The organism is Streptomyces sp. NBC_01717, assembly GCF_036248255.1.
Lineage (GTDB): Bacteria > Actinomycetota > Actinomycetes > Streptomycetales > Streptomycetaceae > Streptomyces.
In genome coordinates, this window is the sequence record NZ_CP109178.1 from 5,840,271 (window position 1) to 5,953,161 (window position 112,891).

Below are 112,891 nucleotides of genomic sequence, written 5' to 3' on the forward strand. Positions count from 1 at the left end.
TACAGCACCGGGGCGATGAACATGAACGCGAACTCGATCGGCTCGGTGATGCCGGTCACGAACGAGGTCAGCGCGAGCGACATCATCATGCCGAGAACGGCCTTGCGGCGCTCCGGGCGGGCGGCGTGCGCAATGGCGAGCGCGGCGGCCGGGAGGGCGAACATCATGATCGGGAAGAAGCCCGACATGAACTGACCGGCGGTCGGGTCACCGTGGAAGAACCGGTTCAGGTCGCCGTGCCACAGTGCACCGGACGGGTCCTTGTAGCTGCCGATCTCCTGCCAGGCGACCGTGTTCACGAACTGGTGCATGCCCACGGGCAGCAGGGCGCGGTTGACCAGGCCGAAGATTCCGGCGCCGAAGGCGCCCAGGCCGGTCATCCATTCGCCGAAGTTGGTGATGACGTTGCCGATCGGCTCCCAGACCAGACCGAACACGACGCCCATCGCGGTGCCGATGAAGGCCATGAGGATCGGCACGAGGCGGCGGCCGTTGAAGAACCCGAGCCAGTCCACCAGCTTGGTGCGGTGATACCGCTGCCAGACCACGGCGGATATCAGGCCCATGATGATGCCGCCGAAGACCTTCGGGTCGTTGTACGTCGCGGCGATGTCCTTGCCGGCCTGGATCTTCTCCTCGGACACCGGGAACGCCTTCAGGACGTTCTGGTAGACCAGGAAGCCGACCAGGGCGGCGAGAGCCGTGGAGCCGTCGGACTTCTTCGCGAAGCCGATGGCGACGCCGATGCAGAAGAGCAGCGGCAGGTTGGCGAAGACAGCGTCACCCGCGGTCGCGAAGACTGTGGCGACCTTGCCCCAGCCGAGACCGTCCTTGCCGAATACGTCGTTCTGGCCGAGACGGAGCAGAATGCCCGCGGCCGGCAGCACGGCGATCGGCAGCTGGAGGCTGCGTCCCACCTTCTGCAGGCCCTGGAACAGGCCGGAGCCCCGCTTCTTTGCGGGGGCCGCCGAGGCGGTGGCCGTACTCATCAACTTCCTCCAGTAGGCAAGGCGCCGCCAGGTACCAGGGATTTGTTTTTGGGGGGCGACGACTCCAGGAACGTGACGGGCGTCACGTGGTCTAAACCACTCAGTGGTGTAGACCAGTTTTAGCACGGTGTGGGTTGTATAAGGAACCTGCAAATGTCGACTACTTCGCAGTAGCTCATCGATACGTTCAGTGACATGACGAAGGCCCCCGGACCGTGAGGTCCGAGGGCCTTTGCCGACCGGGGGCGGAGCCCGGGCGGTGACCTACTTGACGAGGTCTTTCTCGATCTCTGTCTCCAGTTCGTCGGGCTCCCGCCCAGGGGTCTGGAGGTTGAACCTGGTGATCGCGAACCGGAACAGCACGTAATACACCACTGCGAAGCAGAGACCGATCGGAATGATCAGCCACGGTTTCGTCGCCAGACTCCAGTTGATGACGTAGTCGATCAGGCCCGCCGAGAAGCTGAAGCCGTCCTTCACGCCCAGCCCCCAGCTCACCGCCATCGACACACCGGTGAGCACCGCGTGGATCGCATACAGAAGCGGGGCGACGAAGAGGAACGAGTACTCGATCGGCTCGGTGATACCCGTCACGAAAGACGTCAGGGCGACCGAGAGCATCATGCCGCCGACCGCCTTCCGGCGATGCGGCTTGGCGCAGTGGTAGATCGCCAGGGCCGCCGCCGGAAGCGCGAACATCATGATCGGGAAGAACCCCGTGGTGAACTGCCCGGCCGTCGGGTCGCCCTGCAGGAACCGGTTGATGTCACCGTGCACCACCGTCCCGTCCGGCTTGGTGAAGTCGCCGAACTGGAACCAGACGAAGGTGTTCAGGAACTGGTGCAGGCCGATGACCAGCAGCGCGCGGTTGGCCACGCCGAAGATCCCGGAGCCCAGCCAGTTCAGATCGGTCAGCCACTTGGAGAAGCTGATCAGACCGTCACCGATCGGCTCCCACAGCCAGGCGCACAGAGCCGCGAAGAGCAGCCCGACGAACGCCATGATGATCGGCACGAGCCGGCGGCCGTTGAAGAAGCCCAGCCAGTCGACCAGCTTTACGCGGTGGTACCGCTGCCAGAACCACGCGGACAGCAGGCCCATCACGATGCCCCCGAACACTCCGGGATTCTGGTACTCGGCGGCCGTCACCGTGGCATCGCCGGTGACACAGGTGCCGAACCACGTGCCGCCGGCGGTGAACGTGGAGCCCGGGGCGCAGTCCACCGGGAAGGCGTGCAGCACCGCGTAATAGACGAGGAAGCCGGTCACCGCGGCGAGCGCCGTCGAGCCGTCCGACTTCTTCGCCATCCCGATGGCGACACCGACGCAGAACAGCAGCGGCAGACCCAGCCCGGAGTCGAGCAGCGCACCACCGGCCGCGGCGAAGACCTTGGCGATGTTGTTCCAGCCGAGCCCCTTGTTCCCGAACACGTCCTCCTGGCCGAGCCGGTTGAGGATACCCGCGGCCGGGAGCACCGCGATCGGGAGCTGGAGGCTGCGTCCCATCTTCTGGAGACCTTGGAACAGACCGTTCCACCACTGTTTCCGTGGCACGGCGGCGCTGTCTGAGCTCATCGTCGTCCTCCCGGAACAGGCCACGTTTGGCGGTCGACGCAAACTGGTGTAGACCAGTTGCGTCACGGTGCGGAGCCCGCCCGGAAGGCAGGGCGCCGGTGATCGTCATCTTTGGTGATGGTTCGACAGCTCGCTCGCGAAGTTGGGCCAACCGTGCGTTACCGTGACGAAACGGACCCATGGTGGGCCGGCATGCGGACGCGAACAATCAGGGAGAACGACATGGCCAGCAAGGCTGAGAAGATCGTCGCCGGGCTCGGCGGTATCGACAACATCGAAGAGGTCGAAGGCTGCATCACCCGCCTCCGCACCGAAGTCATCGACCCGAGCAAGGTAGACGAAGCCGCGCTCAAGGCCGCCGGCGCCCACGGCGTCGTCAAGATGGGCACCGCGATCCAGGTCGTCATCGGCACCGACGCCGACCCCATCGCCGCCGACATCGAAGACATGATGTGACCACCCGCTGAGCCCGCCCGGCTCCACACCCCACAGGCCCCGCTCCCGCCCGGACCGGGGCCTGCGGCGCAGCCGATAGGCTCGACGCCATGTCTCGTATCGACGGCCGCACCTCCGAACAGCTCCGCCCCGTCACCATCGAACGCGGATGGAGCAAGCACGCCGAAGGCTCAGTCCTCATCTCCTTCGGCGACACCAAGGTCTTCTGCACCGCCTCCGTCACCGAAGGCGTACCGCGCTGGCGCAAGGGCAGCGGCGAAGGCTGGGTCACCGCCGAATACTCCATGCTGCCCCGCTCCACCAACACCCGCGGTGACCGCGAATCCGTACGCGGCAAGATCGGCGGCCGCACCCACGAGATCAGCCGCCTCATCGGCCGCTCCCTGCGCGCCGTGATCGACTACAAGGCCCTCGGCGAGAACACCATCGTCCTCGACTGCGACGTCCTCCAGGCAGACGGCGGCACCCGCACCGCCGCCATCACCGGCGCATACGTCGCCCTCGCCGACGCCATCACCTGGGCCCAGGGCAAGAAACTCATCAGGCACGGCCGCAAGCCGCTCACCGGCACCGTCTCCGCCGTCAGCGTCGGCATCGTCGACGGCACCCCGCTCCTCGACCTCTGCTACGAGGAGGACGTCCGCGCCGAGACCGACATGAACGTCGTCTGCACCGGCGACGGCCGCTTCGTCGAAGTCCAGGGCACCGCCGAGGCCGAGCCGTTCGACCGGAAGGAACTGAACGCGCTCCTCGACCTCGCCACCGCGGGCTGCGTCGACCTGACCGCCTACCAGCACGTGGCACTCGCCCGCACCCTCGGCGAGTAAAGAAGCAACCAAATACGCACCACAGAGCGTCGTGACGAGTACGGGCGCACGGGTCGAACCGTGCGCCCTTCCGCGTATCCACATCCGGGGAGGAACCCGCACCATGGCCAAGGCCACCCGCCACCGCCGCACCACCGTCGCGCTGACCCTGACCGCCCTCACCATCGCTCTCACCGCAACAACCGGCTGCGGCGCCGTCGACAAGGCGCTCGACTGCGTCCGCACCGCCGACGCCATCGCCACCAGCGTCAACAACCTCCAACAGGCCGTCTCCAACGCCTCGAACGACCCCACCCAGGCGGCCGAAGCACTCGACGAGATCGACAAGGAACTCGGCAACCTCGGCGACACGACCGACAACGCCGACCTCTCCAAGGCCGTCGACGACCTCCAGACCGGCGTCAAGAACGTCCGCACCTCCATAGACAACGGCGACGCCACCCCCGACATCACCCCGGTCACCGACGCCGCCAAGGAGATAGGCAACGTCTGCACCTCGTAGCACCGGGCCCGGCCCGCCCCGCGATAATCGGCACATGACCCGCCTGATCCTCGCCACCCGCAACGCCGGGAAAGTCAACGAACTCCACGCGATCCTCGCCGACGCCGGCCTCACCTACGAACTCGTCGGCGCGGACGCGTACCCCGACATTCCCGACGTCAAGGAAACCGGCGTCACCTTCGCCGAGAACGCCCTCCTCAAGGCCCACGCCCTCGCACAGGCCACCGGCCACCCCGCGATCGCCGACGACTCCGGCCTCTGCGTCGACGTACTCGGCGGCGCCCCCGGCATTTTCTCGGCCCGCTGGTCCGGCACCCACGGCAACGACCGCGCCAACCTGGACCTGCTCCTGGCCCAGCTCTCCGACATCGACGACACCCACCGCGCCGCCCACTTCGCCTGCGCGGCAGCCCTCGCCCTGCCGGACGGCACGGAACACGTGGTCGAAGGCCACCTCCTCGGCACCCTGCGCCACACCCCGTCCGGCACGAACGGCTTCGGCTACGACCCGATCCTCCAGCCGGAGGGCATGACCGTGACCTGCGCGGAGCTGACCCCGGCGGAGAAGAACGCGATCAGCCACCGGGGGAAGGCGTTCCGGGCGCTGGTGCCGGTGGTGCGGGAGCTGGTGGGGTGACGGTGGCAGTACGTTGAAGGCCCGGCACGCAATTCCTGCGAGCCGGGCCTTCGATTCCATCGTCAGTGCGGCCGGTGGGATTCGAACCCACACAGGATTTCTCCCAGATGCCCCTAAAACACCCGCCGATACCAGTTTGGCTACGGCCGCGTATCCGGATCCATCCTAGCGGGCCGGTGCCTCTCGTGGCACAGCGAGGCCGCTACGTGGAGATGTGCGGTTTGCTCTTCCGGTTGCGGCACCATGTGTCGGTGAGGGCATGGCAGTTAGGGCACAGGTAGCGGAGATTTCCGGCCCGGTTGTCGAGCCAGTCGCCGCTGATATGGTCGATCTGAAGCGTGATCGGCTGACCCTGCCATTCGCCCGGATTGCCGCAGGCAGCGCATCGGTACGGGATACCGACCTCTTGCAGCGCGCGGTGCAGCCTTGTTCGGTTTGCACGCGATGACCCCTGCGGCATGACCACAAGTGTTGTCGATGCGATGGACTTCGACTCACCCGCCCGGGTCGAGCCCGAGGCCCAGGGCCGACGCCTGAAGTGGCAGGTGTCCAGCTCGAGTTGGGTCACCTTGCGTCTTATGCGCCGATGGTTCGTATCGTTCACCTCAAGGCCGAGTGCGCGCATGACATCTGCGTAGCTGGCGGCCTTCGGGATAGCGGCACGCAAGGCGTCCTCCGGGATGGCCAGGCGAGCGTTGCGGAAGTGCGAAGTGTCAATTCCGTTCCTGCGGAGCATCCCTGCAACGGCAGCGCGCGATTGGCTGTCGTCGCGCACTCCGAGCTCTCGTGCCACTCCGCGAATGCTCTCGGCCGAGGCGGCAGCCGCCCGTAGCTCCTCCAGGGTGTACAAGTGGCCCAGCTGGGGGCGGCCCATGCCGGGGAAGTGACTGACGTCGATCCCCGCGGCAGCGATGCGACGGCTTATGTGGGACAACGTTCCGGATGCCGGCGTCGCCCCCAGTTTGTTGACGACCTCGCGCAGCGACGATGAGGTTGCGGCAGCGGCTGCTATGGCCTCGTCGGTGTACTTACGCCAGGGACTGCGCTTCTTGAAGTGGCTGGTGTCGAGACCGAACCCGACAACCTTCTTCTGGAGGGCGCGTCGCCGGCCGCCACTCGGCTTGAGGTCGAGGCGACGCATCAGATCCGTCCAGTTGGTTGAGGCGGCCACGGCTTCAGCAAGTACTTCCCGACCCCCCGTTTCGAGCAGCTCACGGGTGTATCGAACCGCCATCGATCCCCTCCGTCCCCGACCGCACGTTCGCGGTCTCGTACAGAGCAACGAACCGTTTATCGGATGGTCACGTCCGAAATGCGGTGAGATGTGGAACGGCCCGCCCCGCTTCAGTCGATGCAGAAGCGATGCGGGCCGATCCCCGGGGGACGGGGTCAGGGGTTCAGAACTTGGGCTCAGGAGTCTGGGCCGCGCACAGCTGCGCCGCCTCCTCCTCCGTCTCCACCGACGGGGGCGAGCCGTCCAGCGGCCGCTGGGCGGTCTCCTTCATGCAGGCCACCGCGATCACGCCGACCAGGGCCGCCGCCATCGCGTAGTACGCCGGCATCAGGTTCGTACCGCTCCAGCTGATCAGTGCGGTGATCACCAGCGGGGTCGTACCACCGAAGAGCGAGGCCGAGAGGTTGTAGCCGACCGACAGGGAGCCGTAGCGGACCTGGGTGGGGAAGAGGGCCGGGAGTGCGGCGGACATCGTGCCGAGCATGCAGACCAGGGAGAGGCCCAGCATCAGCATGCCGATCGTGATGGCCGGGACGCCGTCCTGGCGGATCAGCAGGAAGGAGGGGAGCGAGAGGCAGAGGAAACCCAGCATTCCCGCCATCAGCAGCGGCTTGCGGCCGAAGCGGTCGGAGAGCTTGCCGACCTGGCTGATGATCAGCATCAGGAAGACCATGACGGCGAGCAGGATGAGCAGGCCGTGGGTCTCGCTGTAGCCGAGTTCGTCGGAGAGGTACGTCGGCATGTATGACAGCAGCATGTAGTCGGTGATGTTGTACGCGCCGACGAGGCAGATGCAGAGGATCAGCGTCGGCCAGTACTGCCGGAAGATCTTCGCGAGGTCACCCTTGGCGGTGGTCTCGACGCTGTCGGCGGCCTCGGTGGCCTGAGCGTTGCCGCCTTCCAGTTTCTGGAAGGCCGGGGTCTCGTCGAGGCGCAGTCGGAGGTAGAGGCCGACCAGGCCGAGGGGGCCCGCGACGAGGAACGGGATGCGCCAGCCCCAGGACTCCATGGCGGGGGTGTCGAGGACGGCGGTGAGTGCGGTGACGAGACCGGCCGCGCCGACGTATCCGGCCAGGGTGCCGAATTCGAGGAAGCTGCCGAAGTAGCCGCGGCGCTTGTCGGGGGCGTACTCGGCGATGAAGGTGGATGCGCCGCCGTACTCTCCGCCGGTGGAGAAGCCCTGGACCAGCCGGAAGAAGATCAGCAGGGCGGGTGCCCAGAGGCCGATCGAGGCGTGGGACGGGATGACGCCGATGGCGAAGGTGCCGACCGCCATCATGATCATGGTGAGGGCGAGGACCTTCTTGCGGCCGATCCGGTCGCCCATGGGGCCGAAGAACATTCCGCCGAGCGGGCGTACCAGGAAGGCGACCGCGAAGGTGGCGAACGAGGAGAGCAGCTGGGTGGTGTTGTTCCCGGACGGGAAGAAGACGTGCCCGAGGGTGACGGCCAGGTAGGAGTAGATGCCGAAGTCGAACCACTCCATGGCGTTGCCGAGGGAGGCCGCCTTCACCGCCCGCTTGACTGCCTGGTCGTCGGTGACGGTGATGTCGGACCGGCGCAGCCTGGGGTTCTTCCGCTTCCGGATGGCGCGGAAGAGGGTGGGGTGGCGTTTGACCGCTTCGGGGTCGGCCACCTGCTGAAGGTCGGAGGCCGCCATGGCCGGGTCCTTTCCTCGGTGGATGTTCCAGGAAAGGCTTCTGCGCGGTCATGGCGGTCGCAAACCGATGGCGGGTGAAAGTGCGACGCCCGTCACACGGGCGTGGCGGCGGTCAGATGCCGAGGTCCTTGATGATCTTGGCTACGTGGCCGGTTGCCTTGACGTTGTAGAGGGCGCGTTCGACCTTGCCCTCCTCGTCGACGATGATCGTGGAGCGGATGACGCCTGTCACCGTTTTGCCGTAGAGCTTCTTCTCGCCGAATGCGCCGTAGGCCTGGAGGGTCTCCTTGGACGGGTCGCCGACCAGCGTGACCTTGAGGTTTTCCTTCTCGCGGAACTTGGCGAGCTTCTCCGGCTTGTCGGGGGAGACGCCGATGACGTCGTATCCGGCGCCGGTCAGGAGCTCCAGGTTGTCCGTGAAGTCGCATGCCTGCTTGGTGCAGCCGGGGGTGAGGGCGGCCGGGTAGAAGTAGACGATGACTTTGCGGCCCTTGTGGTCGGCGAGCGAGATGTCGTTGCCGTCGGCGTCGGGGAGGGTGAAGGCCGGGGCGGTGTCGCCGGGCTGGAGTCGCTCGCTCATGGTTCTCCTCAAGGGCGTGTGGGGTGTACGGGACCGAGCGTAATAGGGGTGCCGCCGGGTGTGCGGGCGGCCGAGCTGACAGACTGTCGATGAAGGTTTACCGGACGACGACCACGGAGGCGGCGCAGTGTCGGATGCCAGGACCCCTGCGCAGATCGAGGCGGACATCATCAGCAGGCGTGAGCAGCTTGCGGTGGTGCTCGATGAGATCGGGGTGCGGGTGCACCCGAAGACGATCATGGGCGATGCGAAGGCCAAGGCTGTCGAGGCCGCGGACCGGACGGCCGGGCGGGCGTTTGTCGCGGTGAATCGGACGGTGTCCGATGTGAAGGCGCAGTTTGTGTCGGAGGATGGCGCGCCGCGTCTGGAGCGGGTGATTCCGGTGGCGTTGCTGGCAGCGGGTGTGCTTGGACTGGTCGTGGTGTCGGCGCGGCGGAAGAAGCGCTGAGAAGGCTGACCCCCGGGGGCGTGTGGCGCGGCTGCGGACAGGTAGGTTTCGGGTCGTGAGCGAGAACACCGACGACAAGCTGCCCATTCGCATGCTGCATGACCGCGTGCTGGTCCGGTCCGATACGCCCGAGGGTGAGCGGCGTTCGGGCGGCGGCATCCTGATTCCGGCGACGGCTGCGGTCGGTCGTCGACTGGCCTGGGCTGTGGTGGTCGCGGTCGGCCAGAACGTGCGGACGGTGGAGCCGGGCGACCGGGTGCTGTACGACCCCGAGGACCGTGCGGAGGTCGAGGTGCGCGGTGTGGCGTATGTGCTGATGCGGGAGCGGGATCTGCACGCGGTGGCCGCGGACCGGTTCGAGGGTTCGGTGGATTCGACCGGGTTGTATCTGTAGCTCTCCCGATGTGCCTGACGTAAGGCCTGGTGACAGCCGTCACCAGGCCTTTTGCGTGTTTTTTGCTATGTTGGTGGGACCCCGACGAGACGCGCCGTACCGGGCTTTTGCAAAGACGACGCACCCGTGATGTCCGTGTGTCTGTGTGTCGGAGGTGCCGTCGTGGCGTGGGTTCTGCTTGCTGTGGCCGGTCTGCTGGAAGTGGGCTGGTCGATCGGGATGAAGTACACCGACGGGTTCACCCGGCTGTGGCCGAGTGTGTTCACCGGATTCGGGATCGTGGCCAGCATGGTGCTGTTGTCGCAGGCGGCGAAGTCGCTGCCGATCGGTACGGCGTACGGCGTGTGGGTCGGTATCGGTGCGGCGGGGGCGGCGGTGCTGGGCATGGTGGTGCTGCACGAGCCGGTGACCGCGGCCCGGGTCTTCTTCGTGTGTCTGTTGCTGGTGGCCGTGGTGGGGTTGAAGGCGACCTCGGGGCACTGAGTCGTCGGCCGGCCGGATTCACTGGCGGCTCGGGGCCGGGAGCGGGGCGGGGACCGGGGTCGAGGCCGGGTCCGGGCGGGTGCCGCCCATGCCGCGCGGGAAGAAGTCGTCGAAGTCGCCGTTGTCCCCTCCGTCGGTGAATCCGCCGTCCGGCGGGCCGGTGGGTGGGCCCGGCGGGGTCGCGGGTTCGCTGTCGGTGGGGAAGTCGGGCGGGAAGGGCGGGCTGCTCGGCGGCGTGGCCGTCGACGGAGCGGACGGGGTGCCGGTGTCGGTCGGGCCGGTGGCTTCGTCGGTCGGCAGGTACGGTTCCTCGGCGCCGCTTTCGAGGGTGAGGTCGAAGTCCTGGACGTTGGTGCCCTGCAGCGCGGCACCGGTGTACTGGGCCCAGGTCTGGGCGGGCGCGCCGCCGCCGTTGACCCGGGACAGGCCGAGCGCTCCGTACAGCGGTTTCTGCACCCCTGTGTCGGGGTCCTGGCCCATGACGGCGATGACGGTCGCGAGGTCGGGGGTGTAGCCGGCGAACCAGGCCGCTTTGTCCTCCTCGGCCGTGCCGGTCTTGCCGGCGGCGGGGCGGCCGGCGCCCTGGGCTGCGGTTCCTGAGCCGTTTTCGACGACGCTCTGCAGGATCGAGGTGGTGGTGTCGGCGGCTTCGCGGCTGACGGCCTGCTCGGTGCTCCGGTCGGGGAGGCTGAGCTCCTCGCCGTCCTTGCTGACCTTGTCGACGAGGGTGTACGCGGTGTGCCTGCCGTGGTTGGCGAGGGTCGCGTACGCCCCTGTCATGTCGAGGACGCTGGCCGTGGCGGTTCCGAGCGCGATGGACGGCGATGCGGTGAGGTCGGGGGTGTCCTTGGGGATGCCGAGGTCGATGGCGGTCTGTTCGACGATGTCGGGGCCGACGTCCTCGGCCATCTGCGCGTAGACGGCGTTGACGGACTTGTCGGTGGCCATACGGACGGGGATGGGCCCGTAGCTGACGTCGTCCTCGTTGGCGGGGGCGTAGCCGGTGGGTCCGTTCGGCCCCTGGACCATGCGCCTGTTGGTGCCGTCGTAGACGGTGTTGGGGGTGATGCGCCGGCCGTCCTGGGTCCGGGAGCTGTTGGCGACCGCGGAGGTGAAGACGAACGGTTTGAAGGTGGAGCCGACCTGGTAGTCGCGGCGGGTCGCGTTGTTGACGTACTGCTTGGTGTAGTCGATGCCGCCGTACATGGCGACGACCCGGCCGTTGGTGGGGTCGATGGAGGCGCCGCCGACGCGGACGTTGCGGTCGGCCGTGCGCTCGTCGCTCGTCTGGGACATGACGTTGTCGTCGACGGCTTCGACGAGGGCGTTCTGTTTCTTCTTCTCCAGCGTGGTGGTGATCCGGTAGCCGCCGGTGGCCAGTGTCTTCTCGTCGATGATCTGGTGGGTGGTGAGGTAGTCCTTGACGGCCTGGACGATGTAGCCGCGCTGTCCGGAGAGGCCGGTCGATCTCTTCACCTTGTCGGGCACGGGGAATTGCATGGTGGCGCGGTCGGCTGCGCTGAGCCAGTTCTCCTTGACCATGCCGTCGAGTACGTAGTGCCAGCGGGCGACGGCCGCGGCTTTGTTCTCGGGGTGGACGACGACGTCGTACGCGCTGGGGGCGTTGAGCAGGGAGGCGAGGTACGCGCCTTCGGCGGTGGTGATGTCGCCGATGTCCTTGCCGTAGTACGCCTGGGCGGCGGCCTGGATGCCGTAGGCGTTGCGGCCGAAGTAGCTGGTGTTGAGGTAGCCCTCGAAGATGTGGTCCTTGCTCACTTCGCGGTTGAGCTTGATCGCGATGAAGAACTCTTTGATCTTGCGGATGACGGTCTGTTCCTGGCCGAGGTAGTAGTTCTTCACGAACTGCTGGGTGATGGTCGAACCGCCTTGTCTGCCCTTGCCGGTGAGGGTGTTCCAGCCGGCCCGGAACATGGCTTTGATGTCGACGGCGCGCTCGGAGTAGAAGTTGCGGTCCTCGGCGGCGAGGACGGCGTGCTGGACGGGGAGGGGGACCTGGGCGAGCTGGACGTTCTGCCGGTTGACGTCGCCGTCGCGGGCGATGACGGTGCCGTCCTTGTAGAGGTAGACGTTGGACTGCGCGGTGGCGGTGGGGTTGGCGGGCGGGATGCCGACGAGCTGGTATCCGGCGATGAAGCCGCCGATGAGGATCAGCGCGATCACCAGGAGCGTGGCGAGTGCGGCCCGCCAGGTGGGGACGGCCCGGCGCCAGCCGGTGCGCCTGGGCCGGACGGCGTTCCCCTTCTTCCCTCCGGGCGCGGCCGCCTGGCCCGCGGGTGCGCCGGTGCCGGCAGAGAGGTCCCTCGGGGTCCAGTTCCCGTCGCCGGGATCCCCGCTCTGCTGCTGTGGCTCGTCGCTCATGTCGGTGAAGACTCCTCGGCCGCGGTCAGTTCCCCCATACTGCACTTTTCTGTGCAATAAGCACCGGATCGACCTCCGGAGGGGGGCCGAAAAGCGGTCGCGGCGGCTGCTGCCGCTGGACTAGGGTCGTGCGCTTTGGTGCCCGGCGCCGTTGGGCGTCCGAGTGCGAACGAGTGCGGGGGCGATTGAGGTGCGGCTGTACGCGGTGGTCGCTGCGGGCGGGTTCCGGCGCTATGCCACCTACCGGATCGCGACGGCGGCGGGGGTGTTCACCAACACCGTCTTCGGTTTCATCCTGGCGTACACCTATATGGCCCTGTGGGACGAGCGGCCGCAGCTCGGCGGTTACGACATGTCCCAGGCGCTCACCTACGTGTGGCTGGGCCAGGCGCTGCTGGCGACGTGCGCCATGATGGGCGGCGGTTTCGAGGACGAGCTGATGGAGCGGATCCGTACCGGCGATGTGGCGATCGATCTCTACCGGCCGATCGATCTTCAAATGTGGTGGCTGGCCGGGGACTTGGGGCGCGCGGCGTATCAGCTGATGGCGCGCGGCATCGTACCGATGGTGCTGGGCGCGCTCGCCTTCCCGCTGGCGCTGCCCAGGTCGCCGGGGATCTGGCTGGCGTTTCTGGTCTCGGTCACGCTCGGTGTGGTGGTCGGTTTCGCGGTGCGCTACCTGGTGGCGCTCTCCGCGTTCTGGCTGATGGACGGGGCGGGCGCGTCGCAGATCGCGTTTCTGGCGGGGTTGTTCTTCTCCGGGATGCTGCTTCCGCTGACGCTGTTCCCGGGGTTGCTGGGCGAGGTGGCGCGGGCACTGCCGTGGTCGGCACTGCTGCAGGTGCCGGCCGATGTGTTCCTCGGCAAGCACACGGGGTGGGGGCTGGTGGAGGCGTTCGCGTTCCAGGGCGGCTGGGCGCTGGCGCTGCTGCTGGCGGGGCGGCTGGTGCAGTCGGTGGCGACGCGGAGGGTGGTGGTCCAGGGTGGCTGAGGTTGCACAGACGGCACAGGCGGCGGAGGCCGGCGGGGGCGTCGAGGCGCCCGAGGTGGTGTTCGCCGAACGGTCGAGGCTGGTCGAGGGGGTCCGTGCGTACGGGCTGATCGCCTCGATGTGGCTGCGCTCGACGATGGCGTACCGGGCCTCGTTCGTCATGACGACGCTCGGGAACTTCGCGGCGACCGGCTTCGACTTCGTCGCGATCATGCTGATGTTCGCGCACGTCGACGAATTGGGCGGCTACACGCTGCCGGAGATCGCCCTGCTGTACGGGGCTTCGGGCACCGCGTTCGGCCTGGCCGATCTGGTGCTGGGGTCGATGGATCGGCTGGGCCGCCGGGTCCGGGACGGCACGCTGGACACGCTGCTGGTGCGCCCGGTGCCGGTGCTCGCCCAGGTGGCGGCGGACCGGTTCGCGCTGCGCAGGCTGGGGCGGATCACGCAGGGGCTGCTGGTGCTCGGGTACGCCCTGGTGACGCTGGACATCGACTGGACACCGCTGCGGGTGGCGATGGTGCCGCTGATGCTGCTGACCGGGGCAGCGATCTTCGGGGCCGTGTTCGTGTGCGGGGCGGCGTTCCAGTTCTTCGCGCAGGACGCCGCCGAGGTGCAGAGTTCCTTCACGTACGGCGGGAACACGCTGCTCCAGTACCCGCCGACGATCTTCGCGAAGGACCTGGTGCGCGGGGTGACGTTCGTCGTGCCGCTGGCCTTCGTGAACTGGCTGCCCGCGCTGTATGTGCTGGGCCGGGACTACCCGCTGGGGCTGCCGGAGTGGGTGTCGTTTCTGCCTCCGGTGGTGGCGGGGGTGTGCTGGGTGCTTGCGGGGACGGCATGGCGGGCGGGCCTGCGCTCGTACCGGAGCACGGGAAGTTGACCGGCGGGAGAACGAGGGCATCGGACATGGGCATGGACACGGATACCGACTTCATCGAGCTCGACGACGTCGAGAAGGTCTTCGACGTGCGCCGCAGGACGGGCTTCCTGCGCAGTGAGCGCCGCGAGGTCCGCGCGGTCGACGGGATCAGCTTCCGCGTGCCGCGCGGCGAGATGGTCGGCTACATCGGCCCGAACGGCGCGGGCAAGTCGACCACCATCAAGATGCTGACCGGCATCCTCACCCCGAGCGGCGGCCGGCTGCGGGTCGCGGGCATCGATCCGTCCAGGGAGCGTACGAGGCTGGCGCACCGGATCGGTGTGGTCTTCGGTCAGCGCACCACGCTCTGGTGGGACCTGCCGCTGCGGGACTCGTACCGGCTGGTGCACCGGATGTACCGGATTCCGGACGCCCGCTACCGGGAGAACCTGGACCGCTGCGTCGAACTCCTGGATCTGGGTGAGCTGTTGGACGTACCGGTGCGGCAGCTGTCGCTCGGGCAGCGGATGCGCGGCGATATCGCGGCGGCGCTGCTGCACGACCCGGAGGTGCTGTACCTGGACGAGCCGACGATCGGCCTCGATGTGGTCTCCAAGGCGAAGGTCCGAGGCTTCCTTCGCGACCTGAACGCCGAGCGGGGTACGACGGTGCTGCTCACCACCCATGACCTGACGGACATCGAGCAGCTCTGCCGACGGGTGATGGTGATCGACCACGGTCGTCTGATGTACGACGGGGCGCTCGCCGGACTGCACGAGATCGGCGCGAGCGAACGCACCCTGGTCGTCGACCTGGAGCGCGAACTCCCGGCGATCCGGCTGGAGTCGGAGCCCTCGGTGCGTACGGTGAAGGTGGAGGGGCCGCGGCAGTGGCTGGCGTTCCCCGCGTCCGGATCGGCGGCCCCGTTGGTGGCGCGGATCGCCGCGGAGTATCCGCTGGTGGACCTGTCGGTTCGGGAGCCGGACATCGAGGCCGTGATCGCGAGGATGTACGCGTCGGCCCCGGCGGCGCGTAGAGAGATGTGAAAGAGCGTCAATTGCCGCTGACGGCAGTCGGATCGATGATGTGGGCGGATGTGTTCAATAGGCTGCGCGGTATGACGAGCGAACATCCGGACATGCGTGCTTCCGATGCCGAACGTGAGCGTGTCGCCGAGGTCCTGCGCGAGGCGGTGGCCGAGGGCCGGCTGCAGATGGAGGAGTTCGAGCAGCGGCTCGACGCGACGTACAAGGCCCGTACGCATGGCGAGCTGGAGCCACTGGTCCGTGACCTTCCGGCGCCGGGCGGGGTGGTGGCACCGGTGGGTCCGGGAAGCTCGCCCGCGCGGACGGGTTCGACGGGGGTCGACTGGGCGGCACGTGTCGGCGGCCCCGCCACCTCGACGGGGGCGTTCGCTTTCTGGGGTGGCTTCAGGCGCAAGGGCACGTGGACGGTTGGCCGGAAGTTCACCGCGTTCGCGATGTGGGGCGGCGGCGAGATCGATCTGCGCGAGGCCCGTTTCGAGGACCGTGAGGTCGTGGTCCGCTGCTTCGCGATCATGGGCGGGATGCAGGTGACGGTCCCGCCGGAGCTGGACGTCGAGGTCGGGGGCATCGGCATCATGGGCGGCTTCGGCGACCGGGCGTCGGGCGAGGGCATCCCCTCGCCGGGCTCGCCGCGGGTGCGGATCACCGGTTTCGCGCTGATGGGCGGGGTCGATGTGGAGCGCAAGCGGACGAAGGCGGAGAAGGAACGGGAGCGTGCCCGGCAGTTGAAGAAGGGCTCGGGGGAGGAGTAGGGGCCGTACGGCGACGGGGGACACGGCGGTGCCCCTGCAGGGCTCACCGGACCCCATCGCTCCGGTCAGCCGGTCAGCCGGTCAGAGCTGGTCGGACGTCGGCCTGCTCTGGTGCAGGGTCCGCAGATCCACCTGCTGTCCCAGCCGCAGATATCCGTTGTCGTTGAGATGCAGATGGTCGCCGCAGTCGAACTCCGGGAGGAGCCTGCTCGGCCGGTACGGGTCGCGTACCACCCGGTCGAAGTCGACGACCTCGTCGAAGATGCCGCCCGCCCGGATCAGCGCGTTGACCTGCATCCGTACGGCGTCCTCGGCAGGCGTCCAGGCGAGGGAACCCTCGAACGGCATCAGCGTGGCCCCGACGACGTGCAGCCCGCGGGCGTGGGCACGCTCCGTCATGGCCCTGAGCGCGTCCGCGATCCGCTGCGGGTCCCGCTCCTTCGGGAACTGCTGCACGTCGTTGATGCCGAGCGCGATGATGACGGTCTTCACATCGGCGACGCCCAGCACATCCCGGTCGAAGCGGGCGATCGCGCGCTGCCCGTACATCTGCCCGTAGCCCTGCCCGTCGCGCAGGATGCGGTTGCCGGCGATGCCCTGGTTGACCACCGCGTACCGGCCGCGAAGCCGGTCGGAGAGGACGTCTGGCCAGCGGCTGTTCGCGTCGAGGGTCGAGCCGGTGCCCGCGGTCAGCGAGTCACCGATGGCGACGATCGCCCCGGCGGCAACCTTGTTGCGGACGTCCACGGCGCTGAGGTAGCGCCACAGGTTGCTGCGCCACGTGCCGTGCTTGTCCGCCACGTACGAGGTCTGGTGGCTGTTCGGGTGGATGGTGACGGGGCCGTCGGCGGTGGGCGTGCGCAGGGTGACGACGAGATCGGCGTCGGGGGCGACGGGGACGACCACCGGGTCGCTGACGATCTGTCCGCCTGCCGGGATCGTGACGGACGGATTGCCGCGGAAGGAGACGGGCCGGGTGTTCACCGTGGCCTGATCGACGAGCAGCGGGTGCGTGCCGAAGAGGTTGGAGAGGGTGATGCGGGCCGCATCGCCGCCGATGCTGGTGTGCACGACGTTACGGATGGTGCGCTGCGTCAGGTCGTCATCGGCGTACGTGTCCGCTACACCGGCCGTCGGGGCCCCGGCCCAGGTGCCGATCCAGACACCGGTGGAGTGGGCCGGCGCGGCAGGCGTACGGGCCACCGACTCCGTGCCGACCTGCTTCGCTCCGCCGCCGGAGAACAGCAGGGATCCGGCGAGCGCCACGATCGCGGCGAGCGCGGCGGTGCCCACCACAAGGGCTGTGAGCAGGGCGGGTCCGTGGCGCCTGGGCATGGGCGGAATGTCTCCTCGTGGTGGTGCGGGCTGATCTCATGATGAAGCAGGGCGCGGGGGAACTCGACATGCGGCCCGGGAGTAGGTCAGGTAGGGACAATGCGTACGGGGCACCGGGGGCGATGCGTACGTGTACGCGGACGGGTGGAGCGGATGGAACGGATCGAGCGGACCGAGTCGGGCGAGCCGGGTGGGGGACCTGCCGAGTCCGCACGGGCACCGGGTGGTGCGGACGGGAGCTCCGGCACGGCAGCCTCCGCTCCCGTGCGCCACGCTCCCCTCGCCTCCTTCGCGTACACGGCCGCCGACGAGGAGAAGCGGCGTGGCGTACGCCGTATGAAGACCACGGCCACCGGCCTCCTTCTGCTTGTCGCGCTCGTGTACGTCCTCGCCACCTGGGCGAAGAACGCGGGTGTGGGCGGCTGGCCGGGCTTCGTTGCCGCGGCCGCCGAGGCGGGAATGGTGGGTGCGCTGGCCGACTGGTTCGCCGTCACGGCGCTGTTCAAACGTCCGCTCGGCCTTCCGATCCCGCACACCGCCATCATCCCTACCAAGAAGGACCAGCTCGGGGCCTCATTGGGTTCCTTCGTCGGGGAGAATTTTCTCTCGGGCGATGTCGTGCGCGGCCGGATACACGCTCTCGGCATCGGCGGTCGGCTCGGCGCCTGGCTGGCGGAGCCGGACCACGCCGACCGAGTGACCGCCGAGCTGGCGACCGCACTGCGCGGTGCGCTGACCGTCCTGCGCGACTCGGACGTGCAGGCCGTGGTCGGTGAGGCGATCACCCGGCGGGCAAACGCGGTGGAGGTCGGACCCGGTCTCGGCAAGATGCTGGAGACGATCGTCGCGGACGGCGGCCACCGCAGGGTCGTGGACCTGCTCTGCGTACGCGCGCACGACTGGCTGGTTCTGCACGGCGACTCGGTGATGGACGCGGTGCAGGGCGGGGCACCGGGCTGGACGCCACGGTTCGTCGACAAGCGGGTGGGGGAGCGGGTCTACAAGGAGCTGCTGCGCTTCGTGACCGAGATGCGGGACATGCCGGAGCATCCGGCGCGCTACGCGATCGACACGTTCCTGACGGACTTCGCGTCCGACCTCCAGACCGACTCGGACACCCGGGCGCGGGTCGAGCGGCTGAAGTCGGAGATCCTGGGGCGCCGCGAGGTCCAGGACGTCATCGCGTCGGCCTGGTCGTCCGTCCGGACGATGATCATGACGGCTGCCGAGGACGAGCAGAGCGAGCTGCGGCTGCGGGCGCGCGCCTCGCTGATGTCGCTGGGGGCGCGGCTGGCGACGGACGGCCGGCTCCAGGCGAAGCTGGAGGGCTGGCTGGAGGACGCGGCGGTGTATGTCGTCACGACGTACCGCACGGAGATCACGTCGCTGATCAGTGACACGGTCGCGAGCTGGGACGCGGACCAGACGTCGAAGAAGATCGAGGCGCACATCGGCCGTGACCTGCAGTTCATCCGAATCAACGGCACGGTGGTGGGTGCGCTGGCGGGACTGCTGATCTATACGGTGTCGCGAGCGTTCGGCGCCTGACGGCGCCCCTTGTGAGAGTTCCGGGTGCGTACCCGGCCTGTCGTACGGGTACGCACCCGGCTTACGCGGGGGAGTGCTCTTGAATACGCGCCGGGGCGCTCTCGCGTTCAGTGTTCCGCGGGCCTCGCGGGAAAAATTCTCAGGCGGCGCGGCGGGTGACCGCCCATGACGCGGCGGCGACCGTGCCCGCCACGGTGAAGACGGCGGGCCAGGCGCCGAGCTTCTTGGCCAGCGGGTGCGATCCGGCGAACGCGGCGACGTACGCCGTGGTCAGAGCGGTGGCCGCGCGGGGTCCGGCCTGCCGGTTCCACTCGTACGCGGCGACGGATCCCGCGGCTGCGAGCGCGACTCCGCCCAGCGGCCGCTTCTTGGTCCAACGCGCGATCGCGTACCCGCCGACCAGTCCGCCCGCCGCCACCGCCGCTGTCGGAACCTTCGCCATAGCCGCCACCTTCGCCTTCTCGCCGGCCGGTTCTTCTCGCTGTCCGGCTCTTGTCGGCTTCCGAGGCTAACGCGGTGGGCGGACCTCAGGTTGCCTGAGGGGGTGCACATGCGTTTACCTTGAAAGTGAACACATGTGCACCCCCCCCTCAGGCTTCCGCCACCGGCACCACTGCCGAGCACCGTACGGAGAATGCATGTCCGCGGACATATCCGCCCTCGACGGGGCAACCGGGCAGACCCGGACCCCGCACCACCCTCGCTTCGCCGTAGGCGTCCTCGCGTTCTGCGGCGTCGTGGTCGCGGTCATGCAGACGATCGTCGTCCCGCTCCTCCCGCACATCCCGGCCCTCACCGGCGCGACTCCCACCGCCGCGAGCTGGCTGGTCACCGTCACTCTCCTCACCGGCGCCGTCTTCACGCCCGTCCTGGGCCGGGTCGGCGACATGTACGGCAAACGGCGGGTGCTCGTCGCATCGCTCGCGGTCCTCGTGATGGGCTCGGTGCTGTGCGCGGTCAGCTCCCACATCGGCGTACTCATCACCGGCCGCGCCCTCCAGGGCGCCGCGCTCGCCGTCGTACCGCTGGGCATCAGCATCCTGCGCGACGAACTCCCGCCCGAGCGGGTCCTCTCCGCGGTCGCCCTGATGAGTTCGACGCTCGGCATCGGTGCGGCCGTCGGTCTGCCGGTCGCGGCGCTCGTCGTCGAGAACTTCGACTGGCACACCATGTTCTGGGTGTCGGGTGCGATCGGCCTCATCGACATCGTGCTGGTGCTCTGCTGCGTACCGGAGTCGCCGCTGCGCACCCGCGGCCGGTTCGACGCCGTCGGAGCGCTGGGTCTGTCCGCGGCCCTGGTCTGCCTGCTGGTCGCGGTGACACAGGGCGCCGACTGGGGCTGGACGTCGACGCGTACGGTCGGCCTGCTCGTCGCGGCCGTGGTGGTGGCGCTGCTCTGGGGCGCGTACGAGCTCCGCGTGCCGACGCCCATGGTCGACCTGCGGGTATCGGCCCGCCCGGCCGTCCTGCTCACCAACCTCGCAGCCCTGCTGATCGGCTTCGCCTTCTACGCGAACTCGCTGGTCACCGCGCAGATGGTGCAGGAACCGAAGGCGACGGGCTACGGGCTCGGCGCCTCGCTCGTCGTCAGCGGGCTCTGCCTGCTGCCGGGCGGTGTGGCGATGGTGGCGCTGTCGCCGGTGTCGGCGCGGATCTCGGCGACGTACGGGCCGAAGGTCAGCCTGGCGCTGGCGTCGGGGATCATCGCCGTCGGCTACGCGGTGCGCTATTTCACCAGCCACAGCCTGTGGCTGATCATCGCCGGTGCGACGGTCGTCGCCTCGGGCACGGCCATCGCGTACTCGGCGCTGCCCGCCCTGGTGATGCGGGGGGTCCCGGTCAGCGAGACGGGTGCGGCCAACGGTCTCAACACGTTGATGAGGTCGATCGGACAGGCCTTCTGCAGTGCGACGGTGGCGGCGGTCCTCGCCAACATCACGTTCCAGGCGGGCGGCCGGACGGCGCCGACGCTCCACGCGTACCAGGTCGTCTTCGTGATCGCGGCGGGCGCGGCGCTGCTGGCGCTGGCGGTCACGCTGCTCCTGCCCGGCAGCCGTACACCTGGGACAGGTACGGTCGGAGAGGACCGCAAGGACCGCAAAGGCGGTGCGCGGACGATCTTGATCGAGGAGGGTGCATGAGCGGCAGCGAGGCCACCGTTCCGGCTCCTTCACCGTCCCCGCCCCCCGCCGACCAGGGCACGGGCCGGGACGCGATCCTGCGTGCGGCGCGACGGGCGTTCACCCAGCGCCCGTACGCCGAGGTGACCATCCGGGGGATCGCCGCGGACGCCGGAGTCAGCCCCTCCCTGGTCGTCAAGCACTTCGGCCGCAAGGAAGAACTCTTCAACACCGTCGCCGACTTCGGCCCGGCCGCCGAGGAACTCTTCGACGCCCCGCTCGACACGCTGGGCCGCTACATGGTGGTGACTCTCGTACGCCGCCGGCGCGAGCTGAAGACGGACCCGCTCCTGCGCGTGGTGTTCTCCCTGGGCAACCAGGACGAACGCTCCCTGCTGCGCGACCGCTTCCACGAGCAGGTCACCGAGGCGCTGATCGCCCGCCTCCCCGGCCGTGAACGCACCCTGCGCGCCGAGCTGATCGCCGGCCACCTTCTCGGCCTCGGCGCCACATTGAGCCTGCACCGCGAGGGCGCGGGTTCACTGGCCACCCCCGAACACCTCGCCGATCTGTACGCGCCGGCGCTCCAGTCCCTGATCACGGGCTGAGGCCGCCAGGCGCGGAGGGCCGACGGTGACGGTATGGTCTGGGCCAATCGACGAGGGGGGCCTCATGTCTGTCCGTACCACCCGCGCCCGTACCCGCATGCGTGCCGCTGCCGGGCTGACCGTGCTGCTGGGCGCGTGCCTGATGGGCTGCAGCAGCGTAGAGACGTCGGACGGGCCCGGGGGCGACGTCCCGTACGTGGCGCCGTCGGCGAATGCGGCGGCCGCTTCCCGGGCGGCGGAGGCACAAGCAGAAGCGGACGCCCAGGCGTCAGCCGATGCGGAGGACGCCGCCCGGATGTCCTCCGAGAAGCCCGCTACCGCGCCCGCGCAGGTCCGTGACGCGTTCGCCACCCTCCAGGCGACCCTGGACGACACCTGCACCCCGGGCACGGGCGACTGCGCCTACGTCCTGGGCCGGGTCCACGACGAACTGACGGGCCTGGAAGCGTCGATGAAGGCGTATCCGAAGGACCCGGGGCACTTCAAGGAGCCCGTGGCCTGGATGACCACCCTGGACAGGACGCTGAAGGGCGACACCTCCACGGAGAACCTGGAGAAGCACCGCTCCGATCTGTTCGGCACGCGCGACCGCATCAACAAGTGGATGCAGGGCCATCCGGAGGACTATCGCTGACGCAACCGCGTCGTTCAGGAGAGCCAGTCGGTGTAGTGGGTGGGGGCGATACGGGCGTCGCCCTTGGCGGTGAGGACGTCGCCCCGGACGGCGGCGAACATGCCGGCGGTGTCGTCGGTGACGACAGTGCGGCCGTCGGGGCGGGCGTTCAGGGTCATCCGGCCCAGTTCGTCGAGGGGGAAGACGTCGGGCCCGGCGACGTTCAGGATGCCGTTCAGAGGGGTGCCGGCAGCGACTTCGGCGACAGCGTCGGAGACATCCTGGGCGGCGATCGGCTGGATCGGCGTAGGAGGCAGGCGGACGGTGTCGCCATCGGTGGTCATGGCCAGGACCGAATCCATGAACTCCATGAACTGAGTGGCGCGAACGATCGAGTAGGGGATCGACCCGGTCTTGAGGATGTTTTCCTGGAGGACCTTGGCCCGGTAGTAGTCGAGGTCCGGCACCTGTTCGATGCCGACGATCGACAGGATGACGACATGGCCCACCCCGCCCTTCCGGCAGGCGGCCAGGAGGTTGTCCATCGAGGTCTGGAAGAACGCCGGGGAGGCGTCGTCGAAGGTCGGGGAGTTCGTCAGGTTGACGACGACATCGACGCCGGCCACCGCCTCCTCCAGGCCCTGGCCGGTGATGATGTCGACACCGGTGGACAGCGAGTGCGGCACGACCTCGTGTCCCGCCGCCTTCAGCTTCTTCACGACCTGCGACCCGATCCGGCCGGTACCGCCCATCACTGCGAACTTCATGGGTCACCTTTCGTCGCGCACCACCGGGCGGCTCTTGGAAGCCCCGATGGCGCACTGGGGAGGGAAAGGGATCTGACAGCGAATCCGAATACAGGACCGGTGCCCGTCTTCGCTCGATGCTCCGGCGAGGGCCGACGATTTCGTCTTCGCCGTGATTGCGATCGCGCGGTGGGTCATCGAGCCGAATGCCGGTCGGTTCGCCGGCGCCCCGGGAAGCAGCTCGCGGTTCGCGGGCCGGATGACCGTGGTCAGGCGGGCCGCGGGGCCCGCCGGTCCTTACGCTGTGCCAGCTCCTCGTCATCGACCAGGGTAAGCATGGGCTGGCCGGGCGCGCACATCATCGTGACAAGGAAACGGCTCGGGGAGTCCGTCCGGTTGTTTCCGTCCTGATAGTGGATTACGTCTCCGCCCGGCTCCCAAAAGGTTTCCCCGGCTTTGATCACACGCTCCGGCTCACCTTCGAGCTCGAAGAGCATCTCCCCCTCCAGCATGTAGCCGAAGGCCGGCCCCGAATGGCGGTGCGGAGGAGTGCCCGGATCTCCTGGCGGGAATTCGATGAGAACGGTCATCGCCTCGGCCCCTTCCGGGATGTGCGGCGGCTTGGCCGTCTGCAGCACGGTCAGCGCGGTCTTCCACGCTTCGGACCGTGGTTTCCGACCTGTGTTCGCGGGCTCGTTGCTCGACATGGTGAAGCCTCCAGTGCCTGGGCTGCACGGCCCAGTTTCGCACCGGCCCCTACGTGTCGCCTGTCGCCCGACGCAGTGCTCGGGCACCGTCCTGGGCCGCGTGTGACGTCGCTTCGGCGGGGCCGGGGCCTCCACAGGGGCCATGGCATGTCGACCAGGACCATCGCGGTGAAAAGTGGCCCGCCTTGAGCCAGGAGCCTGACACCGTCGAGCATCTTGGCGGGCCGGCCTGCTCGGGCGCGGCCGGGCCGGGTGTGAGCACGCCACGGACCAGGGGCTGCCCTCGGCGCGGGTCGGGACGAGCAGGGCCCGCACCGCGGCAGCTCGATGGCGTGGCACGCGTTCACGCGGAACTCCGTCAGGATCCCCCTGCGTCGCGGATGGCTTTGATCTCCGGGTAGACCGGCTGCCACATGGCGTCCCGCACCAGCTTGCCGAAGCCGTCGTCGACCTCCGTGCGGGCGACGCCGTCGTGGGCCGCGGCGCGGCCGACCGCTCCCGCCACCGCGGCGGAGGTCGCGCGCAGCGCGTCGGGCAGCGGGAGGACGGGCGCGCCCGGCGTACTCCCGTCGACCTGTCCGGCCACCGCGTGGGCGGCGGCGACGAGCATGCCGTCGGTGACACGGGTGGCGCGGGAGAGGATCGCACCCAGGCCCAGCCCGGGAAAGATCAGCGCGTTGTTCGCCTGGCCGATCAGATACGTAACGCCCCGGTACTCGACCGGTTCGAAGGGGCTGCCGGTGGCCACCAGCACCCGCCCGTCGGTCCATTTCAGCAGGTCGGCGGGGGTGGCCTCGGCCAGTGGCGTCGGATTGGACATCGGCAGGATGACCGGCCGCCGGGTGTGGGCGGCCATCTCCCGTACCACCTGCTCGGTGAATGCACCGCCCTGACCGGAGGTGCCGATCAGCACCGTCGGCCGGACCCGACGGACCACCTCGGCGAGGGCGACGCCGCCGTGCTGCGCGTCCCGTTCCCAGCCGGCCACCTCGGCCGCCGGACGGGCGTAGCGGATCTGGGCGTCGCGCAGGCCGTCCTGGTCGTCGGTCAGCAGGCTGTACCGGTCCACGGCCCAGAAGCGGCGGTCGGCTTCCTCCTCCGGCAGCCCGTCGGCCACCAGGGCGTCGCGGAACTGGTCGGCGATGCCCGTGCCGGCGCTTCCGGCGCCGAAGACGACGATGCGGTGGTCGGTCATCGCCATGCCGCTTGCCTTCGTCGCGGACAGCACGGCGGCGAGATTGACGGCGCCGGTGCCCTGGACGTCGTCGTTGAAGGTGAACACCCGGTCGCGGTAGTGGTCCAGGATGCGGCGGGCGTTGGCGGTGCCGAAGTCCTCCCAGTGCAGCAGCGCGTCGGGGAAGAGCCTGTTCGCGGTGGTGACATACGCGTCGATGAAGGCGTCGTACGCCTTCTCGTCCACGCGCGGATGGCGGTTGCCCAGGTAGAGGGGGTCCTCCAGCAGCTGCTGCCGGTTGGTGCCGACGTCCAGCATGACCGCGAGCGTGCGGTTGGGGTCGACCCCGCCGGCCGCGGTGTAGACGGCGAGTTTGCCCTCGGAGATGTCGATGCCGCCGACGCCCCAGTCACCGATGCCCAGGATCGCCTCACCATCGGTCGCCACGATCAGATCGACGTCGCCGGCCCCGAGACCGGAGCCGCGCAGCGCGTCCTCGATCTCCTCGGGGGCGTTCACGGAGAGATAGATTCCGTGCGGGCGGCGGAACTCGTAGCTGTAGCGCTCGATCGCGGTGCCGACGGTCGGGGTGTAGACGATCGGCAGCATCTCGCCGAGGTGGTCGCCGACGAGCCGGTAGAACAGCACCTGGTTGCGGTCGTGCAGACCGGTCAGATAGACGTTCTTGGCGAGGTCGGTGGGCTGCGAACGGTACTGCGCATAGGCGCGCACCGCCTGCTGGTCCTGGGTGAGGGACTGCGACGGCACCAGGCCCACCAGGCCCAGTGTCGCGCGTTCCTCCGGCGTGAAGGCCGTGCCGCGGTTGAGCCGTGGATCGGCGAGTACGGCCCGGCCCGTCGCGGTGGTCTCGAAGCGGTGTTCCCCGGCGATCCACTGGGTGCCCATGAGCGGTCTCCCGTCGTCGGCCCTCGTCGGCGCGGTCGGATTCTGGGGTACGCGGGGATGTGGATGACCTCCTTGATCAGCGGATCCAGAAGGACAGGAGGCAAGTGCGTGTGCGTGGAATGGGTTCCGGCCCGCGCATTGCCATGTTCCATCCGCTCACCCCAACGGCGCCACCGGAGAAAGCCGCATTCCTCCGCCCTGCGGGTTCCCCGGCGGCCCCGTCGCCGTCGGCATCGCCCCCGCTCCGTACACCGCCGTCGGCCTCCGCCGAGGTCAGGTCCTCCGCGAAGGCCTTTGCATCGCCCGCCGCAGGCCCGGATTCCACGCCGCGGGCCCGGACTCGCCGGTGCCGGGTTCTCCTCCGGGGCGACGGCCCACGGCAGACTGCCAGGTGCGGTCATCGTGCTGGTCTTCCTCTTCGAGATGTCGGACGTCTCGAGGAATCAGCCGATGGCCGCCTCACATTCGGGCTCGACACTCGCCACACGGAGCAGGGATGCAACCGCAGCAACACCATCCGACCGGATGCCCGTCCTGTATCCCGCCGGGAATGCATCGCCCCCGTTGAGGATGACCAACGACCAGCGTCGATGGACGCACAACACGCTTCGGTCCAGCCGCAGCTATCTGGCCCGATTCCAATGGCGGAAGCTGTGGCAATTCGGACCGTTCCATTGGAGTGATGTCGCTCCCTGGCGCGCAGTCCGGGTGGCCGTCGGTGTGATGGTGCCGCTCGCGGTCGGATCAGCCTGCGGACGCCTCGACTACGGTGCCTTCGCGGCTCTGGGAGCGCTGCCTGCCGGATTCGCTTCGTTCCAGGGCGTGACCCGGAGCCGGGTGGCGGCCGTGGCAGTGGCCAGCGCAGGCATGGCGGTCTCCACCTTCGTCGGCGCGGTCACGGCGGCGACTGCGCCATGGCTGCTGGTACCGGTCGTTGTCGTCTGGGGTTACGTCGTCGGGCTGGCCGTCTGCCTCGGGCCGAGGCTGAGCGTGGCGGCCCTCCAATGGCCGGTGGGGCTGCTGATCGCGATCGGTATGCCGCTCGGGCCGACGGAAGCTGCACTGCGGGCCGGTCTGGTGCTCGCCGGCGGGCTGTTCCAGGGCCTGCTCGTCGCCGTTTCCTGGGCTTTCCAGCGAGGCGACCCGGAGCGCGCGGCGCTCGCCGAGTCCTACCGGATCCTCGCCGTCTACGCCTCCGGCCCGGCAGCCGGGCACTTCGGGCCGCCGTCGCCGACGGCCTTTCCCTCGGCCGTTGTTCTCACCGACCCCAACCCGCTGCTGCCGATGAACGTGCGACTGCGCTTCCTGGACCTGCTCGAGCAAGCGGAACGCATCCGCGTCTCGCTCGCGGCTCTGGCCGAGCGTGCCGCTGACGACCCTTCGGAGGCCACCCTTCGCCCTGCCGCCGGCGCCGCCCGGGCGCTGGATCTCATCGCCGACACACTGAGTGCCGGACGAGCCGAACGTGCCGGACGGCTGCGCGAGTTGAACGAACTCCTGCCGAGCCTGGCTGTCGCCCCCGGCACCCGCGGGCAGTTGGCGACCGAGGCGCTCTTCGGACAGCTCCGTGCCGTGACCCGGAGCCTGGCCGGCCTTGACGCGGGGCCCGGGCGAACGCCGGTGAACCATACGGCGATCAGCCCTGTGGTTCCGGCCGGCCAGGATGGCATCGGATGGGCATCCCTCACCCTGCGAGCCAATCTCGCCCTGTCCGGGGAGACCGGGCGTCACGCTGTGCGGCTGGCCGTGGTCGCGGGGCTCGCCGAGGTGATGGTCCAGGCCACCGGCCTGTTCGAAGGCCGTTGGGTGGTACTGACGATCTTCCTGGTGCTCAAGCCCGACTACACCTCCACGGTGTACCGCAGCATCCAACGGGCAGTGGGCACGGCCGTCGGAGCCGGTCTCGGTGCGGCAGCGGCGTGGCTTGCCCACCCGAGCTCGGTCGGGCTGATCGTCGCGGCCGGGATCGCTGTCGCGGCCGCCTATGCCCTGTTCGACGTGAACTACGTGATCTACAGCAGCTTCCTCACCGTCTTCATCGTGATCCTCCTCGACATCTTCGGCCTGCCCGCGGACACCACCGCCGTGGCCCGCCTGACCAACACCGCTGTCGGAGCGGTCCTCGCGCTCATCGCCTACTCCGTGTGGCCGACCTGGGAAGGACTCACCGCCCAGGAGAAGTTCGCCCGGATGGTCGAGGTCCACAACACCTACACCACTGCCCTGTTGCGCAGCCTTGCCCATCCCGCGCGGACCGATCCGGCCCGACTGCGCGGCCTTCAAGCCACCGCCCGCCGCGCCCGCACCGACGCCGAGGCGTCCTCGGACCGTCTGGCCGACGAGCCGCCGCACTCGCCGTTGACTCCCGCCGTCGCGCGGACTCTGGTCGCCGTGGTGACCCGGCTGGCCCACACCGAACTGTCGCTGCACGCCCTCGTCCCGCCGCAGGCTACGGCCATCGGCGGGGAAGAAGGCGAGGCCCGGGACGCCGATGCCGATCGGCTCGAAGCCCTGGCCACCGCGTTCGACATCGCGATGATCACTCTGGCCGAGGCGGTCAGGACGTTGCAGCCTCCCGGCCCGATTCCCCCGCTCCGCCAGGTCCAGGGCGCGCTGCGCAACCGGCCGACCGCGCTCGATCCCCGTCTGCTGCAGATCACGGACCACCTGGTCGACACCGCCCACACGCTGGAGGACGTCCTTCGGCGACATCTTGCTCCACCGGTCGCCGGGGCCGACCGACCCGGCACGTGACCCCGCCCCGGTACGAGCGGGATGTGACTCGTACCGGGGCGGGCGATTGGTGACGTAGCGGATCAGGATCGGGGCCGGGGTCAGCTGAAGACGACCGACCGGAGCTTCAACCGTTCGGAGGCGTGACCGCCGATGGGGCGGAGGGTGAAGGAGTCGCCGTCACAGTCGGGGCCGGTGAAGACGGTGGCGGTCGAGACGGTGTAGTTCCAGGGAGAGTCGGCGGGGTTCGACGAGTTGGGGTCGGCCACCTCGGGCAGCGTGACGCACTCCCCGCTCGGCGGGTTGATCAGCTCGGCGATCTGCGGGGTGCCGTCGAGACCGGTGTAGCTGTAGGCGAAGAACCCGACGGTCGCACTGGCCGAGGTCGGCAGAGTCACGACGAGCGCGAGCGCGCCGAGGGCGGCGGCGACGGTGGTACGAAGGCGCATGGAAGGCACTCCCGATGGGGTACGGAGGAATACGTTCCGCTTCAATCTGTCCCGGTGACCTGCGGTTATTGCGGAGCGCGCGCCCCCGTCACCCGGAAGTGAACAGCCGAATCGGTTCTGCCGACGGCCATGTGGGTCACCTCCCGCTTCGTCGCGCTGCCGCACGACAGCCGTACCTATGCCTGACCAGCAGAAACGCGACGACCCTGCTCGGAAGGACAACAGCTCCCAAGGCGCGGGCGTGTTGGTGCCCCGCCGACGAGGAGCCGGCCGGGGCCGGTTTCCCGAGTGTAAAGAGCAGTACACGTCGACCACCGAGGGGGTGGTGGTTGCTCGGTGACCTTGGCGGGGCGGTTGGATAGAGGCCTTCAATCGAGCGATAAGGAGAGGGTCTTGGACGGGCGTCGGTCGGCAAGGTCACGATGCTGGGCATGATCCCCCGTCTTCACGGACGACGAGCCGCCGTGGGCCGGAAGCGGGGATAGTTCCCAGGAGTTCCCGTGCTGATTCCGTGTGCCCCGCAGGTTTGTGCCCCGCCCGGCAGTCCAGAGATCGCTGCGCCTCCTGTCCGCCTGACCCGGACGCACGCTGCGGGGCGGCTGGGCCGCTCTGCGGCCATCGGTCTCCCGTCCGGACACGAATGTCGCATTCATGGCATCTGACGCGCCGGGGATGCCGGAAGTCTTGGATGTCTCAACCCGCCCACGGAAGCGGCCTCCGATTCGCTGGAGGAAACCCGACGAGCCGCAACTGCCCCCGCGCACGGTCGCGTCGGCGGCCATCACCACGTCGGTCGGATTGGCCTTGTTGGTGGCCGTGGGGGCTCTCACGCACCAGATGGTGCTTGTACCGCCGCTCGCGGCCACGATGGCGATCGTCACCGCGACTCCCGCCTCGCCTCTGGCGCAGCCCCGCCATGTCATCGGCGGCCACATGCTGTCCTGCCTTGTCTGCTTCACGGTGCTGGCCCTCGGCTGGCACGGCCCTTGGGCCGCTGTCGTGGCCTGCGGCATCGCCTGCGGACTCGTGCTCGTGCTCAAGGCGGCCCATCCACCAGCCATGGCGACCGCCGTCATGATCATGCTCACCGCCCCGCCTGCTACCCGCTTCGTACCCCTGCTGGCCGCGGGCGCGGTGCTGCTCGTCATGGTGCAGATGGTCTCCGCCCGTCTGCAGCGAGAGGTCTATCCCACCTCCTGGTGGTGAGCTGACGCGGAGTTGCCTGCGGAGCAGATGAGCGAGGCCGTAGGCGCGATCCCGGCTACCCACGACAGCACTGGCCTCTACCTGTTCGGATAACCTCTCCGGAACAGACCAGAGCGACCTGCGAGCAACCAGTGATCCGAGACCTGTACAACGTCCGGTTGCAGTCCGTGGAAGGTGTTTCCACACCGCTGACCGACGACGAGGAGCAGCGCATGCGGGCGATGCTGTTCGGCGAGCTCGGCAACGAAATCGCCGACCGGGGCTGGGTCCGGTTCCCCGCGTACTCGCCGGAGGACCGCCGCCGGCTGATCGACGTAGCGCACCGCCTCAGCTCTCACTGGGGGCAGCAGGTGTTCGTCGAGGCCGAAGACCAGTGCAGGCTGAAGCTCTATCTCGCCGGGTACGGGACGCAGTCGGCGGACCCGACCTTCCGCCGACCGCGTACGAGATCGACAGGGTGGACCGCGTGAGCAGCATCCGTTCAGCCCTGCTGAAGACCGCCTACGGCGAACTCGCGCTCAAGTCCGCGGACATGGTGGACGTGACGCCTGCGAACCACCGGCACAGCTCGATCTGGTTCGCCTGACCCACACCGAGGGCGTGACGTGAAGTCCCGTTCGCATGGTGGGAGATGGCAGTAGTGCGGTACGGTGACGAAATCCTCACGCTCTGTGTGCAAACGCGTACACAGGGCGGCCCCCGGCGGTGCGCCAACACCAACCGAGGGCCTTCATCACCAGTGGAAGTAGCCACCGGAAATGCTGCGTCATGCTATCTCCCCGTCCCGCCGCTTCACGAAGGCATCACACGATGTCGTGCGCCATCCGCGCCTGAGCAGTGACGCGAAAATCCTGCTCCTCTACGTCCAGGGCCTTCCCGAAGACGCTCCGTGCAGGCCCCTGAGCGAACTCGCCCGGAAACTGGGCATCAAGGGCCGCGCGTACCAGAAGGCGAAGGAACAACTCGTCGCGCACGGGTACGTACACGAATGGCGAACCCAGGGCGGTCGAGGCCGCTGGATCACCGAGCAACTGGTCGCGAACACCCCTCTGACGATCGAGCAGGCGGCACACCTGCGAGGGGCCCCGCCCACCACCGCGCCACCGAGTGCGCACATTCCGACGGTCGGCGAACCGGCCGCCCGGACGGTCGGTGGCTATAAAGCCGTAGAAGACCACAGTGACAAGACCACTCCCCACCCACCCTCCGAAGCCGAGCCGGCGACGGACCCGGAGCCCGAACCGACGCCGAGACCGGTCGACTCCCATCAACTGGCCTGCGCGGAACGGGTCCTGCTCTCGTTGCGCCACACCCGTCGCGAACTGCACCTGGGGGCGCGCGAGGCCCGCGCACTGGCCGTGGAGGCGGTCAAGTGGCTGGAGCGCGGCCTGAGCGAATCCGACCTGAGACACGCACTGCTCGCCGAACGCCCGGAAGACGGCGTGCGCTCGGCGTTCGGCTTCCTGCGCTACCGCCTCGTCCAGAAGCTCCCCGCGGCCCCGGCTCCGCCCCCGTTGCCTCAACGCCCGTCGGCCGCTGCCCTGGTCGTCTGCTCATCGCCCGGTGAGGAACACGTTTTCCGTCCCCTGGGAGACGAGACGGAATGCGCGCCGTGCCGACAGGCCACCGCATGCGCGGCCTTCTACGGCGCCCCCGCACCGGAGCCTGATCGCATCCCGTGGCGCGAACGGTTCGCGAACATCAAATTGAGTCAGTCGCGTCCCTGCGGATAGGGCCCGCGACCTGCTGCGTGAGTGCGTCGACGGAAGGGTGGGCCAGTGACGAGGGCCGGACTCCACACCGCCACCAAGAGGGCCTACGTCCGCGGCGGCGTACCCGTCCCCGCGCAGAGCTCAGACGCCGAGCCAGCCCCGCAGTATTGCCTGTGCGCCGGCCTGAAAGCGGGTTTCGGCGTTCAGGGAGTCCAGGAGCTGTGAGATGCGGCGACGGGCTGTGTGGACATGCACGCCCATGCGGCGGGCTATCGCTTCGTCCTTGAGTCCTGAGGCGAGCAGGCCGAGGAGTTCCTTCTGAGTTTCGGGAAGGGAAGCGTCGGCGCCGCCGAGAGGGGTTGCCTGGTCCCAGACCGTCTCGAAGAGAGGGACCAGGGCATTGCGGAGCAAGGCGTCGCCGACGACCAGGGCCGTGGCTGTGGGATCCGTGGTCTCGGTCGGGGGGAGGAGGGTGATGCGGCGGTCGACGATGATGAGTTTGGTCGGGACGCCGGTGGTGACGCGGGCACGGAGGCCGTGGGAGATCAGGGTGTTGAGGGAGCGCATTCTGCCGGGGTAGGAGAGGCCTTCGCGGTCTATCACCGTACGGACCTCTATGCCCCTGTCGAGGAGGGCCTTGATGTCCAGGCCCGGAGAGCGTGAACTGTCCGCGTCCTCCGGGCCTTTGGCGTACGGGGGACGATCGAACACCATCACCTCCTGTTCCGCTGAGGCCAGCAACGACTCGGCTCGTTCGCCCACGGCGCGCGTGCCGGTCACCACTTCTATTCCGCCCTCCGACGCACTGGGGGAACCCTCCATCAGGCGGCCGGCGATCCGGTCCGCCGACATCATCAGGCGTTCCAATTCGGCGGAACGAAGGTGGAGTTCGGCCTGACGGCGGTGGATGAGGGTGCGGATCGCGGCCGCCGGGGCAGCCGGGTGGGGGAGTGCGGAGGCGGCGTCGCCGGGGGTGGTGAAGCCATGGTCCGAGAGCCGGGTCAGAGCGGCGTTCAACCGCTCGCGCGGAATGCCGAGTACACGCGCCAACTCTTCAGGTTTCGCGGCGCGTTGCCTGAGCAGTGCTTCGTAGGTTCTCTCCTCGTCCTCCCCCAGGCCGAGGTCCTGCAGTTCCGCCCCCTGGATCATGACCGAATTCTTTCGTGGTCACTGCACCCACACAAGTGTGCGTGTCCACTTGTCAACACGCGTGACTCATTGATGCGTTCAGGTCACCCAGGGTTGCATGGGCATGCCCAGACAGCCAGCGTGGGAGGGGAACCTTGCGTACATCCAGAACGCGTGCAGGCAGATCGAACGGCATAGGCGGGGTGAGCGGCGTGGCGGCCCTGCTGGGAGCCGCCGCTCTGCTCGTCGGCTTCGTACCCGCGGCTCAGGCGGCAACCCCGCCGGCCGCGACGCCTGCAGAAGTCATCCCGGGGACGGAGACCGCGACCCCGGCACTGGTGGACGGAATCAAGGAACCGGCGGATGCGAAGGTGAGTGCGGCCGCTGCCGCCACCAGGCATCTCGCCGCCAAGAAGAGCCGGTACCGCATCAGTGACCCCAAGGGTGATCTGAAGGCTGTGCAAACCCTCAAGGACGGGCCCGAGGAGACCGTACGGCTCCGACAGACGTACCACGGGCTCGAGGTGCTCGGCGGCCAGTACATCGTGCGGATGAGGAACGAGGGCGGGAAACGGACGGTCACCGGGACCTCCGGGCAGTACTTCACCCAGCTCGGCACCGGCACCACCGCCAAGGTCTCCGACAAGGTCGCCGTACAGCGTGCGGTCGCCGCCGTCGCCCAGCAGCTGAGCGGAGGAAGCGCCAAGCTCACCAAGGAGAGCGTGGCCGCCAAGAACCTCAAGCCGCTCACCGGAACCGCCGGCAAGCTGGTGGTCCTGCCGCAGGGCAAGGGCGTACTGACGCGCCGGGTCACCGTCTCGGGCACGGATCCGGCTACCAGCGATCCGGTGCTGCAGCAGGTCTACATCGACGCGGACGCCGGATTCCCCCTCCTTCAGTACAGCTCGATCAGGACCTTCGGCGCGCCCGGCCAGGGCAGCCGGAGCGGCACGTCCGCAGCGACCGGCGCCACCGCGACGGCCGACGACCCCGCGGCCCCGGGGCGGGAGTTCCCCGGCACCACCGGCACCGGCGTCAAGCTCGACGGGACCACGGTCGACCTGGATCTCTACTACTACGCCTCGCGCGGCCAGTACACGATGAACGACTACGCCCACATGTGGGACACCTCCACCGGCGCGATCAACACCCTCGATGCCCGCGGCCACGACGTCGGCGAAGTGTCCGGAGGCTGGCCCAGCGGAGTCAGGGAGTTCGGCTCCGACACCCAGACGTTCGGGCAGGATGCCACCGAAGCGGGCGCGGTCGACGCGCACTGGGCGGCCGGCAAGGTCTACGACTACTACAAGCAGGTCCACGGCCGCGACAGCCTCGACGGGCGTGGCGGGACGATCAACTCCATGGTCGGTGTCACTTCCGGCGGGCAGCCGTACGTCAACGCCTTCTGGGACGGCTCCAAGATGGTGTACGGAACGGGCGACGCCGAGTACAAGCCGCTCTCCGCCGACCTGGACGTGGTCGGCCACGAGATGACCCACGGCGTCGTCGAGAACACCGCCAATCTGGTGTACGCGGGCCAGTCCGGCGCCATGAACGAGGCGATCGCCGACTACTTCGGCAACGCCATCGACGTCACCGCCTCCGGTACGTCCATGAGCGACCCCGACTCCGGGCTGCTCGGCGAGGACCTCTGCCGCAGCGCGACCCCGCGTGAGTGCGCCTTCCGCGACCTCAACGACGGTGCGACCACCTCCAAGAACTTCCTCGGGGTCACCTACGGCAGCGACAACGGCGGCGTCCACCTCAACTCCACGATCTACTCGGGTGCCCTCTGGGACATCCGCCAGGACCTGGGCGCCGACCTCGCAGACAGGATCGCGTACAAGGCGCTCGCCGAGTACATGACACCGCTGGACGGCTTCACCCAGGGACGTAACGCCACGATCGCGGCGGCCAAGGCACTCGGTGTGACCTCCAAGCAGCTCGCCGTCGTCACACGGTCGTTCAACGCCCACGGCATTGTGTCCGGTTGGGAGAAGGCGCTCGGTGTCGACTCCGACAAGCTCCTGGGCAGGCTCAACACCTACTCCACCGGGACCGGCGCGGGTGGTGGCTGGTGGGCCGCTTCCCGGTCCAACGACGACGGATCGGAACCGTTCTCCGTCTGGGCGGGAAAGACCACCGGCGGCGGGCTGCGGATGATCAGCTCCAACGACGGGAACTACAACGTCTACCCGGCGACCGACGGCAAGACCGTCGTCTGGGCCTCGTTCGGCACATCGAGCATCAGTGTCTACACACGGCCGATCTCGGGCGGGCTCCCGAAGAAGATCTGGTCCTCCTACACCTCGATCAGCGGGCTGAAGATCGACGGCGACATCGTGGTCTTCGAGGAGTCCGACCCCTACGGCCGCCGACATGCCGGTTACGTCAACATCAGGACCGGACGGCAGGCGTACGTCGACGGAGGCTCGTACTCCAAGAGCTCGGCGCTGCCCTCGGTCAAGGGCACGACCGTCGCGTACGGAAAGAGCTGGCCGGACGCGTCCGGCTACCACTTGGGCATCGAGACCCTCGACGTGGCCACGGGCAAGACCACGCTGATGCCGGGTGTCGACCAGGCGCAGGCAATCGGCGGGACCGGCCTCGACGGCACCCATGTCCTGTGGCTGGCGGACGACGACGCCGACGGCACGATGGCGGTCCGCCGGGCCGGCTACGACGGCTCCAAGCCGCTCGACCTGACTCCCGAGTCGGGCGACGGGGCGCTCCACGCCTTCGACCTGACGGTCAGTGACACCTCGGCGACGGTCACCGCCCAGGTACCGGACACGGTCTTGCGCAATGAGTCGCTCGCGAAGCTCTGGCAGGTCCCGACGGACGGCACGGGCCCGGCGGTGCGCGTCTCCTGCAACCGCGGGGAGCAGCTCTACGCGGCGGCCGACGGCGGGCAGCGGGTGGTGTGGATCGACGGGACCACGGGCTACACGGACCTGGTGACGCGGGAGCGTCCGGCGGGCCGTTGTGCGTGAGCAGGTAACGGTCGGTCCGTAGCAGTGGTGGCTCACGGGCATGACGGAGCCCCCGACGCGAGGACGCGTCGGGGGCTCCACCGTGGAAGGCCCAGGTTTCCGGCGCGGCCGACGTCGTCCTGGGGTTGCTCAAGTCGTTCTGGGGTTGCTCAAGAAGAGAACGCTAGGGCGCGTCGAGCGTCAGGCGGATGACGGCCGGCTGCGTCAGCTGCGTCACGCCGTCGTGGCTGCCGACAAGATCAGCTGCCGCGAGGATGGTGTGCGTCCCGGGGATGACGTCTGCCTCCACCATCGTCAGCCATCGACGCTGCAGGGACGGAAGGCTGGTCTCCTGCCAGCCCTCTGTATTCGGCGGTGCGTCGATGCGGAAGTACTTGCCCTCCGCGGTCCGGTACGCCCAGGCGCCTAGCAGCATGCCTCCGGTGCCGTCAGGGACGGCCTGGCCGTAGGACTTGTCCCTGAAGGCGCGCGGCGGCCCGGGCACCGGCTGCCAGCGGGTGCCGCTCCAGTGCAGCAGGATGCGCTCGTCCACTGCCTGGGGCTCCTCGCGGTCCTCATCGCGCCCGTCGACGACCGAGTGCACCCCGAGGGCCCAGGCATCGCTCGCGGATTGCGCGCGGATGCCCCAGAGGATCGACCCGTTGTCCACCACCTTGGCGTCGTACGGGGCCTGGTACCGGCGCAGGCGGGTCAACTGCCAGCCTCTGCCGTCCCAGTGGACCGCCGCGGGCTGCTTGGGGCGGTCGTCGAATGCCTGGTCCCCGGCGACCCACACATCGTCCGCAGCTCGCGCCTCGATGTCGATGCCGCGGGCCGGCAGCGGCACGGTCCGCCACCGGGTGCCGTCCCAGTGCCGAGCGGCGCCCGAGGCGTCGAGGGCCCAGGCATCGTCGGGCGAGACCACATCGAGGTCCACCGGAGGGAAGTCCAGCGGGACCTGGTGCCAGCGGGTGCCGTCCCAGCGCAACGCCGGGCAGCGCTTCCATGGGCCGCTCGGCGCGTCGCCGCTCTTCTGCGGCGGCACACCGCCCCAGGCGTCCGGGTAGAGCCACACGTTGCGTGGACCCGCAGCGGCAAGCCGTAACCACGGCTGTGCCCGCAGCTGGGCGGGGATCTGCACGGCCGACCACCGGCCGTCGAGCAGCCGCAGCAGGCCCGGCTTCCATCTGTCCTTCGCCCCGCGCTCCTCGGTGACCGCCCACGCCTCGGTGGCCGAGACCGCCGCGAGGTCCGCCATGTGCACCTGGCCGGGCGGGCCCACGTAGTCGATGCTCCACGCCCCGGCCCGGGCCGGCGGCGGGGGAACGTCGTCCGACATGCCGATCCTGCAGCCGCCGAGCAGCAGCAACAGGGCCGCCGCCAACAGCCGCACCGGCCCGCCGGATCTCCTCCGCCCCATCCGCCCCTCCCCTCGCAGAGCCCGGGACGCTACAGGCACTCCCTATAGGCGTCGAGTGCCCGCAGAGCATCCGCCTTCCCGCAGCGGGTTCGCCAGGTCGGGATCGCACCCGCACAACGGCCTTTCAGATGCCGGTGTGTGCGCGATGTCTTGACGTGCCCCTGACGGAATGACTTTATGGGAGCGCTCCCATGCTTCTTCTGATGCTCAGTTCTTTTGGCGCTCACCCTCTGGAGTCGCAGTGAGAACAACAAGAAGCACGACACGAAAGAGCCCCGTCACCGCCCTGCTGACCGCACTGGCCACCCTCCTCGGGATCATCGTTCTCGGTGCCGTCGGCCCGGCCACCGCCCACGCCCAGTCGGCCGGCGAACTCGCCACCGGCCTCCACATCAGTGACGGCCGCTTACTCGAAGGCAACGGCAACGACTTCATCATGCGTGGCGTCAACCACGCCCACACTTGGTACCCGGGCGAGACCCAGTCGCTGGCCGACATCAAGGCGTTGGGCGCCAACACCGTCCGCGTCGTCCTCTCCGACGGCCACCGCTGGAGCGAGAACAGCCCCGCGGACGTGGCCGCCGTCGTCGCCCAGTGCAAGGCCAACCGACTCATCTGCGTACTGGAGGTGCACGACACCACCGGCTACGGCGAGGACGCCGCGGCCGGCACGCTCGACCACGCCGCCGACTACTGGATCGGGCTGAAGGACGTACTCGCCGGCGAAGAGAACTATGTGATCATCAACATCGGCAACGAGCCCTGGGGCAACACCAACCCCGAGGGCTGGACCGCGCCCACGATCGCCGCCGTCCAGAAACTGCGGAACGCCGGGTTCGAGCACACGATCATGGTGGATGCGCCCAACTGGGGCCAGGACTGGCAAGGGGTCATGCGCGCCAACGCCCAGTCCGTCTACGACGCCGACCTCACCGGCAACCTGATCTTCTCGATCCACATGTACAGCGTCTACAACACCGCCCAGAAGGTCACCGACTACCTGCATGCCTTCGTCGACGCCGGACTGCCCATCCTCATCGGCGAGTTCGGGGGCCCCGCCGATCAGTACGGCGACCCGGACGAGGACACCATGATGGCCACCGCCGAGCAGCTCCGGCTCGGCTACCTGGCATGGTCCTGGAGCGGCAACACCGACCCGATCCTCGACCTGGCGATCGACTTCGATCCCAGCCGGCTCAGCTCCTGGGGTCAGCGCATCTTCAACGGCGTCAACGGCATCGCCCAGACCTCCCGGGAGGCCACCGTCTACGGAGGCGGCAACCCCGGCGACACCCAGGCCCCGTCCACTGCCGGCACGCCGACCGCCTCCGCCGTGGCCGCCACCTCCGTCACCCTCACCTGGACTGCCGCCACCGACAACGTCGGCGTCACCGGCTACGACATCGTCCGTGTCAGCGGCGGCTCCGAGACCACGGTCGCCGCCTCCACCACCAACACCGCCACCGTGACCGGCCTTACCGCCGACACGACGTACACCTTCGCCGTATACGCCCGCGACGCGGCCGGGAACCGTTCGGCCCGCTCGGCCACGGTGAGCGTGACCACCGACAAGGGCGGCAGCACGCCCGGTGCGGGCTGCTCCGTCGGCTACCGCGTCGTCGGCGAGTGGCCGGACGGCTTCCAGGGCGAGATCACCATCCGCAACACCGGCGCCACCACCATCAACGGCTGGACACTTGCCTTCGCCTTCGCCAACGGCCAGACCGTCACCAACATGTGGGGCGGGTCCCCCACCCAGAACGGTGGCACGGTGAGCGTCGCTCCCGCCTCCTACACCTCCATCATCCCCGCCGCCGGCACGGTCACCGTCGGCTTCACCGCCGCCAAGGGATCCAGCAACGCCGCCCCGACCGCGTTCACCCTGAGCGGCACCAACTGCACCACGGCCTGACCCGGCCGTCCCGCTGACCGGCGGGGGTGCTCGCCCCTGCCGGTCAGTGCGCCGTCCAGGCCGCTCAGCGCAACCAGCATCTGTCCGAAGGAGAGGTGGCGCTCGTCATGCCACGCGAGCTCCTGGTCGCGCAGCGAGGATCACCGCCCTGGACGAGTTCGAGAACCTGTTCAGGACGTTCAGGCACAGGGCATGGCGCGTGGAGACCAGGCGACACTTTGCGAGCGATGAAACCACAGACACGTATTGGCGGTTCACGGAGAACGACAGCGTCCAGCGGACCTTAGGCGACCCGTACGGTGCCACTACTTGCGCAGGGGATGCGGGCGTGGGCCTATTGCGCGCCGAGCTGCTGATGTCGTACGGCGGTGAGGAACCCCGCCCACGATGCGTTGCCGAACGTCAGCATCGGACCGTCAGGGGTCTTCGAGTCGCGGACCGCAGTGGCTTGTGGGAGGTGGGCGGCCTCAACGCACTCAGTCGTGTTCGCTCCGCTGTATGACGACTTGAACCAGCTGAGAGGCCTGGGGGAGTGAGGAACCGAAAGCATTACATCTCCTCGCGAACGCGCTCGATCAAGGCCGACGACGTGGCCATGTCCAACGCTTGTGCACGAAGGTAGTCGAACGCAAGTCTGTATCGGTCGAGTTCCTCGTCCTTCTCCATGAAGAGCGAGCCGACGTGCAGGTCGACGTACACGACGTCCAGACTCGTCTCGGCCCCGCCGAGGATCACGAAACTTCCCAAGGCCGCGCCGTGGGCGCCCTTGGAGAACGGCAGTACCTGCAAGGTGATGTGCTGCGAGTTGTTGGCTTCTAGCAGGTGACCAAGCTGATCGCGCATGCTTCGGGGAGATCCGACCACGCGCCGGATCACCGACTCGTCAAGGATCGCCCACAGGTGGGGTGGCTTGGGCCGGCTCAGGATCTCCTGGCGCTTCATGCGGATATCCACGAGACGCTGGATCTCCTCGGGTGCCAGGCGCATCTCGCTGGCACCTTGAATCGCTGTGCTGTAGTTCCGTGTCTGCAGAAGGCCGGGCACGTAAGTGCAGGAGAAGTGGTCCTCGCGCACGGCTTCGTCCTCAAGCGTCAGCAGGAGATTCATGTCAGGGGGGATGGAGTCGGTGTACGGCCCCCACCAGCCCTGCTGCTTGGCGTCCTTCGCCAGAGCGACCACGGCAGTCCGCTCCGCGTCAGTTGCGTTGTACTGCCGGCAGAGTGCGTCCGCGATAGGCCATTTCACCGGCCCTTCCTGAGTCTCGTAGCGGCTGACAGTGGCCTTTGAAACCCCGACGAGCCGTCCGGCCTCCTCCAGCGTCATGCCCTTTCGTGCACGCAGCTTGCGCATCATCGCGCCGAGCTGTCGGCGTCGTGTTGTGGTCCTGACGGACATGGAGGGGCCTTCCGTTCCGTGCCATGCGGCGCTTGGGCGCCAACAAGGCTATGTCGAAGGTGAGTTGGCAGTGCCCGGATTCACCCGATCGATTCCGGTGAGAAGTTCCATGAAGAGACTTCTTGCTGCCATACTCGCAAACCTGACCACTCAGCGCAGTCGTTTGGATACGGCAGGTGCAGCGCTGGAGTGGCGCCGGAAGGAGAACGCATGTCCGGACACGAAAATGGTTCGCAACAACGCAGCGTGTTGCAGTTCGAGGCTGAGCCCGCAGCGGTTCGAGACCTGCGGAGAGTCGTCAGGAGGCAGCTCGCGGAGTGGCGCCTATCGGCCTTAGCGGATGAAGCCGAGCTCGCAGTGAGTGAGCTGGCAGCCAACGTGATCAAGCACGTGGGAAGAGGTGCCGCTGCCGCTCTCGTGCTAGAGGTGGCGGCCGACCGGCTGCGGATCGAGCTCCACGACAAGAGTCACCGTGTGCCGGTCCTTGGATCGACGGCTTGCGACGACGAGTGTGGCCGGGGTCTGCATCTGCTTGCCGGCTTGGCTGTCGACTGGGGCACGTTGCTGACTGCGACGGGGAAGGCCGTCTGGTGTGAACTCTCAGCTGGCCCGGAACTGCAGTGCCGACGGGCGCAGCGGGCCGAGGCAGCCCTAGCGAACTACCGGCGGGACGTCGGAGCGCCGCCGCTGCTGCAGAGTCGCTCAGCTCAGATCCTTGAGGAATCAGCCACTGACCTCATCGCGGATCTCCTTCACTGGATCACTGCCCGGGGCGGCGACCCGGACGGGTTGCTCGACCGCGCGCAGATGCACTTCGAGGCGGAGGCGGCGTGATGGGCGCACTGCACGAGTCAGTGGTGGGCAGCTGCTCGGTTCCGCCCAGTCTGGCATCTTTCTCGATCTCAGCCCGCAGGGCTGCAGGGGTACGCCATGATGCGCCGCGATGGCCTCGGTGGCACATGCGGTGGCAGTTGGCGCAGAGGAAGGCGAGGTCTTCTAGCTTGGTCTCGCGCGGGCCCGAGAGGTGGAGGGGGAGCACATGGTGCACTTCGATGTAGCCCTCGCCGAGGGTTCCGTATCGCTGGCCGAAGTGGAACGCGCACACGGAGCACTGGAGGGGCTGCCCGAGCCTGCGTGCTTGGGCGATCTTGCGTTTGCGCAGGGCAGGACTCCGTTCACGAAAGGTGGCCCAGCGGGTCAAGAGGCGCCCTTCGTCGGCCGGGACTCCGTCCTGATCCACTTCGTCGGGTTGCTCAGGAATAAGGGCGAGCTCGCCGGATGCGATCCCGTCCTCAATGGCTTGTGCAGCGAGCAGCATCTCTGCCTGGCGTTCCATGAACGCCTTGGCGACGAGTTTGGTCAGTCGGCCACCCCTGGTGGCCGGGCCGACGTAGTCGCGGCGGCTAGTGATCAGGTCCGCGCTCTTTCGGCTGATGCTGGCGGCCGACCTGAATTCGGGCACGTTGCGTGCCACGTCCCCATGGAGGGGCAGAGAGCGGAGAAGCTCGGCAAGATCGCGTGTGGGTTGCTGGTACGCCCTGAGCTGGCCCCAGTCGTTGTTAACGACCCGAGAGCAGATCAGCAGCAACTCGTCCCAGGTCCAGTCAGGGCTGCGCATAGGCAATATCGTATGTGTGTTCGTCATGGTGCGGGCGGTGTCTGGGGCAGACCGACTCGTGCCGCACACTGGAGGGCGGTCGTGATGTCAGTGGGGTCTGTCACCCTCTGTGATGACTGGTGGCAATCGGTGCCAGTCGAGCAAGTCTGGAAGGAGGGTGCATGACCAGCACCAAGAGGGAGTTCACCTCGGTTGAGATTTGTGCCGGGGCGGGTGGGCAGGCGCTAGGCCTGCACAATGCGCTGTTCAAGCACCTGGCGTTGATCGAGATCGACCCTCACGCGGTAGCCACCCTCAGGGAGAACGTGGACGGGAACCCGGAGTGGGATGGATGCCAGGTCAAGCAGGAGGATCTGACCAAGCTGAAGCCCGAGGATCTAAGGCTGGAGCTGGGTCTGGAGCCCGGGGACCTGGATCTGTTGGCCGGCGGAGTTCCTTGCCCCCCGTTCTCCGTTGCCGGGAAGCAGCTGGGGCGGGATGACGAGAGGGACCTGTTTCCGACCATGCTCGACCTCGTCGATGAGCTTGAGCCCAAGGCCGTCATGATCGAGAACGTCCGGGGCCTGCTGGAACCGTTCGAGAAGTTCCAGGGGTACCGGGAGGAGCTTCTGGAGCGTCTTGAGTCCATGGGCTACGAGAAGTGCTACTGGGAGGTCCTGGAAGCCAAGAACTATGGCGTTCCTCAGCTTAGGCCCCGGGCAATTCTGGTGGCGCTGAAGAAGGAGTACCGTCCGTTCTTTGCCGCGAAGGAGCCTAAGAAGCGGCCCCTTCTTACCGTCGGCGAGGCGCTGAAGGACACTATGGCCGAGCGCTTCAACGCGGTCGATGATCCCCGCGCCGACGGCGCGTTCAAGCGTTGGTTGAAGGAGGCGTTGAAGGGTGTGGCCCCCACACTCGTCGGCGGGTCCAAGAAGCACGGCGGTGCTGACCTGGGTCCGACCCGGGCCAAGAAGGCGTGGGCGGCGCTAGGCGTTTGCGGGCTAGGGGTGGCAAATGACCTGCTGGAGATGAAGCGGCAGGAAAGCCAGGAGCGTGATCTCTTTGCTGTAGCGGGACCGAAGCTCACCGTCGAACAGGCAGCGATCATTCAGGGCTTCCCGAAGAGCTGGAAGTTCAAGGGAAAGAAGACAGCCGCGTACCGCCAGGTAGGCAACGCTTTCCCGCCCCCAGTTGCAAAAGCAGTGGGGGAGCAGATCCTCACGGCGCTCAAGGCTGCCAAGGAGGCTGGTGTGGTGGCCCCGGTGCGGCAGCCGCGGATCAAGGTTCGGAAACGGGACAGCGAGATGTTGTTCAAGCTGGCTGATCTCTCATTGGCGGCTGTCACGGAGGCGGCTGACCGTAGCGGCGATCGTGAGGACGCAGTCGTCGGGTGACTCGTGTTCCCAGAACCGGAGAACGGTCCAACCTGCATTACGGAGGCGTTCGTCCGTGTCCTTGTCGCGGGTGACATTGCGCTTCACTTTGTCGGACCAGTAGACGGAATTGGTCTTCGGCGATACGTAATGTTCCGGGCAACCGTGCCAGTAGCAGCCGTCGATGAATACCGCCACCTTCGCCGGACGGAAGACGATGTCTGCCGTCCGGCGAAGCTCTGGCAGAGGCCTGGCCGCTACGCGGTAACGCAGTCCTTGCGCGTGTAGAAGCCTGCGGATCAGGAGCTCTGGTTTGGTGTCCTTGCTCCGGATCGCCTGCATGTTCCGGCGCCGGGCTGCCGATGAGGCCCAGGAGCCTTCCGGGGGTTCCCAGTGACTGCCACTATCCATTCTCGGGAATTCCTGCGTTCTTGAGGAGGCGCTGCTTCTCGTCCGTGGTGAGTGACTTCGACTTCTTGACCTTATTCCTCACAACGGCTGGGATCATGTTGAAATCCAGGTCGAGTGACCTGAGATTGTAGACGCTGATTTCCTTTGTCTCATGCCAGTGAACATCGAAGCCAAGCTCGCGCAGTTCGCGCGCCCTACGCTCGGTATGCACGTTATCGCCGGTCACGATGCGTAGCATGGCAGCTGGTACGGGCCGGGCCAGATTTTCCTGGAGCAGGGAGAAGAGTCGCTCGTGCGTCTTTCCGCTGTACGGAGCCCTAAGGAACCGAAGTGGGATCATGCCTTGATAGCGCGAGTGCATCTCCTGTTGAACCCTCGCGTGCAGCATCTTGAACTCGCGGTTTTCGGTCGGCAAATGCATCAGCATCCGGGCCTGTATCGCACGGGCCGTAATGTCCTTGGCGTACGTATAGGCCTCGAATAGTGTCTGGGGATCCTCGTGGGATGAGATCTCTGAGTTCAGGTTCCTCAGTGCGTGTTCAGCATCCGGCCTGAGCCGCTGCCACTCATCTCCATCAGAAACCTGGCCGGCCATGCAGTGACTCCGATCTGCTACAGGTGCTGCGTCTGTTTGCATTAGTCCCGGTCTGCCACTTCGAAGGCCAACTGCTGGGCAGCGAGCCCCTGCAGGATTTTCCGGTCGCGCCGCGATGAGCAGTTGACGGTCTCTGCGAACCACGGCGCGATCCATGATGAGCTCCGATAAGGCCACTCGCCCAGATGGAGACGGATCCCAGGCACCCAGTCCGGGTCTGGTTTCGCTGGCGAGCGAGTGGCTGGCGTCACAGAAATATCTGGCTCATCGTCGAGCCGCGGACGCCGTTCCAGTTCTGCCGTGACGCCGATCAACCACCAAACGAAGAGCAGACGCGAGGCGCCGTCGCTGATGTTGTCCACAAGGGACTTAGCGAGGCCCGCCGCATCGAACGCTGCGGCAACGAGATCGGGTGGAGGCTGGGTGCGGGTGGCTTCCTGTTCCGTGACTACCGCTTCAGTGGTCACAGCTGCGCGGTCGATCTCTGCGTACGTTGCCTCAGCGATCTCGGCATTAAGGAAGCGGTTCACTCCCCGGTAGAAGTCTCCAGGGGTCTCAATCCGGAGCTCAGCCCCCGTGCGCTGCCGTAGCTCACTTGCGAGGGAGGGCCAAGGACGTGGGACGTTCCGGCCTTCGCATGGTGGTTGATACCAATCTTCCTTCGTGTCGTTGGAGACGAAGAGCAGATGTGTACGTTCTGGAGAGGCTGCCATGTGACCGATGGTTTCCTCCCAGAGAAGGAAGTCACCTGATGCCGCGAGTGACGTTCCCTTGCCTGCATCCTTGAATCCTGGAGGGATCAGGTTAGGGAACCTGTATGACGAAGCATCCTCGACGCGTCTCCGCGTTTCCGCTATGCCGGGTGGGTTTGCAATCCTCTCCCCGAACAGGGCGGCGACTTGCGTAAGTACGGGGTCCCCCTGGCCGTCCGGCGATATCGAGATGTCGTACTCCCTAAGCCCCTCGACCTGCGCTTCAAGCTTTGCGCTCCAGTCTCTCAGCAGCTCTTCGACGGCCGTGTTAGAGATCTCGGCTTCAAGATCGCTGCTGGCCTTGGTGTCCTGTGCGTACTTGATCAGTAGGCTCTGAGTGAACGTGCGAGCGTCCTTGATCGCTGACTTTGCTTCGCGCAGCTTGTTCTGAAGGAATCGCCCGGCATCGTCGAGTGCCTTCTTCCTGCCGGTGATGACGCGGTGCCGATTCTGCACGAACTCCAGCCCGACCTGGTGCGGGAGCCATAGCCGCTGCTGCACGTTCTGGAGGGCCTTGAGTACTTGCTCGCGTGCGGCAGGGGTGTATTCATAAAGACTCAGCAGGACGTTTGTGTCAAGAACGACAAGTCCGTGCGTGAAGAAGTGAGCGCGAGCCGGATCTGTCTCAGACAGGTTGTCGTGAATCCAGTCCCGGTACTGCCTGATCAACGGGTATTCGCCCTCCAGGCTGACCACTGATCACTCCTCGTTCTCGGTGGGGATGCTGCAGGCGATGATCTCGCTCTGAGCATCGGGGCGCTACTGAGCGGTGGGTGCGGCTCACGCGCCCGACTCGGCCCTGCCTTCCTGGGCTTCGGGCAGACACGGTGCCTCATCCGTTGATTCACCAGGCAGAGCTACAACCCAGAGCTCCCCAGCGATTTCTGCCTGAGGTCGATCGCTGTGTTCGGGCCGGGCGCGCACAACCCTGTGGGCGACGAACTCGCCTTCATGCGGTACAGGGCCGCCGAGGGCCCGGGCTACTGCTTGGTGTGACTGGTAGTCGCCCAGGATGATGATTCCCTCTGGGCGAAGCGCAGGGCGTGCGCGGCCCTTGCTCCCCTCGCGTACACGTGCCATGTAGTCAAGCTGCTGAGCGGCAGTGCGCACCACGCCCCGGCCGATCCGCTTGCCGTGGACGGAACGGAACAGCTCGCGTACACGTGCTTGCCCCTTCTTCTTGCCTGGAATCAGGATGCGTGCCCGTGTTGCTGGGTCGAGGTGGAGCAGGACGTTCTCCGGAAGTATCGCGTCCTTCCAAAGCCAGGTGATCTTGTTCCGGTACTCTGCCTTGACGGTGAACTTCATGTCCCGGTTGGTCCCGCCATTGAGCCATTCGCGCTTGATGCGCAGCAGGCCTGCACTCCAGCGGCTCTGATAGTCATCTGCCCAGACAAGCAGGCATAGGTGGCCTTCCGCCTCGGGCGGAATCATCCAGGAACCGTACGTCTGGGAGTACTTGCAGTCGACATCGATGCCCTCTATGCGGTAGTCCATGTCGACTCCGTCGCCGAACTCGAACTCACGCTGCAGGTTGATCTCAACGAGCGTCCCTGCGTGCGTCTTCTCGGTCTTAAACAGGGTCTTCCAGTCGTACCGGCCGGTGGCTTCGCCGTTGAGTAGCTGGTCAATGGTGTCGCGTAGCACACGGGAGAAGCGTGTCCCGTCGGGGTCAAGCTTCATCAGGTGCTGGTGAACCAGCATGAGTTCGGGATCGTCGCAGACACCAGGCGCCGGCCCAGGGAGTTCAAACAGGGTCACTCTGCATTCCTTTGCGAAGCAGGAGCACGTGATGGCAACTGTCCTGACTCCCAACGCCCATGCGGAGTTCCCATCACGGCGAAGTCGCCTCCACGAAAATGTCGTTGGCGTGCCGGGAGTCCTTCGCCTGGAACCGGAGCAGGCGGCGCGTTGAGTCGGTCGCGGATCTCGGAGGGATCAGCGTGAAGGCCATGATGGTCTTCGACGGATCGGCCACACCCTGAGGGGCGGCGACGTGCGTCTCGACGTCGCTTCGGCCTTCCACTACCGGGTACAGCAAGATCACACCGGTAGCTGGGCTGGCGCTAAGTTCGGGAGTGTCAGCGCCGTCGATTATGCGCAGTGCTGCGGTCCGGTGTTCCATGCTCGCGATACGGCCGAACGCCGTCTTTCCGGCCTGTCGGCTACGACGGACGAGCGAGAAGGGGGACGAGCCGAGGATGCTGGCCTCTATCCGGCTGGATCGAGACAGTTGTGGGGCGATGAGCAGCCAGTCGTCTACCTTGGCCAGCTTGCCGTCGAGCTGTGAGAGATAGGTCAGGTGGGGCCGGAAGAGGTCAGGACGTTCCCACTCAAGTCCGCTCAGGACGCTCATCAGGTCGGCATGAGGCACCTGGGCGGTAAGCGCGGAGAAGCTTCGAGCGAGTGAACTCGTGCTGTCCGGCGGGTTGGTGAATGTGACAGGGGCTGCACTGAATGAGTCGAGCAGCGGGCGCCAGCGTTCGGTGTTGCGGCGGATCGCGGGGGCATCCATGGGGTACGAGGCGGGTTCGATTGGCTGTCCCGGTGACCGGATCTCCACCAGCTCCGCGTTGAACATCTTGTTGCGGGCGGACGGCTTGATCCAGGACAGGTGCTGGGAGACCAGCGGCGGGATCTGGGCCGGGGTGACCTGGGGCTTGCCGTCCACCAGGGCGGCGTACCGGGTGAGTTGGGCGCGGAACGTTTCCTCGTCGCGGCAGATGGCTTCGAAGGCTTCGTACAGGTCGACCGTCTTCGACTTGCCCATGGGCTCCTCGCGGCCGATGTAGAGGCGGACCAGGTCGCGGTAGCCGGGGCGGAAGCCGAACCAGCGGCCCATCTGCATCAGGGTGTCGGCCTGCTGGGTCTTGCGGCGGTAGTAGGTCACTGTGAGGCCCTCGACCGTGAAGCCGCGGGAGAGTTTGGTACCGCCGACCAGGATCTTCCATACGTTCGGGGTGCGATCGAAGTCGAGGTCGGGCTGGGCGTAGTCGCGTTCGGTATCGCCGTTGACGACGATCACCGGTGTGCCGCCGGAGTTGATCAGCTGACGGGCTCGGAAGACGTGCGGCTTGAGGTCCTCGTACGAGGTGGGGGTGGGCAGGCCGTCGTCGGCGAAGCGCTGGAAGTCGGAGGCCAGCAGGGCCGAGAGGCGGTCGTGACCCTCCTGGCTGGTGTAGGTCGCCTCGTGCCACAGGGAGCTGATCCGCAAGGCGAGGGACGCGTGTTCGGCCATGCGTACGGACTCGTGGACGAGCATCGTGTGGTGGCGGAACGGGCCGTCGGGGACGCCGTTGGCCGCGCGGTACAGCTTCAGGGCTCCGGTGAGGAGGAAGGCGTCGAGGGCTTCCTGGAGGCGGTCGCCCGTCTCCTCGTAGATGCCGCGGATGTGGGACTCCTCGGCCGCGCCGGTGGCGGAGTCGTCGGTCCGGTCCAGGTCGTGGAAGTCCTGCACGCCCATGTAGCCGGCCGGGCGGGGCAGTGAGATCAAGAAGTCGCGCGGGAAGATGTCCTCGCCGTCGCCCGGGTCGACGAAGACGTTGGCGAAGGGCGTCGCCGTGTAGCCGACGTACTGGGCGCGGGGGAGGAGGCCGAGCAGCTGGGAGATCTGGCTGTTGATGGCCGTACGGGCGACCTTGCCCTCCTCCCACTTCTTCGGGTCCGTGGTGTTGACCGAAGCTTGGTCGGACTCGTCGTCGATGATCAGCGCGGGTATCTCGGAGAGGAGCGGGCCGATCTTCTTCAGGTCCTTGATGAGCTTGGCCAGCACCGACTTGTTCTTCTTCACCACCATCACGCGCGCGGCCGCGCGGTGCAGGTTGTCCGGGGCGTGAAGCGGCTGCGTACGGACCTGCTTGTCGAATTCGAGTGCCCGGATTCCGGTCGCCAGACTCTTGTAGTCGTCGTCCCGGGTAGTGAGGCGTTCGATGTCGAAGGCGCCTCGGGTGGAGGGGCGGCCACCGTGGCTGACGAACTTTGCCGGCCAGTCCTCGTCGTCCTGGTAGTCGATGCCGACCAGGGCGTCCGCGTCCGACGGGTCGGCGCCGCGCAGGATGTTCTCCTGGCCGATCAGTTCCATGTCCAAACGGCGCTGGGTCTGGCCCCGGAGGAGGTTCAGGGTGCCGCCCAACACGATGACCAGGCGGTAGCCGGCGTCGATGGCCTTCGCCGTGACTCCGGTGAAGTTGGCGGTCTTGCCGGACTGGACGTAGCCGACGACCAGGCCGCGAGCGCCGTACGCTTCAGTGCGGGTGGGGTCGGAGAGGCGCTCGACCACCGCGTGACTCGCCTCGTCGAGGCTGGAGACCGCGGCATCCGACCAGCCCTTGCGACGCAGGAGTTGTTCGTAGGAGTTCCAGTAGAAGGAGCGGACGTCCGCGAGGTCGCGTGAGTACCAGGAAGTGAACTCCTTGCTGATGACGGTGGGACCGGGCTCCTTGAAGACGGGGACTGCCTCGTCGAGAGCCTTGCGCAGGTCGGCGCCGAAGCCGAGGCGGGTGTACGTGTCGGCGCGGCGCTCGTCGGTACGCGGCGGGGCGGTGGACCAGTCGGCCTGTTCCGCCAGGTCCCAGCCGGTCAGCGTGCGGTGCCAGAGTGCGGTGAGTTCGTCGCCGGGGCCCGCGGCGATGATGCGGTCCCGGAAGTGACTCAGCTCCGTGTCGGCGGGTTCGTCGGCCTCGGAGAGGACGAAGGCCAGCTTGGTGAAGTGTTTGGGGCCACGTCGCATCGCGGCCAGGACGTCGCCGTGCAGGTTGAGCAAGTGGTCGGTCATGGTGGGACGGCTTCCTCGAGAAGGGAGGTGGGCGGGCGACTCGGTGGTTCAGCGCGCGAGTTCGCAGCGGGCGGCGGTCACCAGGACGCTGTTCCACAGCGCCACGTTGTCGGTGTGGACGGCCCGCACCCGTTCCTTCTGGAAGATCTCGTTGACCATGAGGTAGAGCATGCTCTTCACCACCGGCGCGTCGTTCAGCCCACCGCGGCGACCGACGTTGAAGACCTGCCGGTACTCCTTGTTGAGCTTGACCTCCCGCTCCTCGCGGTCGAGTTCGAAGAACACGTCCGAGGGCAGGCTGTCCCAGCGGAACGTGATCGGGTCCTCGCCCTCCAGCTCCGGAAGTTCGTCACGCAGCTGACGCCTCAGCTTCGGGTCCAGGCCCTTGCCGGCCGGGAGGACGGCCTTGCGCTGCGGCTCGGTGGCGCGCCGGGCCGCCTCCCGGTACGTCGTCTCCGCCTCCTGGAGATAGGCGGCGAACGTCTGGCCCTTGTCGTCCGTGGCCTGTTCGAGGCCGCGGGCGAAGGCGGGGGTGACCGTCACGCCGTCCTTCTTCACCGTGAGGCTGAAGACGTCGTTCGGTTCGGTCGGCAGGTCGACGGCGATGCGGGCCAGCGCGAGGTGTCCCTCGGCGCTGCGGGTGCTGTTCCAGCCGCCTGCCTGGACGAGGCGGTCGTTGCGGTAGATGTAGAAGCCCTGGCGTTCGGCGAGCGGTCCGATGCCACGGAAGCTGACCAGCGGCGACTTCGGCGGCCAGATGTGAGCGGTGAGAGCCACTTCTCCGACACCCTCCACGGGTGCCGCGTACGTACGCGGGTAGCCGGGCCGGCCCGGTATGCGGTAGCCGAACGGGTCGATCGGCTCGACGCCGCGGTGGTCCAGCTCCTCTTTCGTCCGTACGTCCTCGACGACGATGTCGATGTTGAAGTCCTCGCGGGCGAGGAAGCGGTGCAGATACAGACCGAGGTGGGTCTCCAGCTTCTCGATCGCGTCATTGAGGAAGCGGTCGGCCTGCCCCGCCGTCACGGTGTCGAAGGCCCGCACCCGGTCCCAGCGGACGATCGTGCCGTGCCATTCGACGATTCCGTCGTAGCGGTCGACGAGGTCCTGGCAGTAGCGGGGATCGACGACGTCGCACGTGAAGTCGGCCTGAGCGCGCGCCGTCAGCCAGCGGCGGCCGGTGGACGGGCTCTTCTTGGTGCGGCTGATGACGGTCAGCGAATCGGCGTGTGAGAGGGAGGCGGCCTTGAGACCCGCCCCGAAGTGACCGAGCGCGCTTGCCGCGTATCCCTCACGGCCGCCGACCGTCATCGCGGTGTCCAGGGCCTCGTCGTTCATGCCGCACCCGTCGTCGACGACAAGAAGGCCGGCAAGGCGGTCATCGTCCCGGAGGAAGCTGACGACGACGTTACGGGCGCCCGCGTCGATGGAGTTGTCGATGAGGTCGGCGATGGCGGCCTCGAAGCCGTACCCCTGGTGCGTCAGCGATTCGACGTAGCGGGCGGCGGGCGGCAGCCGCTTGCTGCCGGTCGTCGGGATCTCGTACTGCCAGTCGGCAGAAGGCTGATAAGGCGGCATGAAGGCTTCCTCGCGCACACAGAGCTGAGACCTGCGTGGGGGAGGTGCGCCCTGAGATCAGTGGTGGGATGTGATGATATTGCAAAAGTGGGACATCGAGGGAAACTTCATGCAGAAAGAATGCCTCGTTCCGCTTACAAACGTCCAAGAGCCCCGCTGGGGCGGGGCCCTTGAGGTTCTCCGGCTACGGCACAGCAGCAGCGCCCTCCCGGTCAGGTGCTCATGCCACCCCGTGGCAGTCCCGGTAAGCCCGCCCCGATCCGCACCAGCAGGCCGCCGTCCGTGCCGGAGGCCAGGGCACCGCGCGGCCGCGGGCTGCCAGCGTCGTCGCGTACTGGGGGAGGAGGTTCGGGTCGGACGGGGACGCGGCTTCGGAGGCGGCGAAGGCCTCGTACGAGGGGACCGTGCCGGTGACGATGCCCAGGTTCGGGGTGCCCGCGGAGTGGAGGTCGCGGAGGGCGGCTTCCAGGTCGGCGAGGTGTTCGGCGTGGGAGGGGTACTCGGCGCGCAGGGTGGGGTAGCCGGCGAGGAGCTCGCTCAGTTCGGGCTCCGGCCAGTGCAGGACCGCCACCGGGAACGGGCGGGAGAGAGCGGTGCGGTAGGTGCCCAGTTCGGCGCGGAGGCGGGTGATCTCGGCCTGGAGTTCGCCCGGGTCGGACGAGCCGAGTGACCACAGCCGCTTCGGGTCGTGGAGTTCGTCCAGCGGGACCGTGGCGGTGTGGAGCGTGTCGGTCAGGTCGTCCCAGGTGTCGTGGTCGACGCCCATCAGGCGGCGTACCCGGTGGCGGCCGATCAGCAGCGACTGGGTGGCGTAAGGGACTTCCTCGCCCGGGGCCAGGAGCAGGGTCAGCGCGGTCGAGAGGAAGTCGTGGGCCGACTCCAGCTCGTCGTGCGATTCCAGGGTCTCGGCTGCGATCTGCCAGGGGCCGGGTTCGAGGGGCCCCGCCGCGCGGATGCCCTCGATGATGGCGCGGGCCTCGGCCTCGTGGCCGTACTCCCAGAGGTTCGATGCCTTGAGGGCCTTGATCAGGTATGGCTCGGCGGCGTCCACGGCGAGGAGCTCGTCGTAGAGGGGAGTGGCGCGGGTGCGCTCGCCGGCGAGTTCCAGGTGGGCGGCGGCCCGGAGGAGCAGCGGCTCCCGGTCGTCGGGGTACTGCGCCGCCGTGCGCAGCAGGCGCTCGGCTTCGGCAATGTGGTCAGCAGGCGTGTCGGGGCGCATGCATCACACCGTACTGCTGTACGGCTGCTGCACGGAGGGTTGTTCCGACCCTGGAGAGTTACGGTGCCTGCCCTTATCGTGCGGGCCGTGAGGCAGCGGATACCGGTCATGGTGCAGCGGAACCCGCGTGGGCGGCGCCTCGCCGCGCGCGGGCTGTGGTCGGGTGCCGAGGTGGTCGTGACCCTCGGTGTGGTGCTGCTGCTTCTCGTCGTCCATCAGCTGTGGTGGACCAATAGGCAGGCCAGGGCCGATGCCCGGCACAAGGTGCAGTCCCTGGAGCGGGAGTGGGGGCGGCCGGGGAGCGAGGATGCCGGTGTTCCGTCCGCCCCGCCCGGCGAAGGGGCGGATACGGACACGGATGCGGTGGGGGAGGGCGGGGGCGCGCCGGCGGGTGGCGCGCGTGCGGCAGCGGCTGCCGCGCCCCGCTGGGATCAGGCCTACGCCGTCATCCGCATCCCGCGCCTCGGGCTCACCGCCCCCGTCGCCCAGGGCATCAGCAAGAGCGGCGTCCTCGACAAGGGGTATGTCGGGCACTACCCGCGCACCGCGCAGCCCGGTGGCGCCGGGAACTTCGCGCTCGCCGGGCACCGCAATACGCACGGTGAGCCGTTCCGCTACATCAATCGGCTGCGGCGCGGCGACCGGATCACTGTCGAGACCCGGGAGCGCGTGTACACATACGTCGTCGACAAGACGCTGGCGCAGACCGCCGCCCGGGACAGCGGGGTCATCGCCGCCGTGCCGCGGAGCAATCTGAAGCCTGCTTTCGGGTACAGCGAGCCCGGTTCGTACGTGACGCTGACCACGTGCACGCCTGAATTCACCTCCCGTTACCGCCTTGTCGTGTGGGGGAAGCTGGCGGGTGTGCAGGAGCGGTAGCGGCGGTCACTAAGCTTTTCCGACGTGCTCAGACGACGTCCGCAGTTGTTGTGGTTGCTGGTTCCCTACGTGCTGTACCTGGGGGCGCTGCCGTTCGTGAACCGGGTCCGCCCCGTCGTGCTCGGACTGCCGTTCCTCTTCGTGTGGCTGCTCGGGGCGACCCTGCTGACACCCGTGGCGGTCTGGCTGACCCGACGGGGGGACCGCCGGTGAACGCCGCAGTCGCAACCTCCGTCTTCGGGGCCTTCATGGTGGCCACCGTCGCTCTCGGGCTCCTCGCCGTGCGAGGCCGCGGGAACAGGGGCCGTGACGGGCTTGCCGAGTGGTCCGTCGGCGGACGCAGCCTCGGAACCGTCTTCATCTGGGTGCTGATGGCCGGTGAGGGCTACACCAGCTTCAGCTATCTCGGCGCCGCGGGATGGGGCTACAACTACGGGGCCCCCGTGCTTTATGTGGTGGCGTACATGTCCTGCGGCTACGCCGTCGGGTATGTCGTCGGGCCGATGCTCTGGGCGTACGCGCGCCGGCACGGGCTCGTCGGGATCACCGACATGGTCGCGCACCGCTTCGGACGGCCCTGGCTCGGCGCCCTCGTCGCCGTCCTCGCGACCGTCTTCCTGCTGCCGTACATCCAGCTGCAGATCACCGGCATGGGTGTCGTCGTCTCCACCATCTCGTACGGTGCCATCAGCCTGAACTGGGCGTACTTCATAGCCTTCGCCGTCACCACGGGTTTCGTCGTGGTCAGCGGACTGCGCGGCAGCGCCTGGGTGTCCGTGCTCAAGGACGTGCTGGTGATCGGCACTCTCGGGTTCCTCGCCTGCTACGTCCCCATGCACTACTTCGACGGGTACGGGCCTTTCCTGGACCGGCTCGTCACCGAGAAGAGCGAGTGGCTGACCTTCCCCGGGCACGGCGACAGCGGGCTCGGGCAGGCGTGGTTCATCACCACCTCGTTCCTCAACTCCCTCACCGTGGTGATCTTCCCGACCACCGTCGCCGGCTACCTCGGCGCGAAGAACGCCGACGTCCTGCGCCGCAACGCGATGTGGCTGCCCGCCTACAACGTGCTGCTGTTCGTCCCGATGCTGCTCGGCATGGCCGCCCTCTTCGTCGTGCCGGGGCTCGTCGGCGCCGAGTCCAACCTCGCGCTCTTCAAGCTCGTCGTGGACTCGCTGCCCGCCTGGGCCGTCGGCGTCATCGGGGTGGCGGCCGCGCTGTCGTCGATCGTGCCCATGGCCGTCTTCATGCTCGTCATCGGCACCATGTGGGGGCGCAGTGTGCTCTCGCTCGTACCGCGCTGGCAGCAGCGGCAGAAGGGCGCCGCGCAGACCGTGGTCGTGGTGGCGGGTGTCATCGCGCTCGTGCTGACGTACACCGCGCCGAACACGCTGGTGCGGCTCTCCCTCATCTCGTACGAGGGGATGGCGCAACTGCTCCCCATGGTGCTGCTGGGACTGATGTGGCGGCGGCTGACGCTGCTCGGTGCGATGGCCGGGCTGGTCGTGGGCGTGGGCGTGGTCTGCGGGTTCGTGTTCACCGAGAACGATCCGGTGTGGGGCGTGAACGCGGGCATCGTCGCCCTCGGCGCCAACCTCGCCGTCGCGCTCGCGGTGACCTACGCGGGCCCGCGCGAGCACGACGACCGGCCGGACGGCGACGTGCTCGCGCGGGACGAGCCGGGGGAGAGGCAGGAGACCGTGGAGAGCCGGGAGCCGGAGCTCTCGGGGGTGGGCGTCAGCGAGGCGAGCGACGCTCCCGCAGGAGCATGACGCCCACCGTCGCCACCAGAGCCATCGCGACCGAGAGCAGCACCGCCCCGTCCGCACCCGAGCCCGACGTCGCGACCGCGATCGTCAGCGCGACCCCCGCCGACGAGCCGAGGTAGCGGGCGGTGTTGTTCGCCCCGGAACCCATCGCCGCCCGCTCCGCGGGCACCGACTCCACCGCGACACGCGGCAGCGCGGCGTTGAGCAGGCCGCTGCCGATGCCGGAGACGACGAGCGCCACGGTGAGCCGCAGCCACACCGACGGGCCCGCCGTTCCTGTGTCCAGGGTGCCCAGCAGCGCCAGCACCGCCACGGCGTGCAGGGCGAAGCCCGCGGCCAGCTGATGGCGCGCCGAGACCCTGCCTGTCAGCCGCCGTGCCTGCAGCGCCACCACGAACGACGTACCGGACCAGAGCAGGAACAGCCACGCCGTGCCCATCGCCGACAGGCCGAGTCCCCCCTGCAGCAGTGTCGGCAGATAGCTGAACAGGCCGATCACGGCGAGACCGGTGAACAGACCGCCCGCCAGTGACGTCAGGAACGGGCGGCTGCGCAGCAGCGTCAGATCGATCAGCGGCGCCGCGGCCCGGCGCTCCACCACCACGAACACGGCGGTCAGCGCGAGCGCGGCAAGCAGCAGCAGGCCGACACTCGCGCGCAGCCAGCCCTCCCGGCCCAGCGTGAGCGCCGTCAGCAGCGCGGTCATCGCCAGGCCGAGCGCCGCTGTGCCCGCGAAATCGGGGCGGCCGCCGCGCGGCGAGCGGGACTCGGAGAGCGTGCGGAACGCGAAGCCGGCCGTGACGAGTGCGGCGACACCCAGTGCGGCGTACGTCAGCCGCCAGTCGACCGTGCCGAGCGAGCCGGCGAGCAGGGGGCCGAGCGCGATCCCGCCACTCACGAACGCGCCCCAGATCCCGGTCGCCCTGATCCTGGCCGTCCCCATGGGGAACGCGCCGACGAGCAGGCCCAGGCTGGTCGCGAGGATCGCCGCGGTGGCCGCACCCTGGGCCACGCGGGCCAGCGTGAAGGCGAGCGTGCTGGTCGCGAAGGCGCCGGCGGCGGTGGTGACGCCGAGGCCCAGGGTGCCGATGAGGAACAGCCTGCGCCGGCCGTAGTCGTCGGCGAGGCTGCCCACGACCAGGAGGAAGGCTGCCAGTCCGAGCGGGGTGCCGTTGATCAGCCAGGCCTGGCCGGAGGCGGGGGTGGCGAGCGCAGCGGAGATGTCGGGGACGGTCGTCAATGGCGACGTGTAGTTCATCAGCGCCACGGTGGTGGCCAGAGCGGTGACGGCGAGGGTGGCGGTGGGGCGGGGAGAGGAGGTGGAGAGGGCGGCGGTCGGGCGGGTCGCGGCGGGTCTCGGGGGGTGCGGTGGGGTGTGTGCGAGCTGCTGAGTGAGGGGACGTGTGGGCTGCGCCATGGCTTCGCTCCGGGGCTCGGGTCGTTCGTTCCGGGTCGGCTCTCGGCCGTTGTTGGTTCGGTGAATGAACTTAGGCTTACAGGTCGACGCTAACACGGGTCGGTTCATTCATCGAACCTTGTGGGAGTAAAGTGGTGCGCATGGCTCTCGGCAAGGACTACGCGACACAGCAGTGCTCGATCGCCCGCGCGCTCGAAGTGATCGGCGAGCGCTGGACCCTCCTGGTGGTGCGCGACGCGTTCTACGGCGTCCGCCGCTACAGCGACTTCCTCGTCCACCTCGGCATCCCGCGCGCCGTCCTCGCCGCCCGGCTGCAGTCCCTCATCGAGGCCGGAGTGCTGGAGAAGCGCCGCTACCAGCAGTCGCCGCCGCGCGACGAATACCTCCTCACCGACAGCGGCAAGGCCCTCTGGCCGGTCCTTCGCACCCTCGGTGTGTGGGGGAGCGAGCACATTTCCGGTACGCGTCCGATGCGGCACTTCGTCCATGCCGCCTGCGGTACGGAGCTGGGGCCGTGGGGCAACTGCCCGGCCTGTGCCCAGGTCGTATCGCTGGAAGATGTCGAGATGAGGCCGGGCGACGGACTCGACCCGAACCGCGATCCGGTCAGCCGCGCCCTGTTCGCGCCGCGCCGGCTGCTTCAGCCCCTGGAGGCCGACCCCGTCTGACGCCGGACACCTGCCACGGCGCCATCGTGTATAACGGCTGGAGGGCCGAATGGACGAGCCCGGCGGGCCGAGCAGGAGAGGGATCGATGAGCGGCAGCATCAGCAACCGTCTGCGCGCCGGTGTCGCCCGCCTGCCCCGACCCGTCGGAATCCTGCTCTTCCTCCTCACCGAGGTCCTCCTCGCCGAGGGCGGCAGCCTGTCCGCCGCGGTCGCGCTCGCCGCCACCGCCGCCGCCGGTTCTGCGCTCGTCGCCTGCTCGGTGATCAGCGCCCGCTGCGCCGCCCCGGTGCCCCGCACCCGGGTCCGTACCGCCATGCGCGACCGCGAGAAACGCACCGCGTTCCTGCCGCAGCGCGACCCCGACGCCAAGGGGCGTCGGCGGCCCCGAGCCCCCGGTCATGCCCTCCTGACGGCCGCGTAGGGACTTCGCCCACCTTCTTGCCTGTGTACGTACGCATACGCGTACCCGGGCGCACCCCCACGCGGGTCGTCATGCCGAGCCAGATCTTCTCTCCCCCGGCACGACGAGACCCCCGGAGGGCTCACCCATGTCCGTCTTCATGTCCGCTTTCGCCGGCCTGGTCGGCTCCTTCGCCGACCTCCTCCAGCCGCTCTTCCAGGGCGCCGCGACCGCCGCCGCGATCGTCCTCTTCACAGCGCTGGTGCGGCTCGCCGTGCACCCCCTGTCGCGGGCCGCGGCGCGCGGGCAGAAGGCCCGGACCAAACTCCAACCGCAGATCGCCGAATTGCGCAAGAAGCACGGCAAGAACCCCGAGCGCATGCAGAAGGCGCTCATGGAACTGCACAAGGAGGAGAAGGTCTCGCCGCTGTCCGGCTGCCTGCCCAGCCTCCTCCAGATGCCCGCCTTCTTCCTGCTCTACCACCTCTTCTCCAGCCAGAAGATCGGCGGCGACCCCAACGCGCTGCTCGGCCACGAGCTCTTCGGCGCCCCGCTCGGCGAGCGCTGGCACGACGCGCTCGCACACGGCGGGCTGCTCGGCGCGCAGAGCGTCGTCTATCTCGGCCTCTTCGCGATCGTCGCCACCGTCGCCACGTTCAACTACCGGCGTACGAAGCGTCAGCTCGCCGCAGCCCCGGCCACTCCCGCCACCGGGCCCGACGGGCAGCCGATGCCGGGCATGGGCGCGATGACGAAGCTGATGCCGCTGATGTCCTTCTTCACGCTCGTCTCGGTCGCGTACGTGCCGCTCGCCGCCGCGCTCTACATCGTCACCAGCACCACCTGGACCGCGGTCGAGCGGACCGTCCTCTACCGCGACATGCCGGCCGCGGGCGCCGCCATGGCCACCGCGGCGTAAGGATCGTGGCCAGTGCGGCGCAGTTGCCACAGCGAGTGCGCCGGTCCAGTGTGTGAACAGGGTCTTGCGGAGTGATCCGATGTCTTGGAGGATCGGCCAAGCCTGCGATGGCCGCCACCCATCCGACGGGCCCGATCTCGACCAAGGGGAGACAGACCGTGAAGCTGCTTCGCGTGGGTACGGCAGGTGCGGAACGACCGGCTCTGCTGGACCAGGACGGGACGCTGCGTGACCTGTCCGGAGTCGTCACCGACATCGACAGCGAACTGCTCGCCGACGAGTCCGCGCTGGCCCGCGTAAGGGCTGCCGCGGCCACGCCCGGCGAGCTGCCTGTACTCGACGCCGACGGGCTCCGGGTCGGGCCGCCGCTCGCCCGGATCGGCAAGATCGTGTGCATCGGGCTGAACTACCACGACCACGCCACCGAGACCGGTGCGGCGATCCCGACCGAGCCGATCCTGTTCTTCAAGGCGCCGGACACCGTCGTCGGACCCGAGGACACCGTGCTGGTGCCGCGCGGCAGCCGCAAGACCGACTGGGAGGTCGAGCTCGCCGTCGTCATCGGCCGCACCGCCCGGTACCTGGACTCCGCCGAGGAGGCCCTCGGGCATGTCGCCGGTTACGCGGTCGCGCACGACGTCTCCGAGCGCGAGTTCCAGATCGAGCGGGGCGGCACCTGGGACAAGGGAAAGAACTGCGAGACGTTCAACCCGCTGGGGCCGTGGCTGGTCACGGCGGACGAGGTGCCCGACCCGCAGGCGCTCGCGCTGAAGCTGTGGGTCAACGGCGAGCTGAAGCAGGACGGCACGACCGCCGACCAGATCTTCCCGGTGGGCGAGGTCGTCCGCTACCTCAGCCAGTTCATGACGCTGTACCCGGGCGATGTCATCAACACCGGTACGCCGGCCGGGGTGGCCATGGGGCAGCCGGAGCCCAAGCCGTATCTGAGGGCGGGCGATGTCGTCGAGCTGGAGGTCGCGGGGCTGGGACGGCAGCGGCAGGAGCTCAAGGACGCCTAAGGGCTGTCGTAGCCGGTCAGAGATCGGAGGGGTGGGCGCTGCTCGTGCAGCGGCCCACCCCTCCGGTGCGTCATCCGGCGATCGTGGTGGCGAACTGTTCCAGCGCCTCGACGACCAGCGCGTGGTCGTCCGCCTGCGGGAGACCCGAGACCGTGACCGAGCCGATCACGCCTGCTCCCTCGACCGCGATCGGGAACGAACCGCCGTGTGCGGCGTACAGGTCCGGGTCCAGCCGCGAGGAGTCCTCGAACGTCGTCCCCTTCGCCCGGAACCGGGTCCCGACCAGGTACGAGCTCTCGCCGTACCGCTCGACCACTCTGCGCTTGCGGTCGATCCAGGCGTCGTTGTCCGCGCTCGAACCGGGCAGCGCGGCATGGAACAGCTGCTGGGTGCCGCGCCGGATGTCGATCGCGACCGGAGCGTGCCGCCTCCGGGCCAGGGAGACGAGCAGGCCGCCGAGGGCGTACGCGTCGTCGTAGCCGAAATGCGGCAGAGTCAGTCGGCGCTCCTGCGCGATGAGCTCGGAGATGGTCGGAGCGGTGGGGTTCATGCGGTCTGCTCCTCGGAAGCAGTGGGCAGGGTCACGGTGACGCCTTCGCGGGCCGAGCGTCGGGCGGCCTCGAGGACGTCCAGGGCAGCGGCGGCCTGCAGGGCCGTCACCGGATTGTCGCCCTTGCCGCGCACCGCGTCGGCGACCGCCGCGTAGTACGCCGGGTAGTCGCCCGGCAGCGTACGGACCGGGACGCCGCCACCGGTCAGCGGCGACTCGCCCGCACCGATCCGGCCCCACAGTGCCTCGGGCTCCTCGCCCCAGCCGGGAGCGGCGGCGGACGGGCGGTGGCCCTCGCGCAGGTCGGCCTCCTGCGGGTCCAGCCCGTACTTCACGTAACCGGCCTTCGAACCGAGCACCCGGAAGCGCGGGCCGAGCTGCGCTGTCGTTGCGCTGACGTACAGATGCGAGCGGACCCCGTTCGCATGGGTGATCGCCAGGAACGTGTCGTCGTCGGTGACGGCGCCGGGGCGGCGCGCGTCGGACTCGGCGTACACCTGGACGGCCGGGCCGAACAGCACGAGCGCCTGGTCGACGACATGGCTGCCCAGGTCGTACAGCAGTCCGCCGATCTCCTGCGGATCGCCCGACTCGCGCCAGCCGCCCTTCAGCTGCGGGCGCCACCGCTCGAAACGGGACTCGAAGCGCTGTACGTCGCCGAGCTCGCCGTCCTCGATCAACTGGGCAAGCGTCAGGAAGTCGTTGTCCCAGCGGCGGTTCTGGAAGACCGAGAGCAGCAGTCCGCGCTCCTCGGCCAGCGCGGCGAGCGCGCGCGCCTTGGCGGCCGTACCGGCGATCGGCTTGTCCACGACGACCGGCAGACCGGCGTCGAGCGCGGCGGTCGCGATCGGGACGTGGGTCTTGTTGGGGGAGGCGATCACGATCAGGTCGAGCGCGTCCGGGCCGCCCGCGCGGGCCCACAGCTCGTCGGGCGACGCGGCGAACGAGACGTCGGGGAACTCGGCGCGGGCCTGCGCCCGCCGCTCCTCGTTCGACGTGACGATCGTGTCGAGGACGAGGCCTTCGGTCGCGGCGATCAGCGGGGCGTGGAAGACGGAGCCCGCCAGGCCGTAGCCGACGAGTCCGACGCGGAGGGGGGTCTCGTGCGAGGGCGTCTGCTGGTGCGTCTCGGGAGTCGTGATGCCAGTCATGCAATCCACTTAAGCAACGCTGTTGCCAAAGTGCAAGCGAGAGGGACAATGGGGCCGTGAACAGGAGTAATGCGGGGGCCAATCTGCCGACACTGCGCAGCCACAACGCGGCGCTCGTGCTGGACCTGCTGCGTGTCGCGGGCGAGCGCGGGATCAGCCGTCTGGAGCTGGCGGAGCGGACGGGGCTCACGCCGCAGGCCGTCAGCAAGATCACCGCCCGGCTGCGGGCGGAGGGCCTGGCGACGGAGGCCGGCCACCGCGCGTCCACAGGCGGCAAGCCGCGGACGGTGCTGCGGCTGGTCCCGGACGCGGGGCACGCGGTGGGGCTGCACCTGGACCGCGACGAACTGACGGTGGTCCTGGTCGACCTGGCCGGGACGGTCGTCGCGAGCCGCAGGACGCCGCTGGACTTCGGCGCGCCGGCGGGGGAGGTCGTCGCGGTGGCCGCGGGCGAGGTGGGGGCGGTGCTGGGCGGACCGGTGGGGGCGGATGCCGAGGCGGAATCTCCCCAGCCGCACCCGTTCCCGGAACCGGGGGCGGGCCCCTGGGCTCCCGCGGCGTCCACCCCCGGTGACGGGGGCGCGGGCGGGACCGCTCCCGTGGGGGGCGCGCGGACCGTCCTCGGGATCGGTGTGGCCGTGCCCGGGCCCTTGGACCATCGCGGGGGCGTGCTCCATCGCGTCACCGGATTTCCGCAGTGGGACGGCTATCCGCTCCAGGACGCCCTCGCCGCTCGTACCGGGTTGCCCGTCGTCGTCGACAAGGACACCAACGCAGCCGCCCTCGGGCTCGCCCTGCGGGCCGACGGTCCGGGCGACTTCGCGTATCTGCATCTCGGGACCGGGCTCGGTGCCGGGCTGTTTCTCGGCGGGGCGTTGCACCGCGGGGCCCGCACCGGGGCCGGGGAGTTCGGGCATCAGACCGTGGCGCTGGACGGGCCGCCGTGCGGTTGCGGCGGGCGCGGCTGTATCGAGGCGCTCTGTCTCGCCGCCGTCGCAGAAGGCGATGTCGCGGAGGCCGCGCGCGTGCTCGGGACCGGTGCCGCCAACCTCGTGGGGCTGCTCGACATCGACCGGGTGGTGCTGGGCGGCCGTACCGTCGGCGCGGATCCGGATGCGTACGTACGAGGGGTCCGCGCCGTGATCGAAGAGCGCGCACGGCGTGACGGCACAGGTGCGGCGGTGCCGCTCGTCACCACCGCCGGGGCCGGCCGGCCCGTCGCCGAGGGGGCCGCGCAGCTGGTCCTCGCCGCGTTGTTCGGCCGTGTCGGCAGCGGTGGTGGCGTATAGCGCCGTTGGAGCGGCAGGGCTGTGGGCCGGTCGAGCGGTTGAGGGCGGCCGACCGGGTGGCCCTTCGGCATGGCGACACCCGGCGGGTCGCGCGCGCGTGACAGCGTCGCCGCCTACAGCCGGTGAACTCCGGGCACGGGGCGATCCGGCCGTTTCGCAAGCAGCGAAGGGTGTCCCCCATGTCCCCCCAACCGCCCCCGGAACCGACCCCTGAACCGTCTCCGGAGCCGTCCCCGCTCCTGCCGTCCTCACCGCTTCCTCCCGCCGCACGGTCACGTCATGGACTCGCCCTCGGACTGGCCGCGGCGAGCGTGGTCCCCGCCGTCGTCCTCGGCGGCCCGTCCGCCGCCGCCACCCCGGTCCCGGCGCTCTCCGTCACCGCCGACCAGCAGCCCACCTGCGGCACACCGACGGCAGGCGACTTCCCGATCACGACCCGGATCCACGGCGGCCCGGCGAGGTATGCCTCCGGCGGCGGTTACGGCACCTGGTTCCTGGATCTGACCAATACGACCTCCGAGTCCTGCCGGTCCATCCACCCGGTCCTGGTCCTCACCGACGAGGACCGGAAGCTGACCTCCGACCAGATCCAGCTGGAGTTCTCCGATCAGGCCCAGCCCGATGTCGAGCACCGCGTCGCCTGGGAGACGACCGACCGCGACGAGCACATCGGTGTCTTCGGCGGTGACGGCGCCGACGACTTCGACGGCTTCACGGTCCCTGCGGGCCGCACCGTCACCGTCGAGGTCCGGATGGCGTTCACCTCCGACACCGGCCCCGGCCGGATCACCGTCAACGCCGCGATCGTCCAGCGGCAGCGTGGCGCGAGCGCCGACAGCGGCAGGATGCAGCCGAAGGACGACGGGGACTGGGTCGGTGAGTCCGACGACTATCTCTTCAGCGTCGTCGAGGACAGTGGCGACAGCGACACCGGCGAGGTCGGTGAGACCGACGAGTACGGAGACATCGACGAGTACGGCGGCACCGACGAGTACGGGGGGACCGATGATTTCGGCGGGAGCAGTGATTTCGGTGAGACCGGTGACGCCTCCGGTATCGGCGGGACCGGTGATGCCGGAGACGTCGGCGATGTGGCGGGAAGTGGAGACCCCGGCCGGGACACCGCTCGCGACGGAACCGGAACCGGAACCGGCCCCCGGGACAACACCACCGGAGCAGTCGGCGGCACCGGTGACACCGCTGCCATCGGCGGCGTCGACGGCGGAGGCGACGGTGATGCGTCGGCCTCCGGGCGCGTCCCGGACTCCGGGCAGGCCCCGCAGGACAGTCCCGAGCTCGCCATGACCGGCCAGGCGTCGACCGTCCCCTGGTTCTCGCTCCTCACCGCCGGGTCCCTGCTGCTCAGCGGCGCCGCCGTCCTCGCGTGGTCCCGGCGGCTGCGCCACGCCCGTCGTTGACCTGCGGCGACGCACCGTTCACCGGTGTTCATGTCCGTCTGCCACCATCGAGGCGTGGACTACCTGCTCGACCAGGCACCTGGCGCACCGATCCGCTCCGGCATTCCGGAGCACGGCCGTATCCCCAAGTACTACGCCGTGAAGGCCCATGTCTCGCTCCTCATCGAGGAGTTGGGCGAGGGCGGCATGCTGCCCACCGAGCGTGACCTCGCCGTCCGCTACGAAGTCTCGCGCGAGACCGTGCGTCAGGCGCTGCGTGAACTCCTGCTGGAGGGCCGGCTCGCCCGTCAGGGCCGCGGCACCGTCGTCGCGGGTCCCAAGCTGGAGCAGCCGCTCTCCCTCGCCAGCTATACGGAGGGTGTGCGCCGCCAGGGGCGGACCCCGGGCCGCCACCTCATCGGTCTGGAAAAGTTCCCCTGCCCCGCCGCACTCGCCGCCGAGACCGGCGTCGAGCAGGGCGAACCGGTCTGGCACCTGGAGCGCGTCCTGCTCGCCGACGACGACCGGGTCGGCCTGGAGAGCACCTACGTCTCCGTCGCCCGCGTACCGGATCTGGACACCGAGTTCGACCCCGACTCCTCCTTCTACGCCTATCTCCACGACCGGCTCGGCATCGCGTTCGGTGATGCGGACGAGCGGATCGAGACGGTGCTGGCCACCCCGCGCGAAGCTCTGCTGATCGGTACGCCGCCCGCGCTGCCCATGTTGCTGCTCCACCGGATCTCGCGGGACGCGAGCGGGCGGCCACTGGAGCGCGTGCGCACCCTCTTCCGCGGCGACCGGTTCTCCTTCACCGCTCACCTGGGCGCGCGGGGCTGACGCCGCGGACCGGCAATCGACTTGCATCGATAACGGGAATGTAACGGGTCTAGGCCAACCTTGAGGCCCAGTTCACCCTCCCGTTGCCGTACCGATCCGGACGGGCCACCCACCCCGAGGAGCGTTGCCGCCGTGAGAGTCATCGTCGTAGGAGCCGGCGTGGTGGGAACCATGCACGCCTGGCACGCAGTGAACCGCGGCCACGAGGTCGTACAGATCGAGCGCGAGAGCGAGGCACGCGGAGCATCGCTCCGCAATTTCGGACAGATCTGGGTCAGCGGCCGGGCCGGTGGCGAGGAGCTGGAGACCGCCCTTCGTGCCCGTGAGTTGTGGGAGGGCATCGGGGAACAGGTCCCCGGCCTGGGCTTCCGGCCCTGCGGCTCGCTCACCCCGCTCCGCACCGAGCTGGAGATCGCCGTCGCCGAGGCGGCCGTGGCCCGCCCCGACGCTGCGGCCCGCGGCTACAAGCTGCTCACGGCCGACGAAGCCCGCGCCGTCAACCCCGCGCTCCGCGGCGACTTCGTCGCCGCGCTGTGGTGCGAGCGGGACGCCGCCGTCGAGCCGCGCACAGCCCAACTTGCTTTGAAGCAGCAGCTGCTGGCGTCGGGCCGGTACACCTTCCTCGGCGGCCGCGAGGTCCGCGAGGTGGTCGGTGCGGCCTCCGTGCGCGACGACCACGGTGACGTGCACACCGGCGACGCCGTCGTCCTGTGCACGGGCGCCTGGCTCGGCGGCCTCGTCCGCGAGCTGGCCGGCCCCGATCTGCCGGTGCGCCGCGTCCGCCTCCAGATGATGCAGACCGACCCGCTCGGCGAAACACTCACCACCTCCGTCGCCGACGCCGACAGCTTCCGCTACTACCCGGCCTACCGGAGCGAGGCGCTCGACGCCCTCAACGCCGGGCAGGCGCAGGCGCCGACCGCAGCCGAGCACAGGATGCAGCTGCTGATGGTCCAGCGCCGGGACGGCGGACTGACCATCGGCGACACCCACGAGTACGAGCACCCGTTCTCCTTCGACGTCGTCGAGGAGCCGTACGAGCACCTCACCCGGGTCGTCGAGTCCTTCCTCGGCCGCCCGCTGCCGAGGATCCGGCACCGCTGGGCCGGGGTCTACGCCCAGTGCACCGACACCGGCCGCGTCGTCCACCGCCAGCAGGTGAGGGACGGCGTCTGGCTGGTCACCGGGCCGGGCGGCCGCGGCATGACCTGCTCGCCCGCCATCGCCGAAACGACCGCCGACGAACTGGGCTGGTGAAGAAGTTGAGCAACTCGCAGAGGAACGACCGGAAGAACGACCGAGAGAGCGACCGGATGAACGAGCAGAGGAACAGCCTGAATCTGATCGTCCTCGACATGGCCGGTACCACCGTCGCCGACGGCGGCCTCGTCGAGCAGGCCTTCAGCGCCGCCGCACAGCGCCTGGGCGTGGAACCCGGCTCCGCCGACCACGCGGAGAAGCTCGACTATGTGCGCGCCACCATGGGCGAGTCCAAGATCTCCGTCTTCCGCCACCTCTTCGGCGACGAGGACCGGGCCCAGCAGGCCAACCTCGCGTTCGAGGAGGCGTACGGGGAACTGGTCGCCGACGGCCGTATCGCGCCGCTTCCCGGCGCCCGCGAAGCCATCGAGCGGCTCACCGAAGAGGGCCGGACCGTGGTCCTCTCCACCGGCTTCGCCCGCACCACCCAGGACGCGATCCTCGCCGCGCTCGGCTGGCAGGACCTGGTCGCGCTGACGCTCTGCCCCGCCGACGCGGGCGGCCGCGGCCGCCCCTACCCGGACATGGTCCTCGCCGCGTTCCTGCGCACCGGGGCGGTGGACGGCGTCCAGCAGATCGTGGTCGCGGGGGACACCTCGTACGACATGCTCAGCGGCGTACGCTCCGGGGCCGGGATCGTCGCCGGGGTGCTGACCGGCGCACACGACAAGGACCAGCTGGAACGCAACGGGGCCACGCACGTACTGGGTTCGGTCGCCGAACTGCCGGACCTGATCGCCCGGGCGGAAGCATGACCGGCGCATCCGCATCCGCACCCGCGGCAGACGGCCGGACCGCGCAGGGCGGCGGGATCCGGTTCGACGGGGTCAGCGTCGCGTACGGCAAGAACACCGTCCTCGACCGGCTCGATCTGACCGTCGAACCCGGCGAGGTCATGGCGCTGCTCGGGCCCTCCGGATCCGGCAAGACCACCGCCCTGCGCGCCGTCGCCGGCTTCGTCCGGCCCGCCTCCGGGCGGGTCTGGCTCGGCGACCGCGATGTCACCGGACTGCCACCGCACAAGCGCGGCATCGGCATGGTCGTCCAGCAGTACGCGCTCTTCCCGCACATGCGGGTCCAGGACAACGTCGCCTTCGGCCTCAAGGCCCGCAAGGTCGCGAAGGCCGAGATCCCCGCACGGGTCGCCGAAGCCCTCGAACTCGTCGGCATGGCCGCGTACGCCAAGCGCTACCCGCGCGAGCTCTCCGGCGGCCAGCAGCAGCGCGTCGCCATCGCCCGTGCGCTCGCCGTCCGCCCAGGGGTACTGCTGCTCGACGAACCGCTCTCCGCGCTCGACGCCCGGCTGCGCTCCGGGATGCTCGCCGAACTGGCCCGGCTGCACCGCGAGTTGCCGGACGTCTCCATCCTGTACGTCACCCATGACCAGGTCGAGGCGCTGACCCTCGCCGACCGGATCGCGGTCATGGACAAGGCGCGGCTGCAGGACTGCGGCACCCCGCAGGAGCTGTACCGCCGCCCGCGTACGGAGTTCACCGCGTCGTTCGTCGGCAACGCCAACCTGCTGCCGGTCACCGTCGCCGGGACCGCGGGCACCGTGGAGTTCGCCGGGCGCAGGCTCGACGTACCGACCGGCGAAGCGGCCGGCGGCGTCACCGCCACCCTCTGCGTCCGGCCCCACCTGGTCGGACTCGGCGACGGTCCCAACGCGCTGACCGGCGCCCTCGCCGAGGTCCAGTGGCGCGGCTCCACACATCGGCTGTACGTCGACGTCGAAGGCCACCGGATCAAGGCCGACCTCCGCGAACTGCGCGACACCCCGGCGCTCGGCGACCAGATCACCCTGCACTTCGCCGCCGAGGACGCGGTGCTACTGCCCGCGGGGGCGACGGTGGTGAACGATGGGTAGCACCGGTGCCCGCCTCAAGCCTGCTGATCCCGCACCGGAGTCGGTGCCCACCCATCCCCAAGGTCTCGACTCCGCTCGACCAGGGGAGGCCCCACTCGCCCCTGCGGAACGCACGCCCACCAAGGTGCGCACCCCCCGGTTCGTGTGGGTCGTGCCACCTGTTGCCGTTCTTGCTCTTGTCTTCCTCTACCCGCTGGTCCTCGTCGTCCAGCAGTCCGTCAGCCCCGACGAGGGCGGCACCTCGCTCGCCCCGTACGGCGACGTCTTCGCCTCCGCGTCGTTCCGCTCGGCGCTGACCACCACCGTCTGGCTCGCCGTCGGCTCCACCGCCGGCTGTCTGGTGCTGGGCCTCGTCCTCGCCCTGGTGATCGCCTTCGTGCCGTTCCCCGGCGGCAGGGCGGTCTCGAGGTTCATCGACGTCTTCCTCTCCTTCCCGTCCTTCCTGATCACCCTCGCCCTGCTGTTCATCTACGGCACCGTGGGCATGGCCAACGGCGTCTGGACGGATGTCACCGGCGCGGCGGACGGGCCCTTCCACTTCCTCACCACCCCGTGGGGCGTCCTCCTCGCGGAGATCACGTACTTCACCCCGTTCGTGATGCGGCCACTGCTCGCCGCGTTCTCGCAGCTCGACACCGCGCAGCTGGAGGTCGCCTCCTCGCTGGGCGCGAAGCCCGCCCGGATCGTGCGACGGGTGATCCTCCCCGAGGCGCTGCCGGCACTCGCCGCGGGCGGCTCCCTCGTCCTCGTGATGTGCCTCAACGAGTTCGGGATCGTGCTGTTCACCGGGGCGAAAGGGGTCACGACCCTGCCGATGCTCGTCTACAGCAAGGCGATCCTGGAGTCCGACTACCCGGCCGCCTGTGCCGTCGCCGTCGTCAACATCGCGATCTCCGTGGGTCTCTACAGCCTGTATCGGATGGTGAGCCGCCGTGTTGGTGCATAGCCGAACCGGGAAGTGGGCCACCTGGGCCGTCTTCCTCCTGCTCTTCGTCCCACTCTTCGCGCTCCCCCTGCTGGTGATCGTCGCCGCGTCGTTCACCACCAACTGGTCCGGCGCCTTCCCCTCGGGCCCGACCACCGAGCACTACCGGGCCGCCACCAGTGGCGACTCCCTCCAGGCCCTCACCACCAGCCTGATCACCGCCGTCGGCGCCAGCCTGCTCGCCCTCACCATCGGCTCCTGGGCCGCGCTCGCCGCCGCCACGCTGCGGCGGCGGGGCAAGAGGTTCCTGGACGGGCTGTTCATGCTCCCGGTCGCCGTGCCGTCCGTCGTCGTCGGCCTCGCCGTGCTCGTCGCGTTCAGCAAGCCGCCGATGCTGCTCAACGGCACGCGCTGGATCGTGATCCTGGCGCACACCATTCTTGTCACGGCGTTCGCCTACCAGTCGGTCTCGGCCGCGACACTGCGTCTCGACCCGATGTACGAGCAGGCGGCGGCCAGTCTCGGCGCCCGCCCCTCCTACGTCCTGTGGCGGATCAAGCTGCCGCTCCTGCTGCCTTCCCTCACGGCGGCCGCAGGGCTCTGCTTCGCCCTGTCCATGGGCGAGTTGAGCGCCACGATGATGCTCTACCCGCCCGACTGGACACCGCTCCCGGTGCAGATCTTCGCGGCCACCGACCGTGGCTCGCTCTTCACCGGCGCCGCCGTGGCCGTGGTCCTCATGGGCACGACGCTGCTGGTCCTGCTCGCGGTCTCCCGCATCCGCACCAAAGCCTCGTACCGCTGACACCCCGTACCGAACCCACTTCCAGGAGATACGACTCCCATGCGCAAGAGCCACCTCAAGCCGCTGGCCGCCGTCACCGGCGCGCTCGCCCTCGCCGCCACCCTCTCCGCCTGCGGCGGCTCCTCCGCCGCCTCCGACGAGAAGATCGTCACCGTCTACAGCGCGGACGGGCTCAAGGGCGAGAACGGCGACGGCTGGTACGACAAGGTCTTCAAGGACTTCGAGAAGAAGACCGGCATCAAGGTCGAGTACGTGGAGGGCGGCTCCGGCGAGATGGTGCAGCGCGCCCTCCGCGAGAAGTCCAACACCCAGGCCGATGTGCTGGTCACGCTCCCGCCGTTCATCCAGCAGGCCGACACCAAGGGCCTCCTGACGGCGTACGAACCGGCCGGCTCCGACCAGGTCGACGGCGCCGACAAGGCGTCCGACTCCAAGTGGACCTCGGTCGTCAACAACTACTTCGGCTTCGTCTACAACAAGAAGGAACTGAAGACCGCGCCCACCACCTGGGACGAACTCACCGACGGGAAGTACAAGGAGAAGATCCAGTACTCCACCCCCGGAGTCGCCGGTGACGGCACGGCCGTACTCATCAAGGCCATGCACGACTTCGGCGGCAAGGAGCCGGCGATGGAGTACCTGAAGAAGCTCCAGGCCAACAACGTCGGGCCGTCCGCCTCCACCGGCAAGCTCGCCCCCAAGGTCGACAAGGGCGAACTGCTCGTCGCCAACGGCGACGTCCAGATGAACTTCGCGCAGTCCAAGGACATGCCGAACCTCAGCATCTGGTTCCCGGCGAAGGCCGGCTCCAAGCCCACCACGTTCGCCCTGCCCTACGCGGCCGGACTGGTCAACAAGGCCCCGCACAGCGCCAACGGCAAGAAGCTGCTCGACTTCATGCTCTCCGAGCAGGCCCAGAAGGACGTCAGCGAGGTCGGCGGCGGCTTCTCCGCCCGCAAGGACGTCGAGGCCACCGACGCGAACGCCATCGCGCTCAGCAAGCTGATGAACGGGGTGGAGGTCTTCGAGCCGGACTGGTCGGAGATAGGCGCCAACCTGGACGGCTACGTGGACGCCTGGAAGACGGCCACCGGAAGCTGACTGCGGGGACCGGCACGGGCCCACCGGCCCGGCACCCTGAAATCGGGGATGTCGGCGCTGCACAACGCGGTGCCGCCGGCGTCCCCGCACACGGGCCAGGAACGCGCAAAGAACGTTGGCCCTGACCTGCGGAAACACGCTTTTCAGGGCCTCTTGACGTCTCACTCCGGCTGTCTGACACTCCGCTGCGGGGGGAGTGCCAGACCACCACTCAGACGAGGTCGACGAGGTCCGCGATCGAGTCCACAACCTTGGTCGGCCGGTACGGGTAGCGCTCGATCTCGTCCCTGTTCGTCAGCCCGGTGAGAACCAGGAACGTTTCCATCCCGGCCTCCAGCCCGGCCAGCACATCCGTGTCCATCCGGTCGCCGATCATCGCGGAGGTCTCGGAGTGGGCACCCAAAGTGTTCAGCGCACTGCGCATCATGAGCGGGTTGGGCTTGCCGACGAAGTACGGCTCCTTGCCGGTCGCCTTCGTGATCAACGCAGCGACGGAACCGGTGGCGGGCAGCGCCCCCTCGGGTGAAGGCCCGGTGTTGTCGGGGTTGGTGGCGATGAAGCGGCACCGTTGTTTATCAACCGGATGGCCTTCGTCAGCGCCTCGAACGAATAAGTCCGCGTCTCACCCAAGATCACGAAATCGGGCTCGGTGTCGGTGAGCACGTACCCGGCTTCATGCAAGGCGGTGGTCAGCCCCGCCTCACCGATGACGTAGGCAGTGCCGCCAGGGTGCTGGTTGTCCAAGAACTTGGCGGTAGCCAGGGCCGAGGTCCAGATGTTCTCGACCGGCACTTCGAGGCCGATGCGGTTGAGCCGCATATGCAGGTCTCGGGCTGTGTAGATCGAGTTGTTCGTCAGAACGAGGAACGGCTTGCCCGAATCACGGAGCTTCTTGATGAAGGCGTCCGCGCCGGGGATCGGCACGCCTTCGTGCATCAGCACCCCGTCCATGTCGGTGAGCCACGATTCGATGGGCTTGTGATCTGTCATGGGTGCGGCTCCTGCCATACGACGACTCACGGGATGACCATGCTATTCACTCCTCGCATTCAGAGCCTGAACGTCTCGTAGCCCGGACCGGTCGCAGGGGGAAACGTCACCTTTGTTCGTAGAGTTCCCTACGCTCCAGTAAGCAGCGATCCATCCAGAGATCACCTACAACGCGGGTTTGGTCATACGGAGTCACCCGCTCCGCCTCGCAGGGGAAACTTCTTCCCGGAAGCCGGCTCGGCCAACAGGGCCGCCGAGCCGAACGCGGGCGAGTGCTCGAACACCGAGCCGCGGATGGTCCCGTTCCGGCCGGAGTGCAGTACACAGTGACGGCCGATACGAGATCTACGACGGCGGCAGTGAGGGGACGCACTCCTGACTGCCGAACTCCAGCCTCAGATCCGGTGGATGCCCGCTGGCACACGGGCTACTTCCACACGATCTCAAGGAGCTCCGGGCGGAACACTCCGCGCTGTGCGCCGCCCTTACCTGCTCCGCTGATCATCACGGATTCGATAGTCCTCATGATCTCCTGCCGCTTCATGTCCACGGTGTAGCCCTCCCACTCGCGGACGATGCGACCGGCCGCGGAGCCTGCCTGGGCGGGTGTCTCCGGAAGCGTCGAGACCTTCTCTTTCGTCTCCCGCTCCTTGTCCTCCAGGCGGCGGATCTCGCGGGCGAACTCGCCGAGAGAGAGCAGGTCGTCAGCCCGAAGCTGTCGAGCCTCGGCCTTGTCCGCCTCGACCTGCTCCAGCGCCTTCTTGGCCTTGGTCAGCTCGGGGTCTTCCTCTTCAGCGGGCTGCACAGTGCGAGCCCGCTTCTTGAGGCTGCCGAGAAGGACCTTCTCGACGTAGTCGTCGACCGGGGGGCCGCTGCGGGACAGCTTTCCGCACCCGCCGCCCGCCTTCCTGCACAGGTAGTAGTACCCGTACTTCTCGTAGCTGGGAGTGCCTTTCTGGTACATGGCGGATTGCAGGCCGGTTCCGCACTTCGCGCAACGTGCGATGCCGGTCAGTAGCCGCTTCGTGACCGTGGTCCCGGTCTTGCGTCCCTTACCGGTGTTCTTCCGGGCGTCCAGTACATCGATCAGTTCCCGCCATTCCGCAGGCGTGAAGATCGTCTCCCACTGCCCAATGACCGGTGTGCCGTCCGTGCGCTCGACCAGATATTCGGTGGGGTCCACGCGGCCGGACCTCTCGCGAACTTCCTGCGGGATGTAGGCGCGGTAGCCGCACAGGCGAGGGTTCCTCAGCACGTACTTCACGCTCGTGTACCCGATCGTCTTGCCAGGAGGTGTCTGGGGGCTGCACACACCCAGCTCTGTCCACTCCTCGTGGAGAGTGGCGATCGTCTTGCCCCTGATGACGTCCCTGCGGGCCTTCCGAAGAAGCTCGGCTTCCCTCTCGTCGACGTGCTCGACGTCCTTCCAGCCGAAAGCCCGCTGCCCCTTGTGCGGCTTTCCTTCGGTGGCCTCGGCCAGCTTCTGACGGGCGACTCGGCGGGCGGCATCTGCGGAGAACTTGTTGGCGATGGTCACGTAGATACGTGCCTGAAAGCGTCCGTCTTCGGTTGTCAGGTCGAAGTCACCTGCGGTGGTGCCGAAGACCATCGGGCGGCGGGCCTGCTCGTAGATGTCGATGAGATGTTCAAGGTCGCGCGGCTGGCGGGCGATGCGGTCGATGTTGTAGGCCAGGATGCCGCTGATCACGCCGTTGTGAAGGTCGAGGACCATCTCCTCGAAGTCCTTGCGCTTCACACGGCGCTTGTAGGCGGAGGTGTCGTTGTCCTCGTAGACGCGGTGCACGTTGACGCGCTTGAGCTGAGCCAAGTCGTACACGTCTTCGCGTTGGCGGACGACCCCCTCTCGGCCGTCGCGCCCGTCACCTATTTGCCCGATGTCGGAGATCCGGACGTATCCACCAACTGTGAGCATGTCTGTCCCTGTGCCCGTCCTCGCCAGCACTGCCTTCAAGGTCGTCCACAGTATATGTTTTATGTCTACGTGGTGAGACCCGAACGTACAGTTTCGAGCGCTCAAGGCGATCCGCCTGATCAGCGGCGGGGCCCGCTTCATCCGGACCAACCCAGGACGGGACCAGCCCCTCCGTCGAGGGCCGCTGCGCGTGGCCTGAGCCCCGTCGGCACCGGCACAGGCGGGTGCGGGGAGGGGTTTCTGCGAGCCGTTCCCCGCACTCCCACGGACCAGCCCCGACGCCCCAGCGGATGCGAAAACCCGCCGGACGCGTGAACCTGCCTTTAGGAGGTTCACGATGCGTTCCATACCCCTCACGTTCTGTGGAGCCGCAGTGGTTGCGGCGACACTGATGCCCGCTTCCGTCGCACTGGCCGACACCGGCTCCAGCCAGGAAAAGGAAACTCAGACCCGCGCCACCCTCTCGGTGGACCCGGCATCCATCGCCCCGGGGGGTGAGGTGGACCTGCAGGTCGACGGTTGCAAGGGCGGGAAGGCCAAAGGGATCTCCGATGCCTTCGACTCCGACGCCGGCTTCTCGGCCGCCGACGACAGCGGGCTCTCCGCCAAGGGAAGGATCCGCTCGGACGCCGCGGCCGGCGACTACGACATCTGGGTGACGTGTGACGACGACAAGGACACCCGGGTGTCCGGCACCGTCACCGTCGTCGACCGCGAGGGTGCCGCACCCATCGCCCCGATCGCCCCGGTCCAGGCCGGAGGCGGCGGCACCGCGACGCTCCTTGCCGGCGAGGCGGCCCAGCAGGACGGCCCCGGCATCGCACACACCGTGACCGGGCTGGTCCTGGCCGCCGTCGCCTCCGTCGCCGTCGCCTTCCGCAGCTCCCGCCGTCGCCACCCGTCCACGGACTGAACGAGATGTCCGCCTCGGACCGCCCCACAGGCACCGGCCGGCTGCTGACCGGCGTGGCCTGGGCCGTCGTGTTGCTGGGCCTGTGGCTCTGGGGCCGCGGCATCACCGACGGCTCCGGCGCCAGCTCTGCCCCGACCACCGGCGATGTCGCCGCGGTCGGCCGCCCCCTCGGCGTACCGCTGCCCGCCGCGCACGCCCCGATCAAGGGTGCGGCGCCCGAGCGGGTCGAGATCCCCTCGATCGGCATCAAGGCCCCCGTCGTTTCCCGCGGCCTGGACGCGGCGGGAGCGATCGACCCGCCGTCCTTCGCGACCCCGCACACGGTCGGCTGGTACGGCAGCGGCACCCGGCCCGGCGCGGCGGGCGCCGCACTCTTCGTCGGCCATGTCGACACCGAGACCAAACCGGCCGTCTTCTACGGGCTGAGCGCGGCCCGCCCCGGCGCCAAGATCCGGGTGGTCCGTACGGACGGCACGGTCGCCGAATTCACCATCGACGATGTCCAGGTCTTCACCCGGGACCGCTTCAACGCCCACAAGGCGTACGGTCCCCGCAAGGACGGCCGGGCGGAGCTGAGGCTGATCACCTGCGGCGGTACGTTCGACCGGGCGTCGCACGAGTACAACGCCAATGTGGTCGTCTCCGCCTATCTGACCGGCGAGAAGAAGAGCGCGGCCAAGGCGACCGAGGCCGTGGACAAGTCCGCCAAGTCCGCCGGGTCCGCCAAGTCCGCCGACTCCGCGTAGGTCGTCCCGGGCGGAAGAGGGATACCTGGCCCGGCCGGCCGCCCGTTCTCCCCCGGGGCGCCGGCCGGGCCGGTCCTCGACCGCGGTGCGCGGGCTGCGGGAGAAGCCCGGCGCCGACACGGGAGGGCAAGGGGGCGTATGGGCCACTCCTGAACACTGTAGGCCGGTGAACGGTCATGGCCCAGTCGTTTTTTGACGGTACGTCCAGAACCGGTCACTGTCTGTCGTTCATGAACGTCCTCGTATGTACGGGCAAGCCGGACACCCGGGTGTGCCAGGATGGATTCGCCCGGTCTTGTCCGGCACCCGAGGGGGAGTGGATGTACGGCAATCACACCGGCCGGTTCCGCGCGGGGGCGGTGGCCGCGGCCGGCGCGATGGTGCTGCTCGCGGGATGTTCCTCGGCCGGCGGCGACGGGGACGAGAGCCCCGCCGCGATCGGCCGGCAGCCCTCGGGCAGCGGCCCGTACTGGGTCAACCCCGACGGGAACGCGGCCCGGCAGGTCGCCGCCTACACCAAGGACGGCAACGACAGGAACGCCGACCTGATCAGGAAGATCGCCCGGCAGCCGGTCGGCGAGTGGATCGGCCCGGACAACCCCGAGGCCGAGACCAAGGGCTTCACCGAGGCGGCCGCGAAGGCGGGCCGGGAGGCGCTGCTGGTCCTCTACAACATCCCGCACCGCGACTGCGACCAGTTCTCGAAGGGCGGCGCCGCCGACGGCAACGCGTACCGCGACTGGCTGGAGAAGGTCGCCGAGGGCATCGGTGACCGCCGCGCCACGGTGATCCTGGAGCCGGACGCAGTGCTGCACCTGGTCGACGGCTGCACCCCGCAGGAGTTCCACGAGGAGCGGTACGACCTCCTCGAGGGCGCCGTCCAGCGGCTGAGGCAACTGCCGCACACCCGTGTCTACATGGACGCGGGCAACGCCGGCTGGCACACGCCCGACGCGCTCTTCCAGCCGATCCGGCGGGCAGGCATCGCCGACGCGGACGGCTTCGCGGTCAATGTCTCCAACTTCCAGACCACGGCGGCCAGTACGGACTTCGGCAAGCAGCTGTCGGCGAAGGTCGGCGGCAAGCCGTTCGTGATCGACACCAGCCGCAACGGCAACGGCCCCTACGACGGCGGCGACCCGAAGGAGAGCTGGTGCAACCCTCCGGGCCGCGCACTCGGTGAACCGCCGACGACGGACACGGGTGAGGAGCTGGTCGACGCGTATCTGTGGGTCAAGCGGCCGGGAGAGTCGGACGGTTCCTGCAAGGGGGGTCCGAAGGCCGGGGCGTGGTGGCCGGAGTACGCACTGGGTCTGGCCCGCAACACGAAGTAGTACCCGGGGGCGTCCGGTGACCGGTTCTCCGTCCTCGAACGCCCCCTTGGTCTACGGGATCTCCACCCACGTCCCCTCCGACGGTGTCCCCTTCGCGTCCGTCACGAACAGCATGTACCACCCCGACGGCACCAGTGCCCGGTTCTTCGGCACCGTCACCGAGATGCCCTCTGCCGTCCTCACCAGCCCCAGCTCCACCGACCGCTGGTCCGTGTCCGTCACATGCGTCACCGCGCTCGGCCGCATCAGCTTCGCCGACGTGATCGTCGACCCCTGCGAGGTCGTGAACATCCCCGTACCGCCCCGCCGCATCCTCTTCGGCCCCGCGGTCAGCTCCGGGCGCGAGTCGCGGTACAGGTAGGGCGGGGTGTAGATCTCGATGCGCTGCTCGAAGACGCCGGGGCGGGAGTTCGCCCTGTCGGCGTAGAGCGAGTCCGAGCCGAAGATCACGACGCGGCCGTCGGGGAGCAGTACGGACCCCGAGTGGTAGTTGCGGCCCACTGCTGGGTCCGCAACCCGCTTGTACCTGTCCGTCTTCGCGTCGTACAGCCGCGCCTGGAGGATGTTCGAGCCGCCGCGCCCCCGGTAGTCGTCGGAGCCGCCGGTGACCAGCACCGAGTCGTCCGGTAGCAGTGCCGCGCTCGGGTAGCGGGTGCCCTCGTCGAGCGACGGGCCGTCCTTGAATTCGGGGTCGGGGTCCTTGAGGTCGACCAGCCGGGACTTCTCGCTGGACCTCTCCGACTCACCGACCCCGCCGCCGCCGATGACCATGAACTTCTCGTCCTGGGCGGGAGGCAGCCGTACCGTTGCCGATGTCTCCATCTCGTCGGCGTCGCTCAGTCCGGGGATCTTCTTGAACCTGTTGGTCGCGAGGTCCCAGATGCCGGGGTCGCGGCCGATGTCGGCGGGTCCGTACCCGGCGTTCGAGCCGGAGTAGAAGAGCTTGCCGTCGTTCAGGAGGAAGACCGCGGGGTATGTGGGGAACTTCCGGACGATGCCGGTGTACGCCCACTTCCTGGTCTTCGGGTCGTAGATCTCGTCCTTGCCGGGCACGATCTGCCCGATCTCGTCCAGCCCGGAGAGGGCGAGGACCTTGCCGTCCTGCAGTGTGGTCAGCGTCGGGTACCAGCGTGCCTCGTTCATCGGGTCGACGGTGATGTACTTCTCCGCCACCGGGTCGAATTCGTACGCCTCCCGGATGCCCTGGAAATCCTTCTTGTCGAGGGCGAGCTTCTGGGCGATCCCGTACACGTTCCGGGTGTCGGAGCCGGAGAGACCGGAGACCCGGTAGTTGTCCTGGGTGCCGGTCCCGTACTCCGTGCCGGCCTGCTGGGCCTCGACATAGATCCGGCCGAGCCCGGGTTCGTTGCGCAGGAACGCGCCGGTCCGCTTGTCGAAGACCTTGGTGGCCTTCTCCACCAGTACCGGGTCCTTGGAGACGAACGTCTTCCCGTTCCCCTTGCCGGTGAACCGGGTGCCCGCGGGCAGAGTGATCGGCTTGTCCGGGTTCTCGTTGTGGACGATCATCAGGCCGCCGGCCTTGGTGACGTCGCCCTCGAGCTTCTCGTACCGCTTCGTGCCGCCGGCTATCAGCAGCTTGCCGTCGGGCAGCTGGGTGTGACCGGAGCAGAACATGTCCTTGGGCGTGGGAATGTTCTTGAACGTGCCGGCCCCCGGGTCCCACAGCACGGACCGGAAACTCTTGGCGTCGAAGTTCTTCTGGTTGTTGCCGGAGCCCGCGACGAGCAGCACCTTGCCGGTGTGCAGCAGGGCGGCATGGATCGTGTTGATCCGGAACTCGGACGGCACGTCCAGGAAGTCCCAGTGTCCGTTGGCGGCCTTGTACTCCGGTTTGTCGATCGTGTACGCGTGGTAGCGCTCGCTGCCGAAGCGGTACAGCCACGGCCCGTTCGCTCCCGAGAGCGCCAGAACCACCGCCGTACTGATCGCCATGCGGCGGGTACGGCGGCTCGGGCGGTACTTCATCGTTCACGTCCCCCAAGGGCGATCGGCATGGTCTGGTCGTCGGCGAGCCGGCCGGGCCGCTCGTGCGGGGGGTGGGCCGGATGCGGGGCTGGTGCGCCGCCCTGTGGCGGTGGTGGCCCGCCGCGCCGCTTCTTCTTCTCCGCGCGGACGGTGTACCGCCAGCCGGCGATCGGCGCCGCCGTGATCAGCAGGGCCAGCGCGGCCCAGGTGAGCATCGCCGGATGGCTGTGGCCGAGGACGAAGGACGCGGTGAGGGAACCGCCGAAGACCAGGATGAAGAAGAGGTGGATGCGGAAGGTGCCGAACAGCGTGTCCGGGCTGGACGAGTCGCCCTTGGGCGTCACCACGAACGAGCTCTTGCGGCGCAGCACGGCATCCATCAGGGAACGTGCGTAGATCGGGGCGGAGAGTGCGGACATCATCATGCCCGCCAGACCGCCCGAGCCCTCGGGCTCGTGCGGCGAGACGTTGTGCCGCCGGTTCCAGATGTACAGACCGATCTGGAGCGCCGAGGCGTTGCCGTACAGCATCATCCAGACGACCGGGTCGATCTGCACACCCGAGGCGCCCATGCCCAGGAACAGCGTGCAACTGAGCGCCGCCAGGATCCAGTTCAGGGCAGACATCGGGTAGAAAATGATCATCATCGTGTAGTTGAAGAGCCTGCCGAAGGGGAGCGTCCCGATCCCTCTCCAGTACTGCTTGAGGATCGTTTCGTACGTCCCTCGTGACCAGCGCAGCTGCTGGGTGAAGAAGTCCGTCCACGCGGTCGGGCCCTCGCCGACGGCCAGCACGTCCGGGGTGTACACCGAGCGCCAGTTCCGGCCGGTGCGTGGGTTGCGGGCGCGGTGCATCTCGAAGCCGGTCGCCATGTCCTCGGTGATCGAGTCGTACAGGCCGCCGATCTGCTGGAGGGCCGATATCCGCACGGCGTTGCTGGTTCCGACGAACATCGGGGCGCCGTAGCGGTTGCCCGCGCGCTGGATCAGCGCGTGGAAGAGGAACTGCTGGGACTCGGCGGCCTTCGTGACGAATGTGTCGTAGTTGCCGTAGACCTGCGGGCCGATGACGAAGCCGACGTCCGGGTCGCGGAAGTAGCCGAGCATCCGCTCCAGGTAGTTGGGCAGCGGTACGTGATCGGTGTCGACCGAGGCGAAGAAGTCGTAGGAGCCGCCGTGCGCGTCGAGCCAGGCGTTGTAGTTGCCGTGCTTGGTCCTCGCGCGGTGCGCGCCCTTGGCCCGGTTCCAGTGCGGGACGCCCTTGCGGGAGAAGTGGTGCACCCCGAGGCGGGCACAGACCTCCTTCACCGCGGGGTCGTCGCCCTCGTCGAGCAGCCAGACGTGCAGCAGCCCGCGGTGCCGGATGCGGACCGCCGCCTCGAGGGTCTTCGTCACCATCTCCAGGGGCTCCTTGCCCGGGACGAAGGAGGTGAGGAAGGCGACCCTGCTGCCGGACTCCGGTACGACCGGGACCGGATCGCGCGCGACCAGCGTCGCGTGCGCGTTCGACAGGACATTCATCGTGCGGAAGAGCTCGATCAGACCGATCGAGACGAGCATGACGATGTCGAGGATCAGCAGCGTGTCGTTCTTGACGTTCGGGTCGCGCTGGGTCCAGTGCTCGGGCTGCATCAGCCAGGCGAACAGGCCGAGCGAGACGAGTGGTGCGGCGCCGAGCAGGAGCGCGGCGCGGATTCTGTGCGGCTCCTGCGAGAGCAGCGAGCGGTACCGCACGGTGTAGGGCTTGTCCGGATCGGGCTGGGTCAGTGGCCCGGCGAGCCGGCTGTAGTGCTCGTAGTCGTAACGCGGCAGCGCCTTCTTCGGGTGGTGCCGCTGTACCCCGGTCCGGAGTTGCGGGGGTATCCGCAACTGCGTGGTCCGGGAGGAGTGGTCGTTGTTCTGCCCGGCGCCGGTCGGCGTCGACGTCATGGATCGTCCCCCTGCACGCACTGGTCACTGCGTGATCGGTCGGTCGTCTCGTCCGCGGCGAATCCCCTCGACCGCCGCGGGCGACATCGCTGGCGGGCCACCTTTCCCCGAGTCGCGGGATGGCGCCCTTCCGGCTGCAGGATGCCTCTCGGCATCCGTCCATGAGCGGGGCCCCCACCCCGCGGTACCGCAACCGGAATTTCCCCCGTGCTGCCCCAACTGCGCGTGTCATCGGCCCGGTTGAAGCCGATGACCCCATGACAGGTTGTATGACCCGGGTCGTTATCGCAAGGGTGAAACAGGCGGTTAACCGGCTATATGTGCGATTTGAGTGACTCTTGCGGAGGGGCGCACGGAGGTGTACGGGCTGCGCGTACACGAACAAGGCCCCCTCACGCTCGGTGAGGGGGCCTTGATTCTGCGTGCGCCGCCAGGGACTCGAACCCCGGACCCGCTGATTAAGAGTCAGCTGCTCTAACCAACTGAGCTAGCGGCGCCTGCTGACCTGGAGAACTCTACCCGACCTCCAGGGGTGCTTCTGACCATTTCCTGTCGATCACGGCCTGTCGGATGGTCGTTTTTTAACTTCTATCCGTCAAAATGCAATATGTCAGGTGAGTTGCAACGCTGACGCCTGTGCAGGTGCGCCCAAAGATCTTGAGAGTGCGGAGGGGATTCGCATGACTGTGCCGGCCTTCGAGGAGTACGTTCCTGCCGTCGACTGCACCTGCGCGGGGTGTGCCGCGCAGCGCCGCGCCGCCGCCAGGGCCCTGCCGAGGCGGTACGGAGGACACCCTGCCGCGCATGGGACGCGGCGCGCGCTGGTCATGGTCACGGCGGCCGGCGTGGTGCTCGGCACCGGCGGGGCCGAGGCGGCGAGCGCGGCGACCGGGCACGCCGCCGAAGGCGCCGGGGCCGCCGGAACCGCCGGGTCTGCCCGGGCGGACCCGGCGCCGATCCCGGCCGACCCGGAACCGGCCGACCCGAGTGACCCGGGCGATCCGGATCCGGCCGACGTGGCCGACCCGGGCGATCCGGATTCGGACGACTCGGAATCGGGCAGTCCGCAGGGTCTCCCCGGTCCACTGCGGGGGGGCGGGACCCCGGGGCCGCCATCGTCCACGGGCTCGGCACCGCAGACGCCGAAGACCACACGGACGGACATCATCAACCGGGCGAAGAAGTGGGTCGGCGAGCAGGTCCCGTACAGCATGGCGAAGTACTGGTCCGACGGCTACCGGCAGGACTGCTCCGGCTATGTGTCGATGGCCTGGAAGCTGAGGGGCAACGAGTGGACCGGCAGTCTCGCCAAATTCGGGACCAAGATCGCCCGCGAGGAGCTGAAGCCCGGCGACATCCTGCTCTTCCACAACAAGGCCAACCCGACGAACGGCTCGCACGTCACGATCTTCGGCGGCTGGACCGACTACACGCACAGCCATTACTCGGCGTACGAGCAGACGCCCTCGCACACGCGTAAGCAGACGACGCCCATGGCGTACTGGACCCACTCCGGCAGCTATGTCCCGTACCGCTACAAGGGGCTGTCCACCACTACCGGTAGCAGCACTTCGAAGGCGCTGCCGGCGTTCCCGGGCGCCGCGAAGTTCGGTCCCGGCGCCAGCAGCACGTACGTCACCCGGCTCGGCCGCATGCTCGTGGACCGCGGTGGCAAGCGCTTCTACAAGGTGGGCCCGGGACCGGACTGGAGCGATGCGGACCGGCGCGCGACCCAGAAGTTCCAGAAGGCCCAGGGCTGGTCAGGCAAGGAAGCGAACGGCATCCCCGGCCCGGACACCTGGCGCCTGCTGGTGAACGGAACGGGCCGGGACATCCCCGCGAGCGGAAGCGGGGACAGGGGCGGTTCAACCGCGGCTCCGGCGTTCCCGGGCCGGGATTATTTCCGGCCGGGTCAGTCCAACAGCCATGTCGACACGCTCGGCAGACAGTTGATGAGGAAGGGATACGGCAAGCACTACGCAAAGGGCCCCGGCCCCCGATGGACCGAGGAGGACCGGCGCAATGTCGAGGCCTTCCAGCGGGCCCAGGGCTGGCGGGGCGCAGAGGCCGACGGCTACCCCGGCCCAGAGACCTGGCAACGACTTTTCGCGTGACAGAACGGACATGACGGAGGCGGGAATGAAATCCACGGTGTCGGACAGCTCCGGAGGTCCGGAGAAGGAGAACAGGATGGAAGGTGAGCCGGTGAACGGCGGCGAGGAAACGAGGGCCGGATGGGGCCCGGGCGTGGGTGCCGACGCAGAGTCCCGTACGGGTGCCGAGCCGGGCGACAGGAAGGACTCCGTCCTCGACCTGGTGCTCGACCTGGTGCCCGGCGAAGCCAAGGACTCCACTCTCGGCGCGGCCTCGGCGTCGGTATCCGTCCCGGCTGCGGACCCGGTACCGGCTTCGGTGTCTGCCCCGGTCTCGGACCCCGTACCGGCCGTCGAGGTCAGGGCCGTACGGCCGCCCGAGTCCGTCGGAGCCGGGCCGGTGCCCGGCACCGCACCCGACGCCGCACTCGGTCCCGTGGTCGCAGGCTTGGTGTCGGTCGAGGACGAGGGGGGAGCCGCGCCTGCTTCGGTGTCCGCCCCGGTTTCGGACCCCGCGCCGGCTGCCGGGGCCAGTGCCGCATGGCCGCCGCCCGGACCCGTCGGAACCGAGCCGGTGCCCGACGCCGTACTCGATGCCTTGCTCGATGCCGCACCCGGCCACGCGCCGGCTTCGGCTTTTGCCCCGGTTCCGGACCACCACGTGCCGGTTCCGGACCCCGTGCCGGTTTCGGTGTCCGCCACGGTTTCGGACCCCGTGCCGGGTGTCGAGGTCAGGGCCGTATGGCCGCCCGAATCCGTCGGAGTCCAGCCGGCACCAGGCACCGGGCGCGATGCCACGCCCGACGCCGCATCCGGCTCCGGGGCCGCCGACCTGGTGTCGGTCGGGGCCAAGGGTGGAGCCGTGCCGGCTTCGGTGTCCGCCCCGGCTTCGGATCCCGTGCCGGTTCTCGGGGCCGGGGCCGCATGGTCGCCGCCCGGATCCGTCGGAGCCGAGCCGGTGCCCGACCCCGCACCCGCTGCCCTGCTCGATACCGCGCCGTACGTCGTGCCCGACGCCGTGCCCGACGTCATGCTCGATGCCGTGCCCGACACCGTGCCCGAGACAGTGTCCGACGCCTTGCTCGATGCCGCGCCCGGCCGCGGACCCGCCGCCCCGACGTCCGTCGGAGCGGAGGCCGGGCGGCAGCAGGCCGCCGGCGCCAAGGAGCACACCGCTGTCGCCCCCGCGCCCACCCTCTTCCGTGACGACTCCGCCGAGCCCCCCGCCGGTCCGGCGCGGCAGGGCGGCGGGGAGAAGGCGACGGGCGTGCGGCGGGCACCCGTCGCCCGCAGGGGACAGGTGCAGGCACCCATCCGGCCCGCTCCGACCTCGGATCCGTACCTGACAGAGAAGCCGGGGCCCGCACTGCCCGGATGGATCGCGGTGCTCACCGGGCTGGCCGGCGTCGTCGCCGGTGGCGCCGTGCTGTGGTGGGCCGGTGCAGTGCCGCATGGCCTGCTCGCGCGGGCCGGGATCGGTGGGCGCCCGTACGGCGGGATCGGGATCGGGGCCTTGGCGGAGCTCTTCCTGCTGGTGATCCTGATGCTCGTCGCGCTCGGTGGTCTGGGCCGTGGGCGGGTCGGGAGCGCGTGGGTGCTGACGCTCTTCGGAGAGTACCGGGGCACCGTGCGCCGGACCGGGCTCGTCTGGATCAGCCCGCTGCTGGCGCGCCGCCGTGTCGATGTACGGCTTCGGCACTGGCGGAGCGAACCTCTGCCCGCTGTGGACGCGAACGGTACGGCGCTGCGCGTCGTCGTCCTCGTCGTGTGGCGGATCAAGGACACGGTGCGGGCGACGTTCGGGGTGACGGACCACGAGGACTATCTGCGCGAGCAGGTCGAGTCGGCGATCGCGAGGGTCCTCTCGCAGCTGCCCGCCGACGCCTTCCACGAGGACGCGCACACCCTGCGCAACGCGGAGGCGGTCGGTGACGCGCTGACCCTGACGCTGAAGGGGGAATGCGAGCCGGTGGGCATCGAGGTGTACTCCGCGCAGCCGACCGGTATCGAGTACGCGCCGGAGGTCGCCGCTTCCATGCAGCGCCGACGGATCGCCGCCATCGACGCCCAGCACCGCGACAGCGTGCTGACCTCCGTGGTCGACGCGGTGGACGACACGGTCAGCCGGCTGACCGTGCGAGGCCTCGTGACGCTCGACGACTACGAACGGAAGGCGCTGGTCAAGGACCTGACGGTGGCCTTCTACACCGGACGCACCAGTGGGGAGCGCTCCTGATCGCGCCGTCGTACCGCACCGTGGGGAACCGGAATCCCACTCCCATTGGTCTGGACATGTTCATGCCCTGTCAATAATCTAAGGCTTGGTCTAGACCGCACCATCACGCGCGAAGCAGTGCTCATGGAACCTCCCCCACGTTCTTGAGGAGCGACAGCAATGCGTAAACGGGCAAGCGCGGCCGTCATAGGTCTCGCCATCGCGGGCGTCTCGATGTTCGCGACGAGCAGCGCCGGCAGTCACGGCTACACCGACAACCCCATCAGCCGCCAGAAGCTCTGCGCCAATGGCACCGTCACCAACTGCGGTGCCATCCAGTACGAGCCGCAGAGCGTCGAGGCTCCCAAGGGCTTCCCGGCGGCTGGTCCGGCCGATGGCAAGATCTGCTCCGGCGCCCACGACAACTTCGCCGCACTGGACGACCCGCGCGGCGGCAACTGGCCCACCACCAAGGTCACCGCGGGTCAGGGCTTCAGCTTCCGCTGGCAGTTCACCGCCCGCCACGCCACAACGGACTTCCGGTACTACATCACCAAGAACGGCTGGGACCCCACCAAGCCACTCACCAGGGCGGCGCTCGAGTCCCAGCCGTTCATGACCGTGCCGTACGGCGGTCAGCAGCCCCCGGCCACCCTGACCCAGCAGGGCACCATCCCGACCCAGAAGACCGGGCGGCACATCATCCTGAGTGTCTGGAACATAGCGGACACCGGGAACGCGTTCTACGCGTGCTCCGATGTTCAGTTCTGACGCCTAGTCAGCTACCGTGCGGCTCCATGGGGAGTGCAGGCACCGTCGCGGAGCTCGTACAGCGCCAATGGGGCGACCACCGGCCCGGGTTGAGACACGAGGACACCGTCCTCAGTCACCATCAGGTCGCCGCCGGCGCTGCCGCACGGGCGGCGCTCCTGGTGGATCTGCTGTCGGCGGGCAGCGAACCGCACCTCGGGGTGCTGCTCGACAACACCCCAGAATTTCCCCTGTGGTTGAGCGCGGCGGCCCTGGCCGGGGCCGCCGTTGCGGGTATCAACCCGACCCGGCGCGGCGCCGAGCTGGCCCGCGACATCATGCACACCGACTGCAGGGTCCTGGTCACCGAACGCGCGCATCTGCCGTTGCTCGACGGGCTCGATCTGCCGGGCGTACGGGTGCTGGTCACCGACACCGACGCGTACGCCGAGCTGCTCGCCGGCTACGCGGGGGCCGAGCCGGGCGACGCGGTGCTCGGGGAGGTCCGGGCCGCCACCCGCATACTGCTCTACTTCACCTCCGGGTCGACCGGTGCACCCAAGGCCGCGATCTGCACCCAGGGGCGGCTGGCTGCGGCCGGGCAGTCGCTGGTCGACCACTTCGGGGTCCGGCGCGACGACGTCCACTACGTCTGCATGCCGATGTTCCACGGCAACGCAGTGATCGCCGACTGGGCCCCCGCACTGGCCGGCGGCGCCGCGGTCGCCCTGCGCCGCCGCTTCTCGGCCTCCGGCTTTCTCGACGACGTACGGGCGTACGGCGCCACGTACTTCACCTATGTCGGCCGCGCCGTGCAGTACCTGCTGGCGACCCCCGAGCGCCCCGACGACCGTGACCATCCGCTGCGATTCGGCTTCGGCACCGAGGCGGGCGCGGTGGACGCGGCCAGGTTCCGGGAGCGGTTCGGGGTGCGGCTGGTGGAGGGGTACGGATCCTCCGAGGGCGGCGCCGCGATCCAGCGGACCCCGGACACCCCGGCGGGCGCCATCGGCCGGGCCTCCGCCCGGGACGATCTCGCCGTCGTCGACCCGGAGACCGGTGAGGAGCGCGCCGCCGCGGTCTTCGACGAGGGCGGACGACTGGCCAACGGAGCCAAAGCGATAGGGGAGTTGGTCAACCGGGGCCATACACCCTTCGAGGGCTACTGGCGCAACGCGGAGGCGGACGCGGCGCGGGTGCGCGGCGGCTGGTACTGGACCGGGGACCTGTTCTTCCGTGACCTCGACGGCTTCCTGTACTTCGCGGGCCGTACGGACGACCGGCTGCGCGTCGACAGCGAGAACCTGGCGGCCACGATGATCGAGAACATTCTGGCCCGCTGGGGGGACGCGGCGGCCGTCGCGGTGTACGCGGTGCCGGACCCGGTGGCCGGCGACCAGGTGATGGCGGCGCTGGCGCTGCGTGAGGGGGCGGTGTTCGAGCCGGCCGCCTTCGCCGCGTTCCTGGCGGCCCAGCCGGATCTGGGGACGAAGATGGCGCCCCGCTTCGTGCGGATCGTCCGGGCGATGCCGGTCACGGCGACGAACAAGGTGCACCGGGTCGTGCTCCGCCGCGAGGGCTTCCGGAGCACGGACCCGGTGTGGTGGAACGGGGCGGACGGTGCTGCCTACGGCCCGTTGGGGGGTGAGGAACTGGCCGGCCTGCTCGCCGAGTACGAGGCGCATGGACGAACAGCCCTCTTGTCCTCGATCTCTCCCATGGCCTGAAGGGCAGGGGAGGGGCCCATCGACGGGCTTGGAACTCACCCCCGTCCGGCGAACGAGGGCGGACAGGGTGACGTCGGCGGCCCCTCAGTGCGTCGGGGCCAGCTGCTTGCGGGCCCCACTGCCGCGCCTCAGAAGTGCCACCGCAAGCACCGCTCCCGCCAGCAGAATCAGCGATCCCGCCACCGACGCGTACTGCATGCTGTGCACGAACGCCTCCCGGCCCGCGGAGATCAGCGACGCGTCGCCCGTGGCCAGTGCCCCGGGCAGCGTCTTGCGGGCGGCCTCCGGTGCGGAGTCCGGCAGGTCCGCTCCGTACACCGCGGTGGCGACCGCGCCCAGCAGCGCCATGCCCATCGCGCCGCCGAACTCCTGACCGGTCTCCAGCAGTGACGCGGCCGAACCGGCCTTCTCCGGCGGGGCGGTCGCCAGCGCCAGGTCCGAGACGAGCGCCATGACGGTGACGATGCCCGAGCTCATCACGGCCGAGCCGATGAGCAGCAGCCACAGCGAGTCCGTATCGGACAGGGTCAGCAGAGCGAACCCGGCGGCGGCGATGACGAATCCGGCGGAGATGACATACGTACGGTCGATCCGCTGGGCGATCGCCGTGGCCGTCGGTGCCGCGGCTCCCACCGCCAGCGACGGGGCCAGGCTCCACAGGGCGGCTTCCATCGTGGACATGCCGAGCACCGACTGGAGGTACTGGGTGGTGAAGAAGGCGGAACCCATCATCGCGAAGGCGGCGAGGGAGTTCAGGCCGATCCCGGCGGCGAAGCCCTCACCGCGGAACAGCTCCCGGCTGATCATCGCATCGTCACGGACGCGCTGGCGGCGGACGAAGACCCAGCCGACGAGCAGGCCGACGGCGATGAGCAGGGCGTTACGCGCGTCGAGACCGTGGGCGGCGCTCTCCTTGACGCCGTAGATGACGGGGAGCACGGCGCCCATCGACAGCGGCACGCTCCACAGGTCGAACCGCCCCGGATTGGGGTCCTTGAACTCCGGGACCAGCACCGGCACCAGAACCAGCAGCAGCACCATCGCCGGCACATTGAGCAGGAAGACCGAGCCCCACCAGAAGTGCTGCAGCATGACCCCGCTGAGCACCGAGCCGAGTGCGATACCGCCCGCCATGGCGCCGGACCAGATGCCGACCGCGGTGCTGCGCTGCTGCTCGTTGCGGAACATGTTCCGTACGAGCCCCATCGTCGACGGCATCAGCGTCGCTCCGCCGATCCCGAGCAGCGCGCGCGCCGCGATCAGCATCTCGGGGCTGGTGGCGTATGCGGCGCCGACGGACGCGGTGCCGAAGGCGGCCGCCCCGAGGAGCAGCAGCTTGCGGCGGCCGATCCGGTCGCCGAGCGAGCCCATCGTGATGAGCAGGCCGGACAGGGCGAAGCCGTACACATCGAAGATCCAGAGCTGCTGGGTGGCACTCGGGGCGAGGTCCCGGTCGATGGACGGGATCGCGAAGAAGAGGACGGAGACGTCCATCGAGACAAGGAGGAGGGGGAGCAGGAGGACCACGAAGGCGGTCCATTCCTTGCGGCCGGCGAGGTCACTGCGATCAGTGGTGGTGCTCGTCGCGTTCGTCATGCCAGGGAATATACGAGCGTTTAAAACAAGTGTCTAGTACGCCTGTGTAACACGTTTGTATGGAACGGCGGGCAGTAAAAAACGCAGTGGGCGGTCTACGTAAACCTACGTAGACCGCCCACTGCGTTGTCTGTGCGCCGCCAGGGACTCGAACCCCGGACCCGCTGATTAAGAGTCAGCTGCTCTAACCAACTGAGCTAGCGGCGCCTGCTGACTCGAAAATAATACCTGGTCCCGAGAGGTGCTGATGACACCTGCCCACGGCGGGGCCACGGGGACATCCGGCCTGACCGGACGGCCCCTGGGGCCTCTCGTTTGGATCATGCTGGGCTCGCGGGGTCCAGCATGATCCAAACGAAAGACCCTAGAGCGCCAGTGACAGCAGGACCGGCGCGGCCCGCCGGTTCAGTGTGTCCGCCGCCGAGCGCAGCCGGTGCGCGTCCTCGACCGGCAGCGAGAGTGCCAGGCAGCCGGCCGAGGAGCCCGCCGTCAGCGGGACGGCCGCGCAGACCGTCCCCACCGCGTACTCCTGGAGGTCGAGCACCGGGACCGTCGCCGGCTGGCTGTCCAGTTTGGAGAAGAGGACCTTCTCGCTGGTGATGGTCCGCGAGGTGAGCCGGGCGATCTTGTGGCGCGAGATGTGGTCGCGGCGGCCGTTCTGGTCGAGCTGGGTCAGCAGGCACTTGCCGATCGCGCTGGCGTGCGCGGCGGACCGGAAGTCGACCCACTCGTTGACCGCGGGCGTGCGCGGACCATCGGCGTACTGGGTGACCCGGATCTCGCCGTCGACGTACCGGCTGATGTAGACCGCGGCGCCGACCGAGTCGCGGAGCTGGTCCAGGGTCTGCTGGAGCTTCGTCTCCAGGGCCTGCCTGCGGCTGGCGCCGGAGCCGAGCAGCAGGAGCGAGGCGCCGATCACATAGGCGCCGTCGGTGACCTGCTCGACATAGCCCTCACGGCGCAGCATCAGCAGGAGCGGGGCGAGATGCCCGGTCGGCAGCCCCGTCTCGCGGGAGATCTGGGCGTCCAGAACGCCGTTGCCGTGCTTGGAGACCGTTTCGAGAACGCGAAGGGCGTACTGCACCGAGTGGAACGGTGCGGTCGGTTCGGGCTTCAACGCCACGGTTTCCCCCTACCAGGTTGTGACCGCAAGACCAGGTTGTAACCGCAAGCTTCCGCACCACGATAGCCGCCAAATGGCGTTTGAGGGGGGCCTGTTGACGACTTGACGAGGCGCCCCGGCGCTGTCATCTGGGGCGCACCCGTCTGGCATATGCCAAAGTCATTAGCGGCCGATGGAGGGCGAGGTCACAGCACCGCGTCGAGGAATTCGCGCGTTCGTTCATGCGTGGGATCGGTGAAGATTTTTTCTGGCGAACCTGCCTCCACGACCCGCCCTGCGTCGAACATCAGCACCTTCTCCGAGACGTCACGGGCGAAATTCATCTCGTGGGTCACGCAGAGCATCGTGATGTCGGTGTTCCGTGCGATGTCGCCCAGCAGGTCGAGCACGCCCGCCACCAGCTCCGGGTCGAGTGCGGACGTCACCTCGTCCAGGAGCAGGATCTCCGGTTGCATCGCCAGCGCGCGGGCGATCGCCACCCGTTGCTGCTGGCCGCCGGAGAGCTGGGAAGGGTGTGCGTCGACCTTTTCCGAGAGACCCACCAGGTCGAGCAGCTCACGGGCGTGGGTCTCCGCCTCGTCCCGGTCCATGCCCAGCACGCTGACCGGTGCCTCGGTGATGTTCTGCAGCACCTTCATATGGGGAAAGAGATTGAACTGCTGGAAGACCATGCCGATCTTCCTCCGGGCATCGCGCAGATGCTTCTCGGTCGCCGGCCTCAGCGAGCCGTCGGTGGCTCTGACGTGGGACAGCGGGTCGCCGTCCACCCAGATCACCCCGTCGCTGACCTTCTCGAGCGTCATCAGCAACCGCAGGATGGTGGTCTTGCCCGAGCCGCTGGGACCGATCAGTGTGACGTGTTCGCCGCGCTGCACCGAGAAGTCCAGCCCGTCGAGGACGACATGGTCGCCGTACCGCTTCACGACGTTGTCGAAGCGGACCAGCGGATGGCCGGTCTGTGACGTGGCAGGTTCCGGGGCGATGTCCACGGGGGCCGCGGCCGCCGCCTTCTGCAGGGGGAGAGGTTCAGTGGCCAAGGCGCTTCTCCAGCTTTCTCATCAGCAGCGAGGTGGGGTAGCTCGCGACCAGGAAGACCAGTCCGGCGAGCGTGAACGCCTCGGTGTAGGCGAAGTGATCGGCGCCGTACTTACGGGCCTCGAAGACCATTTCCTGCACCGTGATCACGGCGAGGAACGGGGTCTCCTTGAACATCGAGATCGCGTAGTTGCCGAGGGCGGGCAGCACATTGCGCACCGCCTGCGGCAGGATCACGGCCTGCCAGGTCCGCCGCGGGGTGAGCGAGAGCGCCCGGCAGGCCTCCCACTGGCCCTTCGGCACACCGTCGATCCCGGCGCGATACACCTCGGAGGTGTACGCGGCGTAGTGGACGCCCAGCACCACGATGCCGATCGTCAGCGGCTCCACCGCGGTGAACAGGGCTGCTGCGCCGACCAGTTGGACGAGCAACGGGGTGGACCGGATGAATTCCATCACGGCCCGAACCGGCACGGTCACGAACCTGCTCGGGGCCCGTCCGGCGACCGCGATGGCGAGCCCGAGGACCGCGGCGACGAGCGTGCCGAGCGCGGTCGCGAGCAGCGTGACCCGGAAACCTTCGAGCACCAGGGGAAGTGCGTCCCGGGCGGCGTTCCAGTCGAAGCCGTTCACCGGGCACCTCCGGTCGCGGAGGCGACGGCCTCCGTGGCGCTGCGGCTGTGCAACAGCGAGCCCGCACCGGTCGGCAGACCCAGCCGTCGCTTGGCGCTCCGTTCCAGCAGGTTCATCAGCAGAGTCAGCGCGTAGGCCAGGACGAAGTAGGCGACCAGCAGAGTCAGGTACGCCGTGAGCGTCTCACCGGTTCGGTCGCGCAACTGCTGGATCACGGTCATCAGGTCGGCCGCGGAGATCAGCCACAGCAGCGGGGTGCACTTCAGCAGCTGGATCAGCAGATTGGTGAAGGACGGGATCATCTGCACCCAGGCCTGCGGAATGATCACCTTCCGCATCCGGTGCAGCGGCGTCATGTTCAGCGCGACGGCCGCCTCGTACTGGGCACGGGGTACGGAGCTGATCGCGCCGCGCACCACCTCGGAGCCGTACGCGCCGTAATTGAGGCCGAAGGCGACGACGCCGCAGAGCAGCGGCGTCAGTTCGTACCCCGTCAGCGGCGGCATCGCGTAGTAGAGCCAGAACAGCTGGATGTAGAGCGAGGTACCGCGGAAGAACTCCACGACCACGCGTGACACGCCGCGCGTCACCAGCATCCGGCTGACCGACATCAGACCGAGGACGAAGGACAGGAGCAGGGCGAGCAGCGCTCCCAGGACGGTCGCCTGGAGGGTCACCCACAGCCCCGAGCGCAGCTGCGGCAGATCGTCGACGAAGGCGGAGAAGAAATCACTCATGCGGTGGGGTCCGTCCCTGTCAGCCCTTGCACAGATCGGCCGTCTTCAGGGTCGTCGGTGGCAGCTCGGTGGCTCCGAAGCCGTACTCCTGGAGCAGGCCGACATAGCGCGACCTGTCCGAGACGATCTTCTTCAGCTCGCGGTTGAAGGCGTCCCGCAGGTCCTCGTTGCCCTTGCGGAAGACGGCGCCGCCGGGGCTGTACTGCCGCTTGCCGTCGAGCTCCGGCAGGAAGGCCTCGGTGACCTCGGTGCCGGGGTTGGTCTTCGCCAGCCAGCGCAGCGAGATTCCGGTGAGCAGGAACGCGTCGATCCGGCCGCCCTTGACCGCGTCGGCGCCGTCCTGCGGCTTCTGCAGCGACTTGATCCTGTCCTTGGAGATGCCGGCGCCCTCGGCGTACGAACCCTCGACGGCACCCGACATCACACCGACGACGATCCCCGCGGCCTTCGCCGACGCCAGGTCGGTGACCTTCTTCGGGTTGCCCTTCTTCACCATCAGTGCGGTGGGCGAGATGAACTCGGGCTCGGAGAAGATGGCGTTGGCGCAGCGTTCGGGCGTGATCGCCATGCCGGCGCTGACCACGTCGTACTTGCCCGCCTGCAACCCGGGGATCAGGCCGTCCCACTCGGAGAGGGTGGGCTTCAGTTCGTCGACGCCGAGCGCCTTGAAAATTTCCCGATGCAGGGTGGGCGCCTCGCCCTTGAGCTGCTTGCCCTCCATGTAGCCGTACGGCGCCTCATTGGCGTACGCGACCCGGACGAACCCCTGCTTGCGGAGCGCCTCGAGCGCCCCCGCACCGTCCGCGGAACCGGCGTCGGTCTTGCTGCACGCGGAGAGCAGACCGGGCACGACGAGCAGACCACCTACGGCCGCCGATCGGTTGAGAAAGCCCCGACGGGACAGGTTCGGGAAGTCAGCCATGGTTCGCAGTCTCCTGGAGGGGTCGAACAGTCCGGACAGGTTCAGCGCCTGCCCGATCCCGTGTGCCTATGCAGGAAGAGGTTGCATGTAATCGAACAGTGACTGGGACGTGACCCTTCCGTGTCTCCATGTGGGCGGAGTGCGACGGCCGGTGTGCAGCGCGTATTCCCTTGAGGGGAAAGGCCCATGATCCGCCGTCATGTGACGATGTCCGTCATGGGTGGCTGAAATGGTCATCGGGCCCGGCCGGTTGGGATCACTCGCTCCGGTCCCGGACGGGGACGTACCCGAGCCGCTTGTCGACCGCGTTCGGCAAGGGCTTCCCGGCCGCCCAGAGTTCGTACATCTCCACGAACTGCTCACCCAGCCGGTCCCGCCAGCCGACGGTGTCGCCGCTCATGTGCGGGGACACGATCAGCCCCGGCACGTCCCACAGCGCGCTCCCCGGATCCAGCGGTTCGTGCGCGAACACATCGAGCGCCGCGCCCGCGATCCACCGTCTGCGCAGCGCGTCGGCCAGATCGTCCTCGACGACCATCGGCCCGCGCCCGACATTGATGAAGCGGGCCGACGGCTGCATCAGCCCGAAGAACCGCGCGTCGAACATCCCGCGCGTGCGCTCCGTCAGCGGCGCCGCGCAGATCACCCAGTCGGCGAGCGCCGCCAGCCGGTCCAGATCCTCGGTGCCGTGGATGCTGCGGCGCGCGGTACGCCCGACGAGCGCCACCTGGACCCCCAGCGCCATCAGCAGCCGGGTGATCTCCCGGCCGATCGGCCCGGCTCCGACCACCACCGCGCGGGCGCCCGCGACCTGCTGCGATTCACGGTGACGCCACCGCCGCTGCCGCTGCAGCTCCAGCGTGCCGGGGACGTCCTTGGCGAACGCCAGCACCAGGCCCAGGACGTACTCGGCGATCGGCCGCTCGAAGACACCCCGCGCATTGGTCAGTACGGTGTCGGACGCGACCAGCTCCGGGCAGAGCAGCCGGTCCACGCCCGCGCTCGCCGTATGCACCCAGCGGGGCCGCGGCCCGTCGCCCGGCCAGGCGGCGCGTACCGCGTCGGACGTGAAGTCCCACACCAGCAGAGCATCGGCGTAAGGCAGTTGCCCGGCGAGGCCGGCCTCGTCCGTGTACCGGATCCGGACCCGTCCGGTCAGCCGGCCGAGACGCGGCGAAGGGTCGGTGTCCAGGACGAGCAGGGTGGGCTCTGGCATGAGAGACGGTGGCTCCGCTGTGTCTGAGATGTGCGGATTGACCACGCTCGCACCCCCGCCCCGCTCCGTCAACGGGAATGTGGGTGGCGGCTGCCGAGGGGAATACTGGGCAGGGAGAGGCAGCAGTGGCAGTACACCGGTCCAGCAGCGCAGGAGGGTGGACATGACGACCGTCGGATTCCTCTACCCGGGCCACTTCGCGGAGGACGAGTTCCCACGGATGGAGGTCATCCTCGACACCACCATCAGACTGGTCGTGAACCGTACCGAACCCGGCGAGGACGACCGGCGCCCCGACACCCTGCGAAAGCTGGGAGAGCCCGAACGCCTCGCCGCCGGTATCGAGGAGCTGCGGCGCGCCGGCGTCGAGTCGGTGGTCTGGGCCAGCACCGGCGGGAGCTTCGTGTACGGCTGGGAGGGAGCCCATGGGCAGACCACCGCCCTGGCCCGGGCGGCGGGACTGCCCGCCTCCAGTGCGTCGCTCGGCTTCGTCCAGGCGGTACGGGCGCTGGGCGCCGCCCGCGTCGCGGTCGCCGCGACCTACCCCGAGGAGATCGCCCGGCTCTTCAGCGAGTTCCTGGCCGCCGCGGGCATCGACGTGGTCGCCACACACAGCGGCGGCGTCACCACCGCCGCCGAGGCCGCCGAGTGGGGTCCGGACCGGCTGAAGGAGCTCGCCGTCGCCGCGGACCGCCCGGAGGCGGACGCCGTACTGCTGCCGGACACCGCCCTGCACACCGCCGCGCACATCTGTGACCTGGAAGAACTTCTCGCGAAGCCGGTTCTCACCGCGAATCAGGTGGCGGTGTTCGAGGCGCTGAGGCTGGCCCGCCGCCGGACCTGGGCGCCGCAGTTGGGCACGCTCTTCGCCGCCCGGGAAGCGCCGCCGGCCCCGGTGGGGTAGCGACGCCGGGGAATAAACGGAGACAACCTCCTGTTAGTCGTCTCGGACGTACGCGTCCAGACGTCAGCGCATCACCGGAGAGGCCTTCACGTGGACAACAACCGAGGCGACGACATTCGCGGCCGGGCCGAGGGGACGGCCCCCGTGCCGCTCTCGGTGCTCGACCTGGTGAGCGTGGGCCAGGGCCGCACCGCGACCCAGGCGCTCCGCACCAGCGTGGACATCGCGCAACTCGCCGAACGCCGCGGCTTCCACCGCCTCTGGGTCGCCGAACACCACTCCATGCCCGGCGTCGCCTCGTCGTCCCCGGCCGTGATCCTCGCCCATCTCGCCGCCCACACCGATCGGCTCCGGCTCGGCTCCGGCGGGGTGATGCTGCCCAACCACGCCCCGCTCGTCATCGCCGAACAGTTCGGCACCCTGGAGGCCATGGCTCCCGGCCGCATCGACCTTGGCCTCGGCCGCGCGCCCGGCACGGACGGCGCGACCGCCGCCGCCCTGCGCCGCACCGACCGGCTGAACGAGGGCGCCGACGACTTCCCGCAGCAGCTCGCCGAGCTGACCCGGTTCCTGGACGACGACTTCCCCGACGGCCACCCGTACGCCCGTATCCACGCGGTCCCGGGCCCGGTGCAGGGCCCCACCGGCCGCCCGCCGATCTGGCTGCTCGGCTCCTCCGGCTTCAGCGCGAGGCTGGCCGGCGTCCTCGGCCTGCCGTTCGCCTTCGCCCACCACTTCTCGGCGCAGAACACGATTCCGGCGCTCGACCTGTACCGGGAGTCGTTCAAGCCTTCCGCGGTGCTCGACGCCCCGTACGCCCTGATCGGCGTCTCGGCGCTGGCCGCCGACGAGGAGCGCGAGGCCCGGCGCCAGGTGCTGACCGGTGCGCTGTCGATGGTCCGCCTGCGCACCGGCCGGCCCGGTCTCATCCCGACCCCCGAGGAGGCGGAGGCGTACGCCTTCACCCCCATGGAGCGTGAGTTCGTCGACAGCTGGCTCGGCAATGTCATCCACGGAACGGCGGACGAGGTCCGCTCCGGGCTGGACGACCTGGCCAAGCGGACCGGTGCGGATGAGTTGATGATCACTGCCAATGCGCATGGGGGTGAGGCGCGGGTGCGGAGTTATGAGCTGATCGCGGATGCGTATGGGTTGCGTGGCTGAGGGTTGTGCGGGTTCGTCCGCCTGACGGTTCTGTCCTCAAGCGCCGGGCGGGCTGACAGGTGCCCTCGATCGCGGGGCGGGCTTGGTTTTGGCGGGCGGGCTGACAGCTGCCCTCGATCGCCGGGCGGGCTTGGTTTGCAGGGTGCTCAGTGGTGCAGGGATCTGGCGCCGATCAGTTCCGCGATGCGTTCCGGGGCCACCGCTCGTGAGTAGAGCCAGCCCTGGCCCGTGTCGCAGCCGATCCGGCGCAGTCGCTCCGCCTGGCCCGCGGTCTCCACGCACTCCGCGGTGACCGTCAGGCCCAGCCGGTGCGCCAGTTGCACCATCGCCTCGACGATCGTCTCGTCGGCGGGGCTGGGGTGCGCGCCGTCGTCGTAACGGAAGCCACGTACGAACGAGCCGTCCAGCTTCAGTACCGACACCGGCAGCCGGCTCAGATAGGCGAGGTTCGAGTAGCCGGTCCCGAAGTCGTCGATGGCGATCCGGACGCCCATGTCGCTGAGCGCCTGGAGCGCCTCCAGGGGGCGGCCCGCCGAGCCCATCACCGCGGACTCGGTCAGTTCGAGCTGGAGCAGTCCGGGTGCCAGGCCGGTCTCGGCGAGGATCTCCGCGACATCGGTCACCAGGTCCGAGTCCCAGACCTGCCGTACGGCGACATTGACGCTGATGAACAGCGGCGGCTCGGTCGGATGGTCCAGCTGCCACCGCCGGGCCTGGCGGCACGCCGACTGCAGCACCCACCGGCCGAGCTGGACGATCGAACCGTCCTCCTCGGCGATCGCGACGAACCGATTCGGCGAGAGCATGCCGAACTGCGGGTGGTTCCAGCGGACCAGGGCCTCCACCCCGCGTACGACTCCGTCGGCCATCCCGACCAGCGGCTGGTACTCGATGGTGAACTCGCCGCGCTCGACCGCAGGCCGCAGCGTGGACGAGAGCGCCTGCCGCGTCATCCGGTGAGCGTTGCGCTCGGGGTCGAAGAGTGTCCAGCGGGCTTTCCCGTCCGCCTTCGCCCAGTACAGCGTGGTGTCGGCGGCCTGCATCAGACCGGTCGCCGAGGTGCCGGCCACGGCCCGCTCCACCACGCCGATCGACGCAGATACGGCCAGCCGCTGGCCGGCCAGGTCGAACGGTTTCTGCAGGGCGGTGAGCACCACGCGGGCGAGATCGGTGAGCTGCTGCGTACCGGCGGACTCCTCGACGAGGATCGCGAACTCGTCGCCACCGAGGCGCGCCACGAGTGAGGCGCCGGTGCGGTGCTGGTTCTCCCGTTCGGCGCAGTCGGTGAGTCTGGCGGCGACGGCGGCGAGCAGCCGGTCGCCGACCCGATGGCCCATCGTGTCGTTGACGGCCTTGAACCCGTCCAGGTCGAGGTAGCAGAGCCCGATCCGGCCGTGCCGCCGGGGACCGTCCTGGTCCGGCGGGGTCTCCAGGGCGGCCGAGAGGCGTTCGAAGAACAGCGTCCGGTTGGGCAGCCGGGTCACCGGGTCGTGCATCTGGAGGTGGCGCAGCCGCTTCTGCAGCTCGCGCCGGTCGCTGATGTCGGCGACGGAGAGCAGTACGGGACAGGAACCGGCGGAGGAACCGGGCGGCGTCTGCGGCATCGGTGCGACGGTGATCTCGGCCCACAGCGAGCGCCCGTCGGGGTGCTTGAGCCTGCGCGTGCAGCGGAACCGGGAGCGCCTGCCGCGCAGCACCTCGCGGTACGCATGCCAGGTGCGGCCGTCCGACGAGACGTCGAGCAGATCGGACGCGGACTGCGCGGTCAGCGCCGCGGGGGCGGCGCCGAGCAGCGTGCCGAGGGCGTCGTTGGCGGTGAGGATCAGGCCTTCGTGGTCGACGACGGCCATCGGAAGGGCGGCGGCCCGGAAGGCGGCCCGGTAGTCGGTGCCACGGCCGACCGGCCCGGACTCGCCGATGCCGTCGGCCGTTCCGTCTGCGAGGCCGTCTCCGGCCTCCGCGATCCCGTCCGCGGCCTCGTTTCCGGCCCGCGCCGACGCGGGATCCGTATGACGCTCCGTGACCGGCGGTCGCGCGGTAGGGGGTGCTGTGCCTGCCGGGGGCCTCGGCCCTTCGGAGGTTTCGCTCACCGCTCGCTCCCGCCGTGCAGTTCTGTCCTGAACAGATGTGGTCGGACTGGGCCCGCCGCGTGGAGTGCCGCTGTCGGGGCGGAAACCACGCAGGAAAGCGTGGTGAAGCATAGAGGTTGTCGTCCGGCCCGTTCCAGCTCCGCTCCCGATCCGGGCCCGCCGATCACCCCGCATGGACCATTTGCGCGCCGATCCGGTTTGCCCAGGACTGATTGTTTCTGTGCGGCTCTGTTCTTTCCAGTCGATCTTGAGTCTGTCTTGCGCAGTTGCGGTGATCGATTATGACTGTCCGTGAAAAGGCATCGGGTGCGGTCTGTTTACCCGAGTGGGGCAGCACAACAGGGCGTACACCACCAAACCGGAACAGGCTGGGTTGCGAGTCCCGCATCCCGCACCCGGAGGTCGATGTGCCGCATAAGCGCAGACTCGCGGGAGTGGAGAGGCCGAGTCCGCGTGGCGTGCTGGCAGGGCTGATCGCGCTTCTGGCGCTCGCCGCCATCTCTCTTGTCGCCGGTCCGGCCGTGGCCGCCACCGGAGCGGCCGGCCCGTGCGCCCTGCCCCGGACCGAGGTGCACCACTCGCTGGGAGTGGGTGACTGGAACGACGCCTACCCGCGCCCCGACCACGCGCTCGACGCGGTCATGATCTTCCTCTCCTTCACGGACGCCCGCCCCATCACCACCCCCGCCGAGCTGACCGCCGACTACTTCCCCGCCACCACCCAGTTCTTCCAGCGCGCCTCGTACGGGAAGTTCACTCTGCGCACGCACCCGCAGCGGCACTGGATCCAGATGCCCCGGAGCTCCACCGCGTACGGGATAAAGCGTGACTGGGACGACGGTCGGCGCAGCGAGTATCTGCGTGACGCGATTGCCGCAGCCGACGACCAGGTCGACTTCTCGAAGTACGACATCGTCTATCTGGTCGCCGACCCGGACGCTCCCGGCGTCGACTCCGATGCCACCAAGGTCGTCAACTTCGACCAGCCGCTGCACGCCGACGGCGCGGACATCAGACGTGTCGTCACCGTTTTCGAACAGCATCCGCCGGACCGGAACGTGCTGGCCCATGAGACCGGGCACGTCTTCGACCTGCCGGACCTCTACCACCGGCCGACGGACGGCAAGGGCGACTGGGACACGTACGTCGGCGACTGGGACGTGATGGGCAGCCAGTTCGGCCTCGCGCCGGATCTGTTCGGCTGGCAGAAGTGGAAGGTGGGCTGGCTGGACCGCGGGCAGGTGGTGTGCATCCAGCGCACGCAGGACATCACCCTGGAGTCGATGGCCGCCGCACCGGCGCGTGGCGCGTCCCTCGGGACGCGGCTCGCGGTGATCAGGACCGGGGTGGGCGGCGTGGTGGCGATGGAGGCCCGCAGCGCCACCGGCAACGACCGGTCGACCTGCAGCGAAGGGGTGCTGATCTACCGGGTCCGCAACGGGACGTCGTCCGGTGGCGGGCCCATCCAGGTCATCGACACCCACCCCCACACCGACGCCTGCTGGGACCTGTCGGTCTACCCGCCGCTCGCGGACGCCCCGCTGCGGGTCGGGGAGACGTACACCATTCCCGGTGAGCACACCAGGGTCGAGGTCGCGGACCGGACGCCGTCGGGTGCGTGGACGGTCAGGATCACCACCGGCACGTGAGCAACCGGTCCGGCGGTGAAACGAAGAAGCCCCCCGCTTGCGCGAGGGGCCTCTTCCGTCTGTGCGCCGCCAGGGACTCGAACCCCGGACCCGCTGATTAAGAGTCAGCTGCTCTAACCAACTGAGCTAGCGGCGCCTGCTGACGTCGTAGACCTTAGCATCCTGATCGGCGGGAGGAAAAATCGAATTCCTGGCCGTCGACGCGGGCGCCGAGCGGGTCACGCGTACACAGGCCCAGAGAAGTACGTCGGGGCCCGGCAGCCACGGGTGACGAGTGTCGGGGGCGACCACCCACCGGGGCCCGGGAGAGGTGGAACCGCAGGCCAGGGGCGGGACGGTCACCGCGTCGCCGGTGCCGTGACAGAGCAGCGGCGGGAACCTGTTCGCCTGGTCGTCCGGCCCTCCGGGCGCCTGCGGGTCGTGTTCCGTCACCGGCTCGGGGCGACTGCCCCACTCCTCCCAGTCGAGCAGCGACGGCAGCCGCTGGGCGGTCCCGGGAGCGGCGAACAGCAGCATCCGCCCGCGGTGTGAGGCGACCGGGCCCGAGCCGGGCCCGTCGGCCCACAGGTGCTCCAGCATGCGCCGCCCGAAGAGCGCGGGGACATTGACCACGTCGAACGCGGAGCCGCACGGCAGCACGCCGGGGGAGCCGGGGTGGGCCTGCCACTGGGTGAGCGTGGAGCGCGGATAGGCCGTGGCGCCGGCGAGCCAGGCGGCGCCCGCCGCGGTGACCTGCGCGGTCTGATGCCCGGCTGGATTCCCGGGCTGGGACCCGGCCTGGGTTCCGGTCCGGTCCCCGGTCTGGTCCCGCAGGGCGGCGAAGATGTCGACGCTGTGGTGGGACCCGGTGCCGGGGTACAGGGTCGATTGGTCTGGCAGCCATGCACTCATGTGCACTGGTCTACCGGGAGTGACGGTCCGGATTCCAAGAGTTGCCGGAAATCGGGACAGGGTGGTGGGGGGAGGAGTATCTTGCCCGCGGGCATATGCCAGCGGCTGTACCCGGAGTCAGCTCCCGGCAAGGGCAGGACGCTCCGGCGTCACGGTCTGGCGCCGCCCAGCAGGCTCCGGCCGAATTCGACCATCTTCTTCGCGTAGTCCTCGGTCCACTCCGCGCGCTCCGCGATGTCCGCGGTGGTCAGCCGGTCGAACCGGCGCGGGTCGGCCAGCTGGGCAGCGGCGATCGCCTGGAACTCGACCGCGCGGTCGGTCGCGGCGCGGAATGCCAGGGTCAGCTCGGTGGCGCGGTCCAGCATCTCCTTCGGGTCGTCCATCGACTCCAGGTCGAAGAAGTGCTCGGGATCGGCGACCGCCGCCGACGGCTCGAAGAGCAGGGGCGCGGGGCGCAGCCGCTGCCGCTCGTTCCGCTCGGGTTGTGCCATGTGGTGTTCCTCCTTCGGTGGGCCCGACGGCCACCCTCTATTGTCCAACCCGCCGCAAGTGCGCTTCGGGAAGGTGCACGGGGCCGGTGCGCGGGGGTGCGCACCAACACACCGGGCGCGACGCGCGCCCCACGGTGGCCCATCGCCCACGGCCCGACGACGTTACGGACGCCATCGCACCGGCGCCGTGACGGATGCCACAGCACCGGCGACGCTACGGCGCCCTCCGCACCGGCGGCGTCACGGCGCCCACCGCACCCGGTGTTCCGCGAGATGCGCCAGGACCGCGTGGTTCGCCTCCCAGCCGTCGGGGAACTTCACCGTGACACCCAGCTGGACCGGTTCCGTCGACGGATGTTCGTCCAGCAGGTCGGAGACGCCCTCGCGGCAGACCACGACGCAGGCATGGCGGTGCCGCGAGGCCAGGACGCACAGTCGGCCCGTCTCCAGGTGGAACGCCGTGGCGTCCGGGCGGCCGGACAGCGGGTGCAGGACCACCGTCACATCGAATTCGCGGCCCTGGAGCCGGTTCGCCGTGTCCACCGCCACACCCGTCACACCGAGCTCCGCGAGCGCGGCCCGTACCGCCGCGGCCTGGTCCCGATGGGCGGTGCCGACCGCGACCCGGTCCGCCGTCACCGCAGCGGGCTCGGGGGAGCGCTCGCTCGTCGCCGCGCCGCCCCGGTCCAGCAGACGGCGCACCACCAGAGCCACCGCCCGCACCGCCTCCGGATCCGTACGCGGGGTGTGCCGGGCCGGAAGTTCGAGCAGGCCCCAGCCGGACTCCGCGGCCTCGTCCAGCACCCGGTCCGGGGCGGAGCCGTCCGACGCGACACCGAACGACAGCCGCCGGTCGCCGTGGTCCGTGCCGCTGCGGAACGGGGTGTACGGGTAGAACGCGTCCGAGACCAGCGGAGCCGCCGACGCGGGCAGCCGCCACGACACCGGCAGCCGGTGCTGCGGCAACTCCGGGTTGTGCGCCAGCAGGGTGGAGACCGCGCTCGCCGACGGGTCGTACGACAACCCCGCCCACTGGTCCGCGCCGACGATCGAGAACGGGTCCAGCTGGCCGGGATCGCCGACGAACAGCGCCCGTTCGAAGAGCCCGGCGACGGCCAGCAGCGCGTCCGAGCGCATCTGGTACGCCTCGTCGACGATCGCGTGCCCCCACGGCTCGACGTTCTTCACATGCGCCCACTTGGCGGCCGTCGAGATGACGACGTCAAGTCCGGCGAGGTCCGCCGCCTTTGCCGATTTCCGTACGTTGGCCAGGCCGTCCAGCACCTTGTCGTACGGGTCCGAGTCATTGCTGTGCAGCCGCCCGACCGGCAGCCCCGGGTCCTTCTCGGCCAGTCGCACCACCAGGTCGTCGACCTGGGCGTTGGTCTGCGCGACCACCATCAACGGGCGCCCGGCGGCCGCCAGTTCGAGTGCGGCGCGCACCACGAGCGTCGACTTGCCCGCGCCCGGCGGGGAGTCCACCACGATGCCGCGTGCCGTGCCGTGCAGCGTGTCGTCCAGGATCGCGGTGGTTGCCCGTCCCGCCGCCGCGCCCGGGTCGAATACGGCTGTCACAGAAGGTCCTCCGCGGTCACGAGGTCGGGGTTCTCGGCGGCGGCGCCCGGCGGACCGCCGTGCGTCCAGGGGGTGTCCTCCGGGTCCGGCAGCTTCGGGCCGCCGCGCTGATCGTGCTCGAACAGCGTCCACGCGATCCGGTCGCCGGGCTCCGGCAGCGAACCCGGGGCCGGCTCCTTGCTCCGGCCCATCCGGTCGGTGATCCGCAGCACGAGCAGGGCCTCATCCGGTCCGGCGGCGTCCTCGGAGGCGTACTCCACGAACTCGGCGGTCTGCGGCCTGCCGTCCAGCGAGCGGTACACCTTCGTCCGCTCACCGAGATGTGGGCGCTCGTCCGTCCGGACCGTGACCAGCGGACGCGGCGATGGCCGCTTCGACTCGCTGTACGCCATCACCACCTCCGTCACCTCCCCGACGAACGCCTCGCCGGCCAGTCGCCGCCCCGCCAGCACCAGCGGATCGTCCAGCGCCTCCTGGGCCTCCAGCTGCGTCTGCGCCGTCTCCCGGGACGCCAGCTTCTGGGCTGCCGTCACCGCGTCGTCCCGCCGCGGCTGCGGCGGCTCCCCGGACCGCACCCGGTCCCGGTGGCCGGTGAACGACCAGCGGTCCCGGGTCCAGCGGTCCTCGGACCTGGACCCGGGCGGCAGCTGCATCATCAGGTCCAGCCCCCGCCACACCGCATCCCAGGTGGGCCGCAGCACCCCGGCGAGCAGCGAACCGATCTCCCGTTCGGCCGCTGTCAGTTCGGCGAGCCGGGCGTCGGCCGCGAGCCCGTCCTCGGCCGCCGCGAGTGCCGTGCGCGCCCGGTCGTACTTCTCGATCGCTGGTGCGAGCAGCCGGTTGTCGAACGCCGGGTCCGTGGCCGGACCGGCCGGCGGGCACACCAGCTGGCCGCCGCCGTCCCGCTCCAGCTCGGCCCGGAGCGCGGCCTCCGCCCCGGACTCGCCCGCAGGAGGGTCGATCCAGGCGAGCAGGGCCCCCAGATGCTGGTCCTCCAGCGTGGACTGTCCGGTCGCCCAGTGCCGGTTCAGCAGGTCGGTCGCGGCGAGGAGCAGCGAGGAGCCCGGCACCCGGGCCCGCTCCCCGTAGTGCGTCAGCCAGCGGCCGAGCAGCGGGACACGGGCCGGGGCAGGGTACGGGGTGTCCGGATCGTCCTCGGCGGTGCGCCGGAACCGCATGGAACGGCCCAGCAGCCGTACGAAGTCGATACCTGCCCGGCTCGGCACGATCAACTGCGGCGCGTCCGTGCACAGTTCGACCTCGACCTTGACCTTCTTGCCGGTCTCGGGATCGGTCTCGTTGCGCTCGGCCGGCTCGACCACGTCCGCGTACGACTCGATGTGCGGCAGGACCGCCTCGGCCAGGTCGGCGAGGAACGCGAACCGCAGGTCACGGTCGCGCGGCTGGGCCACGGTCAGCAGCCGCGGCGCGTCCCGGTCGGTTCCCACGAGCGCGCCGAGCGGGGCGCCCGCCTCACCGGCGGTGGTCAGCGGCACGAGGACGAGCGGCCGGCCGGTGAGATGGCGGTGCAGAACGGTGGCCATCGGCTGCGCCCGCCCGCTCTCCACGGCCTCGAGCCGGGCCAGGGTGCTGATCAGCGACATACCGTTGCGCCCTCCGGAGCCGCCGGGCCGGTCGGTCTTTCCAGCGCCTCCGCACGCAGCGCCGCCGCGCGGCGCAGGGCAGCGACCGCCGGATCCGCCGGGTCGCCCTCCTTGCCCGCAGCCGCGGCCAGCACCTCGGAGACCGTCGTCAGACCTCCGAGCTCGCCCCGGACGCTCCGGCCCAGGGCCTGCACCGCACCGGCCGAGCGTGCCTTGGCCCGGCAGTGGAAGGCCAGTTCGCAGGCGGCCAGGCACTCCGGTGCGTACGCCGCCGTGACCGATTCGACCGCGGCCGTCAGCTGCTGCGGCGAACACTCCGGGTCGAAGGTGGTGCCCTCGGGCAGGGCGGCCGCGATCTCCTCGATCCGGGTCAGCCGGGTCAGCTGACGGCGGGTGACCGCGCGCTGCTTGCGCACATCCACCACCGACGCCGTCGGCAGGTTGGAGAAGTCCTTCGGGCAGACCAGCAGCACCCGGTGGCCGACCTCTGCACCCTGTGTGACCGCCGCGATCCGCTCCAGCGCCAGGACGTACACCGCGGACTGCCGGGCCGCCGCGCCGACCTTCGCCGCGTCCGCGGAACTGTCGATCATGGGGAACGACTTGATCTCCACAACCGTCCAGCGGCCGTCGGGGTGCACGACCACCGCGTCCGGCTCCAGATAGGCGGGCGAGCCCGCCACCTCCAGGGCCAGCATCGGATGGTCGAGCAGCGCCCAGCCGCCCGCCCCCGTCGCCTCCCGCAGCGCCAGCGCGGTACGGGCCGCGCGCCCCTCGGGACCGGCCGCCGTCAGATCCGGTACCAGGACCTCGCGCGGCGCCCCGCTGCCGCCGCCGAGCCGCTCGTACAGCAGCCGCATCAGCTCCGTACCGCCGTCGGCCTTGACCTTCGCCTCGAAGGCGTTGCCCCGCATGAACGCGAACTGCGACTGGCCGAACGCGGCGGGGGAGCCGAGCGCTGTCGCCAGCGCGGCCTTGTCCACCCCGGCACCGTCCAGCAGGGCGCGCCGCTTGCAGCCGGGGTTCGCGGCGAGGGCGGCCAGCGCGCGGGCATCGAGCGGATGCGGGGCGACGGCCGGACCGCGCAGCTCAGCGAGCCGCTGCCGGAGCGCCGTCGTCTGCGGCGTCGCCCGATGCTGCGTCATCGGTGGAGTCTGCGGAGGAGGTCCGCTGGCCGGGGATTCGCTCACCCGCGGAAGTCTTGCATCCGGCACTGACAATCGGGGACCTCGTGGCCGGATCGACCGGTGCGAACCGGGCCCGTACCGCGGCCTTCACCCGGTCGGCGAGCCGTATGACCGATCCGGTCAGCAGCGCTCCGAGGCTCATCACGGCAGCGCCCGCGACCGCGTCGAGGAAGTAGTGGTTGGCCGTGCCCATCACGACGATCGTGGTGACCAGCGGGTACATGACGCCCGCGGCGCGTACCAGCGGGTGCCGCGCGTGACGCCAGAGCAGGACGCCGCACCACAGCGCCCAGCCGACGTGCAGGCTCGGCATCGCGGCGTACTGGTTGGTCATCCAGCCCAGCCCGCGCGGCGCGCTCGCCTCGGTTCCCCACCAGCCGTACGAGCTGTACTGGGCCATCGTGTCGACGAAGCCGTGAGTGGCCTGCAGCAGCCGCGGTGGGCAGGTCGGCAGCAGCGCGAAGCCGACCAGGCCGAGCAGTGTGGAGGTCATCAACCAGGTGCGGGCGGTGCGGTACACGGCGGCGCGGCGCCGGTAGATCCAGATCAGGACCGCCGGGGTGACCAGGTAGTGCAGTGAGGCGTACGCGAAGTCGGCGGGTATGCCGATGGACGGGTGGGCGGTCATCAGCCGGTTGAGCGGGTGCTCGGCGTTGAGGAAGAGGGTCTTCTCCAGATGCAGTATCCGCAGCCCGTGGTCCACAGCGGTCGACACGTCGCTGCGGACCAGCAGCCGGCCCACCGAGTAGACCGCGTACACGACCGCGATCAGCGGCAGCTCGGCCCACCAGCGAGGCCGGTGGCTCGGCGCGGGCGCGGTGGCAAGCGGCATTCGGAAGCTCTCCATCATGTGTTCATGCGACCGAGGGCGGCCGTTCAACCGTAAGGCGCAGATCGGCCGCGTTTTCCCCGGGGTACCCCTGCGGATGCCCCGGTTCGTACGGAGATCTCTCCGCGGGGAAGGGGACGCCTGTTCGGCCCCGGAGGTTGCCTGCCGGACACGTGAGCGATGATGGAAAAGGCGGATCACCCGTCCCTGTTGTCGTTTTCTCCGAACCAAGATTCAGGGAGAGCCGTCATGGCACCGCGTATCCTGCTCGCCCGGCACGGCCAGACGGAATGGTCCGTCAAGGGCAATCACACCGGCAGGACCGACATTCCTCTGCTCGACGCCGGCCGCGCGGGCGCCAAGTTGCTGGGCGAGCGGCTGCACCGCGGTGCGTGGGCGGACCTGCCGGGCCTGGAGGTCCGCACCAGCCCGCTCGTCCGCGCCAGGGAGACCTGCGACATAGCGGGCTTCGCGGACCGGGCGCAGCCGTGGGACGCGCTCATGGAGTGGGACTACGGGGCGTACGAGGGCATGACACCGGCCGAGATCCAGGCGATCCGGCCGGGCTGGTTCATCTGGCGCGACGGGGTACCGGACGGCGAGACCCTGTCCGAGCTGTCCGCTCGTGCGGACGAGATCGTCGACTGGGCGCGCTCGGCCGACCGCGACGTGCTGGTCTTCGCGCACGGTCACATCCTGCGGGCGCTGGGGGCGCGCTGGCTGGGCGAGGACGTGTCGTTCGCGTCCCGCATCCGCCTGGACCCGACGTCGCTCTCGGTGCTCGGGTGGGCATACGGGGCACCGGCCCTCGAACGCTGGAACGACACGGGCCACCTGGACCGGTGAGGTCTGCCCTCACCCGGCCGCGTGGTGCCCCGGCACCCCGCCCTACACCTGCGCCCCTGCATCTCCGTACCGCTCCAGGAACTCCGTCACCTCAGGTGACCCCCGCTGCGCCCGCAGCACCTGCACCGCCGCTGCCAGCATCGCCCGGATACGGGAGGACTGGACCTGGGCCAGCAGGTCCAGCACCTGCTGTCCCGCCGTGGCCGCCTCCGCCGCGGCCCCGGCCCGGGCCAGGTCCGTCGTCAACTCGGCGCGGTACAGCGCCAGGTTCCGGGTGAAGTGCGGATCCTGGAGCTGCGTGGCCCGCCGTGCATGGCGGGCCGCCCGCGGCCAGTCGCCCAGCGCCGACCAGCACTGCGCCTCCAGCATCTCCAGTTCCGCCTCCCGGAAGAACGTCATCCACTCCGGGTCGGCATCGGACGCCCCATGGCCGAACGCCGTGTGTGCCCGCCCCAGCGCCCGTTCGCAACCGCTCCGGTCGCCGAGCCCGGCCCGGCCCCCTGCCTCCCGCAGCGCGAGCAGCGCCAGCAGTCGCGGTGAACCCAGTGGTCCCGCCGCCCGCTGCCCGGCCTCTGCCGCGCGTACCGCCTCACGGGGCCTCCCCGTGTCCCTCGCCAGGAACGACGCGTTGCAGAACGCATGCGCCTCCAGCGCCGGGTCCCCGGCCACCCGAGCCGTGGCCAGTGCCTCCGCGTAGTGCGAGCGGGCGTCATCGAAGCGTCCTGAGTCATGCGCCAGCCACCCCACCGAGATGGCCAGTTCACCGGCCCCGGCGTGCAGCCGGTCGGAGGTGGACCGGCGGGTGATGGTCCCCTGGTCCAGCAGGGCGTATGCGGCCCGCAGCGGTTGCGCGGCCCGCCGGTAGAGGCCGCCGCCCCCGTGCCGGTCGTCCAGCAGCCGGATCTGCCGTACCGCCTTCTCGACGGCCGTCACCTCGGCCTCGCCGACTCGCCTTTGGGCGGGCAGGGCAGCGGCGGCGATGGTCGTGGTGCCGAGGCCGAGGCCCAGGGATGCGGCCGCCATCGCGGTGGTGCCGCTCGTCATGAATACGCGACGCAGCACGTCGCTCTCCTCGTCGGTGTCGCTCTGGAGCGTGGGGGGTGGTGGGGTATCAGGAGCGTCAGGGCAGTCGGGGGCGTTGCCGGTGGTTCTCGCCGCCCGGCCACGTACGGACTCGCGCGCCGAGAAGCCCAGATCCGCCAGGGTCGCCCCGGGGAACATGTGGAGGAAGACCCGTTCGTACGCGTAGTTGGGACAGCGGATCTCGCCGGACTCCACGCGTCCGATGTACCGGGCGTCGCACGCGACCTGCTCGCCGATCTCGCGGGCGGACCTGCGTACCGCGGCAGCAAACTCCCCGGCGGAGCGCGGTCCGCGCAGCCGCCGGAAGGCGAGGTTGGGAACTGCCCCTGTCGACACCATGGCTGGGCCCTCTCTGGTGCAAGCCGGGCGCCTGATTCCGGTGTCCGGCGGGGCAAGAACGTACCCGCTGTGACAGCTCGCACACACAGCGTTTGCCTACAAAACGGATATCTCACCCACGATCCGCCATGAACTGCCACCCTTTGCGGCGGTGCCGCACCGTAGCCCTTGACGTAGTCGACGCGTTGGTCCATGCGGAGACGGAGTCTGGCTCCGCCCGGCGATGAGAGGAGAGGTCCCTTGTTGCATCTCGGCACGGAGGCCGGCTCGCGGACGACTTCGGCGTCCCGAACGGCGACGACCAGTACTGCCACCACCCATACGGCGAAGGCCGATCCCGGAACGACGGAGTGCGACACCCCCGTCGGCAGCCCCTGTGATCTGGTGACCGTTCCGGCCCGCCAGGGGCTGGAGGCCGTGGACATCCTGCGCCGCGGCGCCGATCAGGAGGCCGTCGGCCCGGTCCTGCACGACGGCACCTGCGACACCCTCGGTTTCCTGGTGCCGCCGGGCACCGCCGAGGCCTGGGACGTACCGGGCAGCGCCTGTACGCAGACGAACGGCCGCGGGCTGCGCGTCCCCGCCGAGCCGCCGGTCTCCGGCAGCGGCTGGCTGCTGCCGCCCGCCGCCGACGCCCGGGTCACCGACCCGGCCGCGCTGCGCGCCGCACTCGACCAGGCGGCCCGGCTGATCGAGGCGGCCGACAACTGCTGCTGAGCTCATAATGGCCAGGTGGGCGGGTTTCCCCGCCGCTGCCGGTCCTGCACCGGCCCGGGCGATGAGCAGTGAGTAGGGACGAGCGTCAGTGGCACGTCGAGGTGCGTCGAGCGGTGGCGCGGGCGCCCGGAAACGAGCGGACCGCAAATCCGACCGCAGGCCGGAGACCCTCTCCGAGACCGTCGACGGCGGTCTCGCCGAGCTGATCCCCGACCGGGAGCGGCCGCACGCCTGGACGCTGACCCTCGACGGCGCCCCGCAGTCCCATGTCGATCTCGACGACCCCTCGTATCTTTCCTTCGCCTACCAACGCCGGATCGGCCACATAGCCGATCTGACCGCCCCCGCGGGGCAGCCCCTGCACGTCGTGCACCTGGGCGGCGGCGCCTTCACCCTCGCCCGGTACGTCGCAGCGACCCGGCCGCGCTCCACCCAGCAGATCGTCGAACTGGACGCGGCGCTCGTCCAACTGGTCCGCAGGGAGCTGCCGTTGGACCCGCAGGCCCGGATCAGGGTCCGCTCAACCGACGCCCGCGCCGGGCTCGGGAAGATCCCGGACGACTGGGCGGATCTCGTCATCGCCGATGTCTTCAGCGGAGCCCGTACGCCCGCCCACCTCACCAGCGCCGAGTTCCTCAACGACGTACGCCGGGTACTGAAGCCCGCAGGGCAGTATGTGGCCAACCTCGCCGACGGTCCGCCGCTGGCCCACCTGCGCGGCCAGATCGCCACCGCCGCCACCGTCTTCCCCGAGCTGGCACTCGCCGCCGATCCGGCCGTGCTGCGCGGCCGCCGCTTCGGCAACGCCGTGCTGCTCGCCTCGGAGCTCCCGCTCAAGGTCGCCGAACTGACCCGCCGGGTCGCCACCGACCCGCACCCCGGACGCGTCGAACACGGCAAGGAGCTCGCCGACTTCACCGGCGGCGCGGCGGCGGTGGGCGACGCGGACGCCCGTCCGTCACCCGCGCCTCCGCCCTCCGCCTTCGAGTGAGCGGCCGGTGATCAGACGATCTCGACCATCGGCGGATGGTCGTTCCAGGTGCAGAAGACCGACACCGTCGTCCCGTCATCGGTGGTGAAGTTCACCCGGATCCAGGTCGTGTTCGTCCAGACCCGCATCGACCAGCCCGGATCCGGGGTGGCCGAGACGAGCTTCGCCCAGTCGGCGCCGAGCTCGAAGACGACCCGTCCGCCGTCCGTCGGGTAGCTCTTGACCGTGCCGGAAGGCTTGGGCGTGCGCGGTGGCGAAGGGCTGCTCGACGGGGTGCGGGACGGTTGCCGGGGCGGGGTCGCGGACGGCTTCGGAGCGGTACGAGGGCTGCTGCTCGGCGTCGGTGCCGGCGTCGACTCCGGGCGCCTCGTCGAGGACGACAACGCGTCCGCCCCGCTGCGGCCGTCACGGGCGCTCGCGGAGATCGGCACCGCGCGCGGCGGGTCGTACGCCGTCCCCGCCATCACCGTGTGCACCCCCCACCACGACAGCGTGACCGCAGCGCCGGTGGCGAGCGACCACGCGAGTGCGTGTACGAGTCCTCGTTGCATCCGGCACATCCTGCACCACAGGGGTCCCTGCTGTCCCCATACCCCCACGGACAGGACCGCGGGCCGGTCAATGGCGTACGGTGCCGCCCATGCCAAGTGTGCTCGTGGTCGAGGACGACCAGTTCGTACGTTCCGCCCTCATCCGGCACCTGACCGACGCCTCCCATACGGTACGGAGTGTCGGCACGGCGCTGGAAGCGCTGCGCGAAGTCGCACACTTCCGATTCGATGTGGTCATCCTCGATCTCGGGCTGCCCGACCTCGACGGATCCGAGGCGCTGAAGATGCTCCGCGGCATCACCGACGTACCCGTGATCATCGCGACCGCGCGGGACGACGAGAGCGAGATCGTCCGGCTGCTGAACGACGGCGCCGACGACTACCTGATCAAGCCGTTCTCGGTGGAACACCTGTCGGCGCGGATGGCCGCCGTACTGCGCCGTTCGCGCGCCGCCGGGGGTGAGGCGCCGCCGCCGAGTGTCATCCAGGTCGGCGGACTCTCCATCGATCCGCTGCGCCGCCAGGCAGAACTGGACGGCACCGCGCTCGACCTCACCCGCCGCGAGTTCGACCTGCTGACCTTTCTCGCCGGGCGTCCCGGGGTCGTCGTCCCGCGCAAGGAACTCCTGGCCGAGGTCTGGCAGCAGTCGTACGGCGACGACCAGACCATCGACGTCCATCTCTCCTGGCTGCGACGGAAGCTGGGGGAGACGGCGGCCAGGCCGCGCTATCTGCACACCCTGCGCGGCGTCGGAGTGAAACTCCAGCCGCCCGCGGTGCAACGACCCGACCCGGAGCGGCCCGTATGAGATGGGCCCTGGTCAAGGTCTGCCTGGCCGTCACCGCGATGGTCGTCATCGCCTTCGCCGTACCGCTCGGCCTCGTCATCAAGGAGATGGCCCGCGACCGGGCCTTCTCCGACGCCGAGCGGCAGGCCGCCACGATCGGCCCGACCCTGTCCATCACCACCGACCGCGCCGAACTGGAGACGGCCGTCCTCACCACCGAGCCGGGCGGCGAGGGCCGGATGGCCGTCCACGTCCCCGCC

General features: G+C 69.2%; 100 protein-coding genes, 4 tRNA genes, 2 pseudogenes and 1 riboswitch (2 of these 107 only partly in view). Of the genes and pseudogenes, 55 read left to right on the forward strand and 51 right to left on the reverse strand.

Annotation, left to right across the window (positions count from 1 at the left end; genetic code table 11):
• On the reverse strand, positions 1–989 hold the 5' portion of the coding sequence (locus tag OHB49_RS26415) for a PTS transporter subunit EIIC (protein WP_329163499.1). It extends 262 nt beyond the left edge of the window; only the first 989 of its 1,251 coding nucleotides appear in the window; its start codon is at positions 987–989; its stop codon lies beyond the left edge, outside the window.
• A gap of 264 nt (positions 990–1,253) precedes the next feature.
• Positions 1,254–2,564 (reverse strand): PTS transporter subunit EIIC, encoded by a 1,311-nt coding sequence (locus tag OHB49_RS26420; protein ID WP_329163501.1) that lies wholly within the window; start codon positions 2,562–2,564, stop codon positions 1,254–1,256.
• 192 nt (positions 2,565–2,756) lie between these two features.
• Between OHB49_RS26420 and OHB49_RS26425 the strand changes: the two genes are divergently transcribed.
• The 4 genes from OHB49_RS26425 to rdgB all read left to right on the forward strand — a co-directional run bounded on the left by OHB49_RS26425 (position 2,757) and on the right by rdgB (position 4,986).
• Complete coding sequence (locus OHB49_RS26425; RefSeq protein ID WP_078878901.1) at positions 2,757–3,020, forward strand: glucose PTS transporter subunit EIIB; 264 nt, start codon at positions 2,757–2,759, stop codon at positions 3,018–3,020.
• Positions 3,021–3,109: 89 nt separating this feature from the next.
• Positions 3,110–3,847 (forward strand): ribonuclease PH, encoded by a 738-nt coding sequence (gene rph / locus OHB49_RS26430; protein WP_030923110.1) that lies wholly within the window; start codon positions 3,110–3,112, stop codon positions 3,845–3,847.
• Positions 3,848–3,950: 103 nt separating this feature from the next.
• Positions 3,951–4,349 carry a hypothetical protein gene (locus OHB49_RS26435; RefSeq protein ID WP_030971050.1) on the forward strand — a complete coding sequence of 133 codons (399 nt, stop codon included), beginning with the start codon at positions 3,951–3,953 and terminating at the stop codon, positions 4,347–4,349.
• A gap of 34 nt (positions 4,350–4,383) precedes the next feature.
• Positions 4,384–4,986, forward strand: coding sequence for an RdgB/HAM1 family non-canonical purine NTP pyrophosphatase (gene rdgB / locus OHB49_RS26440; protein ID WP_030971048.1), 603 nt, complete (start codon positions 4,384–4,386; stop codon positions 4,984–4,986).
• Between the two features lie 66 nt (positions 4,987–5,052).
• Here rdgB and OHB49_RS26445 read toward each other — a convergent pair.
• The 4 genes from OHB49_RS26445 to bcp all read right to left on the reverse strand — a co-directional run bounded on the left by OHB49_RS26445 (position 5,053) and on the right by bcp (position 8,460).
• Positions 5,053–5,136: transfer RNA gene (locus OHB49_RS26445), tRNA-Leu, on the reverse strand.
• Between the two features lie 52 nt (positions 5,137–5,188).
• Positions 5,189–6,220 (reverse strand): HNH endonuclease signature motif containing protein, encoded by a 1,032-nt coding sequence (locus OHB49_RS26450; RefSeq protein WP_329163507.1) that lies wholly within the window; start codon positions 6,218–6,220, stop codon positions 5,189–5,191.
• Positions 6,221–6,383: 163 nt separating this feature from the next.
• Entirely contained in the window at positions 6,384–7,880 is a 1,497-nt protein-coding gene (gene proP / locus OHB49_RS26455) for a glycine betaine/L-proline transporter ProP (protein WP_030971045.1), read from the reverse strand.
• 112 nt (positions 7,881–7,992) lie between these two features.
• Positions 7,993–8,460 carry a thioredoxin-dependent thiol peroxidase gene (gene bcp / locus OHB49_RS26460; RefSeq protein WP_030971043.1) on the reverse strand — a complete coding sequence of 156 codons (468 nt, stop codon included), beginning with the start codon at positions 8,458–8,460 and terminating at the stop codon, positions 7,993–7,995.
• Positions 8,461–8,587: 127 nt separating this feature from the next.
• Here bcp and OHB49_RS26465 point away from each other — a divergent pair, with 127 nt between their 5' ends.
• The 3 genes from OHB49_RS26465 to OHB49_RS26475 all read left to right on the forward strand — a co-directional run bounded on the left by OHB49_RS26465 (position 8,588) and on the right by OHB49_RS26475 (position 9,785).
• Positions 8,588–8,908, forward strand: a complete 321-nt coding sequence (locus OHB49_RS26465) for a DUF3618 domain-containing protein (RefSeq protein WP_030971040.1) — start codon at positions 8,588–8,590, stop codon at positions 8,906–8,908.
• 55 nt (positions 8,909–8,963) lie between these two features.
• Entirely contained in the window at positions 8,964–9,302 is a 339-nt protein-coding gene (locus tag OHB49_RS26470; protein ID WP_030923137.1) for a GroES family chaperonin, read from the forward strand.
• Between the two features lie 57 nt (positions 9,303–9,359).
• Positions 9,360–9,427: riboswitch (guanidine-III (ykkC-III) riboswitch) on the forward strand.
• Positions 9,428–9,464: 37 nt separating this feature from the next.
• A complete protein-coding gene (locus tag OHB49_RS26475) occupies positions 9,465–9,785 on the forward strand; it encodes a DMT family transporter (RefSeq protein WP_030971037.1) in 321 nt (106 codons plus the stop codon).
• Between the two features lie 18 nt (positions 9,786–9,803).
• Here the strand turns inward: OHB49_RS26475 and OHB49_RS26480 are convergent, their stop codons facing one another.
• A complete protein-coding gene (locus tag OHB49_RS26480) occupies positions 9,804–12,164 on the reverse strand; it encodes a transglycosylase domain-containing protein (RefSeq protein ID WP_329163513.1) in 2,361 nt (786 codons plus the stop codon).
• Between the two features lie 190 nt (positions 12,165–12,354).
• Here OHB49_RS26480 and OHB49_RS26485 point away from each other — a divergent pair, with 190 nt between their 5' ends.
• From OHB49_RS26485 to OHB49_RS26500, 4 genes are all read left to right on the forward strand, one after another.
• The gene (locus OHB49_RS26485; RefSeq protein ID WP_329166631.1) at positions 12,355–13,155 is read left to right on the forward strand and encodes an ABC transporter permease; all 801 of its coding nucleotides are present in this window, start codon (positions 12,355–12,357) and stop codon (positions 13,153–13,155) included.
• 55 nt (positions 13,156–13,210) lie between these two features.
• The gene (locus OHB49_RS26490; RefSeq protein ID WP_052189508.1) at positions 13,211–14,038 is read left to right on the forward strand and encodes an ABC transporter permease; all 828 of its coding nucleotides are present in this window, start codon (positions 13,211–13,213) and stop codon (positions 14,036–14,038) included.
• A gap of 26 nt (positions 14,039–14,064) precedes the next feature.
• On the forward strand, positions 14,065–15,063 hold the full coding sequence (locus tag OHB49_RS26495) for an ABC transporter ATP-binding protein (protein WP_030971028.1): 999 nt from the start codon (positions 14,065–14,067) through the stop codon (positions 15,061–15,063).
• A gap of 92 nt (positions 15,064–15,155) precedes the next feature.
• Positions 15,156–15,815, forward strand: a complete 660-nt coding sequence (locus OHB49_RS26500) for a DUF1707 SHOCT-like domain-containing protein (protein ID WP_329166633.1) — start codon at positions 15,156–15,158, stop codon at positions 15,813–15,815.
• A gap of 81 nt (positions 15,816–15,896) precedes the next feature.
• Here OHB49_RS26500 and OHB49_RS26505 read toward each other — a convergent pair whose 3' ends face one another.
• Positions 15,897–17,150, reverse strand: a complete 1,254-nt coding sequence (locus OHB49_RS26505; protein WP_329163516.1) for an SGNH/GDSL hydrolase family protein — start codon at positions 17,148–17,150, stop codon at positions 15,897–15,899.
• A gap of 153 nt (positions 17,151–17,303) precedes the next feature.
• Here OHB49_RS26505 and OHB49_RS26510 point away from each other — a divergent pair, with 153 nt between their 5' ends.
• Positions 17,304–18,698, forward strand: a complete 1,395-nt coding sequence (locus OHB49_RS26510; protein ID WP_443079564.1) for a DUF445 domain-containing protein — start codon at positions 17,304–17,306, stop codon at positions 18,696–18,698.
• 139 nt (positions 18,699–18,837) lie between these two features.
• Here the strand turns inward: OHB49_RS26510 and OHB49_RS26515 are convergent, their stop codons facing one another.
• Positions 18,838–19,140: a hypothetical protein gene (locus OHB49_RS26515; protein ID WP_030971020.1), complete on the reverse strand. Its 303-nt coding sequence runs from the start codon at positions 19,138–19,140 to the stop codon at positions 18,838–18,840.
• Between the two features lie 196 nt (positions 19,141–19,336).
• Between OHB49_RS26515 and OHB49_RS26520 the strand changes: the two genes are divergently transcribed.
• The 3 genes from OHB49_RS26520 to OHB49_RS26530 all read left to right on the forward strand — a co-directional run bounded on the left by OHB49_RS26520 (position 19,337) and on the right by OHB49_RS26530 (position 22,060).
• Positions 19,337–20,839 carry an MFS transporter gene (locus tag OHB49_RS26520; protein ID WP_329163518.1) on the forward strand — a complete coding sequence of 501 codons (1,503 nt, stop codon included), beginning with the start codon at positions 19,337–19,339 and terminating at the stop codon, positions 20,837–20,839.
• The gene (locus tag OHB49_RS26525) at positions 20,836–21,426 is read left to right on the forward strand and encodes a TetR/AcrR family transcriptional regulator (RefSeq protein ID WP_329163520.1); all 591 of its coding nucleotides are present in this window, start codon (positions 20,836–20,838) and stop codon (positions 21,424–21,426) included. Before OHB49_RS26520 ends, OHB49_RS26525 begins: the two co-directional genes overlap by 4 nt.
• Before the next feature lie 64 nt (positions 21,427–21,490).
• Positions 21,491–22,060, forward strand: a complete 570-nt coding sequence (locus OHB49_RS26530; RefSeq protein WP_329163521.1) for a hypothetical protein — start codon at positions 21,491–21,493, stop codon at positions 22,058–22,060.
• A gap of 14 nt (positions 22,061–22,074) precedes the next feature.
• Here the strand turns inward: OHB49_RS26530 and OHB49_RS26535 are convergent, their stop codons facing one another.
• The 3 genes from OHB49_RS26535 to OHB49_RS26545 all read right to left on the reverse strand — a co-directional run bounded on the left by OHB49_RS26535 (position 22,075) and on the right by OHB49_RS26545 (position 25,572).
• Positions 22,075–22,806, reverse strand: coding sequence for an SDR family oxidoreductase (locus OHB49_RS26535; RefSeq protein ID WP_329163522.1), 732 nt, complete (start codon positions 22,804–22,806; stop codon positions 22,075–22,077).
• 248 nt (positions 22,807–23,054) lie between these two features.
• On the reverse strand, positions 23,055–23,492 hold the full coding sequence (locus OHB49_RS26540) for a cupin domain-containing protein (protein ID WP_329163523.1): 438 nt from the start codon (positions 23,490–23,492) through the stop codon (positions 23,055–23,057).
• Positions 23,493–23,850: 358 nt separating this feature from the next.
• On the reverse strand, positions 23,851–25,572 hold the full coding sequence (locus OHB49_RS26545) for an NAD-dependent malic enzyme (protein WP_329163525.1): 1,722 nt from the start codon (positions 25,570–25,572) through the stop codon (positions 23,851–23,853).
• A gap of 570 nt (positions 25,573–26,142) precedes the next feature.
• Here OHB49_RS26545 and OHB49_RS26550 point away from each other — a divergent pair.
• Positions 26,143–28,326, forward strand: coding sequence for an FUSC family protein (locus OHB49_RS26550; protein ID WP_329163527.1), 2,184 nt, complete (start codon positions 26,143–26,145; stop codon positions 28,324–28,326).
• 80 nt (positions 28,327–28,406) lie between these two features.
• On the opposite strand, the gene OHB49_RS26555 is transcribed toward OHB49_RS26550, so the two are convergent.
• Entirely contained in the window at positions 28,407–28,754 is a 348-nt protein-coding gene (locus tag OHB49_RS26555; RefSeq protein WP_030971008.1) for a hypothetical protein, read from the reverse strand.
• A gap of 672 nt (positions 28,755–29,426) precedes the next feature.
• On the opposite strand from OHB49_RS26555, the gene OHB49_RS26560 reads away from it, so the two are divergent.
• From OHB49_RS26560 to OHB49_RS26570, 3 genes are all read left to right on the forward strand, one after another.
• Positions 29,427–29,960, forward strand: a complete 534-nt coding sequence (locus OHB49_RS26560; protein WP_443079670.1) for an HPP family protein — start codon at positions 29,427–29,429, stop codon at positions 29,958–29,960.
• A gap of 167 nt (positions 29,961–30,127) precedes the next feature.
• Positions 30,128–30,430 (forward strand): hypothetical protein, encoded by a 303-nt coding sequence (locus tag OHB49_RS26565; protein ID WP_329163530.1) that lies wholly within the window; start codon positions 30,128–30,130, stop codon positions 30,428–30,430.
• A gap of 288 nt (positions 30,431–30,718) precedes the next feature.
• Positions 30,719–31,693 carry a hypothetical protein gene (locus tag OHB49_RS26570; RefSeq protein WP_329163532.1) on the forward strand — a complete coding sequence of 325 codons (975 nt, stop codon included), beginning with the start codon at positions 30,719–30,721 and terminating at the stop codon, positions 31,691–31,693.
• 120 nt (positions 31,694–31,813) lie between these two features.
• Here OHB49_RS26570 and OHB49_RS26575 read toward each other — a convergent pair whose 3' ends face one another.
• Entirely contained in the window at positions 31,814–32,821 is a 1,008-nt protein-coding gene (locus OHB49_RS26575; RefSeq protein WP_329163534.1) for a helix-turn-helix domain-containing protein, read from the reverse strand.
• Between the two features lie 191 nt (positions 32,822–33,012).
• Between OHB49_RS26575 and OHB49_RS26580 the strand changes: the two genes are divergently transcribed.
• Positions 33,013–35,793: a M4 family metallopeptidase gene (locus tag OHB49_RS26580; protein WP_329163536.1), complete on the forward strand. Its 2,781-nt coding sequence runs from the start codon at positions 33,013–33,015 to the stop codon at positions 35,791–35,793.
• Positions 35,794–35,956: 163 nt separating this feature from the next.
• On the opposite strand, the gene OHB49_RS26585 is transcribed toward OHB49_RS26580, so the two are convergent.
• Positions 35,957–37,192, reverse strand: a complete 1,236-nt coding sequence (locus OHB49_RS26585; RefSeq protein ID WP_329163538.1) for a hypothetical protein — start codon at positions 37,190–37,192, stop codon at positions 35,957–35,959.
• Between the two features lie 241 nt (positions 37,193–37,433).
• Between OHB49_RS26585 and OHB49_RS26590 the strand changes: the two genes are divergently transcribed.
• Positions 37,434–39,104 (forward strand): cellulase family glycosylhydrolase, encoded by a 1,671-nt coding sequence (locus tag OHB49_RS26590; protein WP_329163540.1) that lies wholly within the window; start codon positions 37,434–37,436, stop codon positions 39,102–39,104.
• Between the two features lie 334 nt (positions 39,105–39,438).
• Here OHB49_RS26590 and OHB49_RS26595 read toward each other — a convergent pair whose 3' ends face one another.
• Together OHB49_RS26595 and OHB49_RS26600 are read right to left on the reverse strand one after the other, a co-directional pair.
• Positions 39,439–39,654, reverse strand: coding sequence for a DUF397 domain-containing protein (locus OHB49_RS26595; protein WP_329163542.1), 216 nt, complete (start codon positions 39,652–39,654; stop codon positions 39,439–39,441).
• On the reverse strand, positions 39,654–40,499 hold the full coding sequence (locus OHB49_RS26600) for a helix-turn-helix domain-containing protein (protein ID WP_329163544.1): 846 nt from the start codon (positions 40,497–40,499) through the stop codon (positions 39,654–39,656). Before OHB49_RS26600 ends, OHB49_RS26595 begins: the two co-directional genes overlap by 1 nt.
• Positions 40,500–40,709: 210 nt before the next feature.
• Between OHB49_RS26600 and OHB49_RS26605 the strand changes: the two genes are divergently transcribed.
• On the forward strand, positions 40,710–41,333 hold the full coding sequence (locus OHB49_RS26605; protein WP_329163546.1) for an ATP-binding protein: 624 nt from the start codon (positions 40,710–40,712) through the stop codon (positions 41,331–41,333).
• Here OHB49_RS26605 and OHB49_RS26610 read toward each other — a convergent pair.
• Entirely contained in the window at positions 41,260–42,117 is an 858-nt protein-coding gene (locus OHB49_RS26610; protein WP_329163548.1) for an HNH endonuclease, read from the reverse strand. The two genes, OHB49_RS26605 and OHB49_RS26610, sit on opposite strands and share 74 nt — an antisense overlap.
• Before the next feature lie 161 nt (positions 42,118–42,278).
• Between OHB49_RS26610 and OHB49_RS26615 the strand changes: the two genes are divergently transcribed.
• Positions 42,279–43,490, forward strand: a complete 1,212-nt coding sequence (locus tag OHB49_RS26615) for a DNA cytosine methyltransferase (protein ID WP_329163550.1) — start codon at positions 42,279–42,281, stop codon at positions 43,488–43,490.
• On the opposite strand, the gene OHB49_RS26620 is transcribed toward OHB49_RS26615, so the two are convergent.
• From OHB49_RS26620 to OHB49_RS26650, 7 genes are all read right to left on the reverse strand, one after another.
• The gene (locus tag OHB49_RS26620) at positions 43,425–43,880 is read right to left on the reverse strand and encodes a very short patch repair endonuclease (protein WP_329163552.1); all 456 of its coding nucleotides are present in this window, start codon (positions 43,878–43,880) and stop codon (positions 43,425–43,427) included. The two genes, OHB49_RS26615 and OHB49_RS26620, sit on opposite strands and share 66 nt — an antisense overlap.
• Positions 43,873–44,475: a hypothetical protein gene (locus tag OHB49_RS26625; RefSeq protein ID WP_329163554.1), complete on the reverse strand. Its 603-nt coding sequence runs from the start codon at positions 44,473–44,475 to the stop codon at positions 43,873–43,875. Before OHB49_RS26625 ends, OHB49_RS26620 begins: the two co-directional genes overlap by 8 nt.
• A gap of 41 nt (positions 44,476–44,516) precedes the next feature.
• Entirely contained in the window at positions 44,517–45,923 is a 1,407-nt protein-coding gene (locus OHB49_RS26630) for a PIN-like domain-containing protein (RefSeq protein WP_329163555.1), read from the reverse strand.
• Between the two features lie 84 nt (positions 45,924–46,007).
• On the reverse strand, positions 46,008–46,988 hold the full coding sequence (locus OHB49_RS26635) for a NaeI family type II restriction endonuclease (RefSeq protein ID WP_329163556.1): 981 nt from the start codon (positions 46,986–46,988) through the stop codon (positions 46,008–46,010).
• A 73-nt stretch (positions 46,989–47,061) separates the two neighbouring features.
• The gene (locus OHB49_RS26640) at positions 47,062–50,001 is read right to left on the reverse strand and encodes a Z1 domain-containing protein (protein ID WP_329163557.1); all 2,940 of its coding nucleotides are present in this window, start codon (positions 49,999–50,001) and stop codon (positions 47,062–47,064) included.
• Positions 50,002–50,049: 48 nt separating this feature from the next.
• A complete protein-coding gene (locus OHB49_RS26645; RefSeq protein ID WP_329163559.1) occupies positions 50,050–51,579 on the reverse strand; it encodes an ATP-binding protein in 1,530 nt (509 codons plus the stop codon).
• Positions 51,580–51,799: 220 nt separating this feature from the next.
• Positions 51,800–52,798, reverse strand: coding sequence for an SEC-C domain-containing protein (locus OHB49_RS26650; protein WP_329163560.1), 999 nt, complete (start codon positions 52,796–52,798; stop codon positions 51,800–51,802).
• A 108-nt stretch (positions 52,799–52,906) separates the two neighbouring features.
• Here OHB49_RS26650 and OHB49_RS26655 point away from each other — a divergent pair, with 108 nt between their 5' ends.
• The 3 genes from OHB49_RS26655 to OHB49_RS26665 are packed head-to-tail and all read left to right on the forward strand — an operon-like array spanning position 52,907 to position 55,449.
• A complete protein-coding gene (locus OHB49_RS26655; protein ID WP_329166635.1) occupies positions 52,907–53,677 on the forward strand; it encodes a class E sortase in 771 nt (256 codons plus the stop codon).
• Positions 53,678–53,731: 54 nt separating this feature from the next.
• Positions 53,732–53,890 (forward strand): DUF3311 domain-containing protein, encoded by a 159-nt coding sequence (locus tag OHB49_RS26660; protein ID WP_078852680.1) that lies wholly within the window; start codon positions 53,732–53,734, stop codon positions 53,888–53,890.
• Positions 53,887–55,449, forward strand: coding sequence for a sodium:solute symporter family protein (locus OHB49_RS26665; RefSeq protein ID WP_329163562.1), 1,563 nt, complete (start codon positions 53,887–53,889; stop codon positions 55,447–55,449). Before OHB49_RS26660 ends, OHB49_RS26665 begins: the two co-directional genes overlap by 4 nt.
• Here the strand turns inward: OHB49_RS26665 and OHB49_RS26670 are convergent.
• Positions 55,415–56,863 carry an MFS transporter gene (locus OHB49_RS26670; protein ID WP_329163563.1) on the reverse strand — a complete coding sequence of 483 codons (1,449 nt, stop codon included), beginning with the start codon at positions 56,861–56,863 and terminating at the stop codon, positions 55,415–55,417. The genes OHB49_RS26665 and OHB49_RS26670 overlap by 35 nt on opposite strands.
• Positions 56,864–57,003: 140 nt before the next feature.
• On the opposite strand from OHB49_RS26670, the gene OHB49_RS26675 reads away from it, so the two are divergent.
• From OHB49_RS26675 to OHB49_RS26690, 4 genes are all read left to right on the forward strand, one after another.
• Positions 57,004–57,531: a winged helix-turn-helix transcriptional regulator gene (locus OHB49_RS26675; protein WP_329163565.1), complete on the forward strand. Its 528-nt coding sequence runs from the start codon at positions 57,004–57,006 to the stop codon at positions 57,529–57,531.
• An 86-nt stretch (positions 57,532–57,617) separates the two neighbouring features.
• The gene (locus OHB49_RS26680; RefSeq protein ID WP_030970975.1) at positions 57,618–57,953 is read left to right on the forward strand and encodes a DUF6412 domain-containing protein; all 336 of its coding nucleotides are present in this window, start codon (positions 57,618–57,620) and stop codon (positions 57,951–57,953) included.
• Positions 57,954–58,080: 127 nt separating this feature from the next.
• A complete protein-coding gene (locus OHB49_RS26685; protein ID WP_030923242.1) occupies positions 58,081–58,851 on the forward strand; it encodes a YidC/Oxa1 family membrane protein insertase in 771 nt (256 codons plus the stop codon).
• 158 nt (positions 58,852–59,009) lie between these two features.
• The gene (locus OHB49_RS26690) at positions 59,010–59,870 is read left to right on the forward strand and encodes a fumarylacetoacetate hydrolase family protein (RefSeq protein ID WP_329163567.1); all 861 of its coding nucleotides are present in this window, start codon (positions 59,010–59,012) and stop codon (positions 59,868–59,870) included.
• Positions 59,871–59,940: 70 nt separating this feature from the next.
• On the opposite strand, the gene OHB49_RS26695 is transcribed toward OHB49_RS26690, so the two are convergent.
• Together OHB49_RS26695 and OHB49_RS26700 are read right to left on the reverse strand one after the other, a co-directional pair.
• Entirely contained in the window at positions 59,941–60,420 is a 480-nt protein-coding gene (locus tag OHB49_RS26695) for a heme-degrading domain-containing protein (RefSeq protein WP_329163568.1), read from the reverse strand.
• Positions 60,417–61,571, reverse strand: a complete 1,155-nt coding sequence (locus tag OHB49_RS26700) for a Gfo/Idh/MocA family oxidoreductase (protein ID WP_329163569.1) — start codon at positions 61,569–61,571, stop codon at positions 60,417–60,419. The genes OHB49_RS26695 and OHB49_RS26700 overlap by 4 nt, the downstream gene beginning before the upstream one ends.
• 56 nt (positions 61,572–61,627) lie before the next feature.
• On the opposite strand from OHB49_RS26700, the gene OHB49_RS26705 reads away from it, so the two are divergent.
• The 9 genes from OHB49_RS26705 (at position 61,628) to OHB49_RS26745 (ending at position 71,055) form a co-directional block, all read left to right on the forward strand.
• On the forward strand, positions 61,628–62,860 hold the full coding sequence (locus OHB49_RS26705) for an ROK family transcriptional regulator (RefSeq protein ID WP_030970968.1): 1,233 nt from the start codon (positions 61,628–61,630) through the stop codon (positions 62,858–62,860).
• A 179-nt stretch (positions 62,861–63,039) separates the two neighbouring features.
• The gene (locus tag OHB49_RS26710) at positions 63,040–64,278 is read left to right on the forward strand and encodes a hypothetical protein (RefSeq protein ID WP_329163571.1); all 1,239 of its coding nucleotides are present in this window, start codon (positions 63,040–63,042) and stop codon (positions 64,276–64,278) included.
• Between the two features lie 54 nt (positions 64,279–64,332).
• Positions 64,333–65,097 (forward strand): GntR family transcriptional regulator, encoded by a 765-nt coding sequence (locus OHB49_RS26715; protein ID WP_030970965.1) that lies wholly within the window; start codon positions 64,333–64,335, stop codon positions 65,095–65,097.
• A gap of 132 nt (positions 65,098–65,229) precedes the next feature.
• Positions 65,230–66,354: a TIGR03364 family FAD-dependent oxidoreductase gene (locus OHB49_RS26720; protein ID WP_030970963.1), complete on the forward strand. Its 1,125-nt coding sequence runs from the start codon at positions 65,230–65,232 to the stop codon at positions 66,352–66,354.
• A 56-nt stretch (positions 66,355–66,410) separates the two neighbouring features.
• Entirely contained in the window at positions 66,411–67,112 is a 702-nt protein-coding gene (locus OHB49_RS26725; RefSeq protein WP_030970960.1) for a phosphonatase-like hydrolase, read from the forward strand.
• The gene (locus tag OHB49_RS26730) at positions 67,109–68,224 is read left to right on the forward strand and encodes an ABC transporter ATP-binding protein (RefSeq protein ID WP_329163573.1); all 1,116 of its coding nucleotides are present in this window, start codon (positions 67,109–67,111) and stop codon (positions 68,222–68,224) included. The genes OHB49_RS26725 and OHB49_RS26730 overlap by 4 nt, the downstream gene beginning before the upstream one ends.
• On the forward strand, positions 68,217–69,170 hold the full coding sequence (locus OHB49_RS26735) for a 2-aminoethylphosphonate ABC transporter permease subunit (RefSeq protein ID WP_329163575.1): 954 nt from the start codon (positions 68,217–68,219) through the stop codon (positions 69,168–69,170). Before OHB49_RS26730 ends, OHB49_RS26735 begins: the two co-directional genes overlap by 8 nt.
• Positions 69,157–69,954: an ABC transporter permease gene (locus OHB49_RS26740; RefSeq protein WP_329163577.1), complete on the forward strand. Its 798-nt coding sequence runs from the start codon at positions 69,157–69,159 to the stop codon at positions 69,952–69,954. The genes OHB49_RS26735 and OHB49_RS26740 overlap by 14 nt, the downstream gene beginning before the upstream one ends.
• A gap of 39 nt (positions 69,955–69,993) precedes the next feature.
• Positions 69,994–71,055, forward strand: coding sequence for a 2-aminoethylphosphonate ABC transporter substrate-binding protein (locus OHB49_RS26745; protein ID WP_329163578.1), 1,062 nt, complete (start codon positions 69,994–69,996; stop codon positions 71,053–71,055).
• Between the two features lie 211 nt (positions 71,056–71,266).
• Here the strand turns inward: OHB49_RS26745 and OHB49_RS26750 are convergent.
• Positions 71,267–72,045, reverse strand: a pseudogene (locus tag OHB49_RS26750) (HAD-IIA family hydrolase).
• A gap of 427 nt (positions 72,046–72,472) precedes the next feature.
• Positions 72,473–73,978 carry a recombinase family protein gene (locus OHB49_RS26755; RefSeq protein WP_443079565.1) on the reverse strand — a complete coding sequence of 502 codons (1,506 nt, stop codon included), beginning with the start codon at positions 73,976–73,978 and terminating at the stop codon, positions 72,473–72,475.
• Between the two features lie 71 nt (positions 73,979–74,049).
• On the opposite strand from OHB49_RS26755, the pseudogene OHB49_RS45860 reads away from it, so the two are divergent.
• The 4 genes and pseudogenes from OHB49_RS45860 to OHB49_RS26770 form a co-directional block, all read left to right on the forward strand.
• Positions 74,050–74,165, forward strand: a pseudogene (locus tag OHB49_RS45860) (TIGR01457 family HAD-type hydrolase); the annotation flags it as partial.
• Between the two features lie 150 nt (positions 74,166–74,315).
• Positions 74,316–74,891 (forward strand): hypothetical protein, encoded by a 576-nt coding sequence (locus OHB49_RS26760; protein ID WP_329163579.1) that lies wholly within the window; start codon positions 74,316–74,318, stop codon positions 74,889–74,891.
• Between the two features lie 5 nt (positions 74,892–74,896).
• Positions 74,897–75,637, forward strand: coding sequence for a class F sortase (locus tag OHB49_RS26765; protein ID WP_329163580.1), 741 nt, complete (start codon positions 74,897–74,899; stop codon positions 75,635–75,637).
• A 320-nt stretch (positions 75,638–75,957) separates the two neighbouring features.
• Positions 75,958–76,971 (forward strand): glycoside hydrolase family 6 protein, encoded by a 1,014-nt coding sequence (locus OHB49_RS26770; protein ID WP_329163582.1) that lies wholly within the window; start codon positions 75,958–75,960, stop codon positions 76,969–76,971.
• A gap of 51 nt (positions 76,972–77,022) precedes the next feature.
• On the opposite strand, the gene OHB49_RS26775 is transcribed toward OHB49_RS26770, so the two are convergent.
• The 3 genes from OHB49_RS26775 to OHB49_RS26785 form a co-directional block, all read right to left on the reverse strand.
• Positions 77,023–78,957 carry a kelch motif-containing protein gene (locus OHB49_RS26775; protein WP_329163583.1) on the reverse strand — a complete coding sequence of 645 codons (1,935 nt, stop codon included), beginning with the start codon at positions 78,955–78,957 and terminating at the stop codon, positions 77,023–77,025.
• The gene (locus tag OHB49_RS26780; protein WP_329163584.1) at positions 78,954–80,885 is read right to left on the reverse strand and encodes a glycosyltransferase family 2 protein; all 1,932 of its coding nucleotides are present in this window, start codon (positions 80,883–80,885) and stop codon (positions 78,954–78,956) included. Before OHB49_RS26780 ends, OHB49_RS26775 begins: the two co-directional genes overlap by 4 nt.
• A 423-nt stretch (positions 80,886–81,308) precedes the next feature.
• Positions 81,309–81,382 (reverse strand) — tRNA-Lys (locus tag OHB49_RS26785).
• Positions 81,383–81,565: 183 nt separating this feature from the next.
• On the opposite strand from OHB49_RS26785, the gene OHB49_RS26790 reads away from it, so the two are divergent.
• The 4 genes from OHB49_RS26790 (at position 81,566) to OHB49_RS26805 (ending at position 87,670) form a co-directional block, all read left to right on the forward strand.
• Positions 81,566–82,999 (forward strand): peptidoglycan-binding protein, encoded by a 1,434-nt coding sequence (locus tag OHB49_RS26790; RefSeq protein ID WP_329163586.1) that lies wholly within the window; start codon positions 81,566–81,568, stop codon positions 82,997–82,999.
• Between the two features lie 76 nt (positions 83,000–83,075).
• Entirely contained in the window at positions 83,076–85,214 is a 2,139-nt protein-coding gene (locus OHB49_RS26795; RefSeq protein ID WP_329163587.1) for an SPFH domain-containing protein, read from the forward strand.
• Positions 85,215–85,373: 159 nt separating this feature from the next.
• On the forward strand, positions 85,374–85,964 hold the full coding sequence (locus OHB49_RS26800) for a lytic polysaccharide monooxygenase auxiliary activity family 9 protein (protein ID WP_030970933.1): 591 nt from the start codon (positions 85,374–85,376) through the stop codon (positions 85,962–85,964).
• A gap of 26 nt (positions 85,965–85,990) precedes the next feature.
• Positions 85,991–87,670: an AMP-binding protein gene (locus tag OHB49_RS26805; protein ID WP_329163589.1), complete on the forward strand. Its 1,680-nt coding sequence runs from the start codon at positions 85,991–85,993 to the stop codon at positions 87,668–87,670.
• 84 nt (positions 87,671–87,754) lie between these two features.
• Here the strand turns inward: OHB49_RS26805 and OHB49_RS26810 are convergent, their stop codons facing one another.
• From OHB49_RS26810 to OHB49_RS26845, 8 genes are all read right to left on the reverse strand, one after another.
• Positions 87,755–89,266, reverse strand: a complete 1,512-nt coding sequence (locus tag OHB49_RS26810; RefSeq protein WP_030970930.1) for an MFS transporter — start codon at positions 89,264–89,266, stop codon at positions 87,755–87,757.
• 133 nt (positions 89,267–89,399) lie between these two features.
• Positions 89,400–89,473: transfer RNA gene (locus OHB49_RS26815), tRNA-Lys, on the reverse strand.
• Positions 89,474–89,630: 157 nt separating this feature from the next.
• A complete protein-coding gene (locus OHB49_RS26820; protein ID WP_329163592.1) occupies positions 89,631–90,389 on the reverse strand; it encodes an IclR family transcriptional regulator in 759 nt (252 codons plus the stop codon).
• A gap of 185 nt (positions 90,390–90,574) precedes the next feature.
• Positions 90,575–91,426 (reverse strand): ectoine/hydroxyectoine ABC transporter ATP-binding protein EhuA, encoded by an 852-nt coding sequence (ehuA, locus tag OHB49_RS26825; RefSeq protein ID WP_329163593.1) that lies wholly within the window; start codon positions 91,424–91,426, stop codon positions 90,575–90,577.
• Positions 91,416–92,057, reverse strand: coding sequence for an ectoine/hydroxyectoine ABC transporter permease subunit EhuD (ehuD, locus tag OHB49_RS26830; protein WP_030970924.1), 642 nt, complete (start codon positions 92,055–92,057; stop codon positions 91,416–91,418). Before ehuD ends, ehuA begins: the two co-directional genes overlap by 11 nt.
• Positions 92,054–92,794 carry an ectoine/hydroxyectoine ABC transporter permease subunit EhuC gene (gene ehuC, locus OHB49_RS26835; protein ID WP_030970922.1) on the reverse strand — a complete coding sequence of 247 codons (741 nt, stop codon included), beginning with the start codon at positions 92,792–92,794 and terminating at the stop codon, positions 92,054–92,056. Before ehuC ends, ehuD begins: the two co-directional genes overlap by 4 nt.
• Positions 92,795–92,813: 19 nt before the next feature.
• Complete coding sequence (ehuB, locus tag OHB49_RS26840; RefSeq protein ID WP_030970920.1) at positions 92,814–93,716, reverse strand: ectoine/hydroxyectoine ABC transporter substrate-binding protein EhuB; 903 nt, start codon at positions 93,714–93,716, stop codon at positions 92,814–92,816.
• Positions 93,717–93,972: 256 nt separating this feature from the next.
• On the reverse strand, positions 93,973–94,932 hold the full coding sequence (locus OHB49_RS26845) for a D-2-hydroxyacid dehydrogenase (RefSeq protein ID WP_329163595.1): 960 nt from the start codon (positions 94,930–94,932) through the stop codon (positions 93,973–93,975).
• Between the two features lie 163 nt (positions 94,933–95,095).
• Here OHB49_RS26845 and OHB49_RS26850 point away from each other — a divergent pair, with 163 nt between their 5' ends.
• Together OHB49_RS26850 and OHB49_RS26855 are read left to right on the forward strand one after the other, a co-directional pair.
• Positions 95,096–95,836 (forward strand): maleate cis-trans isomerase family protein, encoded by a 741-nt coding sequence (locus tag OHB49_RS26850; RefSeq protein ID WP_329163596.1) that lies wholly within the window; start codon positions 95,096–95,098, stop codon positions 95,834–95,836.
• Positions 95,837–95,926: 90 nt separating this feature from the next.
• A complete protein-coding gene (locus OHB49_RS26855; RefSeq protein WP_329163598.1) occupies positions 95,927–97,000 on the forward strand; it encodes an LLM class flavin-dependent oxidoreductase in 1,074 nt (357 codons plus the stop codon).
• A gap of 146 nt (positions 97,001–97,146) precedes the next feature.
• Here the strand turns inward: OHB49_RS26855 and OHB49_RS26860 are convergent, their stop codons facing one another.
• Complete coding sequence (locus OHB49_RS26860) at positions 97,147–99,090, reverse strand: putative bifunctional diguanylate cyclase/phosphodiesterase (protein WP_030970913.1); 1,944 nt, start codon at positions 99,088–99,090, stop codon at positions 97,147–97,149.
• Positions 99,091–99,524: 434 nt separating this feature from the next.
• Here OHB49_RS26860 and OHB49_RS26865 point away from each other — a divergent pair, with 434 nt between their 5' ends.
• Entirely contained in the window at positions 99,525–100,739 is a 1,215-nt protein-coding gene (locus tag OHB49_RS26865; protein WP_030970911.1) for a M6 family metalloprotease domain-containing protein, read from the forward strand.
• A gap of 62 nt (positions 100,740–100,801) precedes the next feature.
• On the opposite strand, the gene OHB49_RS26870 is transcribed toward OHB49_RS26865, so the two are convergent.
• From OHB49_RS26870 to OHB49_RS26900, 7 genes are all read right to left on the reverse strand, one after another.
• Positions 100,802–100,875, reverse strand: a tRNA-Lys gene (locus tag OHB49_RS26870).
• Entirely contained in the window at positions 100,866–101,630 is a 765-nt protein-coding gene (locus OHB49_RS26875; RefSeq protein ID WP_329163602.1) for a hypothetical protein, read from the reverse strand. The genes OHB49_RS26870 and OHB49_RS26875 overlap by 10 nt, the downstream gene beginning before the upstream one ends.
• Positions 101,631–101,779: 149 nt before the next feature.
• The gene (locus tag OHB49_RS26880) at positions 101,780–102,121 is read right to left on the reverse strand and encodes a hypothetical protein (RefSeq protein ID WP_030970908.1); all 342 of its coding nucleotides are present in this window, start codon (positions 102,119–102,121) and stop codon (positions 101,780–101,782) included.
• A 240-nt stretch (positions 102,122–102,361) separates the two neighbouring features.
• Positions 102,362–103,696: an AAA domain-containing protein gene (locus tag OHB49_RS26885; protein WP_329163604.1), complete on the reverse strand. Its 1,335-nt coding sequence runs from the start codon at positions 103,694–103,696 to the stop codon at positions 102,362–102,364.
• Positions 103,693–105,300 carry a hypothetical protein gene (locus OHB49_RS26890; RefSeq protein ID WP_329163606.1) on the reverse strand — a complete coding sequence of 536 codons (1,608 nt, stop codon included), beginning with the start codon at positions 105,298–105,300 and terminating at the stop codon, positions 103,693–103,695. The genes OHB49_RS26885 and OHB49_RS26890 overlap by 4 nt, the downstream gene beginning before the upstream one ends.
• Positions 105,291–106,490 (reverse strand): hypothetical protein, encoded by a 1,200-nt coding sequence (locus tag OHB49_RS26895; protein ID WP_443079566.1) that lies wholly within the window; start codon positions 106,488–106,490, stop codon positions 105,291–105,293. The genes OHB49_RS26890 and OHB49_RS26895 overlap by 10 nt, the downstream gene beginning before the upstream one ends.
• On the reverse strand, positions 106,390–107,319 hold the full coding sequence (locus OHB49_RS26900) for a phosphatase PAP2 family protein (protein WP_329163609.1): 930 nt from the start codon (positions 107,317–107,319) through the stop codon (positions 106,390–106,392). The genes OHB49_RS26895 and OHB49_RS26900 overlap by 101 nt, the downstream gene beginning before the upstream one ends.
• A 246-nt stretch (positions 107,320–107,565) precedes the next feature.
• On the opposite strand from OHB49_RS26900, the gene OHB49_RS26905 reads away from it, so the two are divergent.
• Positions 107,566–108,162: a histidine phosphatase family protein gene (locus OHB49_RS26905; protein ID WP_329163610.1), complete on the forward strand. Its 597-nt coding sequence runs from the start codon at positions 107,566–107,568 to the stop codon at positions 108,160–108,162.
• A 42-nt stretch (positions 108,163–108,204) separates the two neighbouring features.
• Here the strand turns inward: OHB49_RS26905 and OHB49_RS26910 are convergent, their stop codons facing one another.
• On the reverse strand, positions 108,205–109,584 hold the full coding sequence (locus tag OHB49_RS26910; RefSeq protein ID WP_329163611.1) for a tetratricopeptide repeat protein: 1,380 nt from the start codon (positions 109,582–109,584) through the stop codon (positions 108,205–108,207).
• Between the two features lie 243 nt (positions 109,585–109,827).
• On the opposite strand from OHB49_RS26910, the gene OHB49_RS26915 reads away from it, so the two are divergent.
• Both OHB49_RS26915 and OHB49_RS26920 read left to right on the forward strand, forming a co-directional pair.
• On the forward strand, positions 109,828–110,301 hold the full coding sequence (locus OHB49_RS26915) for a hypothetical protein (protein ID WP_037852086.1): 474 nt from the start codon (positions 109,828–109,830) through the stop codon (positions 110,299–110,301).
• Between the two features lie 88 nt (positions 110,302–110,389).
• Complete coding sequence (locus tag OHB49_RS26920) at positions 110,390–111,292, forward strand: spermidine synthase (protein WP_030970891.1); 903 nt, start codon at positions 110,390–110,392, stop codon at positions 111,290–111,292.
• 11 nt (positions 111,293–111,303) lie between these two features.
• Here OHB49_RS26920 and OHB49_RS26925 read toward each other — a convergent pair whose 3' ends face one another.
• Positions 111,304–111,843 (reverse strand): hypothetical protein, encoded by a 540-nt coding sequence (locus OHB49_RS26925; protein ID WP_030970889.1) that lies wholly within the window; start codon positions 111,841–111,843, stop codon positions 111,304–111,306.
• A gap of 89 nt (positions 111,844–111,932) precedes the next feature.
• On the opposite strand from OHB49_RS26925, the gene OHB49_RS26930 reads away from it, so the two are divergent.
• Positions 111,933–112,652, forward strand: a complete 720-nt coding sequence (locus OHB49_RS26930) for a response regulator transcription factor (RefSeq protein ID WP_030970887.1) — start codon at positions 111,933–111,935, stop codon at positions 112,650–112,652.
• Positions 112,649–112,891, forward strand: the start of a protein-coding gene (locus OHB49_RS26935; RefSeq protein WP_329163612.1) for a HAMP domain-containing sensor histidine kinase. Its footprint extends 1,176 nt past the window's final position; only the first 243 of its 1,419 coding nucleotides appear in the window; its start codon is at positions 112,649–112,651; its stop codon lies off the right edge, out of view. Before OHB49_RS26930 ends, OHB49_RS26935 begins: the two co-directional genes overlap by 4 nt.

Excerpts from the sequence above, each read along its gene's own strand:
- OHB49_RS26420 (WP_329163501.1), bottom strand. The coding sequence starts at position 2,564 with ATGAGCTCAGACAGCGCCGCCGTGCCACGGAAACAGTGGTGGAACGGT.
- OHB49_RS26425 (WP_078878901.1), top strand. The coding sequence starts at position 2,757 with ATGCGGACGCGAACAATCAGGGAGAACGACATGGCCAGCAAGGCTGAG.
- rph (WP_030923110.1), top strand. The coding sequence starts at position 3,110 with ATGTCTCGTATCGACGGCCGCACCTCCGAACAGCTCCGCCCCGTCACC.
- OHB49_RS26435 (WP_030971050.1), top strand. The coding sequence starts at position 3,951 with ATGGCCAAGGCCACCCGCCACCGCCGCACCACCGTCGCGCTGACCCTG.
- rdgB (WP_030971048.1), top strand. The coding sequence starts at position 4,384 with ATGACCCGCCTGATCCTCGCCACCCGCAACGCCGGGAAAGTCAACGAA.
- OHB49_RS26450 (WP_329163507.1), bottom strand. The coding sequence starts at position 6,220 with ATGGCGGTTCGATACACCCGTGAGCTGCTCGAAACGGGGGGTCGGGAA.
- proP (WP_030971045.1), bottom strand. The coding sequence starts at position 7,880 with ATGGCGGCCTCCGACCTTCAGCAGGTGGCCGACCCCGAAGCGGTCAAA.
- bcp (WP_030971043.1), bottom strand. The coding sequence starts at position 8,460 with ATGAGCGAGCGACTCCAGCCCGGCGACACCGCCCCGGCCTTCACCCTC.
- OHB49_RS26480 (WP_329163513.1), bottom strand. The coding sequence starts at position 12,164 with ATGAGCGACGAGCCACAGCAGCAGAGCGGGGATCCCGGCGACGGGAAC.
- OHB49_RS26495 (WP_030971028.1), top strand. The coding sequence starts at position 14,065 with ATGGGCATGGACACGGATACCGACTTCATCGAGCTCGACGACGTCGAG.
- OHB49_RS26500 (WP_329166633.1), top strand. The coding sequence starts at position 15,156 with ATGCGTGCTTCCGATGCCGAACGTGAGCGTGTCGCCGAGGTCCTGCGC.
- OHB49_RS26505 (WP_329163516.1), bottom strand. The coding sequence starts at position 17,150 with ATGCCCAGGCGCCACGGACCCGCCCTGCTCACAGCCCTTGTGGTGGGC.
- OHB49_RS26510 (WP_443079564.1), top strand. The coding sequence starts at position 17,304 with ATGGAACGGATCGAGCGGACCGAGTCGGGCGAGCCGGGTGGGGGACCT.
- OHB49_RS26515 (WP_030971020.1), bottom strand. The coding sequence starts at position 19,140 with ATGGCGAAGGTTCCGACAGCGGCGGTGGCGGCGGGCGGACTGGTCGGC.
- OHB49_RS26520 (WP_329163518.1), top strand. The coding sequence starts at position 19,337 with ATGTCCGCGGACATATCCGCCCTCGACGGGGCAACCGGGCAGACCCGG.
- OHB49_RS26525 (WP_329163520.1), top strand. The coding sequence starts at position 20,836 with ATGAGCGGCAGCGAGGCCACCGTTCCGGCTCCTTCACCGTCCCCGCCC.
- OHB49_RS26530 (WP_329163521.1), top strand. The coding sequence starts at position 21,491 with ATGTCTGTCCGTACCACCCGCGCCCGTACCCGCATGCGTGCCGCTGCC.
- OHB49_RS26535 (WP_329163522.1), bottom strand. The coding sequence starts at position 22,806 with ATGAAGTTCGCAGTGATGGGCGGTACCGGCCGGATCGGGTCGCAGGTC.
- OHB49_RS26540 (WP_329163523.1), bottom strand. The coding sequence starts at position 23,492 with ATGTCGAGCAACGAGCCCGCGAACACAGGTCGGAAACCACGGTCCGAA.
- OHB49_RS26545 (WP_329163525.1), bottom strand. The coding sequence starts at position 25,572 with ATGGGCACCCAGTGGATCGCCGGGGAACACCGCTTCGAGACCACCGCG.
- OHB49_RS26550 (WP_329163527.1), top strand. The coding sequence starts at position 26,143 with ATGACCAACGACCAGCGTCGATGGACGCACAACACGCTTCGGTCCAGC.
- OHB49_RS26555 (WP_030971008.1), bottom strand. The coding sequence starts at position 28,754 with ATGCGCCTTCGTACCACCGTCGCCGCCGCCCTCGGCGCGCTCGCGCTC.
- OHB49_RS26560 (WP_443079670.1), top strand. The coding sequence starts at position 29,427 with ATGCCGGAAGTCTTGGATGTCTCAACCCGCCCACGGAAGCGGCCTCCG.
- OHB49_RS26570 (WP_329163532.1), top strand. The coding sequence starts at position 30,719 with ATGCTGCGTCATGCTATCTCCCCGTCCCGCCGCTTCACGAAGGCATCA.
- OHB49_RS26575 (WP_329163534.1), bottom strand. The coding sequence starts at position 32,821 with ATGATCCAGGGGGCGGAACTGCAGGACCTCGGCCTGGGGGAGGACGAG.
- OHB49_RS26585 (WP_329163538.1), bottom strand. The coding sequence starts at position 37,192 with ATGGGGCGGAGGAGATCCGGCGGGCCGGTGCGGCTGTTGGCGGCGGCC.
- OHB49_RS26595 (WP_329163542.1), bottom strand. The coding sequence starts at position 39,654 with ATGCTTTCGGTTCCTCACTCCCCCAGGCCTCTCAGCTGGTTCAAGTCG.
- OHB49_RS26600 (WP_329163544.1), bottom strand. The coding sequence starts at position 40,499 with ATGTCCGTCAGGACCACAACACGACGCCGACAGCTCGGCGCGATGATG.
- OHB49_RS26605 (WP_329163546.1), top strand. The coding sequence starts at position 40,710 with ATGTCCGGACACGAAAATGGTTCGCAACAACGCAGCGTGTTGCAGTTC.
- OHB49_RS26610 (WP_329163548.1), bottom strand. The coding sequence starts at position 42,117 with ATGCGCAGCCCTGACTGGACCTGGGACGAGTTGCTGCTGATCTGCTCT.
- OHB49_RS26615 (WP_329163550.1), top strand. The coding sequence starts at position 42,279 with ATGACCAGCACCAAGAGGGAGTTCACCTCGGTTGAGATTTGTGCCGGG.
- OHB49_RS26620 (WP_329163552.1), bottom strand. The coding sequence starts at position 43,880 with ATGGATAGTGGCAGTCACTGGGAACCCCCGGAAGGCTCCTGGGCCTCA.
- OHB49_RS26625 (WP_329163554.1), bottom strand. The coding sequence starts at position 44,475 with ATGGCCGGCCAGGTTTCTGATGGAGATGAGTGGCAGCGGCTCAGGCCG.
- OHB49_RS26640 (WP_329163557.1), bottom strand. The coding sequence starts at position 50,001 with ATGACCGACCACTTGCTCAACCTGCACGGCGACGTCCTGGCCGCGATG.
- OHB49_RS26645 (WP_329163559.1), bottom strand. The coding sequence starts at position 51,579 with ATGCCGCCTTATCAGCCTTCTGCCGACTGGCAGTACGAGATCCCGACG.
- OHB49_RS26650 (WP_329163560.1), bottom strand. The coding sequence starts at position 52,798 with ATGCGCCCCGACACGCCTGCTGACCACATTGCCGAAGCCGAGCGCCTG.
- OHB49_RS26655 (WP_329166635.1), top strand. The coding sequence starts at position 52,907 with ATGGTGCAGCGGAACCCGCGTGGGCGGCGCCTCGCCGCGCGCGGGCTG.
- OHB49_RS26670 (WP_329163563.1), bottom strand. The coding sequence starts at position 56,863 with ATGGCGCAGCCCACACGTCCCCTCACTCAGCAGCTCGCACACACCCCA.
- OHB49_RS26675 (WP_329163565.1), top strand. The coding sequence starts at position 57,004 with ATGGCTCTCGGCAAGGACTACGCGACACAGCAGTGCTCGATCGCCCGC.
- OHB49_RS26680 (WP_030970975.1), top strand. The coding sequence starts at position 57,618 with ATGAGCGGCAGCATCAGCAACCGTCTGCGCGCCGGTGTCGCCCGCCTG.
- OHB49_RS26685 (WP_030923242.1), top strand. The coding sequence starts at position 58,081 with ATGTCCGTCTTCATGTCCGCTTTCGCCGGCCTGGTCGGCTCCTTCGCC.
- OHB49_RS26695 (WP_329163568.1), bottom strand. The coding sequence starts at position 60,420 with ATGAACCCCACCGCTCCGACCATCTCCGAGCTCATCGCGCAGGAGCGC.
- OHB49_RS26700 (WP_329163569.1), bottom strand. The coding sequence starts at position 61,571 with ATGACTGGCATCACGACTCCCGAGACGCACCAGCAGACGCCCTCGCAC.
- OHB49_RS26710 (WP_329163571.1), top strand. The coding sequence starts at position 63,040 with ATGTCCCCCCAACCGCCCCCGGAACCGACCCCTGAACCGTCTCCGGAG.
- OHB49_RS26725 (WP_030970960.1), top strand. The coding sequence starts at position 66,411 with ATGAACGAGCAGAGGAACAGCCTGAATCTGATCGTCCTCGACATGGCC.
- OHB49_RS26730 (WP_329163573.1), top strand. The coding sequence starts at position 67,109 with ATGACCGGCGCATCCGCATCCGCACCCGCGGCAGACGGCCGGACCGCG.
- OHB49_RS26735 (WP_329163575.1), top strand. The coding sequence starts at position 68,217 with ATGGGTAGCACCGGTGCCCGCCTCAAGCCTGCTGATCCCGCACCGGAG.
- OHB49_RS26745 (WP_329163578.1), top strand. The coding sequence starts at position 69,994 with ATGCGCAAGAGCCACCTCAAGCCGCTGGCCGCCGTCACCGGCGCGCTC.
- OHB49_RS26755 (WP_443079565.1), bottom strand. The coding sequence starts at position 73,978 with ATGCTCACAGTTGGTGGATACGTCCGGATCTCCGACATCGGGCAAATA.
- OHB49_RS26760 (WP_329163579.1), top strand. The coding sequence starts at position 74,316 with ATGCGTTCCATACCCCTCACGTTCTGTGGAGCCGCAGTGGTTGCGGCG.
- OHB49_RS26765 (WP_329163580.1), top strand. The coding sequence starts at position 74,897 with ATGTCCGCCTCGGACCGCCCCACAGGCACCGGCCGGCTGCTGACCGGC.
- OHB49_RS26770 (WP_329163582.1), top strand. The coding sequence starts at position 75,958 with ATGTACGGCAATCACACCGGCCGGTTCCGCGCGGGGGCGGTGGCCGCG.
- OHB49_RS26775 (WP_329163583.1), bottom strand. The coding sequence starts at position 78,957 with ATGAAGTACCGCCCGAGCCGCCGTACCCGCCGCATGGCGATCAGTACG.
- OHB49_RS26780 (WP_329163584.1), bottom strand. The coding sequence starts at position 80,885 with ATGACGTCGACGCCGACCGGCGCCGGGCAGAACAACGACCACTCCTCC.
- OHB49_RS26790 (WP_329163586.1), top strand. The coding sequence starts at position 81,566 with ATGACTGTGCCGGCCTTCGAGGAGTACGTTCCTGCCGTCGACTGCACC.
- OHB49_RS26795 (WP_329163587.1), top strand. The coding sequence starts at position 83,076 with ATGGAAGGTGAGCCGGTGAACGGCGGCGAGGAAACGAGGGCCGGATGG.
- OHB49_RS26800 (WP_030970933.1), top strand. The coding sequence starts at position 85,374 with ATGCGTAAACGGGCAAGCGCGGCCGTCATAGGTCTCGCCATCGCGGGC.
- OHB49_RS26805 (WP_329163589.1), top strand. The coding sequence starts at position 85,991 with ATGGGGAGTGCAGGCACCGTCGCGGAGCTCGTACAGCGCCAATGGGGC.
- OHB49_RS26810 (WP_030970930.1), bottom strand. The coding sequence starts at position 89,266 with ATGACGAACGCGACGAGCACCACCACTGATCGCAGTGACCTCGCCGGC.
- ehuC (WP_030970922.1), bottom strand. The coding sequence starts at position 92,794 with ATGAGTGATTTCTTCTCCGCCTTCGTCGACGATCTGCCGCAGCTGCGC.
- ehuB (WP_030970920.1), bottom strand. The coding sequence starts at position 93,716 with ATGGCTGACTTCCCGAACCTGTCCCGTCGGGGCTTTCTCAACCGATCG.
- OHB49_RS26845 (WP_329163595.1), bottom strand. The coding sequence starts at position 94,932 with ATGCCAGAGCCCACCCTGCTCGTCCTGGACACCGACCCTTCGCCGCGT.
- OHB49_RS26850 (WP_329163596.1), top strand. The coding sequence starts at position 95,096 with ATGACGACCGTCGGATTCCTCTACCCGGGCCACTTCGCGGAGGACGAG.
- OHB49_RS26875 (WP_329163602.1), bottom strand. The coding sequence starts at position 101,630 with ATGAGTGCATGGCTGCCAGACCAATCGACCCTGTACCCCGGCACCGGG.
- OHB49_RS26880 (WP_030970908.1), bottom strand. The coding sequence starts at position 102,121 with ATGGCACAACCCGAGCGGAACGAGCGGCAGCGGCTGCGCCCCGCGCCC.
- OHB49_RS26890 (WP_329163606.1), bottom strand. The coding sequence starts at position 105,300 with ATGTCGCTGATCAGCACCCTGGCCCGGCTCGAGGCCGTGGAGAGCGGG.
- OHB49_RS26900 (WP_329163609.1), bottom strand. The coding sequence starts at position 107,319 with ATGCCGCTTGCCACCGCGCCCGCGCCGAGCCACCGGCCTCGCTGGTGG.
- OHB49_RS26905 (WP_329163610.1), top strand. The coding sequence starts at position 107,566 with ATGGCACCGCGTATCCTGCTCGCCCGGCACGGCCAGACGGAATGGTCC.
- OHB49_RS26910 (WP_329163611.1), bottom strand. The coding sequence starts at position 109,584 with ATGGTGTCGACAGGGGCAGTTCCCAACCTCGCCTTCCGGCGGCTGCGC.
- OHB49_RS26925 (WP_030970889.1), bottom strand. The coding sequence starts at position 111,843 with ATGCAACGAGGACTCGTACACGCACTCGCGTGGTCGCTCGCCACCGGC.
- OHB49_RS26930 (WP_030970887.1), top strand. The coding sequence starts at position 111,933 with ATGCCAAGTGTGCTCGTGGTCGAGGACGACCAGTTCGTACGTTCCGCC.